General features: G+C 55.9%; 101 protein-coding genes, 5 tRNA genes and 1 riboswitch (1 of these 107 running past the window's edge). Of the genes, 50 read left to right on the plus strand and 56 right to left on the minus strand.

Annotation, left to right across the window (positions count from 1 at the left end):
- Positions 1–391 precede the first annotated feature (391 nt).
- Together purH and purD are read left to right on the plus strand one after the other, a co-directional pair.
- Positions 392–1,981 (plus strand): bifunctional phosphoribosylaminoimidazolecarboxamide formyltransferase/IMP cyclohydrolase, encoded by a 1,590-nt coding sequence (gene purH, locus AC27FC_RS16670; RefSeq protein ID WP_033146979.1) that lies wholly within the window; start codon positions 392–394, stop codon positions 1,979–1,981.
- A gap of 15 nt (positions 1,982–1,996) precedes the next feature.
- Positions 1,997–3,289, plus strand: coding sequence for a phosphoribosylamine--glycine ligase (gene purD / locus AC27FC_RS16675; RefSeq protein WP_196355230.1), 1,293 nt, complete (start codon positions 1,997–1,999; stop codon positions 3,287–3,289).
- A gap of 55 nt (positions 3,290–3,344) precedes the next feature.
- Here the strand turns inward: purD and AC27FC_RS16680 are convergent, their stop codons facing one another.
- The 6 genes from AC27FC_RS16680 to nudC form a co-directional block, all read right to left on the minus strand.
- Positions 3,345–4,037, minus strand: coding sequence for a DUF1481 domain-containing protein (locus AC27FC_RS16680; protein WP_033146981.1), 693 nt, complete (start codon positions 4,035–4,037; stop codon positions 3,345–3,347).
- Positions 4,038–4,048: 11 nt separating this feature from the next.
- Positions 4,049–4,321: a nucleoid-associated protein HU-alpha gene (gene hupA / locus AC27FC_RS16685; RefSeq protein WP_002445246.1), complete on the minus strand. Its 273-nt coding sequence runs from the start codon at positions 4,319–4,321 to the stop codon at positions 4,049–4,051.
- A 186-nt stretch (positions 4,322–4,507) separates the two neighbouring features.
- The gene (locus AC27FC_RS16690) at positions 4,508–5,098 is read right to left on the minus strand and encodes a YjaG family protein (RefSeq protein ID WP_033146983.1); all 591 of its coding nucleotides are present in this window, start codon (positions 5,096–5,098) and stop codon (positions 4,508–4,510) included.
- Between the two features lie 41 nt (positions 5,099–5,139).
- Positions 5,140–5,811, minus strand: a complete 672-nt coding sequence (nfi, locus tag AC27FC_RS16695; protein ID WP_033146984.1) for a deoxyribonuclease V — start codon at positions 5,809–5,811, stop codon at positions 5,140–5,142.
- A gap of 9 nt (positions 5,812–5,820) precedes the next feature.
- Positions 5,821–6,885, minus strand: a complete 1,065-nt coding sequence (hemE, locus tag AC27FC_RS16700; protein WP_029742041.1) for a uroporphyrinogen decarboxylase — start codon at positions 6,883–6,885, stop codon at positions 5,821–5,823.
- 38 nt (positions 6,886–6,923) lie between these two features.
- Positions 6,924–7,697 (minus strand): NAD(+) diphosphatase, encoded by a 774-nt coding sequence (gene nudC / locus AC27FC_RS16705; RefSeq protein WP_094935702.1) that lies wholly within the window; start codon positions 7,695–7,697, stop codon positions 6,924–6,926.
- A 95-nt stretch (positions 7,698–7,792) separates the two neighbouring features.
- Here nudC and AC27FC_RS16710 point away from each other — a divergent pair, with 95 nt between their 5' ends.
- From AC27FC_RS16710 to AC27FC_RS16755, 10 genes are all read left to right on the plus strand, one after another.
- The gene (locus tag AC27FC_RS16710) at positions 7,793–8,290 is read left to right on the plus strand and encodes an Rsd/AlgQ family anti-sigma factor (protein WP_023309976.1); all 498 of its coding nucleotides are present in this window, start codon (positions 7,793–7,795) and stop codon (positions 8,288–8,290) included.
- A gap of 54 nt (positions 8,291–8,344) precedes the next feature.
- Positions 8,345–8,456: riboswitch (TPP riboswitch) on the plus strand.
- 78 nt (positions 8,457–8,534) lie between these two features.
- Positions 8,535–10,430, plus strand: a complete 1,896-nt coding sequence (gene thiC / locus AC27FC_RS16715; protein ID WP_023309975.1) for a phosphomethylpyrimidine synthase ThiC — start codon at positions 8,535–8,537, stop codon at positions 10,428–10,430.
- Positions 10,430–11,071, plus strand: coding sequence for a thiamine phosphate synthase (gene thiE, locus AC27FC_RS16720; RefSeq protein WP_196355231.1), 642 nt, complete (start codon positions 10,430–10,432; stop codon positions 11,069–11,071). Before thiC ends, thiE begins: the two co-directional genes overlap by 1 nt.
- Entirely contained in the window at positions 11,058–11,813 is a 756-nt protein-coding gene (gene thiF, locus AC27FC_RS16725; RefSeq protein WP_196355232.1) for a thiazole biosynthesis adenylyltransferase ThiF, read from the plus strand. Before thiE ends, thiF begins: the two co-directional genes overlap by 14 nt.
- A complete protein-coding gene (thiS, locus tag AC27FC_RS16730; RefSeq protein ID WP_033146989.1) occupies positions 11,797–11,997 on the plus strand; it encodes a sulfur carrier protein ThiS in 201 nt (66 codons plus the stop codon). Before thiF ends, thiS begins: the two co-directional genes overlap by 17 nt.
- 1 nt (position 11,998) lies before the next feature.
- A complete protein-coding gene (thiG, locus tag AC27FC_RS16735) occupies positions 11,999–12,769 on the plus strand; it encodes a thiazole synthase (protein ID WP_196355233.1) in 771 nt (256 codons plus the stop codon).
- Positions 12,766–13,893, plus strand: a complete 1,128-nt coding sequence (thiH, locus tag AC27FC_RS16740; protein ID WP_196355234.1) for a 2-iminoacetate synthase ThiH — start codon at positions 12,766–12,768, stop codon at positions 13,891–13,893. The genes thiG and thiH overlap by 4 nt, the downstream gene beginning before the upstream one ends.
- Before the next feature lie 337 nt (positions 13,894–14,230).
- Positions 14,231–15,772: a sensor domain-containing diguanylate cyclase gene (locus AC27FC_RS16745; protein WP_047059532.1), complete on the plus strand. Its 1,542-nt coding sequence runs from the start codon at positions 14,231–14,233 to the stop codon at positions 15,770–15,772.
- Between the two features lie 180 nt (positions 15,773–15,952).
- Positions 15,953–16,261: a PTS sugar transporter subunit IIB gene (locus tag AC27FC_RS16750; protein WP_023334100.1), complete on the plus strand. Its 309-nt coding sequence runs from the start codon at positions 15,953–15,955 to the stop codon at positions 16,259–16,261.
- Positions 16,261–16,578, plus strand: coding sequence for a PTS lactose/cellobiose transporter subunit IIA (locus AC27FC_RS16755; protein WP_033146992.1), 318 nt, complete (start codon positions 16,261–16,263; stop codon positions 16,576–16,578). Before AC27FC_RS16750 ends, AC27FC_RS16755 begins: the two co-directional genes overlap by 1 nt.
- 115 nt (positions 16,579–16,693) lie before the next feature.
- Here AC27FC_RS16755 and rpoC read toward each other — a convergent pair whose 3' ends face one another.
- The 13 genes from rpoC to AC27FC_RS16820 all read right to left on the minus strand — a co-directional run bounded on the left by rpoC (position 16,694) and on the right by AC27FC_RS16820 (position 30,759).
- Complete coding sequence (gene rpoC, locus AC27FC_RS16760; protein WP_023309968.1) at positions 16,694–20,917, minus strand: DNA-directed RNA polymerase subunit beta'; 4,224 nt, start codon at positions 20,915–20,917, stop codon at positions 16,694–16,696.
- Positions 20,918–20,993: 76 nt separating this feature from the next.
- Positions 20,994–25,022 carry a DNA-directed RNA polymerase subunit beta gene (gene rpoB, locus AC27FC_RS16765; RefSeq protein WP_023334099.1) on the minus strand — a complete coding sequence of 1,343 codons (4,029 nt, stop codon included), beginning with the start codon at positions 25,020–25,022 and terminating at the stop codon, positions 20,994–20,996.
- 319 nt (positions 25,023–25,341) lie between these two features.
- Positions 25,342–25,707 carry a 50S ribosomal protein L7/L12 gene (rplL, locus tag AC27FC_RS16770; RefSeq protein ID WP_006176746.1) on the minus strand — a complete coding sequence of 122 codons (366 nt, stop codon included), beginning with the start codon at positions 25,705–25,707 and terminating at the stop codon, positions 25,342–25,344.
- Positions 25,708–25,773: 66 nt separating this feature from the next.
- The gene (gene rplJ, locus AC27FC_RS16775) at positions 25,774–26,271 is read right to left on the minus strand and encodes a 50S ribosomal protein L10 (protein ID WP_001207203.1); all 498 of its coding nucleotides are present in this window, start codon (positions 26,269–26,271) and stop codon (positions 25,774–25,776) included.
- A gap of 291 nt (positions 26,272–26,562) precedes the next feature.
- The gene (gene rplA, locus AC27FC_RS16780; RefSeq protein WP_006810530.1) at positions 26,563–27,267 is read right to left on the minus strand and encodes a 50S ribosomal protein L1; all 705 of its coding nucleotides are present in this window, start codon (positions 27,265–27,267) and stop codon (positions 26,563–26,565) included.
- Positions 27,268–27,270: 3 nt separating this feature from the next.
- Positions 27,271–27,699, minus strand: a complete 429-nt coding sequence (gene rplK / locus AC27FC_RS16785; protein WP_008503452.1) for a 50S ribosomal protein L11 — start codon at positions 27,697–27,699, stop codon at positions 27,271–27,273.
- Positions 27,700–27,854: 155 nt separating this feature from the next.
- The gene (gene nusG / locus AC27FC_RS16790; protein ID WP_002438628.1) at positions 27,855–28,400 is read right to left on the minus strand and encodes a transcription termination/antitermination protein NusG; all 546 of its coding nucleotides are present in this window, start codon (positions 28,398–28,400) and stop codon (positions 27,855–27,857) included.
- A 1-nt stretch (position 28,401) separates the two neighbouring features.
- Positions 28,402–28,785 (minus strand): preprotein translocase subunit SecE, encoded by a 384-nt coding sequence (gene secE, locus AC27FC_RS16795; RefSeq protein WP_014068449.1) that lies wholly within the window; start codon positions 28,783–28,785, stop codon positions 28,402–28,404.
- 228 nt (positions 28,786–29,013) lie between these two features.
- Positions 29,014–30,198: an elongation factor Tu gene (tuf, locus tag AC27FC_RS16800; RefSeq protein WP_023309456.1), complete on the minus strand. Its 1,185-nt coding sequence runs from the start codon at positions 30,196–30,198 to the stop codon at positions 29,014–29,016.
- A 118-nt stretch (positions 30,199–30,316) separates the two neighbouring features.
- Positions 30,317–30,392: transfer RNA gene (locus AC27FC_RS16805), tRNA-Thr, on the minus strand.
- A 6-nt stretch (positions 30,393–30,398) separates the two neighbouring features.
- Positions 30,399–30,473: transfer RNA gene (locus tag AC27FC_RS16810), tRNA-Gly, on the minus strand.
- A gap of 117 nt (positions 30,474–30,590) precedes the next feature.
- Positions 30,591–30,675, minus strand: a tRNA-Tyr gene (locus AC27FC_RS16815).
- 8 nt (positions 30,676–30,683) lie between these two features.
- Positions 30,684–30,759, minus strand: a tRNA-Thr gene (locus AC27FC_RS16820).
- Positions 30,760–31,076: 317 nt separating this feature from the next.
- Here AC27FC_RS16820 and coaA point away from each other — a divergent pair.
- Complete coding sequence (gene coaA, locus AC27FC_RS16825; protein ID WP_032668002.1) at positions 31,077–32,027, plus strand: type I pantothenate kinase; 951 nt, start codon at positions 31,077–31,079, stop codon at positions 32,025–32,027.
- 43 nt (positions 32,028–32,070) lie between these two features.
- Here coaA and dppF read toward each other — a convergent pair whose 3' ends face one another.
- The 9 genes from dppF to AC27FC_RS16870 all read right to left on the minus strand — a co-directional run bounded on the left by dppF (position 32,071) and on the right by AC27FC_RS16870 (position 42,637).
- Complete coding sequence (dppF, locus tag AC27FC_RS16830) at positions 32,071–33,084, minus strand: dipeptide ABC transporter ATP-binding subunit DppF (protein WP_196355163.1); 1,014 nt, start codon at positions 33,082–33,084, stop codon at positions 32,071–32,073.
- Positions 33,081–34,064, minus strand: a complete 984-nt coding sequence (gene dppD, locus AC27FC_RS16835; protein WP_008502772.1) for a dipeptide ABC transporter ATP-binding protein — start codon at positions 34,062–34,064, stop codon at positions 33,081–33,083. The genes dppF and dppD overlap by 4 nt, the downstream gene beginning before the upstream one ends.
- A gap of 10 nt (positions 34,065–34,074) precedes the next feature.
- Entirely contained in the window at positions 34,075–34,977 is a 903-nt protein-coding gene (dppC, locus tag AC27FC_RS16840; RefSeq protein WP_029742039.1) for a dipeptide ABC transporter permease DppC, read from the minus strand.
- A 9-nt stretch (positions 34,978–34,986) separates the two neighbouring features.
- A complete protein-coding gene (gene dppB, locus AC27FC_RS16845) occupies positions 34,987–36,006 on the minus strand; it encodes a dipeptide ABC transporter permease DppB (RefSeq protein WP_023334097.1) in 1,020 nt (339 codons plus the stop codon).
- A gap of 161 nt (positions 36,007–36,167) precedes the next feature.
- Complete coding sequence (gene dppA, locus AC27FC_RS16850) at positions 36,168–37,775, minus strand: dipeptide ABC transporter periplasmic-binding protein DppA (protein ID WP_039261188.1); 1,608 nt, start codon at positions 37,773–37,775, stop codon at positions 36,168–36,170.
- A gap of 620 nt (positions 37,776–38,395) precedes the next feature.
- Positions 38,396–38,472 (minus strand) — tRNA-Pro (locus tag AC27FC_RS16855).
- A gap of 91 nt (positions 38,473–38,563) precedes the next feature.
- Entirely contained in the window at positions 38,564–40,258 is a 1,695-nt protein-coding gene (gene eptB / locus AC27FC_RS16860) for a kdo(2)-lipid A phosphoethanolamine 7''-transferase (protein ID WP_039261186.1), read from the minus strand.
- Positions 40,259–40,497: 239 nt separating this feature from the next.
- A complete protein-coding gene (locus AC27FC_RS16865) occupies positions 40,498–41,700 on the minus strand; it encodes an L-lactate MFS transporter (RefSeq protein WP_196355162.1) in 1,203 nt (400 codons plus the stop codon).
- Between the two features lie 238 nt (positions 41,701–41,938).
- A complete protein-coding gene (locus tag AC27FC_RS16870; protein ID WP_196355161.1) occupies positions 41,939–42,637 on the minus strand; it encodes an autotransporter domain-containing protein in 699 nt (232 codons plus the stop codon).
- A 154-nt stretch (positions 42,638–42,791) separates the two neighbouring features.
- Between AC27FC_RS16870 and tag the strand changes: the two genes are divergently transcribed.
- A complete protein-coding gene (gene tag / locus AC27FC_RS16875; RefSeq protein WP_143346378.1) occupies positions 42,792–43,373 on the plus strand; it encodes a DNA-3-methyladenine glycosylase I in 582 nt (193 codons plus the stop codon).
- On the plus strand, positions 43,351–43,797 hold the full coding sequence (locus tag AC27FC_RS16880) for an N-acetyltransferase (protein WP_032661790.1): 447 nt from the start codon (positions 43,351–43,353) through the stop codon (positions 43,795–43,797). The genes tag and AC27FC_RS16880 overlap by 23 nt, the downstream gene beginning before the upstream one ends.
- On the opposite strand, the gene AC27FC_RS16885 is transcribed toward AC27FC_RS16880, so the two are convergent.
- The gene (locus tag AC27FC_RS16885) at positions 43,760–46,039 is read right to left on the minus strand and encodes a molybdopterin guanine dinucleotide-containing S/N-oxide reductase (RefSeq protein ID WP_232926330.1); all 2,280 of its coding nucleotides are present in this window, start codon (positions 46,037–46,039) and stop codon (positions 43,760–43,762) included. The genes AC27FC_RS16880 and AC27FC_RS16885 overlap by 38 nt on opposite strands.
- Positions 46,040–46,250: 211 nt before the next feature.
- Here AC27FC_RS16885 and AC27FC_RS16890 point away from each other — a divergent pair, with 211 nt between their 5' ends.
- The 6 genes from AC27FC_RS16890 to ghrB all read left to right on the plus strand — a co-directional run bounded on the left by AC27FC_RS16890 (position 46,251) and on the right by ghrB (position 52,303).
- Positions 46,251–46,913 (plus strand): OmpA family lipoprotein, encoded by a 663-nt coding sequence (locus AC27FC_RS16890; protein ID WP_024909080.1) that lies wholly within the window; start codon positions 46,251–46,253, stop codon positions 46,911–46,913.
- Between the two features lie 179 nt (positions 46,914–47,092).
- Positions 47,093–48,109 carry a LacI family DNA-binding transcriptional regulator gene (locus tag AC27FC_RS16895; protein WP_023309954.1) on the plus strand — a complete coding sequence of 339 codons (1,017 nt, stop codon included), beginning with the start codon at positions 47,093–47,095 and terminating at the stop codon, positions 48,107–48,109.
- A gap of 103 nt (positions 48,110–48,212) precedes the next feature.
- Positions 48,213–48,962, plus strand: a complete 750-nt coding sequence (locus AC27FC_RS16900) for a sugar phosphate isomerase/epimerase family protein (RefSeq protein WP_039261178.1) — start codon at positions 48,213–48,215, stop codon at positions 48,960–48,962.
- Positions 48,963–48,965: 3 nt separating this feature from the next.
- A complete protein-coding gene (locus AC27FC_RS16905; protein ID WP_167819043.1) occupies positions 48,966–49,904 on the plus strand; it encodes a sugar kinase in 939 nt (312 codons plus the stop codon).
- Between the two features lie 117 nt (positions 49,905–50,021).
- Positions 50,022–51,302, plus strand: a complete 1,281-nt coding sequence (locus tag AC27FC_RS16910; RefSeq protein ID WP_047059763.1) for an MFS transporter — start codon at positions 50,022–50,024, stop codon at positions 51,300–51,302.
- A 26-nt stretch (positions 51,303–51,328) separates the two neighbouring features.
- Positions 51,329–52,303: a glyoxylate/hydroxypyruvate reductase GhrB gene (ghrB, locus tag AC27FC_RS16915; protein ID WP_167819042.1), complete on the plus strand. Its 975-nt coding sequence runs from the start codon at positions 51,329–51,331 to the stop codon at positions 52,301–52,303.
- A gap of 58 nt (positions 52,304–52,361) precedes the next feature.
- Here the strand turns inward: ghrB and cspE are convergent, their stop codons facing one another.
- Together cspE and AC27FC_RS16925 are read right to left on the minus strand one after the other, a co-directional pair.
- Positions 52,362–52,574 (minus strand): transcription antiterminator/RNA stability regulator CspE, encoded by a 213-nt coding sequence (cspE, locus tag AC27FC_RS16920; RefSeq protein WP_003860775.1) that lies wholly within the window; start codon positions 52,572–52,574, stop codon positions 52,362–52,364.
- A gap of 247 nt (positions 52,575–52,821) precedes the next feature.
- The gene (locus tag AC27FC_RS16925) at positions 52,822–53,532 is read right to left on the minus strand and encodes a DUF3053 domain-containing protein (protein WP_023309949.1); all 711 of its coding nucleotides are present in this window, start codon (positions 53,530–53,532) and stop codon (positions 52,822–52,824) included.
- Between the two features lie 331 nt (positions 53,533–53,863).
- Here AC27FC_RS16925 and AC27FC_RS16930 point away from each other — a divergent pair, with 331 nt between their 5' ends.
- Positions 53,864–54,151, plus strand: a complete 288-nt coding sequence (locus AC27FC_RS16930) for an HTH-type transcriptional regulator (protein ID WP_029740975.1) — start codon at positions 53,864–53,866, stop codon at positions 54,149–54,151.
- Between the two features lie 39 nt (positions 54,152–54,190).
- Here the strand turns inward: AC27FC_RS16930 and AC27FC_RS16935 are convergent, their stop codons facing one another.
- Positions 54,191–55,810 carry an ABC-F family ATP-binding cassette domain-containing protein gene (locus AC27FC_RS16935; RefSeq protein ID WP_167819041.1) on the minus strand — a complete coding sequence of 540 codons (1,620 nt, stop codon included), beginning with the start codon at positions 55,808–55,810 and terminating at the stop codon, positions 54,191–54,193.
- Between the two features lie 718 nt (positions 55,811–56,528).
- Here AC27FC_RS16935 and AC27FC_RS16940 point away from each other — a divergent pair.
- Entirely contained in the window at positions 56,529–56,966 is a 438-nt protein-coding gene (locus AC27FC_RS16940) for a hypothetical protein (protein WP_087823727.1), read from the plus strand.
- Between the two features lie 92 nt (positions 56,967–57,058).
- Here AC27FC_RS16940 and glyS read toward each other — a convergent pair whose 3' ends face one another.
- From glyS to AC27FC_RS16955, 3 genes are all read right to left on the minus strand, one after another.
- Positions 57,059–59,128 (minus strand): glycine--tRNA ligase subunit beta, encoded by a 2,070-nt coding sequence (gene glyS, locus AC27FC_RS16945; RefSeq protein ID WP_039261172.1) that lies wholly within the window; start codon positions 59,126–59,128, stop codon positions 57,059–57,061.
- Positions 59,129–59,137: 9 nt separating this feature from the next.
- Entirely contained in the window at positions 59,138–60,049 is a 912-nt protein-coding gene (gene glyQ / locus AC27FC_RS16950) for a glycine--tRNA ligase subunit alpha (RefSeq protein WP_003860141.1), read from the minus strand.
- A 161-nt stretch (positions 60,050–60,210) separates the two neighbouring features.
- On the minus strand, positions 60,211–60,516 hold the full coding sequence (locus tag AC27FC_RS16955) for a YsaB family lipoprotein (protein WP_033147005.1): 306 nt from the start codon (positions 60,514–60,516) through the stop codon (positions 60,211–60,213).
- 183 nt (positions 60,517–60,699) lie between these two features.
- On the opposite strand from AC27FC_RS16955, the gene AC27FC_RS16960 reads away from it, so the two are divergent.
- On the plus strand, positions 60,700–61,695 hold the full coding sequence (locus tag AC27FC_RS16960) for an acyltransferase (RefSeq protein WP_196355159.1): 996 nt from the start codon (positions 60,700–60,702) through the stop codon (positions 61,693–61,695).
- Here the strand turns inward: AC27FC_RS16960 and AC27FC_RS16965 are convergent.
- The 4 genes from AC27FC_RS16965 to xylA all read right to left on the minus strand — a co-directional run bounded on the left by AC27FC_RS16965 (position 61,688) and on the right by xylA (position 66,100).
- Complete coding sequence (locus AC27FC_RS16965) at positions 61,688–62,608, minus strand: GlxA family transcriptional regulator (RefSeq protein ID WP_196355158.1); 921 nt, start codon at positions 62,606–62,608, stop codon at positions 61,688–61,690. The genes AC27FC_RS16960 and AC27FC_RS16965 overlap by 8 nt on opposite strands.
- Positions 62,608–63,147 (minus strand): isochorismatase family protein, encoded by a 540-nt coding sequence (locus AC27FC_RS16970; RefSeq protein ID WP_094935101.1) that lies wholly within the window; start codon positions 63,145–63,147, stop codon positions 62,608–62,610. Before AC27FC_RS16970 ends, AC27FC_RS16965 begins: the two co-directional genes overlap by 1 nt.
- 103 nt (positions 63,148–63,250) lie before the next feature.
- The gene (gene xylB, locus AC27FC_RS16975) at positions 63,251–64,705 is read right to left on the minus strand and encodes a xylulokinase (protein ID WP_196355157.1); all 1,455 of its coding nucleotides are present in this window, start codon (positions 64,703–64,705) and stop codon (positions 63,251–63,253) included.
- Positions 64,706–64,777: 72 nt separating this feature from the next.
- Entirely contained in the window at positions 64,778–66,100 is a 1,323-nt protein-coding gene (xylA, locus tag AC27FC_RS16980; protein WP_087823749.1) for a xylose isomerase, read from the minus strand.
- Between the two features lie 371 nt (positions 66,101–66,471).
- Here xylA and xylF point away from each other — a divergent pair, with 371 nt between their 5' ends.
- From xylF to xylR, 4 genes are all read left to right on the plus strand, one after another.
- Positions 66,472–67,464: a D-xylose ABC transporter substrate-binding protein gene (xylF, locus tag AC27FC_RS16985; protein ID WP_232960296.1), complete on the plus strand. Its 993-nt coding sequence runs from the start codon at positions 66,472–66,474 to the stop codon at positions 67,462–67,464.
- 72 nt (positions 67,465–67,536) lie between these two features.
- Positions 67,537–69,078 carry a xylose ABC transporter ATP-binding protein gene (locus tag AC27FC_RS16990; RefSeq protein WP_039261158.1) on the plus strand — a complete coding sequence of 514 codons (1,542 nt, stop codon included), beginning with the start codon at positions 67,537–67,539 and terminating at the stop codon, positions 69,076–69,078.
- Complete coding sequence (xylH, locus tag AC27FC_RS16995) at positions 69,056–70,237, plus strand: xylose ABC transporter permease XylH (RefSeq protein WP_033147011.1); 1,182 nt, start codon at positions 69,056–69,058, stop codon at positions 70,235–70,237. Before AC27FC_RS16990 ends, xylH begins: the two co-directional genes overlap by 23 nt.
- A gap of 33 nt (positions 70,238–70,270) precedes the next feature.
- Entirely contained in the window at positions 70,271–71,449 is a 1,179-nt protein-coding gene (gene xylR, locus AC27FC_RS17000) for a D-xylose utilization transcriptional activator XylR (RefSeq protein ID WP_033147012.1), read from the plus strand.
- Between the two features lie 39 nt (positions 71,450–71,488).
- Here the strand turns inward: xylR and AC27FC_RS17005 are convergent, their stop codons facing one another.
- The gene (locus AC27FC_RS17005; RefSeq protein WP_032661838.1) at positions 71,489–72,313 is read right to left on the minus strand and encodes a protein bax; all 825 of its coding nucleotides are present in this window, start codon (positions 72,311–72,313) and stop codon (positions 71,489–71,491) included.
- A 314-nt stretch (positions 72,314–72,627) separates the two neighbouring features.
- Here AC27FC_RS17005 and AC27FC_RS17010 point away from each other — a divergent pair, with 314 nt between their 5' ends.
- From AC27FC_RS17010 to AC27FC_RS17025, 4 genes are all read left to right on the plus strand, one after another.
- The gene (locus tag AC27FC_RS17010; protein WP_196355155.1) at positions 72,628–74,658 is read left to right on the plus strand and encodes an alpha-amylase; all 2,031 of its coding nucleotides are present in this window, start codon (positions 72,628–72,630) and stop codon (positions 74,656–74,658) included.
- A 190-nt stretch (positions 74,659–74,848) separates the two neighbouring features.
- Positions 74,849–76,105 carry a valine--pyruvate transaminase gene (gene avtA, locus AC27FC_RS17015; protein WP_033147014.1) on the plus strand — a complete coding sequence of 419 codons (1,257 nt, stop codon included), beginning with the start codon at positions 74,849–74,851 and terminating at the stop codon, positions 76,103–76,105.
- A 614-nt stretch (positions 76,106–76,719) separates the two neighbouring features.
- Positions 76,720–77,517 carry a collagen-like triple helix repeat-containing protein gene (locus AC27FC_RS17020; RefSeq protein ID WP_223862643.1) on the plus strand — a complete coding sequence of 266 codons (798 nt, stop codon included), beginning with the start codon at positions 76,720–76,722 and terminating at the stop codon, positions 77,515–77,517.
- A gap of 119 nt (positions 77,518–77,636) precedes the next feature.
- Positions 77,637–79,355 (plus strand): ShlB/FhaC/HecB family hemolysin secretion/activation protein, encoded by a 1,719-nt coding sequence (locus AC27FC_RS17025; protein WP_196355154.1) that lies wholly within the window; start codon positions 77,637–77,639, stop codon positions 79,353–79,355.
- On the opposite strand, the gene AC27FC_RS17030 is transcribed toward AC27FC_RS17025, so the two are convergent.
- Positions 79,339–79,794 carry a 4Fe-4S dicluster domain-containing protein gene (locus tag AC27FC_RS17030; RefSeq protein ID WP_167819034.1) on the minus strand — a complete coding sequence of 152 codons (456 nt, stop codon included), beginning with the start codon at positions 79,792–79,794 and terminating at the stop codon, positions 79,339–79,341. The two genes, AC27FC_RS17025 and AC27FC_RS17030, sit on opposite strands and share 17 nt — an antisense overlap.
- A gap of 383 nt (positions 79,795–80,177) precedes the next feature.
- A complete protein-coding gene (locus AC27FC_RS17035) occupies positions 80,178–80,918 on the minus strand; it encodes a MipA/OmpV family protein (RefSeq protein WP_033147018.1) in 741 nt (246 codons plus the stop codon).
- 117 nt (positions 80,919–81,035) lie between these two features.
- Between AC27FC_RS17035 and AC27FC_RS17040 the strand changes: the two genes are divergently transcribed.
- Positions 81,036–82,001 (plus strand): LysR family transcriptional regulator, encoded by a 966-nt coding sequence (locus AC27FC_RS17040; protein WP_072210862.1) that lies wholly within the window; start codon positions 81,036–81,038, stop codon positions 81,999–82,001.
- Here AC27FC_RS17040 and aldB read toward each other — a convergent pair.
- The 6 genes from aldB to AC27FC_RS17070 form a co-directional block, all read right to left on the minus strand.
- Positions 81,998–83,536 carry an aldehyde dehydrogenase AldB gene (gene aldB, locus AC27FC_RS17045; RefSeq protein WP_029740992.1) on the minus strand — a complete coding sequence of 513 codons (1,539 nt, stop codon included), beginning with the start codon at positions 83,534–83,536 and terminating at the stop codon, positions 81,998–82,000. The genes AC27FC_RS17040 and aldB overlap by 4 nt on opposite strands.
- An 85-nt stretch (positions 83,537–83,621) precedes the next feature.
- Positions 83,622–85,469 (minus strand): selenocysteine-specific translation elongation factor, encoded by a 1,848-nt coding sequence (gene selB / locus AC27FC_RS17050; RefSeq protein WP_196355153.1) that lies wholly within the window; start codon positions 85,467–85,469, stop codon positions 83,622–83,624.
- Positions 85,466–86,851, minus strand: coding sequence for an L-seryl-tRNA(Sec) selenium transferase (gene selA / locus AC27FC_RS17055; protein ID WP_196355152.1), 1,386 nt, complete (start codon positions 86,849–86,851; stop codon positions 85,466–85,468). The genes selB and selA overlap by 4 nt, the downstream gene beginning before the upstream one ends.
- A 103-nt stretch (positions 86,852–86,954) precedes the next feature.
- Complete coding sequence (locus AC27FC_RS17060; RefSeq protein WP_047059729.1) at positions 86,955–87,563, minus strand: glutathione S-transferase; 609 nt, start codon at positions 87,561–87,563, stop codon at positions 86,955–86,957.
- A 90-nt stretch (positions 87,564–87,653) separates the two neighbouring features.
- Positions 87,654–88,790 (minus strand): HlyD family secretion protein, encoded by a 1,137-nt coding sequence (locus AC27FC_RS17065; RefSeq protein ID WP_094935091.1) that lies wholly within the window; start codon positions 88,788–88,790, stop codon positions 87,654–87,656.
- A 2-nt stretch (positions 88,791–88,792) separates the two neighbouring features.
- A complete protein-coding gene (locus AC27FC_RS17070; RefSeq protein WP_023334046.1) occupies positions 88,793–89,149 on the minus strand; it encodes a DUF3302 domain-containing protein in 357 nt (118 codons plus the stop codon).
- Between the two features lie 659 nt (positions 89,150–89,808).
- On the opposite strand from AC27FC_RS17070, the gene AC27FC_RS17075 reads away from it, so the two are divergent.
- From AC27FC_RS17075 to trmL, 9 genes are all read left to right on the plus strand, one after another.
- Positions 89,809–91,716 (plus strand): PTS mannitol transporter subunit IICBA, encoded by a 1,908-nt coding sequence (locus AC27FC_RS17075; RefSeq protein ID WP_487160246.1) that lies wholly within the window; start codon positions 89,809–89,811, stop codon positions 91,714–91,716.
- 98 nt (positions 91,717–91,814) lie between these two features.
- A complete protein-coding gene (gene mtlD, locus AC27FC_RS17080; RefSeq protein ID WP_032665121.1) occupies positions 91,815–92,963 on the plus strand; it encodes a mannitol-1-phosphate 5-dehydrogenase in 1,149 nt (382 codons plus the stop codon).
- Positions 92,960–93,550 (plus strand): mannitol operon repressor MtlR, encoded by a 591-nt coding sequence (gene mtlR, locus AC27FC_RS17085; protein WP_196355151.1) that lies wholly within the window; start codon positions 92,960–92,962, stop codon positions 93,548–93,550. The genes mtlD and mtlR overlap by 4 nt, the downstream gene beginning before the upstream one ends.
- 58 nt (positions 93,551–93,608) lie before the next feature.
- Positions 93,609–93,971 carry a YibL family ribosome-associated protein gene (locus AC27FC_RS17090; RefSeq protein WP_010436679.1) on the plus strand — a complete coding sequence of 121 codons (363 nt, stop codon included), beginning with the start codon at positions 93,609–93,611 and terminating at the stop codon, positions 93,969–93,971.
- A 279-nt stretch (positions 93,972–94,250) separates the two neighbouring features.
- Positions 94,251–95,906, plus strand: coding sequence for an L-lactate permease (gene lldP, locus AC27FC_RS17095; protein WP_023309919.1), 1,656 nt, complete (start codon positions 94,251–94,253; stop codon positions 95,904–95,906).
- Complete coding sequence (lldR, locus tag AC27FC_RS17100; RefSeq protein WP_023294814.1) at positions 95,903–96,676, plus strand: transcriptional regulator LldR; 774 nt, start codon at positions 95,903–95,905, stop codon at positions 96,674–96,676. Before lldP ends, lldR begins: the two co-directional genes overlap by 4 nt.
- Complete coding sequence (lldD, locus tag AC27FC_RS17105; RefSeq protein ID WP_094935089.1) at positions 96,673–97,860, plus strand: quinone-dependent L-lactate dehydrogenase; 1,188 nt, start codon at positions 96,673–96,675, stop codon at positions 97,858–97,860. The genes lldR and lldD overlap by 4 nt, the downstream gene beginning before the upstream one ends.
- A gap of 181 nt (positions 97,861–98,041) precedes the next feature.
- The gene (locus AC27FC_RS17110) at positions 98,042–99,382 is read left to right on the plus strand and encodes an MFS transporter (protein ID WP_196355150.1); all 1,341 of its coding nucleotides are present in this window, start codon (positions 98,042–98,044) and stop codon (positions 99,380–99,382) included.
- 45 nt (positions 99,383–99,427) lie between these two features.
- Complete coding sequence (gene trmL, locus AC27FC_RS17115; RefSeq protein WP_048980280.1) at positions 99,428–99,901, plus strand: tRNA (uridine(34)/cytosine(34)/5-carboxymethylaminomethyluridine(34)-2'-O)-methyltransferase TrmL; 474 nt, start codon at positions 99,428–99,430, stop codon at positions 99,899–99,901.
- On the opposite strand, the gene cysE is transcribed toward trmL, so the two are convergent.
- The 5 genes from cysE to AC27FC_RS17140 all read right to left on the minus strand — a co-directional run bounded on the left by cysE (position 99,898) and on the right by AC27FC_RS17140 (position 103,007).
- Complete coding sequence (cysE, locus tag AC27FC_RS17120; RefSeq protein WP_008502718.1) at positions 99,898–100,719, minus strand: serine O-acetyltransferase; 822 nt, start codon at positions 100,717–100,719, stop codon at positions 99,898–99,900. The two genes, trmL and cysE, sit on opposite strands and share 4 nt — an antisense overlap.
- A 74-nt stretch (positions 100,720–100,793) precedes the next feature.
- Complete coding sequence (gene gpsA / locus AC27FC_RS17125; protein ID WP_023309915.1) at positions 100,794–101,813, minus strand: NAD(P)H-dependent glycerol-3-phosphate dehydrogenase; 1,020 nt, start codon at positions 101,811–101,813, stop codon at positions 100,794–100,796.
- A complete protein-coding gene (secB, locus tag AC27FC_RS17130; RefSeq protein WP_003860835.1) occupies positions 101,813–102,280 on the minus strand; it encodes a protein-export chaperone SecB in 468 nt (155 codons plus the stop codon). Before secB ends, gpsA begins: the two co-directional genes overlap by 1 nt.
- 32 nt (positions 102,281–102,312) lie before the next feature.
- Positions 102,313–102,564, minus strand: a complete 252-nt coding sequence (grxC, locus tag AC27FC_RS17135) for a glutaredoxin 3 (RefSeq protein ID WP_023309914.1) — start codon at positions 102,562–102,564, stop codon at positions 102,313–102,315.
- Positions 102,565–102,575: 11 nt separating this feature from the next.
- Positions 102,576–103,007 carry a rhodanese-like domain-containing protein gene (locus AC27FC_RS17140; protein WP_023309913.1) on the minus strand — a complete coding sequence of 144 codons (432 nt, stop codon included), beginning with the start codon at positions 103,005–103,007 and terminating at the stop codon, positions 102,576–102,578.
- 247 nt (positions 103,008–103,254) lie between these two features.
- On the opposite strand from AC27FC_RS17140, the gene gpmM reads away from it, so the two are divergent.
- The 3 genes from gpmM to AC27FC_RS17155 are packed head-to-tail and all read left to right on the plus strand — an operon-like array spanning position 103,255 to position 107,028.
- On the plus strand, positions 103,255–104,799 hold the full coding sequence (gene gpmM / locus AC27FC_RS17145) for a 2,3-bisphosphoglycerate-independent phosphoglycerate mutase (protein ID WP_094935087.1): 1,545 nt from the start codon (positions 103,255–103,257) through the stop codon (positions 104,797–104,799).
- Between the two features lie 33 nt (positions 104,800–104,832).
- Complete coding sequence (gene envC, locus AC27FC_RS17150; protein WP_229231479.1) at positions 104,833–106,092, plus strand: murein hydrolase activator EnvC; 1,260 nt, start codon at positions 104,833–104,835, stop codon at positions 106,090–106,092.
- A 3-nt stretch (positions 106,093–106,095) separates the two neighbouring features.
- Positions 106,096–107,028, plus strand: coding sequence for a divergent polysaccharide deacetylase family protein (locus tag AC27FC_RS17155; protein WP_094935086.1), 933 nt, complete (start codon positions 106,096–106,098; stop codon positions 107,026–107,028).
- A 3-nt stretch (positions 107,029–107,031) separates the two neighbouring features.
- Here AC27FC_RS17155 and AC27FC_RS17160 read toward each other — a convergent pair whose 3' ends face one another.
- Entirely contained in the window at positions 107,032–107,832 is an 801-nt protein-coding gene (locus AC27FC_RS17160) for a glycosyltransferase family 2 protein (RefSeq protein WP_039261118.1), read from the minus strand.
- Between the two features lie 205 nt (positions 107,833–108,037).
- Between AC27FC_RS17160 and AC27FC_RS17165 the strand changes: the two genes are divergently transcribed.
- Positions 108,038–109,243, plus strand: coding sequence for a glycosyltransferase (locus AC27FC_RS17165; protein WP_094935085.1), 1,206 nt, complete (start codon positions 108,038–108,040; stop codon positions 109,241–109,243).
- A 15-nt stretch (positions 109,244–109,258) separates the two neighbouring features.
- Positions 109,259–110,173: a hypothetical protein gene (locus AC27FC_RS17170; protein ID WP_094935084.1), complete on the plus strand. Its 915-nt coding sequence runs from the start codon at positions 109,259–109,261 to the stop codon at positions 110,171–110,173.
- Between the two features lie 27 nt (positions 110,174–110,200).
- Here AC27FC_RS17170 and tdh read toward each other — a convergent pair whose 3' ends face one another.
- Both tdh and kbl read right to left on the minus strand, forming a co-directional pair.
- Positions 110,201–111,229 (minus strand): L-threonine 3-dehydrogenase, encoded by a 1,029-nt coding sequence (gene tdh, locus AC27FC_RS17175; protein WP_023309906.1) that lies wholly within the window; start codon positions 111,227–111,229, stop codon positions 110,201–110,203.
- A gap of 9 nt (positions 111,230–111,238) precedes the next feature.
- Entirely contained in the window at positions 111,239–112,435 is a 1,197-nt protein-coding gene (kbl, locus tag AC27FC_RS17180) for a glycine C-acetyltransferase (RefSeq protein WP_024906617.1), read from the minus strand.
- Between the two features lie 215 nt (positions 112,436–112,650).
- Here kbl and rfaD point away from each other — a divergent pair, with 215 nt between their 5' ends.
- The 3 genes in view from rfaD to rfaC are tightly spaced (at most 3 nt apart) and all read left to right on the plus strand, a layout consistent with a single transcriptional unit that may run on beyond the window.
- Positions 112,651–113,583 (plus strand): ADP-glyceromanno-heptose 6-epimerase, encoded by a 933-nt coding sequence (rfaD, locus tag AC27FC_RS17185; RefSeq protein ID WP_013094908.1) that lies wholly within the window; start codon positions 112,651–112,653, stop codon positions 113,581–113,583.
- Positions 113,584–113,585: 2 nt separating this feature from the next.
- Entirely contained in the window at positions 113,586–114,632 is a 1,047-nt protein-coding gene (gene rfaF / locus AC27FC_RS17190; protein ID WP_033147034.1) for an ADP-heptose--LPS heptosyltransferase RfaF, read from the plus strand.
- A gap of 3 nt (positions 114,633–114,635) precedes the next feature.
- Positions 114,636–115,343, plus strand: the 5' portion of a protein-coding gene (gene rfaC, locus AC27FC_RS17195) for a lipopolysaccharide heptosyltransferase RfaC (protein ID WP_033147035.1). 276 nt of this gene lie beyond the right edge of the window; only the first 708 of its 984 coding nucleotides appear in the window; it begins with the start codon at positions 114,636–114,638; the stop codon falls past the right edge of the window.

Below are 115,343 nucleotides of genomic sequence, written 5' to 3' on the forward strand. Positions count from 1 at the left end.
TTGCGAGGTGGCGTATATTACGCTTTCCTCTTTCAGAGTCAACCCGTTATTTCAGAATTTTTCTCTTCAACCGACCGGCTTGTTTGTGAAGTGATTCACATCCGCCGTGTCGATGGAGACGCATTATAGGGAGTTCTCAGCAGGCCGCAACCGCTAAATGTCAGAAAAATGACTGACTGCTGCATTCCACAGCAAAACCCCGCCTTATACCTTTTTACACACAGACTTATCCACAATGATACGAAAAAGTGAAAATGTGCGAGCGTTGCGCAAACGTTTTCGTTAAAATGCTCGCGCTTAATAAGGATGCCCCGTCAGGTGTGTTAGATGAGTTTTTCGCAGGAAAATTCATCTAACGCTCTCTGTAATCGTGAAATCCAGGGGATTTACCATGCAACAACGTCGTCCAGTCCGCCGCGCTCTGCTCAGTGTTTCTGATAAAGCCGGTATCGTCGAATTCGCTCAGGCACTTTCCGCACGCGGTGTGGAGCTGCTTTCTACAGGCGGTACCGCTCGCCTGTTAGCAGATAAAGGTCTGCCGGTAACCGAAGTGTCCGATTACACCGGTTTCCCGGAAATGATGGATGGACGCGTCAAAACTCTGCACCCGAAAGTGCACGGCGGTATTCTTGGCCGTCGCGGTCAGGACGACGCCATTATGGAACAGCATGACATCGCCCCAATCGACATGGTTGTCGTTAACCTCTACCCGTTTGCCCAGACCGTTGCTCGCGAAGGCTGTTCTCTGGAAGATGCCGTAGAGAATATTGATATCGGCGGCCCAACCATGGTGCGCTCCGCGGCCAAGAACCATAAAGATGTGGCCATCGTCGTAAAGAGCAGCGATTACAACACCATTATTAATGAGATGGATGCCAACGAAGGGTCACTGACTCTGGAAACGCGTTTCGACCTCGCCATCAAAGCCTTCGAGCACACCGCGGCGTACGACAGCATGATCGCCAACTACTTCGGTAGCCTGGTGCCTGCTTACCACGGTGAAAGCAAAGATCCTTCTGGCCGCTTCCCGCGCACCCTGAATCTGAACTTCATTAAGAAGCAGGATATGCGTTACGGTGAGAACAGCCACCAGCAGGCTGCCTTCTATATAGAAGAAGAGGTAAAAGAAGCCTCTGTTGCGACCGCTCAGCAGGTTCAGGGCAAAGCGCTCTCCTATAACAACATTGCTGACACCGACGCCGCGCTGGAATGCGTGAAAGAGTTCAGCGAGCCGGCCTGCGTTATCGTCAAGCATGCGAACCCATGCGGCGTTGCCGTGAGCACCTCTATTCTGGATGCCTACGACCGCGCGTACAAAACCGACCCGACCTCCGCGTTCGGCGGCATTATCGCCTTCAACCGCGAGCTGGATGCTGAAACCGCGCAGGCCATCATCTCCCGCCAGTTTGTTGAAGTGATCATCGCGCCATCGGCCTCCGAAGAAGCGCTGAAAATCACCGCGGCAAAACAGAACGTGCGCGTGCTGGTTTGCGGCCAGTGGGCAGAACGCGTGCCGGGCCTGGACTTCAAGCGCGTGAACGGCGGCCTGCTGGTTCAGGACCGCGATCTGGGTATGGTGACAGAAGCCGACCTGCGCGTGGTAACGAAACGCCAGCCTACCGAGCAGGAACTGCGTGACGCGCTGTTCTGCTGGAAGGTCGCGAAGTTCGTCAAATCCAACGCCATCGTCTACGCCAAAGAAAACATGACTATCGGGATAGGCGCAGGCCAGATGAGCCGCGTTTACTCCGCGAAAATCGCGGGCATTAAAGCAGGCGATGAAGGTCTGGAAGTAAAAGGCTCCGCCATGGCTTCTGACGCCTTCTTCCCGTTCCGTGACGGTATCGACGCGGCGGCTGCAGTGGGCATCACCTGTGTGATCCAGCCTGGCGGCTCAATTCGCGACGACGAAGTGATTGCCGCTGCCGACGAACATGGCATTGCAATGATCTTCACCGACATGCGCCACTTCCGCCATTAATTCCCGGAGCAGAAAATGAAAGTATTAGTGATTGGTAACGGCGGACGCGAGCACGCTCTGGCGTGGAAAGCGGCGCAGTCTCCGCGGGTGAAAACAGTCTTCGTGGCACCGGGCAACGCCGGTACCGCGCTGGAACCCGCGCTGCAGAACGTGGCTATTGGCGTGACCGATATCCCGGCGCTGCTGAGCTTTGCCCAGAGCGAGAAAATCGATCTGACGATTGTGGGCCCGGAAGCGCCGCTGGTGATTGGCGTCGTCGATACGTTCCGCGCGGCGGGTCTGACAATCTTCGGGCCTACGGAAGGCGCCGCGCAGCTGGAAGGCTCCAAAGCCTTCACCAAAGATTTCCTCGCGCGTCATAACATCCCGACGGCGGAATATCAGAACTTCACCGAAGTGGAGCCAGCCCTGGCCTACCTGCGTGAAAAAGGCGCGCCGATTGTGATCAAGGCCGACGGCCTGGCCGCCGGTAAAGGCGTGATCGTGGCGATGACGCTCGAAGAAGCGGAAGCCGCGGTTCAGGATATGCTGGCGGGTAACGCCTTTGGCGACGCGGGCCACCGCATCGTGATCGAAGAGTTCCTCGACGGTGAAGAGGCCAGCTTTATCGTGATGGTCGACGGCGAGCACGTTCTGCCGATGGCCACCAGCCAGGATCACAAGCGCGTGGGCAATGGCGATACCGGCCCGAATACTGGCGGAATGGGCGCTTACTCCCCCGCTCCGGTAGTGACTGATGAAGTCCACCAGCGCACCATGGATCGCGTCATTTGGCCAACCGTGAAAGGGATGGCGGCGGAAGGCAACACCTACACCGGTTTCCTCTATGCGGGTCTGATGATCGACAAGCAGGGTAACCCTAAGGTCATCGAATTCAACTGCCGCTTTGGCGATCCGGAAACGCAGCCCATCATGCTGCGCATGAAATCCGATCTGGTGGAACTGTGTCTGGCAGCCTGCGAAGGCAAGCTCGACGAGAAAACCTCAGAGTGGGACGAGCGTGCGTCTCTGGGCGTGGTGATTGCTGCAGGCGGTTATCCGGGCAACTACAACACCGGGGATGAAATCCACGGCCTGCCGCTGGAAGAGATTGACGGTGCGAAGGTGTTCCATGCGGGTACGAAGCTGGCTGACGACGATCGCGTCCTCACCAACGGCGGACGCGTGCTGTGTGCAACCGCGCTGGGCCATACCGTGGCAGAAGCGCAGAAACGCGCCTATGCGCTGATGGCGGATATTCACTGGAACGGCAGCTTTAGCCGTCAGGATATCGGTTATCGTGCAATTGCGCGCGAGCAGGGCGAGTAATTTCACACCCTCACCCTCACCCTAACCCTCTCCCTCAAGGGAGAGGGGATTTAAATCAAAAACTTTTTTCCGTCGGCTGCCAGGTGCAGAAGTCTTCGTTCGCCACCAGCAACAGCTGAGAGCCTTCCGGCGCTTCCAGCCACGCCACACTCACCTCCATTGATGAATGACGCTGACGGCGCTGAATGTGTTCTGTTGCCCAGGATTCGAGCTCAGGCTTGACCGTCTGTCCTTCGCAGGTTGTCACCGTCCCATCGGCATGCCAGCGCCCCTGGCGCAGCACAACGCGTCCCAGACGAAGCGCATCGCTGGTCTGGCGGATTTGTTCGGCACGATAACGGTAGAGGGCGATTTGATCGCTGGAAAGCTGCTGTTTTTGGCCGCTGACTTCGCGCTGCATAAAGCTCAGCTCACCATGGTCGTCAAAACGCACTTTCACGTGTTCGGGGGTCTTGCTGTAGACGTTCAGTTCAATCAGCGACAGGTCATCTCCCTGCCAGCGATATTCCGCAGTTGACGTATTGCCGTTATGCCACGGGCTGAAGGCAGAAAGCAGATGCACTTCGCCGCCGGAATCTTTGCGCCAGATCCTGACCGCGCCCTGGTTGTCCGCGTAGCCGCTGGCGGTAAACGGCGGCAGGGAGGTGTCGTGGCTGCAGGCTGACAGCAGCAGCATGCCTGCCAGCGCGAGCGTTCCACGCCAGAAAGACAAAAGGGGCGTTGCCGCCCCTTCGCTAAAACTGTTCACTGCCACGCGTCTTACTTAACAGCGTCTTTCAGTGCTTTACCAGAAACAAATGCCGGCACGTTAGCTGCGGCGATTTTGATTTCTTTACCGGTCTGCGGGTTGCGGCCAGTACGCTCAGCGCGGTGGTTCACTTTGAAGGTACCGAAACCAACCAGTTGCACAGCATCGCCTTCTTTCAGAGACTCAGTAATAGCAGCCAGGGTAGATTCCAGAGCAGCTTTAGCCTGCACTTTAGACAGATCAGCCTTGTCCGCAATTACATCAATCAGTTGAGTCTTGTTCATAAGTTATCCTTTCAATGTGTTTATCGCTTGCTAAGCATCGAGTGCGACGAAAATGCCAAAAAAGCACTCTCCTGCATACACGCACCGATAGCCACTTTTTTTCGCCCCCCAAATGTAGACCAGACAAGGGGCGAAAGGGAAGAGTCGAGGAGCGACAAAACGGGCGTTATCTCAAGATTTATTGTCTCATTGGTTAAAAATTATACCAATATTGCTCTCCGCAGCCTCTCGTAAGTCCGCGCGCAGCCCTTTTATCAGCTCAATATCGCGTTCTTCACACTCTGCCAGCAGGCGGAAAATTTCCCACTGAATGTCCCATTCTTGCTCAACCGCCGGGTTCGCACGCAGCTCTTCGTCGGTCATCTCGCGACCTTCCTGGGTCATTTCCAGCATCGCGACGGTCGTAATAGACGCCTTACTGACTTCAATTGCGTGCTCCAGCGTTTCACCGCTCAGACGGGAGTGGAGCAGTTCGCTTAACGCCACGCAGGCATCAATCGCCGGATAGACACCGTACAGGTCAAAATCATCCGCAGCCGGAATCGCCTCTTCCAGCTTTTCCAGCTGGGAGTCGAAGTTCACCTTCGCGTCTTTCACCGTCAGCGTTTCCCAGATCAGATCCAGAATGCGGCGGTAGATATGGCCATCACCAAAGCCCGTCTCCTTACAGAACGCGGCATAGTTGGGATACATGCGCTCGCACAGGCAAGCCATAAACGTCACGTGCTGCCAGCTTTCAAGTTTCTCAAGGCGCAGGTGAATCGGGTTTTGTAGCATGATGATCTCTCGAATCGAAAATTAGGCGCAGTTTACCTGAATCATCGCTGAATTTCCTGCCAACGAACAAAAGCCGGACGCGAAGATGCCACGGCGTCTGCCCAGCGCGTCGGCTCCGGCAAGCGGTAGCCCTTCATGCAGCGCTGCACCCACGCCAGGGCGCTGTCCATGCTAACCCGGTGCCCCGTGGCGATAAAGAGCGGATTACAGCGTGCCTTGCTGCGCCAGACCCACGCCAGCTGTTCACCTTTATGGATAAGCGGCGCCAGCGCGCCCGGCTCGGCAGAAAGAGGTTCAAATGCGCCGCACAGGCGTTTCTTGGCAACGCCAATGGTCGGCACATCCACCAGCAGACCAAAATGGCTGGCAACGCCTAAACGGCGCGGGTGTGAGATACCGTGTCCATCGACAAACAGCAGGTCAGGTTTTTGCGAGAGTTGCTCCCACGCTGCCAGCAGCGCGGGATATTCGCGGAAGGAGAGAAAGCCCGGAATGTACGGCATGGTGGTCGCGATACGCGCAACCTTGAACTCCACCAGCTCAAGCGAAGGGTATTTCAGTACCACCATCGCCGCTCGCGTCACTTCCCCACCCTGCTCGAATCCGACGTCTGCTCCGCCAATGTACTGCGGAGGATCCTTATCCAGACGATCCTCGCGGATCACCGATGAGGCCAGTTCGATTTGTTGAGCGCGTAGCGACGCGAGATCCATAACCACTCCTTACTTGTGATACTGGGCAGAAAGCCGATGCACCGCCTCCACAAATACGCCTGCGTGTTCTGGCGGCACATCCTGATGAATGCCGTGGCCGAGGTTAAAGACGTGGCCTTCACCCTGGCCGAAACCAGACAGTATAGTCGACACTTCTTCTTCAATGCGCGCTGGCGGCGCATAGAGCATGGACGGGTCCATATTGCCCTGCAGCGCCACTTTGTCGCCCACGCGACGACGCGCATCGGCGATATCGGTCGTCCAGTCGAGGCCCAGCGCGTCGCAGCCGGTTGCCGCCATCGCTTCCAGCCACTGGCCGCCACCTTTGGTGAACAGCGTCACCGGCACGCGGCGGCCTTCGTTTTCACGCAGCAGGCCGTCGACGATTTTGTGCATGTAGTACAGGGAGAACTGCTGATAATCGCGCCCTGTCAGCACGCCGCCCCAGGTATCGAAAATCATCACCGACTGCGCACCCGCCTTAATCTGCGCGTTCAGGTAGAGGGTGACGCTCTTCGCCAGCTTGTCGAGCAGCGCATGCAGGGCCAGCGGCTCGGCGTACATCATCTTTTTAATCATGGTAAAGGCTTTGCTGCTGCCCCCTTCCACCATATAGGTCGCCAGCGTCCACGGGCTGCCGGAGAAGCCAATCAGCGGCACTTCACCTTTCAGCTCGCGGCGAATGGTGCGCACGGCGTTCATCACGTAGCCCAGCTCGCCTTCCGGATCGGGGATCGGCAGCTTATCCACGTCGGCTTTGCTTTTGATTGGGGAGGTGAAACGCGGACCTTCACCGGTTTCGAAGTACAGGCCAAGGCCCATTGCATCCGGAATGGTCAGAATATCCGAGAAGAGGATCGCAGCATCCAGCGGGAAGCGGCGCAGCGGCTGGAGCGTCACTTCGCAGGCCAGCTCGGCATTTTTGCACAGCGACATAAAATCGCCCGCCTGCGCGCGCGTGGCTTTGTACTCCGGGAGATAGCGTCCCGCCTGGCGCATCATCCATACCGGGGTGACATCAACGGGCTGGCGCAGCAGCGCACGCAGATAACGATCGTTCTTCAGTTCGGTCATTTTTGCAGTTCCTTAAGCGTCATGGCCTCAGTGTAACACTACTCATACTCGGCCCGACACATCGCCACGGTATCTTCTATCAGCCGACGTGCCACGGTGCCCGGCGGAGGCAACAGCGGTAGATCGTCGTAGCGATACCAGTTTGCTTCCAGCAGCTCTTTCTGGTCGATAACGATCTCGCCGCTGTCGTATTCGGCCATAAATGCCGTCATCAGAGACTGCGGGAACGGCCACGGTTGGGAGGTAACGTAGCGCAGGTTCTTCACTTTGATCCCGCTCTCCTCCATCACCTCGCGCGCTACCGCCTGCTCCAGCGTTTCGCCCACCTCGACGAAGCCGGCCAGCACGGTGTGAATGCCGTTGCGATGGCGGGTATGCTGCGCCAGCAGGATGGAATCCTCCCGGCGGATAGCGACGATAATGCACGGCGCAATCTGCGGATAGTAGCGTTCGCGGCAGTGGCTGCAGAGCATCGCCCACTCGGTTTTGCTCGGACGCATGGTATGACCGCAGTAGCCGCAGTATTTATGCGAGCGGTAAAACTCAGAAAGCTGCACGCCGCGCCCCGCCAGCTGGAACAGCCCCACGTCCAGATCCAGCACCTGGCGCACCGATCCCATATCCTGGCGGCGGGGCTGTTGGATCAACCACACCGGCTCACCCTGCCACTCGCCGATCTTCAGCGCAGGCTGGCCGACGAGATCGAACGCCTCAGCTGCACCGTAGGGGATTTCCCCGGCAGGAAGCCATAATTTTTGTTCGTGACTGACGATCCACCAACCAAGATCTGATTTTTCAATAATACGATCCATATCTATTGCACTACCTTCGCTTCACTGACATGTTGTTAGCATTGTGGTTACATTCTGGATAAGCAGATTCAATCCTACATTTTGCGGAGTCGACCATGTTAAACCAGCTGCAAAGCCTGACTGAGCGCGTTAGAGGAAATAACAAACTGGTGGATCGCTGGCTACATGTACGCAAGCATCTACTCGTGGCTTATTACAATCTGGTCGGTATTAAGCCTGGCAAAGAATCGTTTATGCGACTGAATGAAAAAGCGCTGGATGATTTTTGTCAGGGCCTGGTCGACTATCTGTCCGACGGCCATTTCAATATTTATGAACGCATTATCCGCGAAATGGAAGGGACAACGCCGTATTTAGCGGCCAGCAAGCTCTATCCCCTTCTGGAAGCCAACACCCAGCAGATCATGGATTACTATGATTCCGCGCTCGAGAACGCTATCGACCACGATAACTATCTTGAGTTTCAGCAGGCGCTATCCGACCTCGGTGAAGCGCTGGAAGAGCGATTCACGCTGGAAGATAAGCTGATCGCCCTCGTGCTGGACAACGATTTGAACATCAGTAACGAAGAGAACGTCGCGCGCCCTGCTTGAGTTCTTCACCGTTAACGAGTAATTTACAACCATTCGCCCCTCTCACGAGGGGGATTTTTCTTGTCGGAGTGCCCAGCGCCTGAAAGCGCGGGCTGAGACCGTTAATTCGGGATCCGCGGAACCTGATCAGGCTAATACCTGCGAAGGGAACAAGAGTCACACTGCTGTTGTATCGCCTGAGGGCGATCCTCTCTTGCTTCATCCGTCGTCTGACAAGCCATGTCCTTCACTTTTGGAATGAGCTATGTCTACTGCAAAACTGACCCGCCGCGAACAGCGCGCACAGGCCCAACACTTCATCGACACGCTGGAAGGCACCGCTTTCCCGAACTCGAAACGCATCTACATTTCCGGCTCGCAGGCCGATATCCGCGTCCCAATGCGCGAAATTCAGCTTAGCCCGACGCTTATCGGCGGCAGCAAAGATAACCCGCAGTATGAAGACAACGAAGCCGTGCCGGTATATGACACCTCCGGTCCTTACGGCGATCCTGATGTTGCCATCAACGTCCAGCAGGGTCTGGCTAAGCTGCGCCAGCCGTGGATTGACGCGCGTAACGACTGCGAAGAGCTGAGCGTCCTGAGTTCTGCGTATACCAAAGAGCGCCTGGCCGACGACGGCCTGGACGAGCTGCGCTTTACCGGCCTGCTGACGCCAAAACGCGCTAAAGCGGGCAAATGCGTGACCCAGCTGCACTACGCGCGCCGGGGCATCGTCACGCCGGAGATGGAGTTCATCGCCATTCGCGAAAACATGGGTCGCGAGCGCATCCGTAGCGAAGTGCTGCGCTATCAGCATCCGGGTGAAGGCTTTGGCGCTCGCCTACCGGAGAACATCACGCCGGAATTTGTGCGTGACGAAGTGGCCGCAGGCCGCGCGATTATCCCTGCTAATATCAACCACCCGGAATCCGAGCCGATGATTATCGGCCGCAACTTCCTGGTGAAGGTCAACGCTAACATCGGTAACTCGGCCGTCACCTCCTCCATCGAAGAAGAGGTGGAGAAGCTGGTCTGGTCCACGCGCTGGGGCGCGGACACGGTAATGGATCTCTCCACTGGCCGCTATATTCACGAAACCCGCGAATGGATCCTGCGTAACAGCCCGGTACCGATTGGCACCGTACCGATTTATCAGGCGCTGGAAAAGGTCAACGGCATCGCCGAAGACCTTACTTGGGAAGCGTTCCGCGACACGCTGCTGGAGCAGGCCGAGCAGGGCGTGGACTACTTCACCATTCACGCGGGCGTGCTGCTGCGCTACGTGCCGATGACCGCGAAGCGTCTGACCGGCATCGTCTCGCGCGGCGGTTCCATCATGGCGAAGTGGTGCCTGTCCCATCATCAGGAAAACTTCCTCTACGAACACTTCCGCGAAATTTGCGAAATCTGCGCCGCGTACGATGTCTCTCTGTCGCTGGGCGACGGCCTGCGTCCGGGCTCTATTCGCGACGCGAACGACGAAGCGCAGTTTGCCGAGCTGCACACGCTGGGCGAACTGACCAAAATCGCCTGGGAGTATGACGTGCAGGTGATGATTGAAGGCCCGGGCCACGTGCCGATGCAGATGATCCGCCGCAACATGACCGAGGAGCTGGAGCACTGCCACGAAGCACCGTTCTATACCCTGGGGCCGTTGACCACTGATATTGCGCCGGGCTATGACCACTTCACGTCGGGCATTGGCGCGGCGATGATCGGCTGGTTCGGCTGCGCCATGCTCTGCTACGTAACGCCGAAAGAGCACCTCGGCCTGCCAAACAAAGAGGACGTGAAGCAGGGGCTGATCACCTACAAAATTGCCGCCCACGCGGCGGATCTGGCCAAAGGCCACCCGGGCGCGCAAATCCGCGATAACGCCATGTCGAAGGCGCGCTTCGAATTCCGCTGGGAAGACCAGTTCAACCTGGCGCTGGACCCGTTCACCGCCCGCGCCTATCACGACGAAACCCTGCCGCAGGAATCAGGCAAAGTCGCACATTTCTGCTCTATGTGCGGGCCGAAGTTCTGCTCGATGAAAATCAGCCAGGAGGTGCGCGACTACGCCGCCGCGCAGACCATTGAAGTGGGTATGGCGGACATGTCTGAAACCTTCCGTGCCAAAGGCGGCGAAATCTACCTCAAAAAAGAGGAGGCGTAATGTATAAGCCCGATTTCCCGCCCGTCCCCTACCGTTTAGGGCTCTATCCGGTGGTGGACAGCGTGGAGTGGATAGAGCGCCTGCTGGAGACAGGCGTTCGAACGATCCAGCTGCGCATCAAGGATAAACGCGATGACGAGGTGGAAGCCGATGTGGCTGCCGCCATCGCGCTTGGCCGTCGGCATAACGCCCGTCTGTTTATCAACGATTACTGGCGGCTGGCCGTTAAGCACCAGGCGTACGGCGTGCATCTGGGTCAGGAGGATCTGGAAACAACGGATCTGAGCGCTATCCGCGAAGCCGGGTTGCGTCTTGGCGTTTCAACGCACGATGACATGGAGATCGACGTGGCGCTGGCGGCCCGTCCCTCTTACATCGCGCTGGGTCACATCTTCCCGACGCAAACCAAGCAGATGCCCTCCGCACCGCAGGGTCTGACGCAGCTGGCGAGTCACGTTAAACGCCTTGCCGATTACCCTACCGTCGCCATTGGCGGAATCAGCCTTGAACGCGCCCCGGCGGTGCTGGAGACCGGCGTCGGCAGTATCGCCGTCGTCAGCGCCATCACCCAGGCCGCAGACTGGCGGTTCGCCACCGAACAGCTGTTACAGCTGGCAGGAGCGGGTGATGAACGATCGTGATTTTATGCGCTACAGCCGTCAGATCCTGCTGGAAGATATCGCCATCGACGGACAGCAAAAGCTGCTCGCCAGCCGGGTGCTGATTGTCGGTCTGGGCGGGCTAGGCGCGCCCGCCGCGCTTTATCTGGCTGGTGCAGGTATCGGTACGCTGGTGCTGGCCGACGACGACGAGGTTCACCTCAGCAACCTGCAGCGACAAATCCTCTTCACCACCGAGGATATCAACCAGCCAAAAGCGCAAATTACCCGGCAGCGCCTGAACCAGCTCAACCCGGATATCGCGCTGATTGCCCTGCAGGATCGGCTCAGCGGTGAAAACCTGCGCCGTGAGGTCGCCCTTGCCGACGTGGTGCTGGACTGCACGGACAACATGGCGACGCGCCAGGCGATTAACGCCGCCTGCGTGGAAAATAATACGCCGCTTATCACCGCCAGCGCGGTGGGTTTCGGCGGGCAGATGATGGTCCTGACCCCGCCGTGGTCGCAGGGCTGCTATCGCTGCCTGTGGCCGGATGATGCAGAGCCGGCGCGCAACTGCCGTACGGCGGGCATTCTTGGTCCGGTGGTCGGCGTAATGGGCACAATGCAGGCGCTGGAGGCCATCAAGCTGCTCAGCGGCATGGAGACGGAACGCAATACGCTGCGGCTGTTTGATGCCCGCTCCAGCGGCTGGCGCCATCTGGCGTTACACCGCGCCAGCCGCTGCCCGGTATGCGGAGGCCGCGATGCGCATTCTGTTTAACGATGAGCCGATGAAATGCGACGACGGGCTCACCGTTGCGGCACTGCTCGACAAGCTGCGCCAGCTCAAGCCGGGAACGGCGCTGGCGCTCAATCAACAGATCCTGCCGCGCGAGCAGTGGGAACATCAGCAGGTCAATGACGGCGACCAGATCCTGCTGTTTCAGGTTATCGCAGGGGGCTGAGATGTTACGTATTGCCGATAAAGTCTTTGATTCACATCTGTTTACCGGAACCGGAAAATTCGCCTCGCCGCAGCTGATGGTGGATGCCATTCGCGAAAGCGGCAGCCAGCTGGTGACGCTGGCGCTCAAGCGCGTGGATCTGCGCCATCACAACGATGCCATTCTGGCGCCTTTACTGGAGGCTGGCGTCACGCTGCTGCCCAACACCTCCGGTGCCAAAACGGCCGAAGAGGCGATTTTTGCCGCGCAGCTGGCCCGCGAGGCGCTCGGCACCCGCTGGCTGAAGCTGGAAATTCATCCTGACGCCCGCTGGCTGCTGCCCGACCCCATCGAAACGCTGAAAGCGGCGGAAAAGCTGGTGCAGCAAGGGTTTACCGTCCTGCCTTACTGCGGCGCCGACCCTGTTCTGTGTAAACGGCTGGAAGAGGTCGGGTGCGCCGCCGTCATGCCGCTGGGTGCCCCCATTGGCTCCAATCAGGGGCTTGAAACCCGCGCAATGCTGGAAATCATTATTGAGCAAGCTACCGTGCCGGTGGTGGTTGATGCGGGCATTGGCGTGCCCAGCCATGCCGCGCAGGCGCTGGAGATGGGCGCCGACGCGGTGCTGGTCAACACGGCCATCGCGGTTGCCGACGATCCGGTCATGATGGCGCGTGCGTTCCGCATGGCCGTAGAGGCTGGCCTGCTGGCAAGGGAATCCGGTCCCGGCTCGCGCAGTTTCCAGGCGCAGGCCACCAGCCCGCTGACCGGTTTTCTGGAGGCGATCTCATGAGCACGTTTACCGATCGCTGGCGGCAGCTTAACTGGGACGACATTGCCCTGCGCATTAACAGCAAAACGGCGGCTGACGTGGAGCGCGCGCTGCATGCCCGCCATCTGACCCGCGAGGATCTGATGGCCCTGCTCTCCCCGGCGGCCAGCGCGTACCTCGAGCCGATGGCCCAGCGAGCGCAGCGGCTCACCCGCCAGCGTTTTGGCAACACGGTGAGCTTCTACGTGCCGCTCTATCTCTCAAACCTGTGCGCCAATGACTGCACCTACTGCGGTTTTTCCATGAGCAACCGCATCAAACGTAAAACGCTCGATGAAGGTGAGATCGCCCGCGAGTGCGCGGCCATTCGTGAAATGGGCTTTGAACATCTTCTGCTGGTCACGGGCGAGCATCAGGGAAAAGTGGGAATGGACTATTTCCGTCAGCACCTTCCCGCCATTCGTCGTCAGTTTGCGTCGCTGCAGATGGAAGTACAGCCCCTGGCGCAGGAGGAGTACGCGGAGCTCAAAACCCTCGGGCTGGACGGGGTCATGGTCTACCAGGAAACCTATCACGAGGCGACGTACGCCCGGCATCACCTGAAGGGCAAGAAACAGGATTTCTTTTTCCGCCTGGAAACGCCGGACAGGCTGGGTCGCGCGGGGATCGACAAAATCGGTCTGGGCGCGCTGATCGGGCTCTCTGACAGCTGGCGGGTAGATTGTTACATGGTGGCGGAACATTTGCTGTGGCTTCAGCAGCACTACTGGCAGAGCCGTTATTCCATCTCCTTCCCGCGCCTGAGGCCTTGCGCGGGCGGGATTGAACCGGCTTCGCTGATGGATGAACGCCAGCTGGTGCAGGCCATCTGTGCGTTTCGCCTGCTCGCCCCGGAAGTGGAGTTATCACTCTCAACGCGTGAATCCCCGGCGTTTCGCGATCGCGTTATCCCGCTTGCGATTAACAACGTCAGCGCGTTTTCCAAAACGCAGCCTGGCGGCTACGCAGACGATCGCCCGGAGCTGGAGCAATTTGTGCCGCATGACGGACGACGTCCGGAAGCGGTCGCCGCAGCCCTGACGGCGCAGGGTCTTCAGCCTGTCTGGAAAGACTGGGACAGCTGGCTGGGAAGAGCCTCGCAATGACGATGAAACGCGCTGCAACACCATAAAAAATTGTCGAGGCGCGACGAAAAGGCAAAACCGGGTGGTTGTCAGCGATCGTCCGGTTTTTTATTGTCACACGGTCAGCAACGGATGCTGACCAGGGCGAAAAGCTTCTTCCTCGTTTCGCCCTGCCTCTGGTTCATTGCGCACACGGCCGCCAGCAGGTTGAATAAGTATTTTCTTAATGGTTCTTAAGATAAATCATCCCGCCAGAAATCGTGTGTCGTATAATTCACCGCTAACCGCAGGACAGCGACTATGCTGAGAGGATATCGGCAGACGAAAAGTATTCACCATCAGGAACGATGTACAGCTCATGGCACTTCACAGCAAAAAGCTCTCTTTTACCCGGCCAATCATGCTCAGCTTCGCGGGGATCCTCTGCAGTTTTGCGGTGATCGCGATCGCGGTGACGCTTTCGCAACGAAAGGATTTTCTTGAGGATTATCATAAGATAAACAGCAATTTCACGCACAACCTGGCGGTGAACTATACCGAATCTATCCTGCGTGAAAACGACTATATCCTGGGCCGTTCCGCGATGTACTTTGCCCGCGACGACAGGCTAAACGAGACGCTCAACGTCAACCCGACGCAGGGGCTGCAGATGATGATGCATTTGCAAAACCTGATGCCGACCGTGTCCTCCATCTCGCTGGCGGACACGCAGGGGCATTATCTCCGCGCGCCGGAAGTGCTCCCCACGGAGAAGAGTAAAACCTTCGATCCCCGGACGCGGCCGTGGTTTATCGCTCAGGCCGAAGCCAGTATCTTCAGCCACTATACTCGCCCGTACATGGACTATTTCACCGGCCATCCGACGGTCACACTTTATAAACCCTTGATTTCACCCGAAGGAAGACTGAAGGGAACGATCGCGTTTCATCTCGATTTGACGTCAATGGGCTTCACCCTGCGTCAGATGGTGGCGCCCGTCCAGGGAGAATTCTTCGTCGTTGAACGCGACGGCGCCGTTGTGCTTCACCCGGATACAGGCGCGCTCTTCAAACAATACGTGAGCGAAGCGCTGATGGACAAAATGACCAGCGGCGAAGGCCACCTTTACGATAAGAAAAGCAACGCCTGGTACTACTACTACTCGTTTACCAATCCGGACTGGTTTGTCATCTACCGGGTCTCTGGCGAGACGCTCACCGATATCACCCGCCACGAAACAACGATTGTTGGCTGGGGGTTTGCGCTGGCGGCCATTATCATCATCCTCTTCGGCTTATACCTCCGTCACGCCTCGCGTACCGTGCTGATGCACATTATCAATGCCATCAAAACCGGCGACGTCAGCGAAGCGCCGCGCCTGGAAGCGATGCTGAGCCACACTATCCAGTCCAATAAAGAGCGTGAGATGGCCTATGTGCGCCAGGCCACTCACGATGCGCTGACGGGCTGTAAAAACCGCCGCGCGTTCGATAGCGATATCGCGGAGCTGCTGAATGCCCAGCAGCCTTTCGCGCTGGCGCTGGTGGACATCGATAACTTCAAGTCGATTAACGACACGCTGGGCCACCTGACCGGTGATATCGTTCTGCGCAACGTGGCCCGCGAAGGGATCCAGATTATGCAGCCACATCACGTCTCGATTTACCGGTACGGTGGAGAAGAGTTCGCGGTAATCTTCCAGGCTGAGCAGATGACGTCTGCGCTCTCATTGCTGGAAGCCTGGCGTACCGCAGTTGAAAAACGCGTCTGGCGAGAAGAAAACCTGCGGGTTACATTCAGCGGCGGTCTTGGGGAGTGGCATTTTGAACCGCTGGAGCAATTTGTCGGAAGCGTTGATAGCGCCCTCTACAGCGCCAAACAGCAGGGCAAAAACCGCATCAATCGAACGTCCATCAGCTAATCCTCCCACTTTCACCCTGCCCGTTTCCACGGGCCGGGTACCCGACAATGTAAAATTGTAACCGGTTTCAGAAAATCGCCGGTTTCTTTGTGATGCCTGACACACAATCGCGGTAAACCGGTTGTTGAAGCGCTCTGCACGGGATAATTATCAATAAACACATGTAGATCGAGGCTGATTATGAAGAACATCGTTTTATGCTGTGCAGCGGGAATGTCAACCAGCATGCTGGTTCAACGTATGAAAGACGCCGCGCAGAAAAAAGGGGTTGAAGTCACCATTAAAGCCGTTCCGGTTGCGGAGTTTAAAGACAACATCGCGACGGCCGACATCGTATTGCTGGGGCCACAGGTTAAATACGAGCAGGCTAAACTCCAGGCGCAGGCCGAGCCGCTGGGTAAAAAGGTCGCGGTGATCGACATGATGGATTACGGCATGATGAAAGGCGATGCCGTCCTGGAAAAAGCGCTCAAACTTCTGGAGTCATAATGGAAGACTTAGAAACTACGATAATGGAACTGCTGGTCAACGCAGGCGCGGCGCGCAGTGCGGCCCTGACGGCGCTACAGATGGCGCGTAAAGGTGAGTTTGACGAAGCAGAAAAAGCGATGGAAGAGTCGCGCGAATATGTGAAGCATGCGCACACGATCCAGACGCAGCTTATCGGTTTTGACGAAGGGACCGGGAAGCTTCCGGTTAACCTGATCACCGTCCACTCTCAGGATCACCTGATGAACGCGATGGTCATTCAGGATCTGGCGGGCGATATGATTGAGCTTTATCGTCGGATCCCGTTGGTGAACTGATAACCTACAGATGTAAAAAAACCCGCCGAGGCGGGTTTTTTATTGTCGGGTGGCACTGAGCTTACCCGACCTACGAGGCACATGCCCGGTAATGCTCATCACCGGGCATCAACGATTACTCGTTGTCGGAACCGCCCAGACCTGCGTTCAGCAGTTCTGCCAGGCTCGCGGATGCATCTTCAGCAGTTACCTGCGGTGCAGCTGGCAGTTCGCCCGCAGCACGACGACGCATACGATCCTGGTGGTACGCATAACCGGTACCCGCCGGGATCAGACGACCCACGATGACGTTCTCTTTCAGACCGCGCAGTTCATCACGTTTACCTGCAACAGCGGCTTCGGTCAGGACACGAGTCGTTTCCTGGAACGATGCTGCAGAGATGAAGGACTCGGTTGCCAGAGACGCTTTGGTGATACCCAGCAGATCGCGCGAGAAGGTCGCACCGATTTTGCCGTTCGCTTCCAGTTCGCGGTTAGCGATCTTGACGCGTGAGTATTCAACCTGCTCGCCTTCCAGGAACTCGGAGCTGCCTGCGTTTTCGATGGTTGCTTTACGCAGCATCTGACGAACGATAACTTCGATGTGCTTATCGTTAATCTTAACGCCCTGCAGACGGTAAACGTCCTGTACTTCGTTGGTGATGTAACGCGTTACCGCGTGGACGCCACGAAGACGCAGAATGTCGTGCGGAGCTTCTGGACCATCGGAAACCACGTCACCACGTTCTACACGTTCACCTTCGAACACGTTGAGCTGACGCCACTTAGGAATCATCTCTTCGTACGGTTCGCTGCCATCTACTGGAGTGATAACCAGACGGCGTTTCCCTTTGGTCTCTTTACCGAAGGAGATGATACCGCTGATTTCAGCCAGGATTGCAGGCTCTTTCGGACGACGTGCTTCGAACAGGTCCGCAACGCGTGGCAGACCACCGGTGATATCCTTGGTACCGCTGGATTCCTGTGGAATACGCGCCAGAGCATCACCCGCACCGATCTGAATGCCATCTTCCAGCTGAACGATCGCTTTACCTGGCAGGAAGTACTGCGCAGGCATGTCGGTACCCGGGATCAGAACGTCGTTACCCTGAGCATCAACGATTTTCAGTGCAGGACGCAGATCTTTACCACCGGTAGTACGTTCAGCAGAATCCAGAACCACCAGAGAAGACAGACCGGTCAGCTCGTCGGTCTGACGAGTAATGGTCTGGCCGTCGATCATGTCAGTGAAGCGGATGAAACCACTTACTTCGGTGATAACCGGCATGGTGTGTGGATCCCAGTTTGCAACGGTTTCACCGCCGGCAACCTGCTCGCCATCACCTTTCGCCATAACCGCACCGTAAGGCACTTTATAGCTCTCTTTGGTACGACCGAATTCGTCGATCAGCTTCAGCTCGGTGTTACGAGAGGTCACAACCAGCTTGCCAGCGGAGTTAACAACAGACTTCGCGTTGCTGAGCTTGATGCTACCTTTGTTTTTCACCTGGATGCTGGATTCAGCAGCCGCACGAGATGCCGCACCACCGATGTGGAACGTACGCATCGTCAGCTGTGTACCCGGCTCACCGATGGACTGTGCCGCGATAACGCCGATTGCTTCACCTTTGTTGATGATGTGGCCACGCGCCAGGTCACGACCATAGCAGTGCGCACATACACCAAAGTCGGTGTCACAGGATACAACGGAACGTACTTTCACGGAGTCAACAGAGTTCGCTTCCAGCAGGTCACACCAGTGCTCGTGCAGCAGCGTGTTGCGTGGAACCAGAATGTCTGCAGTACCCGGCTTCAGAATGTCTTCCGCGGTTACACGACCCAGAACGCGATCGCGCAGTGGCTCTTTAACATCACCACCCTCGATAACCGGGGTCATGGTGATACCTTCGAGGGTGCCACAATCGTCTTCGGTCACAACCAGATCCTGCGCAACGTCAACCAGACGACGCGTCAGATAACCGGAGTTCGCAGTTTTCAGTGCGGTATCCGCCAGACCCTTACGAGCACCGTGGGTGGAGATGAAGTACTGGAGTACGTTCAGACCTTCACGGAAGTTCGCGGTGATTGGCGTTTCGATGATGGAGCCATCTGGCTTCGCCATCAGACCACGCATACCTGCCAGCTGACGAATCTGTGCTGCGGAACCACGCGCACCGGAGTCGGCCATCATGTAGATGCTGTTGAAGGAAACCTGCTGCTCTTCTACGCCGTCACGGTTAATCACGGTTTCGGTCTGCAGGTTATCCATCATCGCTTTGGATACACGATCGTTCGCCGCTGCCCAGATATCGATAACTTTGTTATAGCGTTCGCCCGCGGTAACCAGACCAGACTGGAACTGCTCCTGGATCTCAGCAACTTCGGCTTCCGCTTCAGAGATGATCTCGTGTTTCTTCTCTGGGATGACCATGTCATCGATACCAACAGATGCACCTGAACGCGCTGCATAAGCAAAGCCGGTATACATTGTCTGGTCAGCGAAGATAACGGTCGGCTTCAGACCCAGAATGCGGTAACAGGTGTTCAGCATTTTGGAGATCGCTTTCTTGCCCAGCGCCTGGTTGACGATGGAGAAAGGCAGACCTTTCGGTACGATCATCCACAGAATAGCACGGCCAACGGTCGTGTCTTTCAGGCTGGTTTTCGCAACGAATTCGCCGTTTTCATCTTTTTCGTATTCGGTGATACGCACTTTAACGCGCGCATGCAGAGAGGCCAGGCCAGCGCGATAAATACGCTCAGCTTCTTTCGGGCCAGTCAGCACCATGCCTTCGCCTTTGGCGTTAACACAGTCACGGGTCATGTAGTACAGACCCAATACAACGTCCTGAGAAGGAACGATGATAGGTTCACCGTTCGCTGGGGACAGGATGTTGTTGGTAGACATCATCAGCGCACGCGCTTCGAGCTGGGCTTCCAGCGTCAGCGGTACGTGAACAGCCATCTGGTCACCATCGAAGTCGGCGTTATATGCCGCACAAACCAGCGGGTGCAGCTGGATAGCTTTACCTTCGATCAGGACTGGCTCAAATGCCTGGATACCCAAACGGTGCAGAGTTGGTGCACGGTTCAGCAGTACCGGGTGTTCGCGGATAACTTCGTCCAGGATATCCCAAACGACAGCTTCTTCACGCTCAACCATTTTCTTAGCGGCTTTGATGGTGGTGGCCAGGCCACGCAGTTCCAGCTTGCCGTAGATGAACGGTTTGAACAGCTCCAGTGCCATTTTCTTCGGCAGACCGCACTGATGCAGACGCAGGTATGGACCTACGGTGATTACAGAACGACCGGAGTAGTCAACACGCTTACCGAGCAGGTTCTGACGGAAACGACCCTGTTTACCTTTGATCATGTCGGCCAAAGATTTCAGAGGACGTTTGTTAGAACCGGTGATCGCACGACCGCGACGACCGTTATCCAGCAGGGCGTCAACCGCTTCCTGCAGCATACGTTTTTCGTTGCGTACGATGATGTCCGGCGCAGCCAGATCCAGCAGACGTTTCAGACGGTTGTTACGGTTGATAACGCGACGATACAGATCGTTCAGATCGGACGTTGCGAAACGACCACCATCCAGCGGAACCAGTGGACGCAGATCTGGCGGCAGAACCGGCAGAACGGTCAGGATCATCCACTCTGGTTTGTTACCAGACTGAACGAACGCTTCCAGCAGTTTGATACGCTTGGTCAGCTTTTTACGTTTGGTTTCGGAGTTGGTTTCGTTCAGCTCTTCACGCAGCTGCTCGCACTCTTGCTCCAGATCCATGCTCTTCAGCAGGGCCTGAATAGCTTCCGCACCCATCTTCGCATCGAATTCGTCACCGAACTCTTCCAGCGCGTCCAGATACTGCTCTTCAGTCAGGATCTGATGACGTTCCAGGTTCGTCATCCCGCCTTCGATAACCACATAAGATTCGAAGTACAGAACACGTTCGATATCGCGCAGCGGCATATCCAGCAGCAGACCGATACGGGACGGCAGAGATTTCAGGAACCAGATGTGAGCGGTCGGAGACGCCAGCTCGATGTGGCCCATGCGCTCACGACGCACTTTGGTCTGGGTCACTTCAACGCCGCACTTCTCACAGATCACACCACGGTGTTTCAGGCGCTTGTACTTACCGCACAGGCACTCGTAATCTTTTACTGGCCCGAAAATACGCGCACAGAAAAGGCCGTCACGCTCAGGTTTGAACGTACGGTAGTTGATGGTTTCCGGCTTTTTAACTTCACCGAAAGACCATGAACGGATCATGTCTGGCGAAGCCAGAGCAATTTTGATCGCATCAAACTCTTCGGTTTTAGTCTGCGCTTTCAGAAACTTTAATAAATCTTTCACGGATTTGCTCCCGTCGGAGTTAGCACAATCTGGTGCCGGGGGTTAACCCGGCACCAGTGACCTGTTTGAGCGAGAATTACTCGTCTTCCAGTTCGATGTTGATACCCAGCGAACGAATCTCTTTCAACAGTACGTTGAAGGATTCTGGCATGCCCGGCTCCATCTGATGGTTGCCGTCCACGATGTTTTTATACATCTTGGTACGACCGTTCACGTCATCAGACTTAACGGTGAGCATTTCCTGCAGGGTGTATGCCGCGCCGTATGCTTCCAGCGCCCACACTTCCATCTCCCCGAAGCGCTGACCACCGAACTGTGCCTTACCACCCAGCGGCTGCTGAGTAACCAGGCTATAAGAACCGGTAGAACGAGCGTGCATCTTGTCGTCGACCAGGTGGTTCAGTTTCAGCATGTACATGTAACCTACGGTTACCGGACGCTCGAACTGTTCACCGGTACGGCCGTCAAACAGCGTAATCTGACCAGACGTTGGCAGACCACCCAGTTGCAGCAGCTCTTTAATTTCAGCTTCTTTCGCACCATCGAAGACCGGCGTTGCGATTGGCATACCTTTTTTCAGGTTCTCAGCCAGACGCAGTACTTCTTCATCGCTGAAGGTATTCAGGTCGACTTTCTGACGCACGTCAGTACCCAGATCGTAGGCACGCTGGATGAATTCGCGCAGTTTCGCGACTTCTTCCTGCTGCTTCAGCATGGCGTTAATCTTGTCGCCAATACCTTTCGCAGCCATACCCAGGTGAGTTTCCAGGATCTGACCGATGTTCATACGAGACGGTACGCCCAGCGGGTTCAGTACGATATCTACCGGCGTACCGTTAGCATCGTGCGGCATATCTTCGATCGGGTTGATCTTAGAGATAACACCCTTGTTACCGTGACGACCTGCCATCTTATCACCAGGCTGGATCTGACGCTTAACGGCCAGATACACCTTAACAATCTTCAGCACGCCTGGTGCCAGATCGTCGCCCTGAGTGATTTTGCGGCGTTTCGCCTCGAGTTTTTTCTCGAACTCGTGTTTCAGTTCGTCATACTGCTCAGCCAGCTGTTCCAGCTGATTTTGTTTCTCTTCGTCGGTCAGGCCCAGTTCCAGCCAGCGATCGCGTGGCAGTTTGTCGAGCTTCTCAGCTTCAACGCCACCGGCAACCAGCACCGCATAGATACGGCTGAACAGACCCGCTTCGAGGATCTGCAGTTCTTCAGACAGGTCTTTCTTAGCCTGTTTGAGCTGCATCTCTTCGATTTCCAGCGCACGCTTATCTTTCTCAACGCCATCACGGGTGAAGACCTGAACGTCGATAACCGTACCGGAAACACCGTTTGGTACGCGCAGAGAAGAGTCTTTAACGTCAGACGCTTTCTCACCGAAGATTGCACGCAGCAGTTTCTCTTCTGGCGTCAGCTGGGTTTCACCTTTAGGCGTAACCTTACCAACCAGAATGTCGCCGCCGGTCACTTCCGCACCGATGTAAACGATACCGGATTCATCCAGTTTGGAGAGCGCAGCTTCACCCACGTTAGGGATGTCAGCGGTGATCTCTTCTGGCCCCAGCTTGGTGTCACGGGACACACATGCCAGTTCCTGAATGTGGATGGTGGTGAAACGATCTTCCTGAACCACACGCTCGGAGACGAGGATGGAGTCTTCGAAGTTGTAACCATTCCACGGCATGAACGCTACGCGCATGTTCTGACCGAGCGCCAGTTCACCGAGGTCGGTGGACGGACCGTCTGCCAGCACGTCGCCGCGCTCAACTGGCTCACCCAGAGATACGCAAGGCATCTGGTTGATACAGGTGTTCTGGTTAGAACGGGTGTATTTGGTCAGGTTATAAATGTCGATACCTGCTTCGCCCGGATACATCTCGTCTTCGTTAACTTTGATAACGATACGGGATGCATCGACGTACTGAACAGTACCACCACGTTTAGCAACCGCAGTAACACCGGAGTCAACGGCAACAGCACGTTCCATACCGGTACCAACCAGCGGCTTATCAGCGCGCAGAGTTGGAACGGCCTGACGTTGCATGTTCGCACCCATCAATGCACGGTTGGCGTCATCGTGTTCCAGGAACGGGATCAGGGACGCACCGACGGATACCACCTGCTGGGTGGATACGTCCATGTAGTCAACCTGGTCGCGGCTGAACAGACTTGATTCGCCTTTGCTACGGCAGGTAACCAGATCTTCTACAAAGTGGCCTTCGTCATCCAGGTTGGAGTTCGCCTGAGCGATAACGTAGTTGCCTTCTTCGATAGCAGACAGGTAGTGAATTTCGTCGGTTACAACACCGTCAGTCACTTTACGGTACGGGGTCTCGAGGAAACCGTATTCGTTAGTCTGTGCGTACACGGACAGGGAGTTGATCAGACCGATGTTTGGACCTTCAGGCGTTTCGATTGGACATACGCGACCGTAGTGCGTCGGGTGTACGTCTCGAACTTCAAAGCCTGCGCGTTCACGGGTCAGACCGCCTGGGCCGAGTGCAGAGATACGACGTTTGTGCGTAATCTCAGACAGCGGGTTGTTCTGGTCCATGAACTGAGACAGCTGGCTTGAACCGAAGAACTCTTTCACTGCTGCAGAAATCGGCTTGGCGTTGATCATATCCTGAGGCATCAGGGTATCCAGATCGCCCAGAGACAGACGCTCTTTCACCGCACGCTCTACACGTACCAGGCCAACGCGGAATTGGTTTTCCGCCATTTCGCCTACGGAACGGATACGACGGTTGCCGAGGTGGTCGATATCGTCCACTTCGCCTTTACCGTTACGGATATCGATGAGCTTCTTCATCACTTCGATGATGTCGTCTTTGCTCAGGATACCGGAACCTTCGATTTCGTCGCGCAGCAGAGAACGGTTGAACTTCATACGACCAACCGCGGACAGATCGTAGCGGTCTTCGGAGAAGAACAGGTTCTCGAACAGGCTTTCCGCCGCTTCGCGAGTTGGTGGCTCACCAGGACGCATCATGCGGTAGATTTCTACCAGCGCGCTCAGACGATCGGTGGTTGGGTCGACGCGAATAGTCTCAGAGATATACGCGCCGTGGTCCAGATCGTTGGTGAACAGCGTTTCGATACGTTTGTGGCCAGACTGGCTCAGCTTAGCCAGCAGATCCAGGCTCAGCTCCATGTTCGCTGGGCAGATCAGCTCACCCGTTGACTCATCAACGTAATCTTTCGCGGCTACTTTTCCTGCAATGTACTCAACCGGAACTTCGATGAGTTTGATATCATCTTTTTCCAGCTGGCGGATGTGGCGCGCGGTGATACGGCGACCTTTTTCCACATACACTTTGCCGTCGGCTTCGATGTCGAACGACGCGGTCTCGCCACGCAGACGTTCCGGCACCAGCTCCATCTGCAGCTTGTTGTCGCGGATTTCAAAGATCACTTTCTCAAAGAACAGGTCCAGGATCTGTTCAGTGGTGTATTGCAGCGCACGCAGAATGATGGTTGCAGGCAGCTTACGACGACGGTCGATACGGACAAACAGGTTGTCTTTCGGATCGAACTCGAAGTCCAGCCATGAACCACGGTAAGGAATGATGCGTGCGTTATACAGTACTTTACCGGAAGAGTGTGTTTTACCTTTATCGCTGTCGAAGAAGACGCCCGGGCTACGATGCAGCTGGGAAACGATAACACGCTCAGTACCGTTGATAACGAAAGTACCGTTGTCTGTCATGAGTGGAATTTCACCCATGTAGACTTCTTGTTCTTTAATGTCTTTTACGGTGCCTTCCGGCGCTTCGCGCTCGTAGATCACCAGACGCAGTTTTACGCGCAGCGGTGCGGAATAGGTCACGCCACGGATCTGACATTCCTGAACGTCAAACACCGGTTCGCCAAGGCGGTAGCTGACGTACTGCAGCTCGGAGTTACCGCTGTAGCTCTGAATCGGGAACACGGAGCGGAAGGCTGCTTCCAGACCGTACTGCCCTTCAGGATCTTGCTCGATAAACTTCTGGAACGAGTCAAGCTGGATAGAAAGGAGATATGGAATGTCCAGAACTTGTGGACGTTTACCAAAATCCTTACGAATACGTTTTTTCTCGGTATAGGAGTAAACCATAGGGTTCCTCAGCTCGCTGACAAGTCGACCCATCTGTCCGACGAAGGGACAGTTTGTGCAACACCATTTTGTGGACCGGAAAATTGAATACTTTCCGCAATACCTGTTGCTATCACGCTTAAATCATTTCGTCGCGATTTACACAGAGCGAGCACCCTGTCGCAATATATTAAGTCGTCGATAGAAACATGCATTGTCAGGACAATCAGCAGTCAAACAGTGTGAAATGCTACTGATGCCTTACAGCGCAAAAAGGCTGGTGACTAAAAAGTCACCAGCCATCAGCCTAATTACTCAGGCTGCAACCAGAAAAGTTGGCTTATTTAACTTCAACTTCAGCGCCAGCTTCTTCCAGAGATTTTTTCAGTGCTTCTGCGTCGTCTTTGCTCACGCCTTCTTTCAGCGCAGCTGGAGCAGATTCTACCAGGTCTTTAGCTTCTTTCAGACCCAGGCCAGTTGCGCCACGTACTGCTTTGATAACAGCAACTTTGTTAGCGCCAGCAGCTTTCAGAATTACGTCGAATTCAGTTTTTTCTTCAGCAGCTTCAGCCGGGCCCGCAGCTACAGCTACAGCAGCAGCAGCAGAAACACCGAATTTTTCTTCCATTGCAGAAATCAGTTCTACAACGTCCATTACGGACATAGCTGCAACTGCTTCAATGATTTGATCTTTAGTGATAGACATTTAAATTGTTCCTGAAAATCAGAATAAGTTTATACGTAAGCAAATGCTTTATAAAGATAACTGCGATTAAGCAGCTTCTTTCGCATCGCGAACAGCAGCCAGAGTGCGAACCAGTTTGCCAGCCGAAGCTTCTTTCATGGTTGCCATCAGGCGTGCAATTGCTTCTTCGTAGGTCGGCAGGGTTGCCAGGCGATCGATTTGCGATGCCGGGATCAACTCACCTTCAAAGGCTGCAGCTTTGACCTCAAATTTTGCATTCGCTTTCGCGAACTCTTTGAACAGACGAGCAGCAGCGCCCGGGTGTTCCATAGAGTATGCAATCAGGGTCGGACCAACAAACGTGTCTTTCAGGCACTCGAACTGAGTACCTTCAACTACGCGACGCAGCAGGGTGTTACGAACAACACGCATGTATACGCCAGCTTCACGACCTGCTTTACGCAGTTCAGTCATTTTGTCTACAGTAACGCCACGGGAATCCGCAACTACTGCAGACAGCGCGCCTTTGGCTACTTCGCTGACTTCAGCAACAATCGCTTGTTTGTCTTGAAGATTTAAAGCCATTAGCTTTGCTCCTGGATGTTTGCCGGAACTCATGTTCCGGAACTCACTTCACTCTCCCAAACGGAAAGAGCGTCTTAATACGGTGAGCAGAAACAAGCCAGAGTATCCAAAAATAATCTTAGCGTTCTGTCACCGTCTACGCAGGGGATTAAGTCTCTTGCGAAACACCTGCGGTCTTCGACGGAGGCCTGGATTAGGCCAGGCTCCAACGAACAAATCTTTTAGCCGCTAACTTTCGTTAGCAAACGTGGGGGTAAGATTGTAGACAAAATCACCGCCCACGTAAAGGCATTAGTTTGCAGCAGCGCTCAGGCCAGCCTGGTCAACTGCAACACCTGCACCCATGGTGGTGGAGATGCTAACTTTCTTGATGTACACGCCTTTCGCCTGAGTTGGTTTTGCTTTTTTCAGCGCAACCAGCAGAGCTTCCAGGTTTTCTTTCAGTTTGTCAGCGTCAAAGTCCACTTTACCGATGGTGGTGTGGATGATGCCGTTTTTGTCGTTACGATAACGAACCTGACCTGCTTTAGCGTTCTTAACCGCTTCAGCAACGTTAGGAGTTACAGTACCGACTTTCGGGTTAGGCATCAGGCCGCGTGGACCCAGAACCTGGCCCAGCTGGCCAACAACGCGCATTGCATCTGGAGAAGCAATAACAACGTCAAAGTTCATTTCGCCTTTCTTGATCTGATCAGCCAGATCTTCCATACCTACCAGTTCAGCGCCGGCAGCTTTAGCAGCTTCAGCGTTTGCACCCTGAGCAAATACAGCTACGCGAACGGAACGGCCAGTACCGTGTGGCAGTACAGTTGCGCCACGAACGTTCTGATCGGATTTACGCGCGTCGATGCCGAGGTTAACGGCAACGTCAACGCTTTCAACGAACTTAGCAGTTGCCAGTTCTTTCAGCAGAGCGATAGCTTCGTTGATGTCGTACTGTTTGGTCGCATCAACTTTGTCACGGATCACGGACATGCGCTTGGTCAGTTTAGCCATTTCTTAGTCCTCCACTACCAGGCCCATGGAACGTGCAGTACCTTCGATTGAGCGAGTCATCGCTTCAATGTCGGCACCAGTCATGTCGGCAGCTTTGGTCTGCGCGATTTCCTGCAGCTGAGCGCGGGAAATTTTACCCACTTTGTCTTTGTTCGGTTTACCGGAACCAGACTTGATACCAGCCGCTTTCTTCAGCAGAACTGCTGCTGGAGGGGTTTTGGTAACGAAAGTGAAAGAACGGTCAGCGTAAACAGTGATTACGACTGGGATTGGCAGACCTTTTTCCAGGGATTCGGTTTTGGCGTTGAACGCTTTACAGAATTCCATGATGTTCACACCCTGCTGACCCAGAGCTGGACCAACTGGTGGACTTGGGTTCGCCATACCAGCTGCAACCTGCAGCTTGACGTAGGCTTGTACTTTCTTAGCCATTCTAAAATCCTCTGATTGGGTGATAGCGCCTCAGGGAGGCTCCCCGTGAATAAAATTCGTTTTACGGGCCGGGCCCATAAAAACAAAAGGCGCGAAATTGTATTCCAATCTCGCGCCCTGTGCAACGATTAAATCGCCGCTTTTTTGATCGCTGCTTAGGCTTTTTCGACCTGCGCAAAGTCCAGTTCTACCGGGGTCGCACGACCGAAGATAGAAACAGAAACTTTCAGGCGGGACTTCTCGTAGTCCACTTCTTCAACCACACCGTTAAAGTCAGCAAACGGACCGTCGCTAACACGAACCATTTCACCCGGTTCAAACAGCGTTTTCGGACGCGGCTTATCACCCACCTGCTGCAGGCGGTTCATAATCGCATCAACTTCTTTGTCGCTGATTGGCGCCGGACGGTCAGACGTGCCGCCGATAAAGCCCATCACGCGCGGTACGCTGCGCACCAGGTGCCAGCTCGCGTCGTTCATCACCATCTGAACCAGCACGTAACCCGGGAAGAATTTACGCTCGCTTTTGCGACGTTGGCCGCCACGGATCTCAACCACTTCTTCGGTCGGAACCATAACTTCGCCAAATAACTCTTCCATGTTGTGTAATTTGATATGCTCACGCAGCGACGTTGCTACGCGGCCTTCAAAACCGGAAAACGCCTGAACGACGTACCAACGCTTTTTAGGGGCTTCAGACATCTTAGAACCTCAGGCCAGTAATAAAGGAAACCAGGCGAACCAGAATACCATCCAGTCCCCACAGGATCAGTGACATTACCGCAGTCACTGCAGCCACGATCAGCGTGGTGTGCAATGTTTCCTGGCGAGTCGGCCAAATGACCTTGCGGACTTCGGTACGTGCTTCGCGAGCGAAAGCAACGGTTGCTTTACCCTTAGTCGTCAACAGCGCGACACCGCCCGCTGCAGCAATCAGAATCACCACTGCCAGCGCGCGGAGCGGCAGCATCATGTCACGATAAAGATAGTTGCCAACGATTGCCACAATCAGCAGCACGGCAACAGCGACCCACTTCATCGCTTCCAGGCCGCGCCCGCTCCCTTGAGCTTCGGTATTCGCACTCATAAACCAACCTGTCAGAAGAATTCTACAAATAATTTCACCCCGCGATTGCGAGGCGAGCCAAATCGAAACGCTAATCCCTTTATGGATTATACGCTCTCTGCAGAGCCTGTCTCAGCAATGATTATGACAAAAATAATCACTGATGAGCCAGGTTCTGATGTGAAAGCGTGCAAAAAGGGCATCAAATGATGCCCTTTTCATGCGCATTGCGTCAAATGTTATCAGCGATTAGCCGAGAACTTTAGCAACCACGCCCGCGCCAACGGTACGGCCACCTTCACGGATTGCGAAACGCAGACCGTCGTCCATCGCGATTGGGTGGATCAGAGTCACAACCATCTTGATGTTGTCGCCTGGCATTACCATCTCAACGCCTTCTGGCAGTTCGATGGTACCGGTCACGTCAGTTGTACGGAAGTAGAACTGTGGACGGTAGCCTTTGAAGAACGGAGTATGACGGCCGCCTTCGTCTTTGGACAGGATGTACACTTCAGATTCGAACTTGGTGTGTGGCTTGATTGAGCCTGGCTTCGCCAGAACCTGACCACGTTCGATTTCTTCACGTTTGATACCACGCAGCAGAACACCAACGTTCTCACCAGCACGGCCTTCGTCCAGCAGTTTGCGGAACATTTCAACGCCAGTACAGGTAGACTTCGCAGTCTCTTTGATACCAACGATTTCAACTTCTTCACCAACTTTGATGATACCGCGCTCTACACGACCGGTAACAACGGTACCACGACCGGAGATGGAGAATACGTCTTCGATTGGCAGCAGGAATGGCTTGTCAATCGCACGCTCTGGTTCTGGGATGTAAGAATCCAGGAAGCCAGCCAGTTCGATGATTTTCGCTTCCCACTCTGCGTCGCCTTCCAGCGCTTTCAGAGCAGAACCACGAACGATTGGGGTATCGTCGCCCGGGAAATCGTACTGAGACAGCAGTTCACGAACTTCCATCTCTACCAGTTCCAGCAGCTCTTCGTCATCAACCATGTCGCATTTGTTCAGGAACACGATGATGAAAGGAACGCCTACCTGACGACCCAGCAGGATGTGCTCACGAGTCTGAGGCATTGGGCCATCAGTCGCAGCAACAACCAGGATCGCGCCGTCCATCTGCGCAGCACCGGTGATCATGTTTTTAACATAGTCGGCGTGGCCTGGGCAGTCTACGTGTGCGTAGTGGCGAGTCGGGGTGTCGTACTCAACGTGAGAGGTGTTGATGGTGATACCACGAGCTTTTTCTTCTGGTGCGTTATCGATCTGGTCGAATGCACGAGCAGAACCACCGTAGGTTTTTGCCAGAACGGTAGTGATTGCAGCGGTCAGCGTTGTTTTACCATGGTCAACGTGGCCGATAGTACCGACGTTAACGTGCGGTTTTGTACGTTCAAACTTTTCTTTAGACATCGATTGTCCCTCTAAGACACGGATAAATCGGTGATATCACCACATCAACCAGGCGAAATGCCTGAATTGTTGAATACAGTAAAATTGAAACAGAGAGAAACGGGAAGGAGAAGTGAAGTGGTGCTGATACCCAGAGTCGAACTGGGGACCTCACCCTTACCAAGGGTGCGCTCTACCAACTGAGCCATATCAGCACGTATTGGAGCGGGCAGCGGGAATCGAACCCGCATCATCAGCTTGGAAGGCTGAGGTAATAGCCATTATACGATGCCCGCATCCTGAAACTCGGCTACCCAGTTCTTTCTGTAACAAAAAAAGAGATTTCTCTCTTTTTCAGTTTGAGCTGGCTAATTTTTCCAACCAGCTCCGGCGGCATTTACGCTGCCAGAAAGTGGTGGTGGGGGAAGGATTCGAACCTTCGAAGTCTGTGACGGCAGATTTACAGTCTGCTCCCTTTGGCCGCTCGGGAACCCCACCGGACTTGATGGTGCCGACTACCGGAATCGAACTGGTGACCTACTGATTACAAGTCAGTTGCTCTACCTACTGAGCTAAGTCGGCATCAAGTAGCGCGCATTCTATGGATACCTGCGCGGTCATGCAACTAAAAATTTGCATAAAACGTTCTTTCGCTCACATTTTATGCGAACAGCGTATCGGACGCTGTAAAAGTAGTCATTTGAGGTCAAATATTCAACATATCATCGTGATTTGCACCGTATTCACCGTAGCGTGACGGCTTCCGCGTAACGCAGCGCTTTCCATCTTTTTTCTTATTATTCCCGTCATCTGGTGTTAACCTCCTGCCCATTGTCCAAAATTAACTGTGTGATGAGCCACGATCCGGCAGTGTGATGCTGGCTCACTGAAGCATGCTTATGAGCAAAAAAGAGCAAACGTTAATGACGCCTTATCTTCACTTTAACCGCAGCCAGTGGGCTGCCCTGCGTGATTCCGTCCCTATGACGCTGACGGAAGGTGAAATCGCACGGTTAAAAGGGATAAACGAAGATCTGTCCCTGGAAGAGGTGGCAGAAATTTATCTCCCCCTCTCTCGCTTGCTTAACTTCTATATCAGCTCGAACCTGCGCCGTCAGGCCGTGCTGGAGCAGTTTCTCGGGACGAACGGTCAACGCATTCCTTATATCATTAGTATCGCAGGCAGCGTGGCCGTGGGTAAAAGTACCACCGCGCGCGTCCTGCAGGCGCTGTTAAGCCGCTGGCCGGAACACCGCAGCGTGGAGCTGATCACCACCGACGGCTTCCTGCACCCGAACGAGGTGTTAAAAGAACGTGGGCTGATGAAGAAGAAGGGCTTCCCGCTCTCTTATGATATGCACCGTCTGGTGAAATTTGTCTCTGACCTGAAATCCGGCGTGCCGCACGTGACTGCGCCAGTCTATTCGCACCTGATCTACGATCGCATCCCGGGTGGGGATAAAACCGTGGTCCAGCCGGACATCCTGATTCTGGAAGGTCTGAACGTGCTGCAAAGCGGGATGGACTATCCTCACGACCCGCATCACGTATTCGTCTCGGATTTCGTCGATTTCTCTATTTATGTCGATGCGCCGGAAGACCTGCTGCAAAACTGGTACATCAACCGCTTCCTGAAGTTCCGCGAGGGGGCGTTCACTGACCCGGATTCCTATTTCCACCACTATGCTCAGCTTTCTGAAGAGGAAGCGATCGGCGTGGCGACGGGGCTGTGGAATGAGATCAACTACGTGAACCTCAAAGAGAACATCCTGCCGACGCGCGAGCGCGCGAGCCTGATCCTCACCAAGAGCGAAAAGCACGCCGTCGACCAGATTCGCCTGCGGAAATAATCAAGCAGACATAAAAAAACCGGCTTATCGCCGGTTTTTTTCGTTATGCCTGTGGCTTCTCGCCATTTTCATCCTGATCGACCGCGAAGCAGGCAACCAGCTGGCCGCCATAATCCTTCAGCTGCGGCTGGAGCTGGGTACATGGGCCAAAGCGGCGACTGCAGCGGGCGTTGAATGCACATCCCGGAGGCGGATTCAGCGGGCTTGGCAGTTCCCCCGTCAGCTTAATACGCTCACGACGATCGTCCGGGTTCAGACGCGGCGTCGCAGACAGCAGCGCCTGGGTATACGGGTGACGAGGGTTATTAAAGATCTGGTCTTTAGTCCCCTTCTCCACGCAGCGCCCCAGGTACATCACCATCACTTCATCGGCAATATGCTCCACCACCGACAGGTCGTGGGAGATGAACACGTAAGAGAGCCCCAGCTCCTGCTGGAGATCCATCATCAGGTTCAGCACCTGCGCACGCACGGATACGTCGAGCGCGGAGACCGGCTCATCGGCAATCACCACGTCCGGATCGAGCATTAGCCCGCGGGCGATCGCAATACGCTGACGCTGGCCGCCGGAGAACATGTGCGGATAGCGATCGTAATGCTCGGTTTTGAGGCCGACCTTCGCCATCATCGCCAGCGCTTTTTCACGGCGCTGCTCTTTGCTCAGATTACTGTTGATCAGCAGCGGCTCTTCCAGAATCTGCCCCACTTTTTTACGCGGGTTCAAAGAACCATACGGGTTCTGGAACACAATCTGGATTTTCTGGCGACGCAGCTTCTGCGCTTGCGGATCGTGCTTGAGCAGATCCTGCCCCTGATAATAGAGCTCCCCGCCGGTCGGCACTTCAATCATCGTCAGCAGACGGCCCAGCGTGGATTTGCCGCAGCCTGACTCCCCCACCACCGCCAGCGTTTTACCGCGTTCGAGGTTAAAAGAGACGCCGTCCAGCGCTTTCACCAGGCGTTCAGGGGCAAACAGCCCCTTCTTCACCGGGTAGTATTTTTTCAGATCGATGGCCTGCAACAGCGGTTGTTGCTTGGTGGCCTGTTCCGTACTCATAGTGTTGGCCTCCCGGCATCATCGAGTGGGTAGTGGCATTTCGACTGACGGCCGTCAGCAAGCTGGTTAAGCTCTGGCTCTTCTGCCCGGCATTTGTCCGTTGCATACGGGCAGCGCGGATTGAGCAGACAGCCCTGCGGACGGTCATATTTACCCGGTACCACACCCGGCAGCGACGCCAGACGCGCTTTGTCCTGAGCAAACTCCGGCAGCGCGCGTAAAAGCGCCTGGGTATACGGATGACGCGGCGCGCGGAAAATATCGTGTGAATTTCCGGTCTCGACCACCTGGCCGGCATACATCACGATGATTTTGTGCGCGGCTTCGGCCACCAGCGCCAGATCGTGCGTAATCAGCACCAGCGCCATATTCTCTTTCTGCTGCAGCTCCAGCAGCAGTTCGATGATTTGCGCCTGAATGGTCACATCCAGCGCCGTCGTCGGTTCATCCGCAATCAGCAGTTTTGGTCGACAGGCAATCGCCATCGCGATCATCACGCGCTGGCTCATCCCACCGGAGAGCTGGTGCGGGTAAACGTCCAGACGTGATGCCGGGTCAGGAATACCCACCTGGTTCAGCAGGTCGATCGCGCGCTGACGACGGGTTTTCTTATTCCCGCCCTGATGCACCTTAATCGCTTCCATAATCTGGAAACCAACGGTGTAGCAAGGATTCAGGCTGGTCATGGGATCCTGGAAAATCATCGCCACTTCGGCGCCCACCAGCTGGCGGCGCTGTTTTTCAGAAATGCGCTTCAGATCCTGACCGTTGAACTGCAGGTTTTCCGCCATCACGCGGCCCGGGTAATCAATCAGCCCCATGATCGCCAGTGAACTCACTGACTTACCGGAACCGGACTCCCCGACAATGCCAACCACTTCGCCCTGATTTACGCTGTAGCTGATGCGGTCCACGGCGCGAAACGGGGTGCCTTCGTCGCCGAAGTGCACCGATAATTTATCTACATTTAATAACGCCATCTCGTGCCTCTTACTGCTTCAGTTTGGGATCAAGCGCATCACGCAGGCCATCACCCATCAGGTTAAATGCCAGCACCGTCAGCAGGATTGCCAGACCCGGGAAGGTGACAACCCACCAGGCGCTTTGTGCGAACTGCAACACGTCGGAGAGCATGGTGCCCCACTCCGGTGTTGGCGGCTGCGCACCCATGCCCAGGAAGCCAAGAGCGGCCATATCAAGAATGGCGTTAGAGAAACCGAGCGACGCCTGAACAATCAGCGGCGCCAGGCAGTTAGGGAAGATATTCACGAACATCTGGCGCATCGCACCGGCACCCGCCACGCGAGAGGCGGTGACGTAATCGCGGTTCACTTCCACCAGCACCGCCGCACGGGTTAAACGCACGTAGTGAGGGAGCGCCACGAAGGTCAACGCCAGCGCGGCATTGCCTATCGACGGGCCGAAGATCGCCACCAGAACCAGCGCCAGCAGCAGGCTTGGCAACGCCAGCATGATATCGACGATACGCATGATGATGTTATCAACGATGCCGCCGAAGTAACCGGCAACCAGGCCGAGTACAACGCCCATGATCAGCGACAGCACAACAACGAGACAGCCGACCAGCAGCGACAGGCGCGCGCCGTACATCAGACGCGACAGCACGTCGCGACCCACGTCATCGGTACCCAGCAGGTGCGTCAGGCTACCGCCATCCTGCCACGCAGGCGGCGCGAGCAGCGCATCGCGGAACTGGTCCGCCGGGTTATACGGTGCGAGGAAGTTCGCAAACACCGCAATCAGGATCATGATTACGACATACACCAGCCCTACCACCGCGCCTTTATTGCGCTTGAAGTAGTGCCAGAATTCCTGCAGCGGCGTCATAGGAACCGGTGCAGCGACCACTTTATTTTGAGTGACTTGTGACATGATGGTCCCTTACTTCTTATGACGAATACGCGGGTTCACCACGCCGTACAGCAAATCGACCAGCAGGTTGACGAGGATAATCATCGTCGCGACCAGCAGTACACCGCCCTGCACAACCGGATAGTCACGGCGTTGCAGCGCGTCAATCAGCCAGCGTCCAAGGCCCGGCCAGGAGAAGATGGTTTCGGTCAGGATCGCCCCCGCCAGCAACGTACCCACCTGGAGGCCGATAACGGTCACCACCGGCAGCATGGCATTACGCAGCGCATGGACGATGATGACGCGCATACGCGTCAGGCCCTTTGCGCGCGCGGTGCGGATATAATCCTCACCCAGGACTTCCAGCATCGATGAACGGGTCATTCGCACGATCACCGCCAGAGGAATAGTGCCCAGCACCATGGCAGGCAGGATCATGTGCGCCACGGCATCAATGAAGTTGCCCTCTTCGCCCCAGATAGCCGTATCGATCAGCATAAATCCGGTGAGCGGGTTGGAGTCATCAAGGAAGACCATATCGCTGACGCGCCCGGAGACCGGTGTCAGGTTAAGCTGCACCGATACCAGCATGATCAGCATCATGCCCCACCAGAAGATAGGCATGGAGTAGCCGGTCAGCGCCAGGCCCACGGCGGTGTGGTCAAAAATAGAGCCACGCTTGACGGCAGCCAGTACCCCAACAGGAATACCCACCGCAGTGGCGAAAATCATGGCGCAGACGCCAAGCTCCAGCGTCGCTTTAAAACGCGGCACGAACTCGTCCCACACCGGAAGACGGCTTTTCAGCGAAATCCCTAAATCACCGTGCAATACGCCCCAGATATAGTGGAGGTACTGCTGCCACATCGGCTTATCGAGACCGAGTTCCGCCAGCAGCTGTGCATGGCGCTCAGGGGAAATACCACGCTCGCCCGCCATAATCATTACCGGGTCGCCGGGGATCATATGGACGAAGGCAAAAGTGAGAAGGGTGATACCGATAAACGTGGGGATGACAAGTCCCAGACGTCGGAGGATGAACTGCAACATAACCCGGATTCTCTCTGATGACGCACGACCAGTGGCGTGACGTCTGTATTGCTCACAAATGTAAATTCCCTCTCCCAGCGGGAGAGGGTTAGGGTGAAGGGCGTGCATGCATCCCCTCACCCCTGCCCTCTCCCAGAGGGAGAGGGAGAACACCCTACTTATTATTCAACAGATACGTTTTCGAAGTGGTGTTTGCCCAGTGGATCAACCACGTAGCCCTTCACTTCTTTACGCACTGGCTCGTACACGGTGGAGTGAGCAACAATCAGCGCCGGAGCCTGATCGTGCATAACAACCTGAGCCTGCTTGTACAGTTCAATACGTTTGTTGTGATCGTCGGTCGCACGCGCCGGCTGGATCAGGTCTTCAAACGGCTTGTAGCACCAGCGAGAGTAGTTAGAACCGTCTTTCGCTGCCGCGCAGCTGAACAGGGTGGCGAAGAAGTTGTCCGGATCCCCGTTATCACCGGTCCAGCCCATCATTACCGCCTGGTGCTCACCCGCTTTGGCGCGCTTCAGGTACTCGCCCCACTCGTAGGTCACAATCTTGGCCTGAACGCCAACCTTAGCCCAGTCAGCCTGAACCATTTCCGCCATACGGCGTGCGTTCGGGTTGTATGGACGCTGAACAGGCATCGCCCACAGCTCAACGGTAAAGCCTTTATCCTGGCCCGCTTCTTTCAGCAGCGCTTTCGCTTTCTCAGGATCGTAGGTGTAGTCTTTAACGTCGTCGTTATAGCCCCACATGGTTGGTGGGATCAGGTTTTTGGCAGCAACGCCAGCGCCCTGGTAAACCGCCTTGATGATCGCTTCTTTGTTCACCGCGTAGGTCAGCGCCTGACGTACTTTCACGTCATCAAACGGTTTCTTCTCGGTGTTAAAGGAGAGATAGCCCACGTTCAGGCCAGCCTGCTCCAGCAGGTTGATGTTCTTGTCCTGCTTCATGCGGGCGATATCAGCCGGGTTCGGGTACGGCATCACCTGGCATTCGTTTTTCTGCAGTTTTGCATAACGCACTGACGCATCAGGCGTGATGGAGAAGACCAGACGGTCGATCTGCGGCTTGGTGCCCCAGAAGCCTTCGAACGCTTTGTACAGAATGCGGGAGTCTTTCTGGTACTGCAGCAGCTGGAATGGACCGGTACCGATTGGGTTCAGGTCGACTTTTTCCGGCGTACCGGCTTTCAGCATGTTGTCCGCGTACTCTTTGGACAGAATTGAAGCGAAGTCCATGGCCAGGTCAGCCAGGAATGGCGCTTCCGGACGCGTCAACACGAACTGAACCGTTTTATCATCCACTTTTTTCACTTCAGCGATCAGGTCTGGCAGACCCATCCCTTCGAAGTATTCATAGCTGCCGCCAGACACTTTGTGGTACGGGTTCTGAGCGTTTTTCTGACGGTCGAAGGAGAACACAACGTCGTCGGCGTTAAAGTCGCGCGTTGGTTTGAATTCTTTGCTGTCCTGCCACTTCACGCCCTGGCGCAGGTGGAAGGTATAGGTTTTACCGTCTTCGCTGACGTCCCACTTCTCGGCCAGACCCGGAATCACTTCCGTGGTACCGGTTTTGAATTCAACCAGACGGTTATAGATCGGTACAGAGCTTGCGTCGTAAGTCGTACCAGAGGTAAAGAGCTGTGGGTTAAAGCCTTCCGGCGAGCCTTCAGAACAGTAAACCAGGGTTTTTGCCTGTACGCTTGCTGCCACGGTCATAGCCACCAGGCTCAGACCAAGCTTCAGCATCCCTGACTTCTTCAAGGAAATACTCATTATTCTGCTCCAATGTGATGTTTTGCTTTGTTGTGTTACGCCGCCAGACCTTTATTTATTTTTTACCCGGTCCGGTCGGTGATGCCCGAAGGCTTTAAAGGGATGGAGAATCCTTTCAGAAGAGCGTTTGAGTTGCAGCGCAGATCGTCCCTGAAATGCCCCTCATGCCCTACAATCTGTCAACAGAATGTGAAAACGTCAATACAGGTGACGGGGATTTACGCTGAGTGTGAGAAACCGCAAACAAAGATTAAAAAAACTATGCATGCCAGTTTTCAGCAGGGAAATTTATGCTACTCGCTATCTTGCAGCACAAGTCTCTTCATATTTCGCAACAATCAGTGATTAACTTTTATTCAGAATGGGTAAATTTTCTTGCAGAATGGTGATTATCTGAGCACTAAATACCGCGAACGTTAAAACGCACAGCGAAAAATGCTGAGGTTATCCATAAGCAACGCGAAAAAAGATCAATCTATATATAAAAAAATACAATGGATTATGTCACAAAATCGTTAACAGGCAGGGAGAAGCAGGCCTAAGGGGCGTTTTGGATACTCTGACGGGATAAGATCATAATGCAAAAAGGGCTAACCTTGCGGTTAGCCCTTTTCAGAATGTGGTCGGCGAGAGAGGATTCGAACCTCCGACCCACTGGTCCCAAACCAGTTGCGCTACCAAGCTGCGCTACTCGCCGAATGCGGAGCGCATCTTACTGCTGAGGTGCGCCCCCGTCAATCCCTTATTTTCAAAAAGCCATTCAACTGGCGATATTCTCGCCAGGGCAGCTACTGCGCGGCTTTTACGCTGTTATCAGGGAGTTTACACCAGTTGTTGTTTTCGTTAATCCCACCATTCGGTGAGGTATAACCGAGACAACCCATAATGGTGTCGTACAGCTCAACGTGACGACGCGGCACCTTCATCTCCGCCTCTTTTTTCAGCTGAGCAAACATCTTCGCCTTCTCCGGATTTTCAAGATACTTATCCGACATCCACATGATCATCGGCACGCGGAACTGCTCCGGCGGTGCCAGCTTGCGCGGCGTACCGTGCAGGTGCTCTTTCTCGTTGATGGATTCACCGTGGTCTGCCGCGTAAATCACAATCGCTTTTTTATCGCGCAGCTGGTCGATCACCCGACTCAGGAAGGTATCCACGTACAGCACCGAGTTGTCGTAGGCGTTGATCAGCTCCTGCTTGCTGCAGTCTTTATTAATGCCCACGCACTCGGGCTGCCACTTCGCAAAATCACGCGTGTAGCGCTGGTAATAGCTGTAATGCGACCCTTTGGTATGCAGAATAACCAGATGCTTACCCTGCGGATGGTTCTTGAGGGACTGCGACATCTCTTCCAGCAGCAGCATGTCGTCGACGTTTTTACCGCGGTTACGCGGCTCTGCGCCAATCTGCTCACGGTACGCGATGTTATCTGCCAGCGTGTTGGTGTAGAACCACATCTCACTTTGCATAGCGAACAGGTCTGAGCTAAACCCAAGCTGCTTCAGCACGGCAAACACGTTCTGCTCTTTCAGCGTGCGTTGCGGGTTATCGCTTGCACCGCCTTCACGCACAAACATACAGCGCAGCGAGAGCTTGGTTGCGGTATCGCAGGAGTAGCCACGGTAAGCCACCAGGTTTTTCTCCTGCGCCAGCTTTGGCGTGGTGTCCCGGTTATAGCCGAGAATACCCATATGATCCCAGCGCGTCGTTTCGCCGATGACGAAGACGACGTACGTATCATCAATCCCGTCGGCTGGCGGCTGGTAGGTGAATTTTTTCGTTGGATTGATCAGCGATTTCACATCACTGGATTCGTCCGCCTGCGCCCAGGCATACAGACCTAACGCTGACAGCCAGTTAGACGGCAAATACGAGTTTGCCACCACGCCGCCATAGCTTGGCATATCCACGCCCGTCGCTTTTTCGACGCGTTTTTGCTGCGTTTCCATCAGGCGGATTGGCGCCCATACCAGCAGTCCGGCCAGCAGGACAACGACGATATTGCGGATCCGCTGTCCACGGGTGCGCAGCTGGCGTAACAGCGTATAGCGGCACGTATTGTTCCAGATAAAGAACAGCGGTATCAGACAGGTTAAAACTGTCCAGACGATAAAGCCTTTCCCTACCACCTCTTTCGAGAGATCGATATCCGTGGTCATCACCGAGGCCACGATACCGTACCCAATGACCACGTTCATAAAGGTCATGTAATAGCTTGCGGCGGCGGAAATAATCACCACCAGCGAGGCCAAAATTTGCCAGGTACGTCGGCCAAAAAGGGACAGCAGGCGTAAGAGGAAGAAGGTAGCGAGGACGGAGCCGAACACTTCAATGGCGGCAAAAATACCATTACTCACGGTAAGGTGTTCAAAATAACCTTCCACTCTTCTGAACAGTACCGCGCCATTCAGAAATAATCCGATATAGACAGCCAGCATCAGACACAATCTTTGCTGGGTAAGAGACCTAATGTATTTCATGCAAACAACCCTGGGGGAAGGGGTATAAAAACCCGACGAATCTCAAAGAGAAAGCGGACAGAGTACGTAAATGCGTAAGGAAGCGTTATTAGAAACGTCTACAAGCGCGATAAGTAGACCACAGCGGGAGAGAAAAGTGGCAGCAGAGAGTGTGATCGGTATAAATTTTTACAAAATATCGAGACGGGAAGCGTCTCGCACAAAGAAAAAAGAGGCCACAGAGGCCTCTTTCATACTGCTTACGCGTGCGCTTCTTTGAATACTTCACGCTGCGGCTGGCGAATCGTGGTCGAGAGCGCCAGCGAGATAATCAGCAGGGCAAATATGACGCAGAAGGTCACGTAGAACCCGCCGAACAGGGAGGCAATCAGCGAGCCGCAGATGCTGCCGATCCCGAAGCCAAGATAGATAACGCCGTAGTTTTTCGCCAGATTGTTCAGCCCAAAGAACTCGCTTACCAGTGACGGGAAGACGGTAATCGTGCCGCCGAAGTTAAAGGCCACGCAGGCAATCGCCGCAAAGAAGGTGGCTTCATTCAGCGGAGCGAACAGCAGCGCCGCCATGCCGACCAGCGAAACCACCTGCCCAATCGTAATCACACGGATGCGGGCAATTTTGTCAGACAGAATACCGAGCACCAGACGACCGGAGAGGTTGGCAATGGAGATGGCCGTCACCGCATTCGCCGCCGTGGCCGCATCCAGCTTCACCATCCCCTGTGCGATATCCTTCGCCACACCGATGACATACAGTCCGCTCATGCAGGCCGTCAGGAACATCACCGCCAGCATCCAGTACTGCGGTTTACGCATGGACTGCGCGAGGGTGAAGTCGTTCTCCACCACGCCGTTAACGGATTTGACCTCCTGCTGCGGCGCATCGGTCATCAGCGTGGCGCCGAACAGAATCATCACCAGCACGATTGCGCCCCAGATCATAAAGGTGTTTTCGAGGCCAACGGACGCCAGCAGATGGGAGTCGATAAATTTGAACCCGAGGCTGCCCAGGCCATAAGAGCCGATGGCGAACGCGGAGATTAAGCCTTTACGCTCCGGGAACCACTTCACGCAGTTCGACAGGGTCAGCAGGTAACCTGCGCCATCGGCCAGACCCACCAGCACGCCGGCGCTCAGCCACAGCATCATCAGGTTGCTGGAATGCGCCGTCAGGAAAAAGCCCAAACCCAGCAGAATGCCGGACGCCATGGTCACACGCTTCACGCCAAAACGCTCCTGCAGCTTGCCCGCGACGGAAGACGAAATCGCCAGACCCAGGCTCAGCAGACCAAAGGAGAACGCAACCTGGCTGACCGGCGCGCCGAGTTTGTCGGAAAGCGCGCTGTTAAACAGGCTCCAGGTATAGACCGACCCCAGCGCAAACTGGGTGACGATGGTGCCAAAGAGCGTGAGCCAGCGCGTGCGGTTATAAGTTGATGTGTTCATGGCAGTTGTCCTGCAAGAGAAATTAAGGAAGTTCGCTGAGGACAACGATAAACAAAACCTTAATACGCCTGGGGTAAAACGGCATGAAATGCAGGCGGAACGGAATGAAATGCCTGGAATCGGGAATGAATGGCCTGGCCCGGGAATAAAGCGACAGCGTGTTAGTATCCGCTATCGCTGTAACGCCCGTGGTTGTTGTATTTGAGATGTTATCGTAACGTTTAAAAAAGTAACAACTCTAGAAATTTGCGCTAACGCCGAGGGTGTATAAAAACTCCTCACCGGTGGTGGCGTGCTCCCCCTGAGCCAGCGACGCATAGGCCGCCACGTGCGTATTAAAAGGAATATCCGTTCCCACGGTGACGTCCATCCAGCTACCGTTTTGGGCAGGAGCTGGCGTTTGCGGCATGCCAAACTGCGATTTCCACTGGTTTTCACCAAACTGCTGGTTATAGCTAATCTGCGCCCAGGGACGAAGATCGCCGTACTGGGTATTCACGCGCCACCCCAGCGTGCTGACGCTGGCATGCCAGAGCGGGTCGGTGATTGCCTGCGTCGACGCGCTATCACCAAACTCGTTGATCATCATGGGAGCCGTGCCGTCGTACCGCCACGCCACTACCGGACCGGTGGTGATACGCGCTGAAACCGGAAAATTCCAGCCCACGCTCATCGTCCCCTCCGGCGTGCTGCCAGACGGTATATTCAGGGCAAGACCCGGCGCGTTTTGCGAAGACTGAATACGCTCAGCCAGAATATCCTCATAACGCGGTTGGTGATCCGCGTCCCATGTATAGCGTTCCGCCGTATTATTTTGGGCGTCTGAAACGATATATTCCTGTTGCCAGGCAGACGCTGTATTACAAAAAAACAGGCAGGCTGAAATCCCCACCAGGCCAGAAGCAGCATGGCGACCACTGATTTTTTTTATCATCATCAACGCGACCCCAGAGAGAGCCGAATTCGGCGATATTTGTCGTTATTCAGGAAGAGCTTATAACCCTTGTATTAACTATTGTCTTTATAGTAAACACGTCAAGCCAGTCAGAATGAAAATTTTGCGAAATCAGTATCAATAAGGGAGATGACGGATGGAACGTTGCGGTTGGGTGAACCAGGATCAGCTTTATATCGACTATCACGATCGGGAATGGGGCGTGCCGGAAACGGATGGCAAAAAACTCTTTGAGATGATCTGTCTGGAGGGCCAGCAGGCGGGGTTGTCATGGATTACGGTACTGAAGAAACGTGAAAACTACCGCAACGCCTTCCACCAGTTCGATCCTGTCGCCGTCGCCGCGATGACCGATGAAGACGTGGAACGCCTGGTGCAGGACGCCGGTATCATCCGTCATCGCGGTAAGATCCAGGCCATCATCGGTAACGCACGCGCTTACCTGGCAATGGAGCAAAACGGCGAATCATTTTCAGATTTTGTCTGGACGTTTGTGAACAACGATCCGCAGGTCACCCAAGCCGCCACGCTCGCGGAAATCCCGGCCTCTACCCCGGCCTCGGATGCGCTCTCGAAGGCCCTGAAAAAACGCGGCTTTAAGTTTGTCGGTTCCACCATCTGCTACGCCTTTATGCAGGCCTGTGGCCTGGTCAACGACCACGTTACCGGCTGCTTCTGTCATCCGGGAGGCCATCATGATCCGCAAATGGCAAAGTGAGAATACCGCGCCGCTTTTGAGCCTGTGGCTTGAAAGCACCACGGAAGCGCATCCGTTTATCGAGCCGGGTTACTGGAAAGAGAACGAGGCCATGGTGCGGGACGTTTACCTGCCGTCGGCGGAAACCTGGGTCTGGGAACAGGATGGCGAGCCATACGGATTTATCAGCGTGATGCAGTCTCAGTTTGTCGGCGCGCTGTTTGTCGCACCGTCATGCATCGGGAAAGGCATCGGGCGCGCGCTGCTGAACCATGTTCAACAGCGCTTCCCGCATTTAACCCTGGAGGTATATCAGAAAAATGTGCGGGCGGTGAATTTCTACCATGCTCAGGGCTTTCGCATTGAGGACAGCGCCTGGCAGGATGATACCCAGCACCCGACGTGGATCATGAGCTGGCAGGCGGATCAAACGCCGTTAAGGTAAGCTCGGGTCCCTGATATTTTTCTACCCAGGCCAGCGCCGTGTTCCCTGCGCAGCCATTCCCCAGCTTCGAGCTGGGGAGATCTTTGGTCAGCACGTTAACCGCCCCGTTTTTACAGATCCCTCCCTCGGCGGGCTCAAGGTCGGGCCATGCGCCCTGATGAATGCAGATCACGCCCGGTTTAATTCCGTCGCTCACCACCGCCCCTGCCAGCACCTGCCCGCGCGAGTTCCAGACGCGCACCACGTCGCCGTCCGCAATCCCCCGGGCTTTCGCATCGAGGGTATTCAGCGTGATCGGCTCTCGCCCGGCGACCGCATACTGCTCGCGCAGAGACGTATAGTTAAGCTGGCTGTGCAGACGGTGCGCGGGATGCGCAGATAACACCTGCAGCTGTTCCGGCTGGGCGTTGCCGTGCCACTCGTCCGGCTCGAGCCACATAGGGTGTGGCGGGCAGTCGGCATAGCCAAAGCTGGCGATGCGCTCGCTGTGGATCACGATCTTTCCGCTCTCGGTTTTCAGCGGGTGGTTCTCGGGGTCGCGGCGGAAATCGGCAAAACGGACAAACTTCGCGTTCTGTTCGCTCTCCGGCATCTCGACGATCTGGTTCGCTTCCCAGAATTCGGCAAATGGCGGAAGCGTCACGCCCTGCGCTGCGCCGCGCTGGCCGGCAATCTGGTAGAAGGTTTCCAGCCATTGCAGATCGCTTTTCCCCTCGGTAAAACGCTCGCGACCGCCCGCTTCCCACAGCTCGCTCAGTTCAGCAAACACGTCAAAATCATCACGCGCTTCGTCTCGCGGGGCCACTACGCGCTTCATCGGGACCATATGCTGGTTGCTGTAGTCGCCGGTCATGGTGAGATCGTTACGCTCAAACGAGGTGGTCGCTGGCAGCACAATATCTGCATGCTTAGCCGAGCCGGTCCAGAAGCACTCGGAAATCACCACCAGCTCCGGCTTCTGCCAGGCGCGGATCAAGCGGTTGGTATCCTGATGGTGCGTGAAGTTCGACCCGCCCGCCCACCATACAAATTTAATGTCCGGGAAGTGGCGGTCCAGACCGTTGTGCTGATAGAAACCGCCCGGGTTTTCCAGGGCTTCAACAATACGCGCCACCGGGATTTTATCCACGGCATCGACGCCGCCCTGCACCGAGCCTTGCAGAGACGCCAGCACCGCCGCTTTACGCGTCGGGTTACCGCCGTTTGCAAAGTGATAGGAGAGACCAAAACCCCCGCCCGACGTGCCGATCTGCCCAAGCATTGCGGCAAGCGTTACCAGCATCCAGTGTTTTTGCTCGCCAAACTGCTGACGCTGCATTCCCCAGCCGGACATTAACATCGTGGTATTTTTATGGAACAACGCCGCCAGTTCGCGGATTTTCTCCGCAGGTACGCCGCAAATATCTGCCGCCCACGCTGCCGTTTTCGCCACCCCATCGGATTGGCCCGTCAGGTAGTCGGCGAATTTATCGAAGCCGGTGGTACAGCGCGTCAGGAATTCAACATCGTGCCAGCCGTTTTCTACCAGCGTATGGGCGATCCCCAGCATCATCGCCACGTCGGTGCCCATATGGGGGGCAATCCACTCGGCGCTATCGCCGAAGAAATCCATGGTTTCAGAGCGCATCGGGTCAATGCAGATGATGCGCTTGCCGCTTTTGCGCAGCGCGTCGAAATACCCAATCCCCTGCTCGTCGCTGGCATTCCAAGCAATTTTCAGCGTATTGAGCGGGTTGGCGCTCCAGAGCACCACCACGTCGGTATGCGCCAGCACCAGCGGCCAGCTGGTCTGCTGCTGGTACACTTCGTTCCCCCCTACGACGTACGGCATGATCGCCTGCGCCGCGCCGGTGGAGTAATCCCCGAGATGGCCGGTATAGCCTCCCGCCAGGCTCATGTAGCGCTGCAGCAGCGTCGAGGCCTTGTGCAGCACGCCGTTCGAACGCCAGCCGTAAGATCCGGCAAAAATGGACGACGGACCGTAAGTGTCGCGAATTCGCTTATGCTGGGCGTGGATCAGCGCCAGCGCGTCATCCCAGCTCACGCGAACAAACTCATCCTGACCGCGGATCCCCTGCGGTTTATCCGGCGAGGCCAGAAAACCTTTACGCACCATCGGCCAGCGCACGCGCGTTTTGCTGTGCACCTGATCGCGAACGACGGTCTGTAACGAGTTAGGATGTTGGGTTGGCAGTGCCCCGCGGGACGACAGAACATTTTCGCCATCGGTTTCGACCAGCATCGGCCCCCAGTGGGCGGCGGTCAGAATGGTTTTCGTTGAGGTGCTCAAGCGTGCGCTCCTGGTTGCATGCAGGTTTACGGCCTTCTTTCTGAGGCAGTTTATGGTTTGTCACAAATTTCAGAGTTATACCCGGAATTTTCTCCGTATCTGGACGTCATAATCAACTGCCACGCTCGCCGTGGCAAAGAATAAAAAGGATTAAGGAAAGAAGATGAAAAAACGCGTACTCGTTATTGCCGCTCTGGTGAGCGGTGCACTGGCTGTTTCTGGCTGCACAACTAACCCTTACACCGGTGAGCGTGAAGCGGGTAAATCCGGCATTGGCGCGGGTATCGGCTCGCTGGTCGGCGCAGGCGTGGGGGCGCTCTCCTCCTCCAAGAAAGACCGCGGCAAAGGCGCGCTGATTGGCGCCGCGGCGGGCGCGGCGCTGGGCGGCGGCGTTGGCTATTACATGGACGTGCAGGAAGCGAAGCTGCGCGACAAAATGAAGGGAACCGGCGTGAGCGTGACGCGCAGCGGCGATAACATCATCCTGAATATGCCGAACAACGTGACCTTCGACAGCAGCAGCGCGACGCTGAAACCCGCGGGCGCGAACACGCTCACCGGCGTGGCGATGGTGCTGAAAGAGTACAACAAGACCGCCGTGAACGTGATGGGCTACACCGACAGCACCGGCAGCCAGGATCTGAACATGCGTCTGTCCCAGCAGCGCGCCGATGCCGTAGCCAGCTCGCTGATTACCCAGGGCGTTGAAGCCAACCGCATCCGCACCAGCGGCATGGGCCCTGCCAACCCTATCGCCAGCAACAGCACGGCGGAAGGCAAAGCGCAGAACCGCCGCGTTGAGATTACGTTGAGCCCAATTCAGTAGGCAAAAGCAAAACGGCAACGCTCGTTGCCGTTTTAGTGGTTGCACCCTCTCCCGTGGGAGAGGGTTGGGGTGAGGGCACCAGACCGCACCCTCCGGTAAGCGCAGCGCCACCGGGCAAATTACTTGATTCGTCTGATTTTCCCGTTAAGGTATTCTCACTAAATTCAGGGAAATCAGCGATGAGCAAACCAGCCCGGGCCACCATTAGCGACGTGGCGAAAGCCGCCAAAACCGGTAAAACCAGTATTTCACGCTACCTTAACGGCGAGAAACACCTGCTGTCCGACGCATTGCTGGCGCGTATTGAACAGGCCATTGCCGATCTCGACTACCGTCCCAGCCTCATGGCGCGCGGGCTCAAACGCGGCCGCACCCGCCTTATCGGTCTTATCATCGCCGATATCACCAACCCCTATTCCGTTAACGTGCTCAGCGGTATTGAAGCCGCCTGTCGCGAGAAGGGCTTCACGCCGCTGGTCTGTAATACCAACAACGAAGTCGACCAGGAGCTGCATTACCTCGATCTGCTGCGCAGCTATCAGGTCGAAGGGATTGTGGTTAACGCGGTGGGCATGCGGGAAGAGGGTTTAAATCGCCTGCAGCAATCCTCCCTGCCCATGGTCCTCATCGACCGTAAAATCCCGGAATTTGCCTGCGATGTGGTCGGGCTGGATAACACCCAGGCCGCCACGACCGCCACCGAACATCTGATCGAACAGGGCTTCGAGGCCATTCTGTTTCTGAGTGAACCGTTAGGGATGGTCAATACCCGTCGCGAGCGCCTGAGCGCATTTCGCACCACGCTGGAGCGATATCCCGGCGTGATCGCCGAAAATGCCGAAACGCCGCTTCACGAAGCCGACCAGCTCGACAACACCCTGCGCCAGTTCCACACGCGCCATCGCGGGATGCGCAAAGCCGTTATCTCCGCAAACGGGGCGCTGACGCTTCAGGTCGCCCGCTCGCTCAAGCGCATTGGCCTGCACTGGGGCAGCGATATCGGTCTGCTGGGGTTTGATGAACTGGAGTGGGCGGAACTGGCGGGCGTCGGCATTACGACACTCAAACAGCCCACCTGGCAGATTGGCTATGCTGCTGTTGAACAAGTGGTTCGCCGCATTGAAGGCACCAGCGATGCCGTTCGCGAGCAGGTCTTCTCCGGCGAGCTGATCGTTCGCGGCTCCACGGCGCGTTAATTTTCCCTTGTGATACCGATCATAAATTCGACATCCTGACCTTTTCTTTGGAACCGGTTCCATCTAGCGTAATAGTATTGTTATGTTGCGATGGAGTCCGAAGATGGGCAGGAAAATTATGGTGGTCACCGCCGCGTACGGTGCGGAACAGGTGCGACAGGCAGGCGGTCAGCGGGCGATGCTTCCCGTTATTGCAGGCGCAGGGGCAGACGGCGTGGAGATCCGCCGGGAACTGTTCAGCAGCGAAGAGCTGCTGACGCTGCCTGCGCTGGGAGAATCCATTGAGCTGCTCGGCCTGCTGGCGTGCTACTCCGCCCCCGCCGCCCTGTTTATGCCCGACGGCACCCTCAACCCGGATCTGACCCGCTATCTCTCTGAGGCCAGCACCCTGAACGCCCTGTGGCTGAAGGTTTCCCTGGGCCATTTCCGCGACGCGCAGCCTCTCGACGCCCTGCGTAGCCTGCTGAACGCAAGCGGCATGGCGCTGGTCGTGGAGAACGATCAGACCGACTGTGGACAGCTCGCGCCGATGCAGCGCTTCCAGGCCGCCTGTCGGGAAATGGCATTACCCGTCACGCTGACCTTCGACATGGGCAACTGGCTGTGGGTTGGCGATTCGCCTGAAGAGGCCGCGCGTCACCTTGCCCCTGCGGTGAGCTATATCCACGTGAAAGCCGCCGTGCCGCATAAAGATAACTTCCGCGCTGTGGCGCCGGACCACGCTGATGCGCGCTGGCTGGATCTGCTCGGCCAGCTGCCTGCCGATGCCCCGCGCGGTATCGAGTTCCCGCTGGAAGGGACGGATTTAACCGCCGTTACCCGCCATTACGTCAACCTGCTGCGCGAGGAGTAAACCATGCACAAGACGCTGGATGTCATCACCATCGGCGAGGCCATGGCGATGTTTGTCGCCACCGAAACGGGCGAACTGAGCGCGGTGGAGCACTTTATCAAGCGCGTGGCGGGCGCAGAGCTGAACGTCGCGACCGGCCTGGCGCGTCTCGGCCTGAATGTGGGCTGGGTCAGCCGCGTGGGGGACGACAGCTTTGGCCATTTCGTCCTCGACTCGCTGAAAAAAGAGGGTATTGATGCCGCAGGCGTCACCCTTGATGGACGCTTCCCTACCGGCTTTCAGCTTAAATCCAAGGTCGAAAATGGAACCGATCCCATCGTGGAGTATTTCCGTAAGGGATCGGCCGCAAGCCACCTCTCAGTGGCGGATTACCACGCCGACTATTTCGCCTCCGCGCGCCATCTGCACCTGAGCGGTGTGGCGGCAGCGCTGTCTGCCAGCTCGTATGAACTGCTGGATCACGCGGCAGCCACTCTGAAAGCCCAGGGAAAAACGATCTCTTTCGATCCGAACCTGCGCCCGGTGCTGTGGAAAAGCGAAGCGGAAATGGTCGAGAAGCTCAACCGTCTGGCGTTCAGAGCGGACTGGGTTCTGCCGGGCCTGAAAGAAGGGATGATCCTGACCGGCGAAAGCACGCCGGAGGGCATTGCCGATTTCTACCTGAATAAAGGAGTAAAAGCGGTGGTGCTGAAGACCGGCGCCGATGGCGCATGGTTTAAGACGGCCGACGGCGAACAGGGCGCGGTCGCGGCGGTCAAGGTTGAGAACGTGGTCGACACCGTCGGCGCGGGCGACGGTTTTGCCGTGGGCGTGATTAGCGCCCTGCTGGAAGGCAAAACGCTGCTGCAGGCCGTGGCGCGAGGCAACAAGATTGGCTCGCTGGCCATTCAGGTGCAGGGCGACAGCGAAGGATTACCCACGCGAGCAGAGCTCGGCGTTTAAATTCCCTCTCCCTGCGAGAGAGGGCCAGGGTGAGGGCAGCAAGCCACACCAAATAATTAAGCCACCGTGTACCCTACAGACAACGGCGGTAACAACCTCAACAACAGAGGCAAGCCTATGAACAGTTCGACCAATGCAGTAAAACGCTGGTGGTACATCATGCCAATCGTGTTTATCACGTACAGCCTGGCGTACCTTGACCGTGCCAACTTCAGCTTCGCGTCCGCGGCGGGGATCACAGAGGACCTTGGCATCACCAAAGGTATCTCCTCCCTACTGGGTGCCCTTTTCTTCCTGGGCTATTTCTTCTTCCAGATCCCCGGCGCGATTTATGCGGAACGCCGCAGCGTGCGTAAGCTGATCTTCGTCTGTCTGATCCTGTGGGGCGCCTGCGCGTCACTGACCGGCGTGGTGAACAATATTCCTGCCCTGGCCGCCATTCGCTTTATCCTCGGCGTCGTTGAGGCGGCGGTGATGCCGGCGATGCTGATCTACATCAGCAACTGGTTTACCAAATCTGAACGCTCGCGCGCGAATACCTTCCTGATCCTCGGTAACCCAGTGACGGTGCTGTGGATGTCGGTGGTGTCTGGCTACCTGATCCAGTCCTTCGGCTGGCGCGAGATGTTTATCATCGAAGGGGTCCCGGCAGTGATCTGGGCATTCTGCTGGTGGGTGCTGGTAAAAGATAAACCTGCCCAGGCGAAATGGCTTTCCGAAGACGAAAAAGCGGCGCTGCAGGCGCAGCTGGATAAAGAACAGCAAGGCCTGAAGGCGGTACGCAACTACGGTGAAGCCTTCCGCTCGCGCAACGTGATCCTGCTCTGCGCGCAGTACTTTACCTGGAGCATTGGCGTGTACGGCTTTGTGCTGTGGCTGCCGTCGATTATCCGCAGCGGCGGCGAAAACCTCGGCATGGTAGAAGTGGGCTGGCTCTCTTCCGTACCGTATCTGGCCGCGACCATCGCCATGATCGTCGTCTCATGGGCGTCGGACAAGCTGCAGAACCGAAAAATGTTTGTCTGGCCGCTGCTGCTGATCGCTGCTTTTGCCTTCATCGGCTCGTGGGCCGTGGGTGCAAATCACTTCTGGGCCTCTTATACCCTGCTGGTGGTCGCCGGTGCCGCCATGTATGCCCCGTACGGTCCGTTCTTTGCCATCATCCCGGAAATGCTGCCGCGTAACGTCGCGGGTGGCGCGATGGCGCTGATTAACAGTATGGGTGCGCTGGGGTCGTTCTGCGGCTCCTGGTTCGTCGGCTACCTGAACGGTGCCACCGGCAGCCCGTCCGCATCGTACATCTTTATGGGGGTGGCGCTTTTCGCCTCCGTGTGGCTTACTCTGATTGTTAAGCCTGCTAATAATCAACAGCATCCTGTCGGCGCACGCCACGCCTGAATCCTTAAAAATCAACGGAGATTAGCATGAAGCCGTCCGTCATTTTGTACAAAGCACTGCCGGAAGATCTGCAGAAACGCCTTGAAGAACACTTCACCGTCACGCTGGTGAAGAACCTGAGCCCGGAAACCGTGGCGCAGCACGCCGAAGCGTTCGCCAGCGCCGAAGGCCTGCTGGGTTCAAGCGAGAAAGTGGATGTCGCCCTGCTGGAGAAAATGCCGAAGCTTCGTGCTACCTCTACCGTTTCCGTGGGTTACGACAATTTCGATGTGGATGCCCTGAACGCCCGCAAGATCCTGCTGATGCACACCCCCCATGCCCTGACGGAAACCGTGGCCGATACGCTGATGGCGCTGGTACTCACCACGGCCCGTCGCGTGGTGGAAGTGGCCGAGCGCGTGAAAGCGGGCGAATGGACAAAAAGCATTGGACCGGACTGGTTCGGCGTGGACGTTAACGGCAAAACGCTGGGCATTGTTGGCATGGGGCGCATTGGGCTGGCACTGGCGCAGCGCGCGCATTTTGGTTTTAACATGCCGATTCTGTATAACGCGCGTCGCCATCACGGTGAAGCCGAAGAACGCTTCAACGCCCGTTACTGCGAGCTGGATACTCTGCTGCAGGAAGCCGATTTTGTTTGTCTGGTTCTGCCGCTGACGGACGAAACGCGTCATCTGATTGGCAAATCCGCATTTGAAAAAATGAAGAAATCCGCCATTTTCATCAACGCGGGTCGTGGCCCGGTGGTAGATGAGAAGGCGCTGATTGAAGCCCTGCAGAACGGTGAGATCCATGCCGCAGGTCTGGACGTGTTTGAACAGGAGCCGCTGCCGGTGGACTCCCCGCTGCTGACAATGCCAAACGTCGTCGCCCTGCCCCACATCGGCTCAGCCACCCATGAGACGCGCTACAACATGGCGGCCACTGCGGTCGATAACCTTATCGCCGCCCTAAGCGGAAAGGTGGAGATAAACTGCGTGAACCCGCAGGTGCAACAATAGAAATGAAAAAACCCGCCAGAAGGCGGGTTTTTGAATTTTGTGCTACTGGGTTGGAAGCTTACAGGCTTACAACGTTACCAGCTGCTGGGCCTTTAGCGCCGCTTTCGATGGTGAAGGAAACTTTCTGACCTTCATCCAGAGATTTGTAGCCATCGTTCTGGATAGCAGAGAAGTGTACGAACACGTCTTTAGAGCCATCGTCAGGAGTGATGAAGCCGAAACCTTTATCAGCGTTGAACCATTTTACCAGACCAGTCATTTTAGCAGACATAGAAATTACCTTATTAACAAATATATTGAGCCTTCCGGCTTGATGGATTGCGTTACAGATTTTTAAGCGATGAAGGAAGGGTCACAACGAAGGGTATCTATGGATAACAATCTGGACTGCTTTACTAAACTGCTTTAGGTCTGTGTAACAAACCGACGGGGATAGTTATACCGATGTGGTAGAAGAATGACAAGCGTTATTTTCGATAAGCATAAAAAAACCCCGCCAGGCGCGGGGTTTTTTCGGTTTATTCTGTGGCCGTGACTGCGGCACTCCAGGCCTGGCTAAAGGCCTGATGCTGTGAGGCCAGCGGCCCAATCAGCGTATTGTACTGGCTTGCCTGCTGCGAGGTCGGGAACTGAATGCCGTTGGCAACAAAGCTCACCTGAGTATCCTGCTGGGCAATAAAGTCGCCCACCTGAACCAGCTGCTGCGTGAAGATTTGCGCGGCCGGAATCAGCGGTTGCAGCGCTTCAGACGGTTTCGTCACCACTTTCTCATACACTTTGTCGAAGACAGGTTTGAGATCGTCACCCTGCTTCAGCGCAGAACGTGACGCGTCAGCCTGCATTTTCGCATTCTGCAACTGCTGGCTCAGTACGCCAAGCGCACCGTTGGACTGGCGAAGCGGTTCACGCTGCGTCATATAATCCTGCGGAACGCGAATGGCGTTCACGCTATCCACTACCGGACGGATACCGGAATCCATCGCCTGGCTCACCTGCTGTGAATAACCATAAAGAATGGCGTAATCGGACACGAAGGGGCCAAACTGTTTTTTCTGATCCGCAGTCAGCGTCGGCAACCGCTCGCCGCTGCGCATCACTGTATTCTGCAGAAAATCGATAAACGCTTTGCGCTGATCGCCTTCTTTATCAAAACACCCACTCAGGCTAACAACCATCAACAACGCCGCAATAGGCGCAAACCAGCGAGAGCAGGACTTTCCTGTCGCCATTTTATTACTCCTTTCACCCAAAAAAGCGCACACCGGCACACGCGTGCCCGACGCTGACAAGGATAGTCCAGGTCAGCCTTGCAAGATACTCTTTTCATGCAAAACGGCTATTGCCGATTTATTTCTTACCATTTACAAAAAAATACCTGCCGAAGCCGACATATGACTAATCAGGTAATTAGCATAACTATCCATATCGCTGAATCGGGTAAAGCGATAGTTACCGCACGATTAATCACACCCGTGACGATCCTGAGTTCGTATTAGGGACTATTCTTAACTGGCTCTCTGATGTTCTTGATCACGATGTGAGATTTAAGAGGAGTCCTCAATGGAATATAAAGATCCTGAGTTTGAACTGCTGAGCAGTCTGGAACAGATCATTTTTAAAGACGTGCCGCAGGCGATTACCCTGCAACAAAAATCCAATCCCTTTACAGAATATGAGCAATTGCGCAAAGGGACAGGACTGAAAACAGAAGAATTCGCCAGAGCGATGGGTGTCAGCGTGGCTATGGTGCAGGAGTGGGAGTCAAAACGTGAGAAACCCACCCCAACCGAGTTAAGGCTGATGCGCCTGATTCAGGCCAACCCTGCACTCAGCAAACAGATAGCGTAGTGAAGATTGAATGCCCCCGCCTTTGCGGGGGCTTGTGTTTTAAAGGCTCTCGCAACGCCAGCCCGCCTCTTCCCACACCCATTCATGCGTTAACGTTAAGCCTCTTAGAAAAGCCTCATCGTGTGATACCACCAGCAAAGCCCCAGGGAAACCGGCCAGCGCCGCTTCAATGGCCTGGACCGAGGCCAAATCCAGATGGTTGGTCGGTTCATCCAGCAGCAGAAGCTGCGTAGCCTCCGCGCGCCACAGCACGCAGGCCAGAGCGGCCTTAAGACGCTCGCCGCCGCTCAGCTCCGCAAGCGGGAGCGTCACTTTGTCGGCACCCAGTTGAAGCTGCGCCAGACGGGTTCGCAATACCCCCTCTTCCAGAGGCGTATGACTCAGGTTGAGATGCGTCATGACCGACTGCGAAAGATCGAGCCGGGAAAGATGCTGGTCGAGATAAGCGCAGCTGACGGAAACCTTACAGGTACCCGAACGGGGGGCTATCTCGCCGAGGAGGGTTTTTAACAGCGTCGATTTTCCGCAGCCGTTCGGTCCCTTTAACGCCACGCGCATCGGTCCGTCCATCCGCAAGTTGAGCGGAGGAACAGGCACATGCGGCAGCACCAGATCCTCCAGCACCAGTACCTGCTTCCCGTCCGGGATCTGACTCCCCGGCAGGGTGAACATTACCGGGTTATCTTCTTCAACGCGTTCACGCGCCTTTTTTACCGCGGCGTTGAGGGCTTCATTTTGCTCGCTGTGCTGTTTTTTCCAGGAGCCGATCCGCTCCTTTGCCGCGCCTTTATATTTGACCCGCTCGAACGACGCGATATTCAGGGTATCAACGGTGCGCAATGTCTTTGCCGAACGCCGCTGGCTGTCATCATGCTCTTTTTGCATGCGTGCCCGAGTGCGTTTGCGCTCGGTTGCAGCATGTTCCAGCGACGCGCGGGCCGCCTGCTGTTCGGCATCGCGCTGGGTTTGATAATCCGCATAATTCCCGCCGTAGCTGCGCAGGTCCGAGGCGCTCAGTTCAAGGATACGCGGCACCTGGGCCAGCAACTCACGGTCATGGGAAGCCACCAGCACGCCGCCCTGAAAACGGCTGAGCTGGTCGTAGAACCACGCCCGGCCCTGTCGGTCCAGATGGTTAGTGGGCTCGTCCAGCAGCATGAAATCGGCTTCAGCCGTAAACGCCCCGCACAGCAGGGCGCAAATGCGCTCGCCGCCGCTGAGCTCACCGGCGGGTTTATCCGGGTCAAACGGCGGGAGATTCGCATTGATAAACGCTTCGCTCAGACGCTCGGCGACATCCCAGCGGCCGTCGAGCGTGTCCAGATCGTCAGGCTGGTAATTGCCGCTGTCGATGCGCTTACGCGCCGCAAAAATAGCGTCATACCCGAGCAGTTCAGCAAGCGTCGTCTGCGGCGAAATGACGTGCTGCTGCGCCACCCAGGCATGCGAGCCAAAGCGTTCAATATGACCGGAAGCCGGTTCGTCCAGCCCCGCCAGCAGACGCAGCAGACGCGTTTTCCCGCTGCCGTTGCGGCCAACCAGCGCGCACAGGGCGGGTTCCAGCGTGAGATTCAGCGGACCAAAAAGGGTATCGCCAGTCGGAAACTGACAGGTGACCTGATGCAAAATAAAAGAAGGGGACTGCGCAAAATGAGCCATAAGCACTCCTGAATGAAATCAAAACATCCCCTGCCGACGCGGTGGCGTTTAGCAAGGATCGAAATTCATCAGTCGTGTTTGTTCATTTTTGGGGGGCGCTCCAGCGCGAGAAAGTTAACGCGTTAAGGATAGCGGTAATGTGTTGACGGTTTCAAGGTTAAATTTTGATCGACTTATACTCCCTCCCCCTTTGGGCTGAGGGATCCCCACCAAATATTGCCTGCACAGACGGCCCCCTCTCCCTTGAGGGAGAGGGCTGGGGTGAAGGGGAACATACGGCTGTGGGGGTTGTTCCTTGCTACTCTGTAACGACATGGCCTGTGAACGTGCCAGGGCGGCTCAATCGCCACCGCCATGGCGTCGCTGTAAAACCTCTACCCGCAGTATGCTTCTCATTACGGTAATTTTGCGAGCCTCTTTCCAGAAATGGTAATATCCTCAGCGACATAGCTCAAAACTGTTGCCGCCTGTTTTGATGAGCAGTAAGTTCTCTTCGCACCTGCAAAATCAGGTGCCGGGATTGGAACCCTGAATCACTTCACTGGCGACACAGGCTCTGTGTCGTACGGCCTGTTGCATCTCAATGGCGGGCCGGACAGGGGCGCTGCAAAGCGCGCTGGTGTCAGTGAGGCCAGTCGTTCCAACCTTGTTCGGTTCCGCCACCAGCGAGCCTGGAACCTCCCGTGGCGGAAGATATACCACTCACTGAGGTTATTTTATGTCATTGATTAACTCTTTAATCACCCTGCCCTTCAACCACGCCACCGACTTCACCGAACTGGCGGATAACTGCGAACGTTTTACCGACGCACTGGTCGATTGCGAAGAACCCGCCCCAAAAATGGCCCTTTACGGCAGACTTTATGCCTGTCTGAATCTTCTGCAACCCACGCTTCTGGATCCTGTTCCGGACGCTTTAAAAGCCAGCCTGACCGTGAAGGAACTCCCGTCATGCGTTCCGGCTTTCGAACCCGAATGCGATCAGCTGGGGCGCTACTGTCAGGAGATAACGCAGATGCTGATGAACGGCTCACTGCCGCGACAATCTGAAATCGTGATGGAAGATTTGCTGTGCGAACTGGTCAGCTACTTTGCCGATAAGCTGAAGGCACCGCGCTGGCTGCAGACGGACGAAGGCACAATCGCGATCGGCTAAACCTGCCGGATGACGCTCCGCTTATCCTGCTCAGAAAAGCCCCATAAAAAAACCCGCCGAAGCGGGTTTTTAGCATGTGTAACAACGGCACATCACTGCAGCAGCGAAATATCCGCTACGCGCAGGAACAGCTCGCGAAGTTTCTCGAGCATGGAGAGACGGTTAATACGCAGTTCTTTATCTTCTACGTTCACCATCACTTTCTCGAAGAAGGCGTCGATCACGTCACGCAGCTCGGCCAGCTCCACCAGCGCTTCCTGGTAGCGACCTTCCGCGAAGTACGGCTCGAGCTTGTCGCGCAGCACCACAACCTGCATCGCCAGAGCGATCTCTTCCGGCTCTTTCAGGGTTGCGGCGTTCACGCGCTCGTTCAGCGTCTCGTCGGATTTCGCCAGAATGTTGGATACGCGCTTGTTGGCCGCGGCCAGGGCAGATGCCGCTTCCAGGGTACGGAAGTGGGAAACCGCCTTCATACGCGCATCGAAATCAGCCGGACGGGTCGGACGACGCGCCAGCACCGCCTGAATAGTGTCAACGGTGTAGCCTTCGTCCTGATACCACGCGCGGAAACGACCGAGCATAAAGTCGATCACATCATCCACAACGTTCGCGTTAGTCAGCTTGTCGCCGTACAGACGCACCGCTTCTTCGGTCAGGGTCTGCAGATCGAGGTTCAGGTTCTTCTCAACGATGATACGCAGCACGCCCAGCGCGGCACGACGCAGCGCAAACGGATCTTTGTCGCCTTTCGGATGCTGACCGATACCAAAGATACCCGCCAGGGTGTCCATCTTATCGGCAATTGCGACGGCACATGCAACCGGGTTGGACGGCAGTTCGTCACCCGCAAAGCGCGGCTGATACTGCTCGTTCAGGGCGACGGCCACGTCTTCCGCTTCGCCATCGTGACGCGCGTAGTGCATGCCCATCACGCCCTGGGTGTCGGTAAATTCGAACACCATGTTAGTCATCAGGTCGCACTTGGACAGCAGGCCTGCACGCGTCGCGTGGTTGACGTCTGCACCGATTTCACGGGCAATCCAGCCGGACAGCTCCGCAATGCGGTCGGTCTTGTCGCGCAGCGTACCCAGCTGCTGCTGGAACAGCACGGTCTGCAGGCGCGGGAGATGATCTTCCAGACGCTTTTTACGGTCGGTATTGAAGAAGAACTCCGCATCTGCCAGACGTGGACGCACCACTTTCTCGTTACCGGAGATAATCTGGATCGGATCTTTCGATTCGATGTTCGCCACGAAGATGAAGTTTGGCAGCAGCTTGCCGTCGTTGGCATAGACCGGGAAGTACTTCTGGTCACCCTTCATGGTGTATACCAGCGCTTCAGCCGGAACGGCCAGGAATTTCTCTTCGAACTTCGCCGTCAGCACAACTGGCCATTCAACCAGAGAGGTGACTTCTTCCAGCAGGCTGTCGCTCAGGTCTGCGTTACCGCCAATCTTGCGCGCCGCGTCTTCCGCGTCCGCTTTGATTTTGGCTTTACGCTGCTCGTAGTCGGCAATGACCTTACCGCGCTCCAGCAGGATCTGCGGATACTGGTCGGCATTGTCGATGGTGAACTCTGGCTCGCCCATAAAGCGGTGGCCGCGGATCACGCGATCGGACGCCACGCCCAAAATGGTCGCCGGGATAACGGTATCGCCCAGCAGCAGGGTCACGGTGTGAACCGGACGCACGAAGTGCACGTCAGACGCGCCCCAGCGCATCAGCTTAGGAATCGGCAGCTTCGCCAGAGAAGTCGCAATCATGTCCGGCAGCAGCGCTTCCGCGCTTTCACCTTTCACATGCGCACGATACAGCAGCCACTCGCCTTTATCCGTGGTCAGACGCTCGGCCTGATCAACGGTGATGCCGCAACCGCGCGCCCAGCCTTCAGCCGCTTTGCTCGGCTTGCCTTCCGCGTCAAACGCCTGGGCAATCGCCGGGCCACGTTTTTCGACTTCGCGATCCGGCTGAGACGCCGCCAGATTTGCCACTTTCAGCGCCAGACGGCGCGGTGCAGCAAACCACTCAATTTTACCGTGTGCCAGGCCAGCGTTATCCAGCTCGGCGGTCACGTTCGCAGCGAAAGATTCAGCCAGGCTGCGCAGGGCTTTTGGTGGCAGCTCTTCGGTGCCGATTTCCACCAGGAAAGTTTTCTCAGACATGGCCGCCTCTTATTTGTTTCGGTTGCACATCGGGAAGCCAAGGGCTTCACGGGACGCGTAGTAAGCTTCTGCAACGGCTTTGGTCAGGGTACGAATACGCAGAATGTAGCGCTGACGTTCAGTCACGGAGATGGCTTTGCGGGCGTCCAGCAGGTTGAAGCTGTGGGCGGCCTTCAGAATACGCTCGTAGGCAGGCAGCGGCAGCGGAGTTTCCAGCGCCAGCAGCTGCTGCGCTTCTTTCTCATACTGCTCGAAGCAGGTGAACAGGAAGTCCACGTCCGCGTATTCGAAGTTATAGGTGGATTGCTCCACTTCGTTCTGATGGAACACGTCGCCGTAGGTGGTTTTACCCAGCGGGCCGTCGCTCCAGACCAGGTCGTAAACGCTGTCTACACCCTGAATGTACATCGCCAGACGTTCCAGACCGTAGGTGATTTCACCGGTGATCGGCTTACATTCCAGACCCCCCACCTGCTGGAAGTAAGTGAACTGGGTCACTTCCATGCCGTTCAGCCACACTTCCCAACCCAGACCCCAGGCACCCAGCGTTGGGTTTTCCCAGTTATCTTCCACGAAACGAATGTCGTGAATGGTTGGATCCATACCCAGCTCTTTCAGCGACCCGAGGTACAGTTCCTGAATGTTGTCTGGTGATGGCTTAATCACCACCTGGAACTGATAGTAATGCTGCAGACGGTTCGGGTTCTCACCGTAACGACCATCGGTCGGACGACGGGAAGGCTGCACATACGCGGTCGCCATTGGCTCTGGCCCCAACGCGCGCAGGCTGGTCATCGGGTGTGAAGTGCCGGCGCCGACTTCCATGTCCAAAGGTTGAACAATGGTACAGCCCTGACGAGCCCAGTAATCCTGTAAGGTCAGGATCAGGCCCTGGAAGGTCTTGGTATCAAACTTTTGCATAGTATTTCGTGCTGGATACGTGTGGTTTTAAAGGGAAGGGACCAGTATACCCGCTGGCTGCAAGATATACAGTACGAAACGGGGTTGTTTAGGGAAAATTGGGGAAATAAGCCTTCCGGCCAGAACGCTGACGGCGTCTGGCTGTTGATTATACGAGCAGGCTAGCGCATGGAGAGATGTAAAAACTGACCGTCCGCATCAAACGAGCAGACAAAGCCCTCTTTGCGCGACGTATGTCCCCGCAGCTCATAGCTTCCCTGAAAACGCTCAAACCCGGTGACATCAATTTTCTGTACATCCGAGTTATAGCGGCGAGCGGCCCGATCTTTACAGAGCGCTTCCATATTCAGTGAACGTTCCGGGCTCATTTTACCCTGCTGCGCTTTCTGCACAGGTGCTTCTTGCGGCGCGCTGCATCCCGCCAGGCTCAACAGCAGAAAGAGTGATGCCACACGCTTCATCATCATTTTTATTACCGCCCTGGTCAGTGGCTGTTATTTTTAGTATCAAAGCTTTTATAGATTACGGTCCGGCATTCTGCGAATCTCGCGGCCTCCCTACAAGCCTGCTGAATAAAACTCAGAATTTTCCAAGCGAAGACTTTTGGACAATGGCAGTCACACTCAATTTACAGGGAATACGAGGAACTGATGCAGTCAAAAATTAACTGGATTGATAACCTGCGAGGAATAGCGTGTCTGATGGTGGTCATGATCCACACGACGACCTGGTACGTCACGAATGCCCACAGCATCAGCCCCGTTAACTGGGATATCGCCAATATTCTCAACTCTGCGTCACGCGTCAGCGTGCCGCTGTTCTTTATGATTTCCGGCTTTCTCTTTTTTGGCGAGCGTAGCGCGCAGCCGCGGCACTTCATCCGCATCGCGGCCTGCCTGGGGTTCTACAGCGCCGTTGCCCTGCTCTATATCACGCTGTTCACCTCCATTAACGCCGGGCTATCGCTGAAATACGTGCTGCAAAAACCGGTGTTCTATCACCTGTGGTTCTTCTTCGCCATTATCGTTATCTATCTGGTCTCCCCGCTCATCCAGGTAAAAAACGTCAGCGGTAAAATGCTGCTGGCCCTGATGGTGGTTATCGGCATTGTCGCCAACCCGAATACGCTCTCACAGAAAATCGACGGATTTGAGTGGCTGCCGGTCAATCTCTATATCAACGGCGATACTTTTTACTACGTGCTTTACGGCATGCTGGGGCGCGCCATCGGGATGATGGACACGCAAAAACGCGGGCTGAACTGGCTCTGCGGGGCGCTGTTTATCGCTGGCGTGGCAGTGATTTCACGCGGGACGCTGCACGAATTGCAGTGGCGCGGCAATTTTGCCGATACCTGGTATCTCTATTGCGGGCCGATGGTCTTTATCTGTGCCGTTTCGCTGCTCACGCTTGCCAAAAATACCCTGAACGCGCGCGCCCTTCCCGTGCTGAGTATTATCTCGCGGCACTCTCTCGGGATTTACGGTTTTCACGCGCTGGTGATCCACGCGCTGCGCACGAGAGGCGTTGAGCTAAAAAGCTGGCCGGTGCTGGATATCGTCTGGATTTTTGCCGCCACGCTGGCGATCAGCCTGCTGCTGTCGATGCTGCTGCAAAAAATAGACGTTCGCCGCTTCGTCAGCTAATGCTTCGCTGCCGGGCGCGATGGTACTGGCGCGGGGAGGAAAACCCTGCCGCCAGTGAAGCCTGCTCAACGCCGCGCCCCTGTATCAGCCACTGCTCCGCCACCGCCAGACGCAGCTGTTCCAGATAATCGCGAACGCTAATCCCTAAATGTGACTGAAAAAGCCGGGTGAGATGACGCGGGCTGACGTGCGCCAGTGCGGCAATGTCAGGCAAGCTCCACGTTTTTTGCGGGTCGGCGGTGAGCGCATCCTGCGCCCGATGAATCGCCGGGTGAAGATGATTGCGATAGCGTAGCCACGGAGAGAGCTGGGGATCGTCACCGGAACGGCGGAACCAGACCACCATCTCACGCGCCACGGTCAGCGCCTTTTCGGGGCCGCACAGGCGGTTAATCATGTGCAGCGCCAGGTCGATGCCTGACGTGATCCCCGCGCTGGTCCAGATATTCTCATCCTGCACAAATATGCGGTTTTCTTTAATCGTCGCCGTGGGGGCCGCGGTGCGTAAACGGCTAATAACGTCATGATGGGTCGTGCACTGTCGGTTGTTCAGCAGGTCCGATTTCGCCGCCAGTAAGGCCCCTGAACAGACGCACAACACGGTGATTTCCTGGCGCTGGATCTGCGGCTGCAGGCGCATCAGCCAGTGCTGGATCTGCTGCGCCTGTGGCGTTGAGAACTGACTGCGGGAGTCGCTCACACCCGGCAGCACCAGCAGACTACCTTCCGGCAGACGCTCCGGCAGCGGCTGAATGCCGCTCATCGTCAGGCCAATCGACGTCTGAACGTCAGGCTGCGGGCCAATGTAATGCAGGCGAAACGCGTCTCCTGCCAGCACAAAGGTTTCTGCCGGGCCGGTCATGTCTAATGACAGCACCCCGGGCAACATCACGAACCAGACGTCGATGCGCATTACAGTGACTCCAGCGTCTCCGCTACCGTTTTAATCTCGGCAAAACGCCCGGAAAGTACCGTCTCGGTACGATGGCGAATTTCCGCTGCGCTAAGGGTTATCCCCTTGTACGTCATGGGAAACGTCAGCGTTGCCTCACTAACAAAGGTCACAGCATAACCCAGATCGGATGCCACCCGGGCGGTGGTTTCACAACATTGTTCAGTGCGAATGCCGCAGATAATCAGCTGGTTGATATCACGCTCGCGCAGCCAGCGGTCAAGCCCGGTATCCGTGAAGGCATTATGGACGTGTTTCTGGAAAACCACATCCGGCTGATGACGTAAAAAGGCCATCGGTTTGACATAGCCGCTTTCGAGGGTGAAAGGACCGTCTTCATCCACGTGAAAAATATCAACGACCGGAATATTGTGCGCCTGACAGCCTTCAATCAGCCCCAGCATCGCCTGCTGAAAGGCAGGAATTTCGTCCTCCTGCCAGTAATTGCGGTGATGGAATGACTGCTGAGTATCGATGTTGATTAATGCAATGCGTGACATGATGGTTCTCCTCGCCAGTGGGTGTGACACCATACTGGCAAGGAAATGAAGGCACGCACAGACCAAAAAAGGACATCCTCGTGCCTCTCCCGGACAAGCGTATTTACGACATCAGCGGCAGCAGCTGTTGGTAGATTTTGCGGAACACGTCGCGCCTCTCCGCGTACCGCGCATGGCGCGCCGCGTCAGGCAAATGCGCCTGTTCAAGCGTAAGCTGCGGCAACAGTTGCGAAAGCGGTTGTTCCGGATGAATGGCTATCTGCGCCAGACGCGCGGCACCGAGCGCGGGCCCGACGTCCCCCCCGGTGCGGAAATCCAGCTGCAACCCGCTGATATCAGACAGCATCTGTCGCCAGTAAGGGCTTCGCGCACCGCCGCCAATCAGGGTGACGCTCGTCGGTTTCAGGCCGCAGTCGTGCACCACGTCCATCCCGTCGGCCAGCGCATAGCCCACGCCTTCCAGAACCGCACGCGCCAGTTCTGCCGGGCCATGTTGATGGGTTAAGCCAAAGAACACCCCTTTCGCTTCCGGGTTGTTGTGCGGCGTACGCTCGCCGGAAAGATACGGTAAAAACCAGACGGTACCCGCAGCGTCATCCGCCTGCTGGGCTGCGGAAATGAGCGCCGGAACGTCGGCCATGCCGGTGAGTTTTGCCGCCCAGGCCAGGCAGGATGCCGCGCTGAGCATCACCGACATCAAATGCCATTTCCCGGGAAGGGCATGACAGAAACTGTGCACAGCGCTTTCAGGATTACTGCGATACCCGTCGCTGACGGCAAAATAGACGCCGGACGTTCCCAGCGACAGCATCGCCTGCCCCGCCTCAACCATGCCGACACCGACAGCGCCCGCCGCGTTATCGCCGCCCCCGGCCACCACCGGTACGGCAGGCATATTCCAGCGTTCAGCAACGGCTGGCAGCAGCGCGCCTGTCACCTCACAGCCTTCGTACAGCGCTGGCATATGTTCCCGGGTCAGATAGCATGCATCCAGCATCGCCTCGCTCCAGTCGCGCTTCGCCACGTCGAGCCACATGGTGCCCGCGGCATCGGACATGTCGCTGGCGAAATCGCCCGTTATGCGAAAACGCAGATAGTCTTTCGGCAGCAGGACTTTCGCCACCTGACGGAAAATCTCCGGTTCGTGGCGCTGCACCCACAGCAATTTGGGCGCAGTAAAGCCGGGCATCATCAGGTTGCCGGTAATCTCCCGGGAATTGGGCACGCGTTCCTCAAGAAGCGCGCACTCTTCCGCACAGCGGCCATCGTTCCAGAGGATCGCTGGACGCAGCACGCGATGCTGGCTGTCGAGCAGCGTAGCGCCGTGCATTTGTCCGGCAATTCCCAGCGCTTTCACGTCACGAAGGCTGTGCTGCTCACCTAAGGCTTTCATTGCGCGATCCGTCGCCTGCCACCACTGCTCCGGATCCTGTTCTGACCACAGCGGATGCGGACGTGAAACCTGCAGCGTTTCCGTCTGCGTTGCTAACACGTCGCCCTGCTCGCTCAACAGGATGGCTTTCACACCCGATGTGCCAAGATCGATCCCGATATACATTACGGTGACTCCTTTAACAGAAATGCCCGGTGGCGCTAACGCTTACCGGGCCTACGTGCATCTTCAGCTCAATCACTTATCAAACAGATAGTGGTTTACGAGATTTTCCAGCAGTTCCTGGTGCCCGCTCTGGTGCTGCGGCGCCAGCTGCTGTTGTTCAGCGTACTTCGCAATTTCCGCCAGCGATAACTGACCTTTCAAGATTTGCTGGCCCAGCTCACTGTTCCAGCCGCTGTAACGCTTCGCTACGCGTTTATCCAGCTCGCCGTCTTCAATCATACGAGCCGCCACTTTCAGCGCCAGCGCCATGGTGTCCATCGCGCCAATGTGGCCGTAGAACAGATCGTATTTGTCGGTGCTCTGACGACGCACCTTGGCGTCAAAGTTCAGGCCGCCGGTGGTGAAACCGCCCGCTTTGACGATTTCGTACATCACCAGCGCATTCTCTTCCACGCTGTTCGGGAACTGATCGGTGTCCCAGCCCAGCTGTGCATCGCCACGGTTCGCATCGACAGAGCCAAAAATGCCCAGCGCAATGGCAGACGCGATCTCGTGATGGAAAGAGTGGCCCGCCAGCGTGGCGTGGTTGGCTTCAATGTTCACTTTGATCTCTTTTTCCAGACCGAACTGCTTCAGGAAGCCATAAACCGTCGCCACGTCGTAGTCATACTGATGCTTGGTCGGTTCCTGCGGTTTCGGCTCAATCAGCAGCGTGCCGCGGAAGCCGATTTTGTGCTTATGGTCGACAACCATCTGCATAAAGCGGCCAATCTGCTCGCGCTCCTGACGCAGGTCGGTGTTCAGCAGCGTTTCATAACCTTCACGGCCACCCCACAGGACATAGTTCTCGCCACCCAACTGATGCGTAGCGTTCATTGCCGTCACCACCTGCGTGGCTGCCCAGCTAAACACTTCCGGATCCGGATTGGTTGCCGCGCCCGCACCGTAGCGCGGGTTGGTGAAGCAGTTTGCCGTGCCCCAGAGCAGCTTCACGCCGCTTTGCTGCTGTTTCGCCGCCAGTACATCCACCATCTGCGCAAAATTGTTCAGATACTCTTTCAGCGACGCGCCTTCCGGCGACACGTCCACGTCATGGAAGCAGTAGTACGGTACGTTCAGCTTGTGGAAGAACTCAAATGCGACATCGGCTTTGCGCTTTGCCAGCTCAATGGCCTCACCCGGCTGCTGCCACGGGCGGTCAAAGGAACCCACGCCGAACATATCGGCGCCGTTCCAGCAGAAGGTATGCCAGTAACAGGCGGCAAAGCGCAGATGATCTTCCATGCGCTTACCCAGCACCAGCTCATCCGGGTTGTAGTGACGAAATGCTAAAGGATTGGTCGTTTTTGGGCCTTCGTAACGAACACGATCGAGTTGGTCGAAATAAGCTTGCATATTGAGCTCCATAATCAGGGTATGCGGCGAGTCGTTGATACAGGAGTAATAGTGAATAGACATTTTGGGTTGCTCAATTACGTTATTTCACACTGCTATTGAGAGAATGCACAACTGTGCGCTGGCTCGCAAAATAATGCGCAGACAAACTATTTTTCGGCGCGTATTCCAGAATCAAATGTAATTAAGACGTTACGTATTTTAAAATCCGATCGCGGTCATAAATTTAGAAATAAACCAAATATCATAATGAGAAGATAAAAATCTGTAATTGCCAGCCCGCCTTTCCGCGTTAAAAATTTGCTGCGTCTCAGTAGTGAATGTTTCTTTTATCTCAGCAACACATACCCCTACAAAAAGGCCTAATAATTATGAAGATAAAGAACCTGACTCTAACGCTCTGCACTACGCTTATCCTTGCAAGCTTTGCAGGACATGCCAAAGAGGTCAAAATTGGCATGGCGATTGACGACCTGCGCCTGGAACGCTGGCAAAAAGATCGCGATATTTTTGTGAAGAAAGCAGAATCTCTCGGCGCCAGCGTGTTTGTTCAGTCGGCTAACGGCAACGAAGAAACACAAATGTCGCAGATCGAGAATATGATCAACCGTGGCGTCGATGTTCTGGTCATTATCCCCTATAACGGCCAGGTATTAAGTAACGTGGTGAAAGAAGCCAAACACGAAGGCATAAAAGTCCTGGCCTATGACCGCATGATTAATAATGCGGATATTGATTATTATATTTCGTTCGACAATGAAAAAGTCGGGGAATTACAGGCGCAAAGCCTGATCGACAAAGTGCCTCAGGGCAATTATTTCCTGATGGGCGGCTCTCCGGTAGATAACAACGCCAAACTGTTCCGCGAAGGGCAAATGAAAGTCCTTAAACCGTACATCGACAACGGGAAAATTAAAGTGGTTGGCGATCAGTGGGCCGACGGCTGGCTGCCAGAAAACGCGCTGAAAATTATGGAAAACGCGCTGACGGCCAACAACAACAAAATTGATGCGGTTGTGGCCTCCAACGATGCCACTGCAGGCGGTGCTATCCAGGCCCTGAGCGCACAGGGGCTGGCCGGAAAAGTCGCCATTTCAGGACAGGATGCCGATCTCGCTGGCGTAAAACGCATTATCGCAGGCACCCAAACCATGACGGTCTACAAACCGATTACCCAGCTGGCCAATACGGCGGCGGAAATCGCCGTGGAGCTGGGCAATGGCAAACAACCTAAAGCAGACGCAACGCTGAATAACGGCCTGAAAGACGTTCCGGCTCGCCTGCTCACGCCGATTGAAGTCAATAAAGAGAACATTGACGCCACCGTGGTTAAAGACGGTTTCCACAAGAAGAGCGAACTGTAATCCGGCGCGGCCCCTGCTCTGCGGGGGCGCATCACGTTGTACTGTTCTTCCCTCGGGTTATGTGGAGCGGTTATGCCCTATTTACTTGAAATGAAAAGCATCACCAAGCGCTTCGGCACGGTGAAAGCCGTCGACAACGTCAGCCTCCGGTTGAACCCCGGCGAAGTGGTTTCACTGTGCGGCGAGAACGGCTCGGGCAAGTCGACGCTGATGAAAGTGCTGTGCGGGATCTACCCACACGGCAGCTACGAAGGCGAAATCGTCTTTGCCGGTGAAGTGATTCAGGCGACACACATCCGCGATACCGAACGCAAAGGCATCGCCATCATCCACCAGGAGCTGGCGCTGGTGAAGCATCTCACCGTGCTGGAGAACATCTTTCTCGGTGCCGAAATTTCCCACCGCGGCGTGCTGGATTACGACACCATGACGCTCCGCTGCGAAAAGCTGCTGGCGCAGGTGAGCCTCAACATTTCACCGGATACCCGCGTGGGGGATCTGGGCCTGGGTCAACAGCAGCTGGTCGAAATAGCGAAGGCGCTAAATAAACAGGTCAGGCTGCTGATCCTTGATGAGCCAACGGCCTCGCTCACCGAACAGGAAACCGCGGTTCTTCTCAACATCATCCGCGATCTGCAAAACCACGGCATCGCCTGTATCTACATTTCGCACAAGCTGAACGAGGTCAAAGCCATTTCGGACACCATCTGCGTGATCCGCGACGGGCAGCACATCGGCACGCGTGAAGCCGCGGGGATGAGTGAAGATGACATCATCACCATGATGGTGGGCCGCGAGCTGACGGCGCTCTACCCGAATGAGCCTCACGCTAAGGGTGATGAAGTGCTGCGCGTGGAAAACTTGACCGCGTGGCACCCCGTTAACCGCCACATCAAGCGCGTCAATAACGTCTCGTTTTCTCTTCACAGCGGTGAAATTCTTGGGATTGCCGGCCTCGTCGGTGCCGGGCGCACCGAAGCCGTACAGTGCCTGTTTGGCGTGTGGCCGGGGCGCTGGGAGGGCACGGTTTATATCGACGGCCAGCCGGTGAAAATCGACAACTGCCAGCAGGCGATTGCCCACGGCATTGCCATGGTGCCGGAAGATCGTAAGAAAGACGGCATCGTACCGGTGATGGCGGTGGGTAAAAACATTACGCTTGCGGCACTCGATCGGTTCTCCGGCGCGCTGAGCAGCCTGGACGACGCCGCCGAGCAGCAGTGCATCCTCCAGTCGCTTGCCCGGCTGAAGGTCAAAACCTCCTCGCCGGAACTGGCTATTGGCCGTCTGAGCGGGGGAAACCAGCAGAAGGCGATTCTGGCGCGCTGCCTGCTTCTCAATCCACGCATATTAATTCTTGATGAGCCAACGCGCGGGATTGATATCGGTGCCAAATATGAAATCTACAAACTGATTAATCAGCTTGTACAGCAAGGGATTGCCGTCATTGTCATTTCGTCTGAATTACCCGAAGTGCTCGGACTGAGCGACCGTGTGCTGGTCATGCACGAGGGAAAACTGAAAGCCAACCTGATTAACCAGAACCTGACGCAGGAGCAGGTGATGGAAGCCGCTTTAAGGAGCGAACGTCATGTCGAAAAGCAATCCGTCTGATATCAAAGTCGCTGTTCCGACGCCCGGTGCGTTCGCGGGCTTAAAAGCGCTTAACCTGCAGGTTTTCGTGATGATCGCGGCCATTATCGTCATCATGCTCTTCTTTACCTGGATGACCGATGGCTCGTACTTAAGCGCACGTAACGTCTCCAACCTGCTCCGCCAGACCGCCATCACCGGCATTCTGGCGGTGGGCATGGTGTTCGTGATTATCTCCGCGGAGATCGACCTGTCGGTCGGGTCGATGATGGGTCTCCTCGGCGGCGTGGCGGCGATTTTTGACGTCTGGCTCGGCTGGCCGCTGCCGCTGACCGTGGCGGTCACGCTGGTGCTGGGTCTGGTACTGGGAGCCTGGAACGGCTGGTGGGTTGCCTACCGTAAGGTGCCATCGTTCATTGTCACCCTGGCGGGGATGCTGGCCTTTCGCGGGATCTTAATCGGCATCACTAACGGCACCACCGTCTCCCCGACCAGTGCAGCCATGTCGCAGATTGGCCAGAGTTACCTCTCGGATACCGTGGGCTTTACCCTCGGTGTGGTGGGGTTGCTGGGGTTTGTCGCGTGGCAGTGGCGTGGACGCATGCGCCGTCAGGCGCTGGGGCTGGCTTCTCCAGCGTCAACGTCGGTAGTGGGGCGTCAGGCGCTCACGGCGGTTATTGTGCTGGGCGCCATCTGGCTTTTAAACGACTATCGCGGCGTTCCGACCCCCGTCCTGCTGCTGGCGCTTTTACTTCTGGCCGGTATGTTTATGGCGACGCGCACCGCGTTTGGCCGCCGTATTTATGCCATAGGCGGCAACCTTGAAGCTGCCCGCCTCTCAGGTATCAATGTCGAACGTACAAAGCTGGCAGTTTTCGCCATTAACGGCCTGATGGTCGCTATCGCCGGGTTGATCCTCAGCTCGCGTCTGGGCGCCGGCTCGCCCTCCGCCGGTAACATCGCCGAGCTGGATGCTATCGCCGCCTGCGTCATTGGCGGTACCAGCCTCGCAGGGGGTATCGGGAGCGTGGCGGGCGCGGTCATGGGGGCATTTATCATGGCGTCGTTGGATAACGGGATGAGTATGATGGACGTCCCGACGTTTTGGCAGTATATCGTCAAGGGGGCCATTCTTTTACTGGCAGTCTGGATGGACTCGGCCACCAAGCGACGGGCCTGATAACCGTATTGTGACTTAATTGGGAAGTGAGCCATGTTTGAAAAGCGTCACCGCATTACGTTGTTATTCAATGCCAATAAAGCCTACGACCGTCAGGTGGTGGAAGGTGTTGGTGAATATTTGCAGGCGTCGCAATCTGAATGGGATATTTTTATTGAAGAAGATTTTCGCACCCGTCTGGAGAACATTAAAGACTGGCTGGGCGATGGCGTCATCGCCGACTATGACGATCCCATCATTGAGCAGCTGCTGACCGACGTCGACGTCCCGATTGTGGGCGTCGGCGGCTCCTACCATTCGCCCGAACACTATCCGCCGGTCCACTATATTGCCACCGATAACCATGCACTGGTCGAGGCCGCCTTTCTTCATTTAAAAGAGAAAGGCGTCCATCGCTTCGCGTTTTATGGGTTACCGGCCACCAGCGGCAAGCGCTGGGCCGTTGAGCGAGAACACGCGTTTTGCCAGCTGGTCGCGCAGGAGAAGTATCGCGGCGTGGTGTACCAGGGGCTGGAGACCGCGCCGGAAAACTGGCAGCACGCGCAAAACCGCCTGGCGGACTGGCTGCAAACGCTGCCGCCGCAAACCGGTATTATCGCCGTGACGGACGCTCGCGCGCGGCACGTGCTGCAGGTCTGCGAACATTTACACATTCCGGTGCCCGAAAAGCTGTGCGTGATTGGCATTGATAACGAAGAACTGACCCGCTATCTGTCTCGCGTGGCGCTCTCCTCCGTTGCACAGGGCACGCGTCAGATGGGCTATCAGGCGGCGAAGCTGCTGCATCGTCTGCTCGATAAAGAACCTCTGCCGCTTCAGCGTTTGCTTGTGCCTCCTGTCCGTGTCGTGGAACGTCGCTCAACCGATTATCGCTCCTTAAGCGACCCGGCCGTCATTCAGGCCATGCACTACATTCGCAACCACGCCTGCAAAGGGATAAAGGTCGATCAGGTGCTGGATTCGGTGGGCATTTCGCGTTCGAATCTGGAGAAGCGTTTTAAAGAAGAGGTGGGCGAAACCATTCATGCCGTCATCCATGCTGAAAAGCTGGAGAAAGCACGCAGCCTGCTCATTTCCACGTCGCTGTCGATCAACGAAATATCGCAGATGTGCGGTTACCCGTCTCTGCAATATTTCTATTCCGTGTTTCGCAAGGAGTATGACACCACGCCGAAGGAGTATCGGGATCGCCACAGCGAGGTGTTGATATAGAAAAGAAAACGCCTTCCAGTGGAAGGCGTTTTTTCGAGATTACATATGGGCGGCAATTAAGCGCTGGTTATCCTGGTACATGGCGAACAGATAGTTGTTATAGCTCTGTCCCTTTGTCGAATAACCTTTCAGCTTGTGGATCATCGTACTGGCCGTCACTTCCTGGTCCGCTTTACGCAGCTGAGCGCGTGATTTACGGAACGATGAGTAGGCCGGGTGCGTGTTCAGATTCACCACGTAGGCGCTGACGGAATCTTTCACAGATTCAAATTGCGAATAGCCTTTCACCTTGCCAGGTGCATTATTACAACGACCTTTCACACATTTCATGCCGAAAAGGTTGTTGTTGCTACGCGCAAGCTTAGAAGTACCCCAGCCGCTTTCGGCAGCAGCCATGGTCGCAACCATGCTGCCCGGGATGATATCCACACGCTCAAGGAGAGCATTCCACGGCACACGACGCGTGTTACCGTTCCAGCTCAGCTTGTAGCGCTTCGTGATATCTTTCAGACGCGCGCGCTCTGACGGCGACCAGCGGCTATCGTACTGCTTGGAAATCAGCCAGTTACGATCCGCAGTAATCGCGGCATTTTGACTCGTGATGTAAGGCATTACCGTCCGGAGAAACGCTTTTTTCCTTGGTGTTCCGGAAGGGTATTTTCGCAAATCAGGAAGTGAACTACTCTTTGCACTATTGCGAGAATACTCTTGTTTACTGCTAACCTTACTACTTGTCGTCTTTATTACGTGGGCTTTCTTACTCGTTGTATCCGTGTGCGTCTTCGCAAGCACCTCACCCGAAAATGCCGTGGTGAGTAACATGAGTATCGCAGCCCCATATCGTCGAATGGGAGTCGATATCATTAGGTCTCCTGGTCGGATGTAATCATCCCAACACCTTATTTTTTTCACAAATTTGAGAGCGGAATCTCAAATCATATCAAAAATAGACTTCAAGAGCACGTATAGAAATAGTCCAATTCTGAAACTATGTCACCTGAAACTTGCTCATAAAAACATCATTCCACAAAAACTGTGTGCGCTATCGCAGATAACTGCCTAATTTTGCGCAAGATCACTCATCCTCACGCTTCCTCCCGGCAGAAAGCGACAGGGGATGAGTTTTTGCCCCTCGCCTGATGGCACACTGGTCAAAAATGCCGCGACAGGAAAAAGGAATGAAACGTACCGCATTAGCCTTTCTGATGTTACCCGCACTGGCTCATGCCGACTGGTCATCGCCGGGGTTTAGCGCATTTAGTGCCGAAGGCACCGGGATCTTCACCAGCCAGGCAAAGCTTGCGAAGGGTACGCGTCCTCTGACGCTGAGTTTTGACAAGACGTGCTGGCAGCCTGCGGACGCGATAAAACTCAATGAGATGCTGTCGCTTAAGCCCTGTGACGGCACACCGCCGCAGTGGCGTCTTTTCCGCGACGGTGACTACCAGATACGGATTGATACCCGCTCCGGCACGCCCACCCTGCTGCTGACGATTCAGAGTGCCGCAGAACAGCCGGTTGCAAACGTCATCCGCCAGTGTCCGAAGTGGGACGGTAAACCGCTGACGCTGGACGTCAGCAGTACCTTCCCGGAAGGCTCCGTCGTGCGCGACTACTACAGTAAACAGACGGCGACGGTGCAGAATGGAAAAATCACCCTGCAGCCAGCCGCCCACAGTAACGGCCTGCTGCTGCTTGAGCGCGCCGAAACCGACAAGCCTGCGCCGTTTAGCTGGCAAAACGCCACCGTCTATTTTGTGCTGACCGACCGTTATGTGAATGGTGACCCGGGCAACGACAACAGCTACGGTCGTCATAAAGACGGTATGCAGGAGATTGGCACCTTCCACGGCGGGGATCTCAGAGGACTTGCCGGCAAGCTCGATTATTTACAGCGGCTGGGAGTGAATGCGCTCTGGATAAGCTCCCCGCTTGAGCAGATCCACGGCTGGGTAGGCGGTGGCACAAAAGGGGATTTCCCGCATTACGCCTATCACGGCTACTACACCCAGGACTGGACGAAGCTCGACGCCAACATGGGAACCGAAGATGATTTACGCCATCTTGTCGACGAAGCGCACAAGCGCGGGATCCGCGTTCTGTTTGATATCGTCATGAACCACGTTGGCTATGCCACGCTGGCAGACATGCAGGAATTTCAGTTTGGTGCCCTGTACCTTCAGGGTGATGAGCTGAAAAAGACGCTGGGAGAACGCTGGACGGACTGGAAGCCGGGCGCGGGCCAAAGCTGGCACAGCTTTAACGACTACATCAACTTCAGCGACAAAGCCGCATGGGAAAAATGGTGGGGTAAAAAGTGGATCCGCACGGACATCGGCGATTACGACAACCCCGGCTTCGACGATTTGACCATGTCGCTGGCATTTCTGCCGGATTTGAAAACGGAATCCATGACGCCTTCCGGATTGCCAAACTTTTACCAACACAAGCCCGACACCCACGCGAAGGCCATCCCGGGATATACCCCGCGAGATTATCTGACCCACTGGCTCAGCCAGTGGGTACGTGACTACGGCATCGACGGTTTCCGGGTGGATACGGCGAAACACGTTGAGCTTGCGGCCTGGCAACAGCTGAAAGACCAGGCAAGTCAGGCGCTGGCCGCCTGGAAAGGGGCGAACCCGGACAAAAAGCTCGACAACGCACCGTTCTGGATGACCGGGGAATCCTGGGGCCACGGGGTGATGCAAAGCGATTATTACCGCCACGGTTTTGATGCGATGATCAACTTTGACTATCAGGAGCAGGCGGCAAAAGCGGTGGATTGTCTGGCCGATATGGATCTCACCTGGCAGCAGATGGCGGAAAAGCTGCAAAGCTTCAACGTGCTGAGCTATCTCTCATCACACGATACGCGTCTGTTCCGCGAAGGGGGCCAGCGCGCGGCGGAGCTGCTTCTGCTGGCACCCGGCAGCGTACAAATCTATTACGGTGATGAATCCGAGCGTCCGTTCGGTCCGACGGGTTCTGATCCATTACAGGGCACCCGGTCAGATATGAACTGGCAGGACGTCACGGGCAAGCAGGCCCTAACCGTCGCCCACTGGCAAACGCTGGGTCAGTTCCGCGCCCGCCATCCGGCGATTGGTGAAGGCAAACAAACCACGCTGTCGCTGAACGAGGGGTATGGCTTCGTGCGCGAGCACAAGGGCGATAAGGTGATGGTGGTATGGGCAGGTAATCAATAACGGCACACTCCAGTTCCCTCTCCCTGTGGGAGAGGGTTAGGGTGAGGGGAAACCCACCAGAACTATTCACTACACAAATACACTTCCGCCCTATAAAACAACAAATCCGACCACATCACCCGATTTGCACCAGCACGGTGCTAGCGTTATGGTTACCCACTTTCAAAATAAGCTCGACAGATCACCTGCTATGACGTTTTCACTTTTCGGCGACAAATTTACCCGCCATTCAGGCATTACTCGCCTGATGGAGGATCTCAACGACGGGCTGCGCACACCGGGCGCAATCATGCTCGGCGGCGGAAACCCGGCTCAAATCCCGGAGATGAATACCTATTTCCAGACGCTGCTCGCTCAGATGCTGGAAAGCGGCAAAGCAACCGATGCGCTTTGCAATTACGACGGCCCGCAGGGTAAAACCGAACTGCTGGCACTCCTCGCCGAAATGCTGCGTGACGAGCTGGGTTGGGATATCGAACCACAGAATATTGCACTGACAAACGGCAGTCAGAGCGCGTTTTTCTACTTGTTTAACCTGTTCGCAGGGCGTCGCGCCGACGGCACCACCAAAAAAGTGCTGTTCCCGCTGGCACCGGAGTATATCGGCTACGCCGATTCCGGCCTGGAAGAGGATCTGTTCGTCTCCGCGCGCCCGAACATCGAGCTGCTGCCGGAAGGCCAGTTCAAATATCACGTCGATTTTGAACACCTGCATATTGGTGAAGAGACGGGAATGATCTGCGTATCGCGCCCGACTAACCCAACGGGCAACGTGATCACCGACGACGAACTGATGAAACTGGATGCGCTGGCGAATCAGCACGGTATTCCGCTGGTGATCGATAACGCCTACGGCGTGCCGTTCCCGGGCATTATCTTCAGCGAAGCACGTCCGCTGTGGAACCCGAACATTGTCCTGTGCATGAGCCTCTCTAAGCTGGGTCTGCCGGGCAGCCGCTGCGGCATCATCATCGCCAACGAGAAAATCATCACCGCCATTACCAATATGAACGGCATTATCAGCCTTTCACCGGGCGGCATTGGCCCGGCGATGATGTGTGAAATGATTAAGCGCAACGACCTGCTGCGTCTGTCGAATGACGTGATCAAGCCATTCTATTACCAGCGCGTTCAGGAGACGATTGCGATACTTCGCCGCTATTTGCCGGAAGAACGCTGCCTGATCCACAAACCTGAAGGAGCAATTTTCCTGTGGTTGTGGTTTAAGGATTTGCCTGTCACCACCGAACTGCTCTACCAGCGCCTGAAAAAGCGCGGCGTTCTGATGGTACCGGGCGATTATTTCTTCCCGGGACTGGATAAGCCGTGGCCGCATACGCACCAGTGCATGCGCATGAACTACGTACCCGATCCGGAAAAAATCGAAGCGGGTGTAAAAATTCTCGCCGAAGAAATTGAAAAAGCCTGGCGCGAAGGCAATTGTTAAATATTAAGGCTCTTCGGATGAAGAGCCTTATTTTTACCGTGATCTATATATTTTATAAAGGATATATCCTTCAGCTTTATTCCCCTATTATTTAAAGGGATTATTTAGGATAATTCCTGTTGTTTTAATGGCACTATAGTAATTCAAAATAATTAAGTAGATGTTAAATAAAAGCTTAATTAACTCATTGTTATATAAGACTTAAAATAAAAAACGCTGGTAAGAAAATATCCTCGAAGCGCGTCCGTGTGCATTTTTAAAATAGTGCATATACTCACTAATACGCCGCTCGGCGTTCTATTGCGTGGAGTATTTTTATGCTACCTAATAATGCTAGTCGCATCAGCGTAATTGCTGCTGCGGTACTGCTCGCGTTCTCTCTTTCTGCCTGCAGTGGAAGCGGTGGCGGATCTCACTCAACAGCCAAAAATAACCCTGCAACCGGAAGTAATACCGGCTCGGGTGATGGAAGTGGCACAACGGCTAATAATGGTGGTTCAGGCAGTAACGGATCTGGCTCAGGTTCAGGGACAGGCTCGGGCTCAGGAACGGGAACCGGAGGTAACGGCAGCGGAGGGACCGGAACGGGCAGTGGCGGCACAACCACTGCAGGCGTGAATACTGTGCTGGGTGATGCCGGTAAAACGGTGACCAGCGTCGGCTCTACGGTGGACAGCCTGGGAAGCCAGATCCCGACAAATAATCCTGTTACATCAACCGTTTCAACCACCGTCAGCGGTGTTGGCAGCGCCGTTTCTACCGTGGGGACGGGCGTCACCTCCGGCATTGGCGATCCGGGCAACGCGAACGGTGTTGGTACGACGGTTCAGGGCGTGACCACGTCGGTCACCTCCTTGGGCAATACCGTCTCTACGGTAGGCACGGGCCTGGCAAGTTCGACATCGGGAACACCGGTTAGCGGCGTAACAGGCCTGACGGGCAGCGTGGTAAACAGTACCGGGCAGTTAGTCAGTAACACCGGCACAGGTTTAACCAACACGGTCAGTAGCCCTGCGGTAGCTCAGGTAACAACCGATACGACGACTGTGGTGAACAAGACGCTGGGCGGAGTACAAGGCGTGACGCAAAGCGTGGGCACCACAACAGGTCTGGGTACTCCGGTCAACGGCCTGCTGACGCAAGTAGGAAACACCGTGAGCGGCGTAGGCACCAACGTTAGCAGCAGTAATAGCGGGCTTAGCGGCGTAGGTCAGGTCGTTCAAAACGTCGGCCAGACGGTGACGGATACCGGTACGCTAGTGAAACCCGCCACCTCGACGACCGGAGGAGGATCAGGCTCTCTCACAGCTAATGCAAATGTGGCGGCCACGAACAACAGCCTGGGTGCGACGGTCAATACAACCCTCAATACCCTGACGTCGGGCGTTACCGCCAGCACAACAACACGTTAACCACCGGTCTACTGACGCCAAAACAGTAAAACGGTTATTGCCTTTCTGCGCCCCTGCTTCAGGGGCGCTTCGTACAGCGACACTCCCCCTAACCGGGATTGATGAACAGGGATAGCGCGATGAAAAACCATTTCCTTTTTTCGCTGACGGGGCTGGTTGTGTTGAGCATGGCCCGCGCCGATACACTGCCCTCTATTATTAACCCTGATAATCCGGCGCAAGTTTCTCGTAACGTTGCCCCAGAACAGACTGAGACCGTCGCACAGCCGAAAGTCAAAATAGAAAAACCGCAGTCAACGCTGACGCCTGAAACGCCCATTACCATTCATCACATTCAGTTTATTGGCGGCACGCGTTATCCCTTGCAGGAATTACTTAAACCCTTCAGGCCTTACGCCGGAAAAACCGTGCCGCTAAAAACGCTTACGGGGCTGGTAAATGATATTACAGCGCGCTACAAGGCCGACGGTTTTCCGCTCTCCTATGCCTGGCTGCCCGATAATAATTTCCAGCAGGGAAATATTGAAATTGTCCTGGTCGAAGGGTACGTGGCGCACAGCGACATAACCAGTAACAACCCCAATATCGCCGCGCGCCTTAAACGCTTGTCAGAAAAAATCATGGCGGAAAAACCGCTGTCTCAGGATACGTTCGATCGCTATAGCCAGCTGATGACCCGCACCCCGAACGTTCCGGTCACGGCCAACGCGCAGCTGCCAACCAATATCTATGGCGCGGCGGCGATGCAGATAACCGGTAATGAGGAGCGGAGCTGGAATATCGCCTCCACGATCGACACCCGTAAAGGGCAAGATTTAATGATGCTGAACGGAACGCTCAGCAACCTGACAAGCTATGGCGATCAGCTTGGCGTGGCTACGCTTATACCGTTAGATAGCAACACGCGAAAAAACTATGTGGGTCTGAACTGGCAGCAGTTTTTAAACGATGAAGGGCTGACGATGCAGATCAAAGGCAGCTATTACCGTGAAAATCCGCGGGATTTCTCCCCCCTGCTCACTTTGCCCAATAATATTCAGGTCGATTCGAAGCAAAAAACCACGCAATACAACGGCGGCGTGACGTTTGGCTATCCATTGCTGCTGACGCAAAAATCACAAATTAATCTGACCAGCGGTTTTGATTATACCGACCGCCAGGATGACTATGCCCTGCAGGCCAGACTGCAGGGCAAAACCTACAGTCTGGACTCCGTCAACCAACACGCGCGTTATCCGGCGCTGGAAGTGGGTATCAATGGTGCACATCAATTCACAACCGCCAGCATCAGCGGCAGACTCAACGTACGACAGGGTATTGATGCGATGGGTGCCGATATCGTCTCAGTCCCTAAACCCGATATTAATTTTACGCTCACAAAAAGCTATCTGGACGCTGCCTGGCTGTTTGCCGACAAATGGCGGCTATCAACATCCTGGGAGGGAGACTGGTCAAATAACACATTGCCAGAGCCCGAACGCGTTAGCTTCGGTGCCCAGCGCTTTGGCCGTGGATATCAGGACAGTGAAGCAAGCGGTGATTACGGCTATGGCGGGCAGGTAGAACTGCGCTATATCAAGATGCGAAAAGAGAGCACCTGGCTTGCCACCATCCAACCCTATATCCTGGCCGATACCGCGCAAACCTGGTTTAACACGTCCGGTTTGCCTCATCAACGGCTCGGGTCAGTGGCTGCCGGGGTGATGATAGGCGATACGCGCCACTATAGCGTCACGGTGGAGGCGGCACGACCCGTCGGGGATGTTCCGACAGACAGTCGCAACAGGGACTGGCGCTACAGTCTGACGTTCACGTGGAATTTCAATAAAATGCAGTAAGCTTTTCAGCCCGAATCCTGACAGGATCAACGCAGCGCAACGCGTGGGTTGGACAGGCCTCCACGCAGGCCGGTCCGCCTTCGCGATGCAGGCATAAATCACATTTCAGCGCCTGCGCCTTATTTCCCTCCAGGCGCACCTGCATCGCCCCAAACGGACATGCCACCACACAGCTTTTGCACCCAATGCAGCGCGTCTGCTCAACGAGCCAGGCTCCCGCCGTACGGCTGATGGCATGGGTTGGACAGACGTTAGCACACGGCGCGTCCTCGCACTGATGGCAACCCACTGCCGTAGTGTATGAACTTCCCTTAACCACCCGAAGGCGGGGCGAAAAGGCATTAGCGGAGACGGCGTCCTGATGCGACACCGCGCAGGCCACTTCGCAGGTGCGGCACCCAATGCATTTTTCCGCATCCGCCATGATAAATCGGTTCATGTGTTACGCCTCGCGCACGTTAAAAGCCGGTTCTTTTGAGATAGCCGCTGGCGCTACCGTCGAAGTCAGAACGAATGTAAGCCGGATAAAACATAACGACTCCTGATATCCGTGCTTAATTCACGCCTGTCGCCAAATACGGGCGAGAGTGCCCGGTTTGATTTTCTTTAAGCATGATACACATGATGCACACCTTTATTGATGGCGCAGATCGCATTAGCGTATCAGGAATATTAATGAGGAAGCCATGACGGGAAGGGAAAACGGGAGATCGGTACTCTCAAATATGCCCGGCGGCGCTTCGCTTGCACGGGCCTACGTAAAACTGCGATGGCAGTCCATGTAGGCCGGGTAAGGCGAAGCCGCCACCCGGCTTTAGCGCATCAGAAACGCCAGGTCAGACCGGTCATCAGCGCGAAGCTGTCGTCGCGGTCGATCATCGGGCTGTTCTTCACGTCGTCAGGCAATACGGTGTAGACCGCGCTGGCGTTAAGGTACAGCTTCTGGGTTAACTGATATTTGGCCGCCAGGCCAACGTATGGCGTCCAGCTGTCACCGGCGGTGTATTCATCCAGACCTGAGCGGCGAGACTCGCTGCCGGATACGCCATAGTAGTAGTCGTTATAGCTTTCGTCGCTATAGAAAATACCGACAGAGGGCGTCAGGGTCAGGCGTTCCATCCTGATTGGACGGAAGTATGAAACCTCGCCGATCATACCGCCGCTTTCATCCGTGGCATCGCCCGAGACCGCCACTTTCAGCGAACCCCAGCTTTCGTGGCGGTAGTACGCGCCGCCGAGGAAGGCAGAGGCTTTACGCTCATCAAGCTTTTTCATCTGATGGTCGTCGTTGTCATCAGGATCGAAATGCAGCGGCATCCACGATGCGGTCAGGCTGAGTTCATTTTTTGCGTCTTTCCACAGGATCCATCCGCCCGTGGTCTGGCGAACATAAAAGCTATCGCCTTCGTAGCTAATTAACGGTACTGCGGTAGTATTTTCGTTATAGCCTTTGTAAGGAGACTCATTAAATACAGCCCCCGCTCCTAGTGAAAAGTCACCGGCCATTGCTGAGGATGTTGCAAATAACGTGGCAGCGATGAGTAAATTGTATTTAATAGTCATTACATGTAATCCATTAAAATGCCAAACAAGCGAGGCGCATAATAATGGTTACAAATTTGCCAATGCAACGCTGCGGTTTATATAATATTATATACAAAATCATATAGATGGGTGTGCATGATGAATAAATTACAGCTAAAGCCGCGCGAGTTAAAAATTATATCCGTCATCGCAGCCACCCACAGCATTGGTGATGCCGCCGCCCTGCTGGGCATGGCGCAGGCCAACGTCAGTAAATATCTGTCTGATTTTGAAACGCGGGTTGGGCTCAAGGTTTTTGAGCGCACCACGCGCCAGCTGGCCCTGACCCAGTTTGGGGAAGCGTTACTCCCGTACATTGATGCCACGCTGGATAAGAACCGTCAACTCGTTAATTTTATTGCTGATTATAAGCATGAAAAGCGCGGAAAGGTCACGATCTATGCCCCTACAGGTATCGTAACCTATCTCGCGCGCCACGTGATCCATCAGATAGAAGATATCGGTGACATCCGCATCTCCCTGAAAACCTATAACCTGGATCGGAATGAATTTTCAGAAGGCGTTTCTTTTCCGGATGACTGCGACATTTTAATTACCTATGCGCCGCCGAAAGACGAAAGTCTGGTTGCCAGCGTGTTAACAAAATATTCTGTTACGGCATTCGCTACCCTGGAATATTTAAATAAACACCCCTTAACGGGACCTGAAGGTTTAATTAATCATTCCTGTATTCTCATTGATTCCATGCTGATCGATGATGCAAACATCTGGCGTTTCCGCGTGCACGGCAGTGATAGCGTGCATGACTACCGGGTGACCGGTAATTATATTTGCGACAATACGCAGACGGCCCTGGAGCTGGCAAGAAATAATCTTGGGATTGTTTTTGCGCCAAAAGAGAGTCTGAAAAAAGAATTAACGAAAGGGATGCTGGTCCCCTGCTTCCCGCATCAGGAAGAGTGGTGGCTCGATCTGACGGCCATTTTCCGCAAACGCGAATACCAGCCCTGGCGCGTGCAATACGTTCTGGATGGCGTTCTGAACTGCCTGCGCCAGCAAATTGCTCAGGCCGCCCATGGACGGCCTGAGCTGGGCGATTAGAACAGCCCCAGCGGTTTATCGGAGTAGCTGACCAGCAAACATTTCGTCTGCTGATAATGTTCCAGCATCATCTTGTGGGTTTCACGCCCGATGCCCGATTGCTTATAACCGCCAAATGCCGCGTGCGCAGGATAGGCGTGGTAGCAGTTGGTCCAGACGCGCCCGGCCTGAATGCCTCTGCCCATTTTATAGGCCAGATTACCGTTGCGGCTCCAGACGCCGGCTCCCAGGCCATACGGCGTGTCGTTGGCAATCTCCAGCGCCTCCTCCATCGTTTTGAAGGTGGTCACGGCCAGCACCGGTCCGAAAATTTCCTCCTGGAAGACGCGCATGTTGTTCTGACCGAACAGGATCGTTGGCTCAAGGTAATACCCTTCCTGCAGATCCCCGCCGAGCACCTTACGGCGACCGCCGGTCAGAATATCCGCCCCCTCTTTCTTGCCGATATCGATGTAGTTGAGGATGGTTTCCAGCTGTCCGTGCGAGACCTGCGCCCCCATCTGCGTGACGTTATCGAGCGGATTACCGCTGCGGATAGACTCGACGCGGCGAATGGCCCGCTCCATAAAGCGCTCATAGATGGACTCCTGCACCAGCGCGCGGCTTGGGCAGGTGCAGACTTCGCCCTGGTTAAACGCAAACAGCGCAAACCCTTCCAGGGCTTTATCGAAGAAGGCATCCTCTTCCTCCATCACGTCCGCGAAGAAGATGTTCGGGGATTTCCCGCCCAGCTCCAGGGTCACCGGAATGATGTTCTGCGTGGCGTACTGCATAATCTGCTGGCCCACTTCCGTCGACCCGGTAAACGCCACTTTAGCGATCCGTTTCGAGGTAGCCAGATATTCCCCTATCTCACCGCCCGCGCCGTTGACCACGTTAATCACGCCCGGCGGCAGAAGATCGCCAACGATTTCCATCAGCAGCAGCACCGAGAGCGGGGTCAGACGCGCCGGTTTAAGCACAATGCAGTTGCCGGCCGCCAGCGCGGGCGCCATTTTCCAGCTCGCCATCAGCAGCGGGAAGTTCCACGGAATGATTTGCCCGACGACGCCCAGCGGTTCGTGGAAGTGATACGCCACGGTGTCGCTGTCTACCTCGCTTATTCCGCCCTCCTGAGCGCGAATGCAGGAGGCAAAATAGCGGAAGTGGTCGATGGCCAGCGGCACGTCTGCAGCCATCGTTTCCCGGATCGGCTTGCCGTTATCCCAGGTTTCCGCCGTCGCCAGCAGCTCCAGATTCTGCTCCATCCGGTCGGCGATTTTGAACAAAATAGCCGCGCGGTCCTGAACGGAGGTGTGGCCCCATTTATCTTTCGCTTTGTGCGCCGCATCCAGCGCCAGATCGATATCGCGCCTGCCGGAGCTGGCTATTTCGCACAGCGGCTGGCCGGTTACGGGGGTCAGGTTGGAATAGTATTCGCCGTCGACGGGAGCTACCCAGTCGCCGCCAATAAAGTTGTCATAACGAGGCTTCAGCTTGAGGGGAAAACCATACTCGCCGGGCTGGATACGCGATGAGGGAGGATTGTTTGTCATGACCGTCTCCTTGCTGTTGGTGTACATCAAGGGTAGTTCCGGCTGGCGATTTTCTCGCCAACCGGTAACGGCTTTACGACGGGGGTCACGGAGTTTCAGGAAATAATAACGAATCGCGCAATAAATGATCGTTACCGCGACGGCGGGTGAAGCCGATGCGGTTGAAATACTCCAGGATCTGAATCGCCAGCTTGCGGCCCACGTTCAGCCGGTCGCGGAAATCGGCTGCGCAGGTAGAGCCCCGCTCCAGATCCAGCTCGCGGATCAGGTTCGCAAAGGCCACAATACGATCGTTACGGTAATAACGATCTTTCACGATCGCGACTATCAGCCCCTGCTGCGCCGCATGGCGCAATACCTGACGCATCACCTGCTCGTCGGTATTCGTTTCGCGGGCCAGATCGCGAACCCACCACGGCTCATCGCCAAACAGCGAGGCCACTTTTTGCCATACCGCTTCTTGCTCTGCGGTGAACCCGGCCTTGTGATCCGGCAGATGGAGCCAGCCGTGGTGGCTTTTGATCGCCCCGCTTTCGCGCATGTTTTCAATCAGCAGCAGCACCAGCGCATCGTCTTCCATCGGCAGCGCCATGCGCCGCAGACGCTCACGGCCCGGGCCAGGCTCATCCTGATGCTGTTCATGGTATGTTGCGAGCGTGTTCAGTATCTTACGCTGCCAGTTCGCAGCAACCGGGGCGTTTAGCAGACTGTTTCCAGCCTGAATAAAGCCCGGCTGTTGGGCCAGCAGGCGTAACCCTTCCTCGCTCAGCTGGCGTGCCCATGCAAAATCACGCAGGCTCACCGCACCGCGCTCAAGATGTACCCGCAGCGCGGCGTTATCATCGCTGGCCTGCGCCAGCGCTGCCAGCCACTGCAGATATTCAGGCTTACGCTTGCCGCGTCGCGGCGGATTCAGCGCGACCACCCGTGCCCCGGCCAGCGTTTCCCGCGCGGAAATATCACGCAGAACCAGACGATCGTTGTCTGCAAGCCAGAGCGGTGAATCGAATACCACTTCGGCAAGATCGTTTTCCAGCAGCGACACGCGCCCGGTGATATGGCTGGCCGCGTGGTGAATATGCAGCGGCTGCCATTGGGTCAGGGGCACGTTTGTCTGCAGGGAGACAATGACGCGTTCAGACGGCTCAGGCGGGGCATCGGCCAGCAGCCAGTCCCCGCGGTTAAGCTGCTCTTTTTCCGCATCCCCGGCAATGTTCAGCGCGATCCGCTGCCCGGCATGAGCACGCTCCGCGGGCTGGTTTTGCGCATGTAAGCCGCGCACGCGCATCGGTTTGTTAACGCCCGTCAGCCAGAGCGTATCACCTACGTTCACTTCACCGCTCAGCGCCGTACCGGTCACCACCAGCCCCGCGCCTTTGACGGTAAACGCCCGGTCAATTGCCAGACGGAAGCGGTGATGGCTGGCGTGGTCACGCGACGAAAGCTGCTGTAAGTGGTGGCGAAGTTCATCGATACCGCGCCCTTCTGTCGCCACGGTGACAAAAAGCGGTGCATCGGCAAAACCATACTCCTGCAAGGTCGCCTGTACCGTTTCGCGCACCTCGCTGACGCGTGCGTCATCCACGCGATCGGCTTTGGTCAGCACCACGGTCAGCTGCGGGTTGCCGGTCAGCTGCAGGATCGCCAGGTGCTCACGGGTTTGCGCCATGACGCCATCATCGCAGGCCACCACCAGCAGGGCATGATCGATACCCCCCACGCCCGCCAGCATGTTGGACAGAAACTTTTCATGCCCCGGAACATCAATAAAACCCAGCACGCGACCATCAGGCTGGGGCCAGTAGGCATAACCCAGATCGATGGTCATGCCGCGCTTTTTCTCTTCCGGCAGGCGGTCGGCGTTTATGCCGGTAATCGCCTGCAGCAACGTGGTTTTTCCGTGGTCGACATGACCGGCGGTGGCAATAATCATTTCAACAACATCTCCAGAAATCGCTCTTCATCTTCAAGGCAGCGCAGATCCAGCCACATTCGGCCATCGTAAATCCGCCCGATAACCGGCGCAGGCAGGCCACGCCAGCGCGACGACAGGGCTTCAAGGTGGCTGCCGCGCCCGTCACGCGGGGTGAACGTGAGCGCTTCACTCGGCAGCCTGTCCACCGGCAGCGAACCGCTGCCAATCTGCGACTGGCAGGGTTCAATGCGAACGTCAAAATCGGGGTAGTGCGGGGCAATGCGCGGCAGCAGTAATTCGGCCTGGGCGCGAATCAAGGCGGCATCACGGGTTAACAGACGCAGCGTGGGCAGGCGGTCGGCCAGTTTCTCCGGATGGAGATAGAGCCGCAGCGTCGCCTCCAGCGCGGCAAGCGTCATTTTATCGGCTCGCAGGGCGCGCTTGAGCGGATGCTGCTGCAGCTTCGCAATCAGCTCGCGCTTGCCGACGATAATCCCGGCCTGCGGCCCGCCCAGCAGCTTGTCGCCGGAAAAGCTGACCAGGCTAACGCCTGCGGCAATCATCTCTTGCGGCATCGGCTCTCTCGGCAGCCCGTAAAGGCTCAGATCCACCAGCGAGCCGCTGCCGAGATCGGCAATCACCGGAATATTCAGTTCGCGGCCAATCGCCGCCAGCTCTGCCTCTTCAACCGTTTTGGTGAAGCCTTCAATATGATAATTGCTGGTGTGGACCTTCATCAGCAGGGCGGTATTTTCATTCACCGCCGCGCGATAATCTTTCGCATGGGTACGGTTAGTAGTGCCCACTTCATGCAGCGTGCAGCCCGCCTGGCGCATCACGTCCGGAATACGAAACGCCCCGCCAATCTCCACCAGCTCGCCGCGGGAAACCACCACCTCTTTGCCGCTGGCGGTGGCCGCCAGCATCAGCAGCACCGCTGCGGCGTTGTTATTCACAATGCAGGCATCTTCCGCGCCGGTCAGCTGGCACAGCAGGTCCGCCAGCGCCCGGTCACGATGCCCGCGACCGGCGCCGTCCAGATCGTACTCCAGCGTCACGGGCGCCCGCATGGCCTGTACAACCGCAGCCACCGCTTCTTCCGCCTGCTGCGCGCGTCCCAGGTTGGTATGCAGCACGGTACCGGTCAGGTTAATCACCGGGCGTAACGCGCTTTGCGCTTTCTCATCCAGCCGGTGCTCAACTTCCTGCTCCCACGCCGCGCACCAGTCGGGCAAGGCGTTTTCTGACTGAATAGCGCATCGGGCTTCGTCCTGAAGCAGGCGTAACATCTCCACCGTCGCGGTATGGCCAAAACGCTCAACGGCAGCATGAATGCGGGGCTCGCGAAGGAGACGGTCGGTAGCGGGGATCTGGCTGTACAGCGAATGATGAGTAGTCATGAAGGCGCCTGGCGAGTAAATATCTTCCCCCCTCCCGACGGGAGAGGGAGTTAACATGTGGAGGGATTGTACCGCCTCCGACGCCGAAGTGTTATAACCCGCGTCAAGCCTTTGGCGGTTCGGTACGGGCAAAGCTCTCGCGGCTAAAAAGCGTGTCTGCCAGTTTCACCAGCAGCGGACGGTCGACGCACCAGCCAGGGGAAACCCGGCGGAAGTTGAGATAGCCGATGGCGCAGGCGATAGCGATAGTTGCCAGGTTCAGGCTGTCGGTTTGAATTTTGCCCTCCCGGATAAGCTGTTCGCACCTGTCCAGGCTGCGGCTGATTTTTTCCCGCTGGCGTAACAGTTCCGTTTCCGACTGCTGGGCGGCGGGCCTTGCCTGTTCACGCACGGAGGTTAACGCCGCATCCATAATGCCATCGGCCAGGGCTTCAATTTGCTTCAGCGCCAGCGCCGCTTTTGGGTCAGCCGGCAGCATTGCCGGGGCAACGCCCAGCAGCTCGATATACTCCGCAATAATCGGGGAATCAAACCAGTATTCGCCCTCGTCCGTCACCAGCGCCGGGACTTTCCCCAGCGGGTTGTACTGCGCGACGCCGTTTTCAGCGTTATAGGGCTGTTCATTGATGAATTCAAATTCAATCCCTTTCTCCAGCAGGAGAATCGAGATTTTTCGCACGAAGGGACTGGTGTAGCTACCGATGAGTTTCATTGCCTGATCCTTGATGCCGGAAAAAAGTCAGTATGGATCAAGCGATGAAAAAAGGGCAGGTACGCGTGTCGCATTCCTGCCCTGGAAGGATTAGTGATCGAGGTAGAGGTAGTGCATCCAGCTGGTCATACGCAGCAATACTTTACGCATCACCGAGACGTGGGCGAAATGGTCCGAGTAGACCGCCACCTGGGCATAGATACCGTCTGGCAGCGCATCGACTTCCGTATTCGGATCCAGCTCAATCGTACCCAACACGCCGTCCGTTCCCGGCACCACCGTCAGCGACTGCAGCGCACCCTGCGCCTGATAGGAGCCTCCCGGCACCACCGGCAGAATACTGGTGAGTTTACCGGTAAACACCTGGCCCGGCAGCGCGTTAAACACCACTTCCGCTTCATCGCCCGGCTTCAGACGCAGCAGCGAGTTCTGACGGAACTGGGCCACGATCTGACGCTTCTGTTCAGGAATAAAGACCATCACCGGACGCAGCGGCAGCGCGGCGGCGTACGTCCCCGGACGGATCAGCACCTGGGTGATGTAGCCATCGCTTGGCGCACGGACCACGGTCTGATCCAGGTTGTATTTGGCTTCAGCAAGCTGCGCGCGTAAGGAGGCAATCTGCGACTGCTCGCCGTTCACCATGCTGTCCAGCTGGCTTTGAATCTGCGTCTGTTCGGCAACGGAGCCTTTCACCATCGCATCCTGTGCGAGATAATTTTGCCGCGCGTTGTCGATATCGCTTTCAGAAAACGGATTCACTTTTGCCTGGCTGCCTTTCAGGTAGCGCTGATAATCTTTAAACAGACGATCGCGTTCAGCCGACACGCGGGTGGTATTGGCGACCGCTTCCGAAAGCTGCGCTTTCAGATTGTCGATATTGTGCGTTGCGGTCACCAGGTCGGCCTGGAGTCTGTCGACGCGCGCCTGGTAGCGGCCAGGATCCAGTTTAAATAACACTTCGCCTTTTTTAATTAGCTGGTTATTTTTATCGGTCACTTCACTGACCACCCCGGTAACCTGCGGCGTAATTGGAATAGAAATAACCGCCTTTTGCGCCGTAAAGGTGTACGGATGGTTATAGTTCATTAACAGAATAAGCCCGGCAACAATAAACACCCCGCCTAATGTCGCGGTGGCAAGCGTCCACTGATTTACCGGAATACGGAATATTTTAAAAATCACCCAGGCAAATGCCACATAGGTCAAAATAATTAACAGATCCATGATTAGCGCTCCAGCGTGTTTTTATCAGCGGCGGGCTGTACCGCGGCCAGCTTTTGTTCTAATTCGGCCACGCGTTTGGCCAGCGCATCCATGCCCGGAACCTCATCAGGCTTGGTGATGTGGTTTTGCATCCCCCAGCCGCGATCTTCACGGTACAGCGTGGCCCATATCCACAGGAACGGCCAGATGGCATGGAGCGTAAACAGGCTAATCCAGCCTGCCGTGTGAATCGCATCGGCATGCGGATGGTTTCGCTTTTTGGCCATATTATAAGGAATGTCATGGATGGCGATGATTCCATAAAAAAGAACCAGAAATACAAAAATCAATACGCCCAGCGCAAAATAGTTGAGAAACATATTCTCCTCACTTAAACAACGTCAACTCATTTAATTAATAAAACAGTACGCAACCTAATTAATTTATTTTGAAATACAGAAGGTATACTGGTTATTTCAGAGCCGGGGAGTATCGTTTTTTATAATATCTCCATGCAAGTTTATAAGCGTGTCAAAATATATCCTGAATAATAATATACTTAACCTTACAATATGAGCGTAATCCACGTTTTAACTTTTCGCCATACCACACTTCAAAAGTGGTTTTTTAGCTTAACGTGTCGCGCTATGCCATCCTGACGCCGAATCGCTAAGCAGAGTTTGCCGCCGATCACAGCCGGAGAAATCTGCATAAAAATATTTTGTGAAATCAGTCACAATCCAGAAACAAACCCACAAAACCAAATCGTGACAACCATCACATAAAAGGGTGGTTTTTGCCGCATTTCTCGCCGTCGTATTTTTTTTGCCCACCTTTTTTGTGACTAAGATCACCTCATTGACATCCACACCCCCTACCTTTACGTGATATGCGTCACACAAATTTTCACTGTCTGGACAGTTGAACGATTCAGTGCCAGATTTCACAGCATCAGAACAGGGCCCGGCTACCTCTGCCGCCTCATTAACAATAAACCTCGGGCCGCAAGCCTAAGCGTAAACAGAAGAAGGGGTGTTTTATGTCATCCGATTTCAAGATCAAAGTTCAAAGCTTTGGTCGTTTCCTCAGCAACATGGTGATGCCAAATATCGGCGCGTTTATCGCGTGGGGTATCATCACTGCATTGTTCATTCCGACAGGGTGGTTGCCTAACGAAACGCTGGCGAAACTTGTTGGCCCAATGATTACCTATCTCCTGCCGCTGCTCATCGGTTTCACCGGTGGTCGTCTGGTGGGCGGTGACCGTGGTGGCGTAGTGGGTGCCATCACGACCATGGGTGTTATCGTCGGTGCGGATATGCCGATGTTCCTCGGTGCAATGATTGCCGGTCCTCTGGGCGGCTGGGCGATTAAGAAATTCGACGTCTGGGTTGATGGTAAGATCAAATCCGGCTTCGAAATGCTGGTGAACAACTTCTCTGCGGGCATCATCGGGATGATCCTCGCGATTCTGGCGTTCCTCGGCATTGGCCCTGCGGTTGAAGTGCTGTCCAAAATTCTGGCGGCAGGCGTTAACTTTATGGTGGCGCACGACATGCTGCCGCTGGCGTCTATCTTCGTTGAACCGGCGAAAATCCTGTTCCTGAACAACGCCATCAACCACGGTATCTTCTCGCCGCTGGGTATTCAGCAGTCTCACGATCTCGGCAAGTCTATCTTCTTCCTGATTGAAGCCAACCCGGGTCCGGGTATGGGCGTACTGCTGGCGTACATGTTCTTTGGTCGCGGCAGCGCTAAGCAGTCTGCTGGCGGTGCGGCAATCATTCACTTCCTGGGCGGTATCCACGAAATTTACTTCCCGTACGTGCTGATGAACCCACGCCTGATCCTGGCCGTTATCCTTGGCGGTATGACCGGCGTGTTCACCCTGAGCGTGCTGGGCGGCGGTCTGGTGTCTCCAGCTTCTCCGGGGTCTATCCTGGCGGTGCTGGCGATGACGCCAAAAGGAGCGTATTTCGCTAACATCGCGGCCATCTGTGCGGCCATGGCCGTCTCCTTCGTGGTCTCTTCTATCCTGCTGAAAACCAGCAAAGTGAAAGAAGACGACGATATTGAAGCGGCGACCCGTCGTATGCACGACATGAAAGCCGAATCCAAAGGCGCAACCCCGCTGGCGGCTGGCGATGTGTCTAACGACCTGAGCCACGTGCGTAAAATCATCGTTGCCTGTGATGCCGGTATGGGTTCCAGCGCAATGGGTGCAGGCGTGCTGCGTAAGAAAGTGCTGGATGCGGGTCTGACCAACATCTCCGTCACCAACAGCGCCATTAACAGCCTGCCGCCGGACGTTGACCTGGTCATCACGCACCGCGACCTGACCGAACGCGCCATGCGCCAGGTGCCGCAGGCACAGCACATCTCGCTGACCAACTTCCTCGACAGCGGCCTGTACACCAGCCTGACCGAACGTCTGGTTGCGGCGCAGCGTCACGAAGACAACGAAGTGAAAGTGCGCTCAAGCCTGCAGGACAGCTTTGACGAAAGCAACGCCCACCTGTTCAAACTGGGTGCGGAAAACATCTTCCTCGGTCGCACAGCGGCAACCAAAGAAGAAGCGATTCGCTTTGCCGGCGAGCAGCTGGTGAAAGGCGGCTACGTTCAGCCTGAATATGTCGACGCAATGCTGGAACGCGAAAAACTGACGCCAACCTACCTGGGCGAATCCATCGCGGTGCCGCACGGTACGGTTGAAGCGAAAGATCGCGTCCTGAAAACCGGCGTCGTATTCTGTCAGTATCCGCAGGGCGTGCGCTTCGGTGAAGAAGAAGACGACATCGCCCGTCTGGTGATTGGTATCGCCGCTCGCAACAACGAGCACATTCAGGTGATTACCAGCCTGACCAACGCGCTGGACGATGAGTCTGTCATTGCGCGTCTGGCCAGCACCACCAGCGTGGAAGAAGTCCTGGCACTTCTTAACAAATAAGTCCTCTTCCCTCTCCCCTCTGGGGAGAGGGCTAGGGTGAGGGGAAAAGTTCCTCACCCCAGCCCTCTCGGGTAAAAACATTGATGAAGGTTAACACTATGAAAGCATTACATTTTGGCGCAGGTAATATCGGTCGTGGTTTTATCGGTAAACTGCTGGCAGACGCGGGCATTACGCTGACATTCGCCGATGTGAATCAGGTGGTCCTGGATGCCCTGAATGCGCGTCATAGCTATCAGGTCCATGTAGTCGGTGAAAACGAGCAGGTTGAGACGGTATCCGGCGTCAACGCGGTCAGCAGCATCGGGGAAGACGTTATCGACCTGATCGCCAGCGTCGATCTGGTCACCACGGCCGTGGGTCCGGTCGTCCTTGAGCGCATCGCCCCTGCGGTTGCGAAAGGCCTGGCAAAACGTAAAGCGCAGGGCATCGACGCTCCGCTGAACATCATCGCCTGCGAAAACATGGTGCGCGGCACCACGCAGCTGAAAGGCCACGTGCTCAACGCTGTAGCAGACGAAGACAAAGCCTGGGTTGAAGCGCACGTCGGGTTTGTGGATTCCGCCGTGGATCGCATCGTTCCGCCGTCTGAATCCGCCACCAACGACCCGCTGGAAGTGACCGTGGAAACCTTCAGCGAGTGGATCGTTGATAAAACCCAGTTTAAAGGCGCCCTGCCGACCATTCCGGGAATGGAATTAACCGATAACCTGATGGCATTTGTCGAACGCAAACTCTTCACGCTGAACACCGGGCATGCTATAACCGCGTACCTCGGAAAATTGGCCGGTCATCAGACCATTCGTGACGCGATCCTCGATGAGAAGATCCGCGCGGTGGTAAAAGGGGCAATGGAAGAGAGCGGCGCGGTGCTGATCAAACGCTACGGTTTTGATGCTGATAAACACGCAGCATACATCCAGAAAATCCTCGGTCGCTTTGAAAATCCGTATCTGAAAGATGACGTTGAGCGCGTGGGCCGTCAGCCTCTGCGCAAACTGAGCGCGGGCGACCGTCTGATTAAGCCGCTGCTGGGCACGCTGGAATACGGCCTGCCGCACGCCAACCTGGTGAAAGGGATTGCCGCCGCGATGCACTACCGCAGCGAGCAGGACCCACAGGCGCAGGAACTGGCTCAGCTGATTGATGACAAAGGCGCGCAGGCTGCGCTGGCGCAGATTTCCGGTCTGGACGCCAACAGCGACGTGGTTGTGGAGGCGGTTAACGCATACAACGCAACCAAATGATGCACAGTGCGGCGCAGGTTAACCTGCGCCCAGATAATAGATTGTCAGATATGCAGGCAATAATGGAACAAACCCAGGCCTTTGAAAATCGTGTGCTTGAGCGTCTGAATGCTGGCAAAACCGTACGAAGCTTCCTGATTGCCGCCGTCGAATTACTGACCGAGGCGGTGAATATCCTGGTGCTTCAGGTGTTTCGCAAAGACGACTACGCGGTAAAGTATGCTGTAGAACCGTTACTGGACGGAGACGGACCGCTGGGCGATTTATCCGTGCGTCTGAAGCTGATTTATGGTCTTGGCGTGCTCAACCGACAAGAGTATGAAGATGCGGAGCTGTTAATGGCGCTGCGCGAAGAGCTCAATCATGACGGTAACGAGTACACCTTTACCGATGATGAGATCCTGGGACCCTTCGGCGAGCTGCACTGCGTCACCGCGCTGCCCCCTGCTCCCCATTTTGATAACAGCGACCCTGAGCTCTATGCGATGCAAAAGCTTCGTTATCAACAGGTTGTCCGTTCCACGATGGTTCTCTCCCTGACTGAGCTGATTTCCCGAATCAGCTTAAAAAAAGCGTTTCATAAGTAAGCCTGCTCACATTGGTGTATCCTTCCCTGTAAATTCCCCGTTTTCAGAGTTATTTGTCATGAAAGAAGTCGAAAAGAACGAAATTAAACGCCTGAGCGACCGCCTGGATCTGATCCGCCACCAGATGGCTGGCCTGTCACTGGTCGATTCCGCCGAGAAGTACGCCGAGCTGGAAAAAGAAGCCGCCACGCTGGAAACAGAAATCGAGCGCCTGCGCGAAGTGAAAGGCCAGAAGCTGAGCAAAGAAGCGCAGAAGCTGATGAACATGCCGCACCGCCGCGCGATCACCAAAAAAGAACAGGCCGACATGGGAAAGCTGAAGAAAAGCGTCCGTGGTCTGGTGGTGGTACACCCGATGACCGAGCTTGGTCGCGAAATGGGCCTGAAAGAGATGACGGGTTTTTGTAAGACCGCGTTCTGATACTTCCCCCTCTTCCTGTGGGAGAGGGCCGGGGTGAGGGCATCAGGCCCCACCCTGCTTCAAATTGGCCCAACCAATCCCCCTTTTCTTTCTTCCCCGGTTCACAATTCCATTATTTTCGCTCACAAACTCATTGCCTGACCATAACATTTGGTTAACCATTCATTGTCATTAACCCTACAACACAACATTGGCAGGACCACTTTTACACAACCTGTGACGCAGAGTTGAGCGGAGACTCACCCGCAGCGCAGGCTGTCTGGTCCCCAGGAGACCTGCATGAGCCTCTGGCAACAAAACTACGACCCGGCCGGAAATATCTGGCTGTCGAGCCTGATCGCATCGCTTCCGATCCTGTTCTTCTTCTTTGCGCTGATTAAGCTCAAGCTGAAGGGCTACCTCGCCGCGACGTATACCGTTGCCATCGCTCTGATGGTGGCGCTGTTCTTCTACAAAATGCCGGTCGATCGCGCGCTGGCCTCCGTCGTCTACGGTTTCTTCTACGGCCTGTGGCCGATTGCGTGGATCATCATCGCGGCGGTCTTTGTCTATAAAATCTCGGTGAAAACCGGGCAGTTCGACATAATCCGCTCGTCGATTCTTTCCATCACGCCGGACCAGCGCCTGCAGATGCTGATTGTCGGCTTCTCCTTCGGGGCATTTCTGGAAGGTGCGGCAGGCTTTGGCGCACCGGTGGCGATCACCGCCGCGCTGCTGGTCGGGCTGGGCTTTAACCCGCTCTATGCCGCGGGCCTGTGCCTGATTGTGAACACCGCGCCGGTTGCGTTTGGCGCGATGGGTATTCCGATTCTGGTGGCCGGACAGGTCACCGGGCTGGACAGCTTCGAGATCGGCCAGATGGTTGGCCGCCAGCTGCCCTTCCTGACCATTATCGTCCTGTTCTGGATCATGGCGATTATGGACGGCTGGCGCGGCGTGAAGGAGACCTGGCCTGCGGTGATGGTGGCGGGCGGTTCGTTCGCTATCGCTCAATACCTCAGCTCGAACTTCCTCGGCCCGGAGCTGCCGGACATCATCTCTTCGCTGGTGTCGCTGGTCTGTCTGACGCTGTTCCTGAAGCGCTGGCAGCCGGTGCGTATTTTCCGCTTCGCCGACATGGGCGCCTCGCAGGTTGATCAAACCCTGGCCCGTACGGGCTATACGGCAGGACAGGTGATCCGCGCCTGGTCGCCGTTCCTGTTCCTGACCGCAACGGTGACCCTGTGGAGCATCCCGCCTTTTAAAGCCCTGTTCGCCCCGGGCGGCGCGCTGTACGACATGGTGATTAACATCTCCGTACCGTTCCTCGACAAGATGGTCGCCCGTATGCCGCCGGTGGTGCACGCCGCTACGCCGTATGCCGCGGTCTATAAATTCGACTGGTTCTCCGCCACCGGTACCGCCATCCTGTTTGCCGCGATCCTTTCCGTAGTGTGGCTGCGCATGAAGCCTGCGGCCGCGGTGCAGACCTTTGCCGCGACCGTTAAAGAGCTGATGCTGCCGATTTACTCCATCGGCATGGTGCTGGCGTTCGCGTTTATCTCGAACTACTCCGGCCTGTCATCGACGCTGGCGCTGGCGCTGGCCCATACCAGCCACGCCTTCACCTTCTTCTCGCCGTTCCTCGGCTGGCTGGGGGTGTTCCTGACCGGTTCCGATACCTCGTCTAACGCCCTGTTTGCCGCCCTGCAGGCAACGGCAGCCCAGCAGATTGGCGTGTCGGACGTCCTGCTGGTGGCCGCGAACACCACCGGCGGCGTGACCGGGAAAATGATCTCTCCACAATCCATCGCCATTGCCTGTGCGGCGGTGGGACTGGTCGGTAAAGAGTCCGATCTGTTCCGCTTTACCGTGAAACACAGCCTGATATTCACCTGCATGGTCGGGGTGATCACCACCCTGCAGGCCTATGTCTTAACCTGGATGATCCCATGATAGTGATGCCCAGACGCCTGTCCGACGAGATTGCCTCTCGCGTGCGGGCGCTGATTGAAGAACAACAGCTGGAAGCGGGCATGAAGTTGCCCGCCGAACGCCAGCTCGCCGCCCAGCTTGGCGTGTCGCGCAATTCACTGCGCGAGGCGCTGGCGACGCTGGTCAGCGAAGGCGTGCTGGTGAGCCGTCGCGGCGGCGGCACTTTTGTGCGCTGGCAGCATGACGACTGGTCCGAGCAAAACATCGTGCAGCCCCTGAAGACGCTGATGGAGAACGACCCGGACTACAGCTTCGACATCCTTGAAGCGCGTCACGCCATCGAAACCAGTACCGCCTGGCACGCGGCCATGCGGGCAACCGACGCAGACAAAGAGAAACTCATCGCTTGCTTTGAGGCCACGCAAAGCAGCGACCCGGACATCGCCTCCCAGGCGGACGTCCGTTTTCACCTGGCGATTGCCGAGGCGTCGCACAACGTGGTGCTGCTTCAGACCATGCGCGGGTTCTTCGACCTGCTGCAATCCTCCGTGAAGCAGAGCCGCCAGCGCATGTATCTGGTTCCACCGGTTTTTGCCCAGCTCACAGAACAGCACGAGGCGGTGCTCAACGCCATTCTGGCCGGTGATGCCGAGGCCGCACGCAAAGCGATGATGGCGCATCTCGGTTTCGTGCACACCACCATTAAACGATTCGATGAAGACCAGGCCCGACAGGCGCGTATTACCCGTCTGCCTGGCGACAGTGATATTTCCAGGGAGAACAAAGCATGATTATTTCAGCAGCCAGTGACTATCGCGCCGCGGCGCAGCGCATTTTGCCCCCGTTCCTGTTCCACTATATCGACGGCGGGGCGTATGCCGAATACACCCTGCGCCGCAACGTGGAAGATCTGTCGGAGGTGGCTCTGCGCCAGCGCGTGCTGAAGAATATGTCTGACCTGAGCCTTGAGACAAAGCTGTTCAACGAAACGCTCTCCATGCCCGTGGCGCTCGCGCCTGTAGGCTTATGCGGCATGTATGCCCGCCGCGGTGAAGTGCAGGCCGCCGCTGCGGCGGATGCCAAAGGCATTCCGTTTACGCTTTCCACCGTGTCCGTCTGCCCGATTGAAGAGGTAGCACCGACCATCAAGCGCCCAATGTGGTTCCAGCTGTACGTCCTGCGCGATCGCGGGTTTATGCGCAACGCGCTAGAGCGAGCCAAAGCGGCGGGCTGCTCCACGCTGGTCTTTACCGTCGATATGCCAACGCCCGGGGCGCGCTACCGCGATGCGCACTCCGGCATGAGCGGCCCTAACGCTGCGCTCCGTCGTTACTGGCAGGCGGTTACTCACCCACAGTGGGCGTGGGATGTCGGCCTGAACGGTCGTCCGCACGATCTCGGGAATATCTCGGCTTACCTCGGTAAACCGACCGGGCTGGAGGATTACATTGGCTGGCTGGCGAACAACTTCGATCCGTCGATCTCGTGGAAAGACCTGGAGTGGATCCGCGAGTTCTGGGACGGCCCGATGGTGATCAAAGGGATCCTCGATCCGGAAGATGCCCGCGACGCGGTACGCTTTGGCGCAGACGGGATTGTGGTCTCTAACCACGGCGGACGCCAGCTTGACGGTGTGCTCTCTTCCGCACGCGCCCTGCCGGCCATCGCCGATGCGGTGAAAGGCGATATTGCGATCCTGGCCGACAGCGGCATCCGCAACGGGCTGGACGTGGTGCGAATGATTGCGCTGGGCGCCGACAGCGTGCTGCTGGGGCGCGCGTATCTGTATGCGCTGGCGACGGCGGGCCAGGCAGGGGTGGCGAATCTGCTCAACCTGATCGAAAAAGAGATGAAGGTAGCGATGACGCTGACAGGTGCAAGAACGATTAGCGAAATCAGTAAAGATTCCCTGGTACAGGAGTTAAATAAATTACCGGCAGCGCTGGCGCCACTTGCTCAGGGAAACGCGGCCTGACCTTCTCCGGTTAATCCCCCTTTCTCACGCGCCCGATTTCCCCTTCGGGCGCTTTTTTACGCCAAAAATAACATCCAGATAACATATTAGATAAGAAAATTTGACATCCCCCTGCCGTCCGCAATTGTATAGACAAGCAAATACAAGAACACAAAAACAACATCAGATCGGAGGGGAGCGTATGGCGTATTCAGGTAAGGTGAATATTCAGCAGGTGATCGATGAGAGTCCCTTTTCAGGGTTTCACTGGCTGCTCATTGTGCTGGGCTTTCTGGTTCTGGCGATCGATGGTTTTGATACGGCGGCGATGGGTTACATCGCGCCTACGCTGTCGGCAGAATGGGGGATACATAAACAGGATCTGGGGCCGGTGCTGAGCGCGGCGCTGCTGGGGCTGTCGCTGGGCGCGCTGATTGCCGGTCCGGTATCGGACCGGATGGGGCGCAAGCGCGTGCTGGTCTTTTCGTGCCTGTTCTTCGGCCTTGCGAGCCTGGGGACGGCCTGGGCGCAAAGTCTGAATACGCTCACGCTGTGGCGCTTTCTGACGGGCCTCGGCCTCGGCGCCGCAATGCCGAACGCCATCACGCTAATCTCCGAGTTTGCCCCCCAGCGCTGTCGCGCCATGGCGATTAATACCATGTACTGCGGCTTCCCTCTCGGTGCGGCGGGCGGCGGCGCGATCTCTTCCTGGCTTATCCCCCATCACGGCTGGCGAAGCGTGCTGCTGACCGGGGCGATTGCGCCGCTGATTTTAACGCTGCTGCTGGCGCTGTTTTTACCGGAGTCCGTGAAGTTTCTGGTGCAGCGCGGGAAAGACGTCATGCAGGTCCGCCGCATCGCCAGCCGGTTCGCCCGCAGCACGCTGGATAGCGTCACGGGCTTCTTCCTGGCGGAGGAGAAAGTCGCCTCTAAAAAAGGGAGCGTGTCGCAGCTCTTTTCCATGCCCTGGCTGCCCGGCACCCTGATGCTGTGGGTGACCTATTTTATGGGGCTGGTGATTTACTACGTCCTGCTTAGCTGGATGCCAACGCTGATGCAGGGGATGGGCTATGCTCTGGCGGAATCCGCCTGGCTCACCTCGCTGTTCACCTTCGGCGGCACCGCAGGCATTCTGCTCGCGGGCTGGATGATGGACCGCTGGGAAGCGCATAAAGTGGTCGCGTGTGGTTTCGTGCTGACAATGGGCCTTATTCTTTTACTGGGTATTGAGCATAACCATATCGCTCTGTTTGGCGGGCTGATTTTCCTGATGGGGATCGCGATGAACGGCGCGCAATCGGGCATGCAAACCCTGGCCGCCACCTTTTACCCTACCGAGTGCCGCGCGACGGGCATCGCCTGGATGCAGGGGATCGGCCGCTTTGGCGGCGTGGCGGGAACCATGACCAGCGCCCAGCTTCTCGCTATGCAGTGGCAGGCAGACAGTATTTTAATGATCCTCAGCGTGCCCGCTCTGGTGGCCGCTGCGGCAACCCTCTACAAAATGCTGTACAGCCGCTCGCAGGAACCCGGCGTCGCGTAGTTCCTCTCTTTTCTGCTATTCTGCCCCCGCAATTAAGGGGGCAGCATGATTAACATCGTTTTATTCGAACCAGAAATTCCGCCAAATACCGGCAATATTATCCGCCTGTGTGCGAACACCGGTTTTCGTCTGCATATCATTGAGCCGATGGGCTTTACGTGGGACGACAAACGCCTGCGTCGCGCAGGGCTGGATTATCATGAATTTACCGCCGTCGTTCGCCATCACGATTACGCCGCGTTTCTGGAAGCCGAGAAGCCGCAGCGCATGTTCGCCCTGACCACCAAAGGCACGCCAGCGCATAGCGCCGTGAGCTATCAGGCAGGTGACTATCTGATGTTTGGCCCGGAAACCCGCGGCCTGCCGGCCACGATCCTGGATGCCCTGCCCGCCGAGCAGAAAATCCGTATTCCGATGATGCCGGACAGCCGCAGCATGAACCTGTCGAACGCGGTGTCGGTGGTGGTGTATGAAGCCTGGCGCCAGCTGGGGTATCCGGGCGCCATTCTCAGAAGTTAAATGCCGTCACCATACTCGAACGTATGGTGAATGCCGTTGAAGTGCTGATCCATGTCCATGGACGGCTTATCGCTGTCTGGTTTACCGACGATGCGCGCCGGTACGCCAGCGGCGGTGGTATGCGGCGGCACGGGCTGGAGCACCACGGAGCCTGCGCCGATCTTCGCGCCGCGCCCGACTTCGATATTGCCGAGGATTTTGGCACCCGCGCCAATCATCACCCCTTCACGGATTTTCGGATGGCGATCGCCGCTGGTTTTACCGGTACCGCCCAGGGTAACCGACTGCAGGATCGAGACGTCATCTTCAATGACCGCCGTTTCCCCGACGACAATCCCGGTGGCGTGGTCGAGCATGATCCCGCGGCCAATCTTTGCCGCCGGGTGAATATCGACCTGGAACGTCACGGAAACCTGGTTTTGCAGGAAGATCGCCAGCGCGCGGCGGCCTTCATTCCACAGCCAGTGGCCGATGCGGTAAGCCTGCAGGGCGTGGAAGCCTTTCAGGTACAGCAGCGGCGTAGAATATTTATCGACCGCCGGGTCACGCGTGCGCACGGCCTGGATATCGCAGGCGGCAGAGGCGATCATTTCCGGGTCTGCGGCGTAAGCCTCTTCCACCACTTCACGAATGGCGATAGCAGGCATGATCGAGGAAGCCAGTTTGTTGGCGAGCATATAGCTCAGCGCGCTGCCGAGATTTTCGTGCTTGAGTAGCGTCGCGTGGTAGAAACTGGCCAGCATAGGCTCGCAGTCGGCCAGCGCCCGGGCTTCGGCTTTAATATTGTTCCAGACGATATCCAGTTCTTCACACGGCATTGCTTACTCCAGACGATAGTTAATGACCAGCCAGTTCTGCGCTGGCTGGGTCATTCAGGTGACAACGGTTCCGACTAGTTACTGCTGCGCTCGTCCTTGCGCGCGCGACCTAATAAGGTCAATGCTGCCTCGCGCGCATTTTTTCCGCAATACAATACCTGATAAATTTCCTCGGTTATTGGCATTTCGACACCGAAACGGTGCGCCAACTCGCGGACTTCTTTGGTATTGCGGTAGCCTTCAACCACCTGACCAATCTTCTCCTGCGCGCCTTTAACATCGCTGCCCTGTCCGAGCATCATGCCAAAGCGGCGGTTACGAGACTGGTTGTCGGTACAGGTCAGCACCAGGTCGCCCAGGCCAGCCATCCCCATAAAGGTGGCAGGATCGGCACCCAGCGCTTCGCCCAGGCGGGACATTTCGGTCAGCCCTCGGGTGATCAGCGCCGTACGCGCATTGGCACCAAAACCAATGCCGTCTGACATTCCGGCACCAATCGCAATCACGTTCTTCACCGCACCGCCCAGCTGCACGCCGATAAAATCGGGGTTGCTGTAGACGCGGAAGCTCTTGCCGCAGTGCAGCAGCTGTTGAAGATCGTCGGAGAAGGCCTGATCGGTGGAGGCCAGCGAAATCGCCGTCGGCAGGCCAGCGGCCAGCTCTTTGGCAAAGGTCGGGCCGGAGATGACCGCCAGCGGGATCTCATCACCCAGCGCTTCACGGGCAACGTCCTGCAGCAGGCGTCCGGTTTCGGCTTCCAGTCCTTTTGTCGCCCAGACAATGCGCGCATCCGGGCGCATCAGCGGCTTAATCTGACGGAGCACGTCGCCAAATACATGGCTCGGAACCACAATCAGAATGTTGCGGCTGGCCGCCAGCGCGGTCGCAAGGTCGCTTTCAAGGTGCAGGGAGTCGGGGAACGGAACGTCCGGAAGAAACGCCACGTTACAACGGTCGCGTTGCAGCGTTGCGATATGTTTTGGGTCGTGGCCCCAGAGAACCACTTCGTGACCATTTCTTGCCAGCGTGATGGCAAGAGCGGTGCCGTATGAGCCGGCACCGATCACAGTCATTGACGCATTAACAGTGCTCATCAGGCATCCTGATGTTGTTCAGCACCTTCGCCAGCTTGCTGCTGCAGATAGTTCATGAACAGCGCATCAAAGTTAACTGGCGCAAGGTTCAGTTGCGGGAATGTACCGCGAGAAACCAGGCTGGTGATGCATTCACGCGCATACGGGAACAGAATGTTCGGGCAGTACGCACCCAGGCAATGCGCCATCTGGTTGCCTTCGATACCGCCGATAGAGAAGATGCCGCCCTGCTGTACTTCACACAGGAATGCAGTTTCTTCACCCAGAGATGCGGTAACGGTCACACGCAGCACGACTTCATACACGTCATCTGCCAGTTGGGTAGATGCGGTATCCAGATCAAGTTTAACCTCTGGCTGCCAATCTTTCTGGAAAACATGTGGCGCATTTGGCGCTTCGAAAGAGACGTCCTTGGTGTAGATACGCTGGATCTGGAAAGTCATCTCGGTGTTGTTTTGTTCTGACATGGAAATACCCTTTTTAATTGTCCTAAAGTCTCTTAGCTCAGCAGCGGATCGAGTCCACCACGGGCGTCGAGCGCATACAAGTCATCACAGCCGCCAATGTGCTGCGCATCAATAAAAATCTGCGGAACCGTCGTGCGACCACTACGTTTGATCATCTCTTCGCGTTTAATCGCGTCACCGTCGATCGGCAGTTCCTGGAACGTGACGCCTTTGCTGTTCAGCAGCGCTTTCGCACGATGACAGAACGGGCACGTCGCTTTGGTATAGATCTCAATATTGGCCATGACTGAACTCCTTATTTACCGCGTACCAAAGGAAGATTTTCCCCGCTCCAGCCGGAAATACCTTCTTTCAGCACCGTTACGTTTTCGAAGCCTGCTTTATGAAGCGCGCTGGCAGATTCCTGTGCCTGCATGCCGGTCGCATCGACAACGATAATCGGCTGGGCTTTGTGTTTCTCAAGCTCACCAACGTTGTTCGCTTTGATTTCAGCTGGCAGCAGGTTGATTGCGCCCGCAATGTGACCTTTGCGGAAATCGTCACGCTGACGCAGATCGACCACGACGGCATCTTCTTTGTTGATCAGACGCGTCGCTTCACCACGGGTGATAACCTTAATTTTAGACGTCAGGCTCTTAAATGTGGTGAACAGCACAGCAGCCAGCAGGCCAATCCACGCGATGCTCAGAACCGGATGGCGGCTAACGAATTGCATAATTTCTTGCATGGAGGGTAACTACTCCCGACTAAGTGATAAAAAAAACCAGGACAGGAGTATACCTGTGCGTTCTGGCAAATACAGCCAGCGACCATAACCTAATCCATTTTCTGCGGCATGCCACCTAAAAAAATGCCTCAAAATGGTCTGGTGAACATCTTGCCCCTGCGCTTTCTTTGATCTTCTGCGGCTATTTGATCGATTCAGCTGTAGTAAAATTACGCAAATTTTGACTCTTGAGCATGAGGTTGTCGCAATGTCGGTTTCTAAAAAACCTATGGTACTGGTGATTCTGGATGGCTATGGCTACCGTGAAGATAGCCAGGATAACGCTATTTTCAACGCCAAAACTCCGGTCATGGATGCCCTGTGGGCGAAACGTCCGCATACGCTGATTGACGCGTCTGGCCTGGAAGTGGGCCTGCCGGACCGCCAGATGGGCAACTCCGAAGTCGGTCACGTAAACCTGGGCGCCGGGCGTATTGTGTATCAGGATCTGACGCGTCTGGACGTTGAAATTAAAGAACGCACCTTCTTCTCCAACCCAACGCTGTCTGGCGCGGTCGATAAAGCCGTTGCCGCTGGCAAGGCCGTACACATCATGGGCCTGCTCTCTGCTGGCGGCGTTCACAGCCACGAAGATCACATCATGGCGATGGTTGAACTGGCCGCCGAGCGCGGTGCAGAAAAAATCTATCTGCACGCCTTCCTGGACGGTCGCGATACGCCACCACGTAGCGCAAAAGGCTCTCTGCAAGCCTTCGAAGAGAAATTCGCCGCGCTGGGTAAAGGCCGCGTAGCGTCCATCATTGGCCGTTACTACGCTATGGACCGCGACAACCGCTGGGATCGCGTTGAACAGGCCTATGACCTGATGACCCTGGCAAAAGGTGAGTTCCAGTTCGCGACCGCCGTTGAGGCGCTGGAAGCGGCCTATGCACGTGATGAAAACGACGAATTCGTGAAAGCGTCCGTGATTCGTGCTGAAGGCCAGGCCGACGCCGCCATGGAAGATGGCGACGCGCTGATCTTCATGAACTTCCGCGCTGACCGCGCGCGTGAAATCACCCGTGCGTTCGTCAACAGCGACTTCGACGGTTTCGCCCGTAAGAAAGTGGTAAACCTCAATTTCATCCAGCTGACTGAATACGCCGCAGACATCAAAGCGCCTTGCGCGTATCCGCCAGCATCTCTGGCAAACACCTTTGGCGAGTGGATGGCGAAGAACGACAAAACGCAGCTGCGTATTTCCGAAACTGAAAAATACGCGCACGTGACCTTCTTCTTTAACGGCGGCGTTGAGGAGCCGTTCAAAGGCGAAGACCGCATTCTGATCAACTCTCCGAAAGTCGCTACCTACGATCTGCAGCCAGAAATGAGCTCTGCAGAATTGACGGAAAAACTGGTTGCGGCCATCAAGAGCGGTAAGTACGACACCATCATCTGTAACTACCCGAACGGCGACATGGTTGGGCATACCGGGGTGATGGAAGCAGCAGTAAAAGCGGTTGAAGCGCTGGACCACTGCGTTGAGCAGGTAGCGAAAGCGGTTGAATCCGTTGGCGGCCAGCTGCTGATCACCGCTGACCACGGTAACGCTGAACAGATGCGCGACCCGGCGACCGGCCAGGCGCACACGGCCCATACCAACCTGCCTGTTCCGCTGATTTATGTGGGTGATAAATCACTGAAAGCAGTGGAAGGCGGCAAGCTTTCTGACATCGCGCCAACCATGCTGTCGCTGATGGGTATGCCGATCCCTGAAGAGATGACTGGTAAGCCGCTGTTCATCGTGGAATAATCGCTCCCCATGAGGGGAAAGGCGATTTTTTCAATCACATGGGTCGTGAAGCCGCTTAGGTTATCAGTCAGACCTCTGTTTTACGCCAGCGCACTCAGCGCTGGCGTATTGCTGTGCGCCGCATCCGCCCACGCGGATGACCGCGACCAGCTAAAATCCATTCAGGCCGATATCGCCGCCAAAGAGCGTGCGGTACGCCAGCAGCAGCAGCAGCGCTCCGCCCTGCTCGCCCAGCTCAAGCAGCAGGAAGAGGCGATCTCCGCCGCCACGCGTAAACTCCGTGAAACACAAAACACCCTCGCCCAGTTGAATAAACAGATCGACGAGATGAACGCGTCGATTGCCAAACTCGAGCGCCAGCGTGACGCGCAGGAGCGTAATCTTGCCGCACAGCTTGATGCCGCATTCCGCCAGGGTGAACATACCGGACTCCAGCTGATCCTCAGCGGCGAAGAGAGCCAGCGCGGCCAGCGCCTGCAGGCCTACTTTGGCTATCTCAACCAGGCGCGTCAGGAGACGATCGCGCAGCTGAAGCAGACGCGCGAAGAGGTCTCCACGCAAAAAGCCGAGCTGGAAGAGAAGCAGAGCCAGCAGCAGACGCTGCTTTACGATCAGCAGGCCCAGCAGGCGAAGCTTGAGCAGGCGCGCAACGAGCGTAAGAAAACCCTTTCCGGCCTTGAATCCTCCATTCAGGAAGGTCAGAGCCAGCTCAGCGAAATGCGCGCCAACGAATCAAAACTGCGTAACAGCATCGCCCGTGCGGAAGCGGCGGCGAAAGCGCGCGCCGAAAAAGAGGCTCGCGAGGCGCAGGCCGTTCGCGATAAGCAGCAGGAAGCGTCCCGCAAAGGAACTACCTACAAACCAAGCGAGAGCGAACGTTCCCTGATGTCGCGTACCGGCGGTTTGGGCTCTCCTCGCGGTCAGGCTTTCTGGCCCGTTCGCGGTTCAATTCTGCATCGCTATGGCGAACAGCTGCAGGGTGAGCTACGTTGGAAAGGGATAGTTATCGGTGCGTCTGAAGGTAGCGAAGTAAAAGCCATTGCCGATGGCCGCGTGATTCTGGCCGACTGGCTGCAGGGTTACGGACTGGTGGTGGTGGTCGAACACGGTAAAGGTGACATGAGCCTTTACGGCTACAACCAGAGCGCGCTGGTCAGCGTCGGCACGCAGGTGCGCGCAGGCCAACCCATCGCCCTTGTGGGCAGCAGTGGCGGTCAGGGCCGCCCGTCACTCTATTTCGAAATTCGTCGCCAGGGTCAGGCGGTCAATCCACAGCCGTGGTTGGGAAGATAAGTTTTGCTTCAATTTCGTCGAATGGTTTTCTCCGTCGTCAGCGTGCTGGCGCTGGCTGCACCAGTATACGCAGGTAAACTCGCTATCGTGATTGATGACTTCGGTTATCGTCCACACTATGAAAATCAGGTGCTGGCGATGCCGTCGGCCATCTCTGTCGCCGTCCTTCCAAATGCGCCCCACGCGCGTGAGATGGCGACCAAAGCCCATAACAGCGGTCATCAGGTGCTGATCCACCTGCCGATGGCCCCGCTCAGCAAGCAGCCGCTGGAAAAAGACACCCTGCGCCCGGACATGAGCAGCGAGGAGATCGAGCGCATCATCCGCGACGCCTACAACAAAGTGCCGTATGCCGTAGGGCTGAACAACCATATGGGCAGCGCGATGACATCAAGCCTGTACGGGATGCTCAAAGTGATGCAGGCGCTGGAGCGTTACAATCTCTACTTCCTCGACAGCATGACCATCGGCAACAGCCAGGCGATGCGTGCCGCTCAGGGAACGGGCGTAAAGGTGATTAAGCGCAAGGTGTTCCTGGATGATACCCAGAACGAAGCCGATATCCGCATGCAGTTTAATCGCGCGGTACAACTGGCCCGCCGCAATGGCTCAGCCATCGCCATCGGTCACCCGCACCCGTCTACCGTTCGCGTCCTGCAGCAGATGCTGCCGACCTTGCCTGCCGATATCACGCTGGTGCGTCCGAGCGATCTGCTGAACGAGCCGCAGGTAGATACCTCTACACCAAATTCTGCGCAGCCCGTCCCAACAGCGCCGCGTAATCCGTTCCGCGGCGTGAAGCGCTGTGTACCGAAGCAACCGCTTGAACCGGTCTATGCGACCCGCTTCTTCTCCGTCATCGGAGACAGCATCAGTAACAGTACCCTGGTGAAATACGTCCAGCAGCAGTGGCAGGGATGGGGTAAGAAAGCCTGACGCTTATTTCGCAATCTGAGAGTCCGTCTGCTCGTTAGCAACGGACTCTTTTTTTTCCTGATGCTGATACCAGGATTTGAAATACTTCAAAAAGCTATAGGCTGTGGCATACAGTCCCGTCGCCACCCCCACTTTGCCCTTACGCCAGGCGCCGCTAAACAGATACCATTTGAAAAAAGCCCCGATGGCGCTGATTACGCCGCGCCCTATAGAGGGCCGTATTTTTTGATGTTGAACCAGACGGGTTGTATAACAATTTAATTTGTTAAAAAGCTCATGCAGCGTGGGAAACGTATCATGTTTTACATAACCCGGAATACGTTCACAACGGAGAAAACCTTCGACCTGATCGTCTACCGGCCTGTTATTAAACCGGGACTGTTTACGATTAAAAAGACGCACAGGATAATCAGGGGATGAAACTGGATAAATCGTCCGGACTTCTTCACCCAGAACAAACCAGTGGCGGCATATTCGCCATGCCATTCCGGGGTCTGGCTCATCGCCTGCTTTTAACGTTAAAACGGCATTAACCGTTTCCTGGTCAAGAATTTCGTCGCTGTCGATGCACAGGACCCAGTCATTGCTGGCTAAGGATATAGCATGGTTCATCTGCTCGCCATGCCAGCTAAATTTTTTATAGACAGGTAGCAGTCCAAAACTTTCACAAATATATCGTGTTTTGTCCGTACTGCCAGAATCGACCACGACAATTTCATCCGCTATTTTCAAAAGAGGCGGGATAACATCGTGCAATAATCTTTCAGAATTAAACGTTAATAAGCAGACCGTTATTTTAAACATTTTCCCACTCTCAATAGCAGCCTAAATTAATATTATTAATACTATATAAATGAGTAGAGACGATTAAAGTCCTGAATCACACTTTTCAAATAAGCACGCTTGAAATTTTGTCTAATTCTCAAGAGCAATAAAATAGAAAAATCTATTTTATTTCAACAGATTCTTTATAATGCAGTCAGATGAAGGGTAGCACACGGATTCAGACATGCCGCACAAAAGTAAAATTCTCCTCCTGGATACGGGTAAAGAATGGGGGGGAGGCACCAACAGTATGCTTGAGCTCCTGAAGCGAATCAATCGCGATAAATTCGATATTACCTGTTGTTTTTACAGTGATTATAGTCGTGCTGAAGGTGAGACGATTGGCCAGGTGCTCAACGGCATCGGCATCCCGCTCATCGTGATCCCTCAACGTCCGCAGCCGGTCTGGGCCAAATTGTTGAAGGAAGCGGGACGTAGCCTGCTGTTTTTCTCACGCAGCGCCCGCAAGGCATTGACGCGTCACGTGGATATCATGTGGCGCATCAGGCCTAACGTCAGCAAAATCGAGACCCTTTTCACGCAGGGCGGTTTCGATACGCTCTATATGAATAACCAGCCGGGCTCAAACGAGGAAGGCTATCTGGCGGCGGCGAACCTGCAGGCGCGGTTGATCCAGCACTGCCGCATTGAGCCCGTTTTGACCCCGCCGCTGGTAAAGCTGGTTAATGCCCATGCCACAAAAATCATCGCCGTCTCGCACGGCGTTGAACGCGTGTTGCTTCAGCATGGCGTCCGGCCCGAACTGTGTACGACGGTCAATAATGCCATCGACATCCACCAGCCTTTACCTGACCGACGCGCAATGCGCCAGCGCCTGAATATTGATGACGACACGTTTGTGTTCGGCAGTATCGGGTCGTTAATCCCTCGCAAAGCCAACCACCACACGCTGGAGGCGCTGGCACAGTTCAGCCAGAAGCATCCCGAGGCGAAATGGAAAATGGTGCTGGTCGGCGAAGGTGCCGAACGCCGCGCTTTAGCGGAACAGGCCCGAACGCTGGGAATTGAAAACCACGTCATCTTCACCGGTTTTCAGAATACCCCATTTAATTACCTCGCTACGTTTGACGCCTTTATTCTGGCCTCAAAAAGCGAAGGGCTGCCGCGCGTGGTGCTGGAAGCGATGCTTCTCAATATCCCCGTTATTGGCTCTCAGGTGACCGGCACGGCGGAATTGATTGATCATGATTCGACAGGGCTGCTCTTCCCCTGGAGCGATGTTTCACAGCTTGCACAGCATCTGGACAATATCTGGGCAGATGCTGACCTGCGGGCTCGGCTGGCTGCGGCTGCATACCAGAACGTCTGTCATACCTATGCCATCGAAAACTATGTCAGCGGTGTCGAAGCCGTGCTTGGCGCGCACTAACCAAACGAGATAACTATGTTTAAATTTCTTAATGCTCGCTATCGTCATATCACCGGGCGACACAACATTCCTTACAGCTCTCTGCCCGTGACGGGCGCGCTTGCTGCGGTGGATTCTATTGTGATTCCGTGTACCGGTGCAGATTTCGTCGAAGAAGCATTACTCTCTGCCACCTTCGCGGAACGTTATGCCACCGGGGTGAGCGAAATCGTCATCGTCAGCGATCAGCCTGAATCTGCCTTTGGGGTACTGCCGCCGAAAACCCGCGTAGTGACGCTAAATCTTCCCGTACGTGAGGAAAGCTACCGCTATAAGCAGATCTACCTCAGCCGTCTGGTGAAGCTTAACGCCCCGCTGCAGGCTCGCGGTGAAGGGGTATTGATGATCGATTCCGATCTCAACCTGCTCAAGATGCCCGAGATCAACATGGCCGATATGCATATCTACTCCAGCTTCCGTCAGGGCAAAATGATTGCCAAGCTGGACGGTGCGCCAGAGGAAAAAGTGCCGGCGTATTACAAGGAGACGGTGCGCCCGTATCTGGTCGATCACGTTAACGGCGCGTTTCTTGCGGCAACCAAAAAAACCTGGCGCCGTATCTGCCCGCTGTGGCTGACGCTGTTCCAGGATACCTGGGAGCTGATGGACGACACGCAGCCGCCGACCGATCAGCTGCCGCTCGCCGCGCTGCTGGACATGCTGGATCTAAAAACAGTTAACCTGGGTGACTGGATGAACTGGCCGGTCTCGAAAAAAATTGGCGGTCAGGAAGCCGTTGTACCGAAAGAGGTGATTGGCGCGCACGGCGGTTTCCCTCTCTCCGAATGGCAGAAGTACCTTGAATCGCCGGATAACAAACTGCTGTTCAAAGGTCAGGACTACACCCGCAAGGTGCGTTACCTGACGGACGAAGAGAAAAAGAATCAGTGAAAAAAGGGGCCTCAGGCCCCTTTTTGATTACTTATCCCAGCTCAGGATCACTTTTCCTGACTGGCCGGAACGCATCGCGTCGAAGCCCTGCTGGAACTCATCGATGGAGAAACGGTGAGTAATAATTGGGGACAGATCCAGACCGGACTGGATCAGCGCCGCCATCTTGTACCAGGTCTCGAACATCTCGCGGCCATAGATGCCCTTGATGAACAGCCCCTTGAAGATGACTTTGTTCCAGTCGATAGACATGTCTGACGGCGGAATACCCAGCATCGCGATACGGCCACCGTGGTTCATGGTGTCGAGCATGGTGCGGAACGCCGGTGGCGCACCGGACATCTCCAGACCCACGTCAAAGCCTTCGGTCATGCCCAGCTCTTCCATCACGTCGGTCAGGCTCTCTTTCGAGACATCCACCGCACGGGTGACGCCCATTTTGCGTGCCAGCGACAGACGGTATTCGTTCACGTCGGTGATCACAACGTTGCGCGCGCCCACGTGCTTCGCCACCGCAGCGGCCATAATGCCGATTGGGCCCGCGCCGGAGACCAGCACGTCTTCACCGACCAGGTCGAAGGAGAGCGCCGTGTGCACCGCGTTGCCGAACGGGTCGAAGATGGAGGCCAGGTCGTCAGAGATATTGTCCGGAATTTTGAACGCGTTAAACGCCGGGATCACCAGGTATTCCGCGAAGCAGCCCGGGCGGTTTACGCCCACGCCAATGGTATTACGGCACAGGTGCGTACGCCCGCCGCGACAGTTACGGCAGTGGCCGCAGGTAATATGGCCTTCACCGGAGACGCGGTCGCCAATTTGGAAGCCTTTCACTTCCTGGCCGATACCCACCACTTCACCGACATATTCGTGACCGACAACCATCGGTACCGGAATGGTTTTCTGCGACCACTGGTCCCAGTTGTAGATGTGAACGTCAGTACCGCAGATGGCGGTTTTACGAATTTTGATCAGCAGATCGTTATGACCGACTTCCGGCTCCGGCACGTCGGTCATCCAAATCCCTTCTTCCGCTTTCAGTTTGGATAACGCTTTCATCACACGTCCTCAGGCAATTACGCCCAGCTGTTTGCCGATGCGGGTAAAGGCTTCCACCGCACGTTCAATTTGTTCAGGCGTATGCGCCGCAGACATCTGGGTGCGGATACGCGCCTGACCTTTTGGCACCACCGGGAAGAAGAACCCGGTGACGTAAATCCCTTCTTTCTGCAGTTCGCGGGCAAATTGCTGCGCGACGACCGCATCGCCCAGCATCACCGGAATGATCGCGTGGTCAGCACCGGCCAGGGTAAACCCTGCGGCGCTCATTTTTTCACGGAACAGACGGGCGTTGGACCACAGGCGGTCGCGCAGCTCAGCGCCGGACTCCACCATCTCCAGCACCTTGATGGAGGCGGCAACAATGGCCGGCGCCAGGGAGTTGGAGAACAGGTACGGGCGAGAGCGCTGGCGCAGCCACTCGACCACCTCTTTACGCGCGGCGGTATAGCCGCCGGACGCGCCGCCGAGCGCTTTGCCCAGCGTACCGGTGATGATATCCACGCGGCCCATCACGTCACAGTATTCGTGGGAACCGCGGCCGTTTTCGCCGACAAAACCGACCGCGTGAGAGTCATCAACCATCACCAGCGCGTCGTATTTATCCGCCAGGTCGCACACGCCCTTCAGGTTGGCGATCACGCCGTCCATGGAGAACACGCCGTCGGTGGCGATCAGCACGTGGCGAGCCCCCGCTTCACGAGCCTCTTTCAGGCGCGCTTCCAGCTCGACCATGTCGTTGTTGGCGTAGCGGAAACGCTTCGCTTTGCACAGGCGTACGCCGTCAATGATGGAGGCGTGGTTCAGGGCGTCGGAGATAATCGCATCTTCTGCGCCAAGCAGGGTCTCAAACAGACCGCCGTTGGCGTCGAAGCAGGAGGAGTACAGAATCGCGTCTTCCATTCCGAGGAAGCTCGCCAGCTTTTGCTCAAGCTGCTTGTGGCTGTCCTGCGTACCGCAGATAAAGCGTACGGAGGCCATGCCGAAACCGTGGGTGTCCATGCCGTTTTTTGCAGCGGCAATCAGCTCAGGGTGATTCGCAAGACCTAAGTAGTTGTTCGCACAAAAGTTGATCACATGGCTGCCGTCGGCAACGGTGATGTCCGCCTGCTGGGCAGACGTGATAATACGCTCTTCCTTGAACAACCCTTCCGCACGTGCGGTGTCGAGGTCGCTGTTTAACTGTTTGTAAAAATCACCACGCATTGCAATTCTCCAGACTCGGCAAATTTCGGGACATATTACCCAAACCTATAGTTCATGACGAGATGACACGTCATCTCTTGTCGTTTTTGCAGCATAAATCACGCGTACCCCTGCGCTGTGAAGGTGAATGGCTGAAGGGCAGCCATACTAATGATATGATAGAGACATTAGCGTCCGGGATTGTCCCCGGGCTCCACACTTCAAAGGTTACAGTTATGATCATCGTTACCGGCGGCGCGGGCTTTATCGGCAGCAATATTGTTAAGGCTCTCAATGACAAAGGCATCACCGACATCCTGGTGGTTGACAACCTGAAAGACGGCACCAAGTTCGTCAACCTGGTGGATCTGAACATCGCTGACTACATGGATAAAGAAGACTTCCTTATCCAGATTATGGCAGGCGAAGAGTTCGGCGAGATCGAAGCCATCTTCCACGAAGGTGCGTGTTCTTCCACCACCGAGTGGGACGGCAAGTACATGATGGACAATAACTATCAGTACTCCAAAGAGCTCCTGCACTACTGCCTGGAGCGTGAAATTCCGTTCCTGTATGCCTCCTCCGCGGCAACCTACGGCGGCCGCACCTCGGACTTTATCGAATCCCGCGAGTATGAACAGCCGCTGAACGTCTACGGTTACTCCAAATTCCTGTTCGACGAGTACGTGCGTCAGGTGCTGCCTGAAGCGAACTCGCAGATCGTCGGCTTCCGTTACTTCAACGTGTACGGACCGCGCGAAGGCCACAAAGGCAGCATGGCGAGCGTGGCGTTCCACCTGAACACCCAGCTGAATAACGGCGAAAGCCCGAAACTGTTCGAAGGCAGCGACGGCTTTAAGCGCGACTTCGTTTACGTGGGCGACGTTGCCGCAGTGAACCTGTGGTTCTGGGAAAACGGCGTATCCGGCATCTTCAACCTGGGTACCGGCCGCGCGGAGTCCTTCCAGGCGGTGGCTGACGCAACGCTGGCGTATCACAAAAAAGGCAGCATCGAGTACATTCCGTTCCCTGACAAGCTGAAAGGCCGTTATCAGGCGTTCACCCAGGCTGACCTGACCAACCTGCGCGCCGCAGGCTACGACAAGCCGTTCAAGACCGTTGCCGAAGGCGTAACGGAATATATGGCCTGGCTGAACCGCGACGCATAAGTATGAAGATTCTGGTGATCGGCCCGTCATGGGTGGGCGACATGATGATGTCGCAAAGTCTCTATCGCACGCTCAAGGCGCGTTATCCCCAGGCGATAATCGACGTGATGGCACCCGCGTGGTGCCGTCCGCTGTTGTCGCGTATGCCGGAAGTGAACGAGGCGATCCCGATGCCGCTTGGCCACGGGGCGCTGGAAATTGGCGAACGCCGCAAGCTCGGCCATAGCCTGCGCGATAAGCGCTACGATCGGGCGTATGTCCTGCCAAACTCCTTTAAATCCGCCCTTGTGCCTTTCTTTGCAGGTATCCCACATCGCACCGGCTGGCGCGGTGAAATGCGCTACGGCCTGCTGAACGATGCGCGGGTGCTGGATAAAGAGGCCTGGCCGCTGATGGTGGAGCGCTATGTGGCGCTGGCCTACGACAAAGGCGTGATGCGCAGTGCGAAAGATCTGCCGCAGCCGCTGCTGTGGCCACAGCTTCAGGTTAACGACGGTGAAAAATCCCAGACCTGCAGCGCGTTTGGCCTTTCGTCTGAACGCCCGATGATTGGCTTCTGCCCCGGCGCCGAGTTCGGCCCGGCAAAACGCTGGCCGCACTATCACTATGCGGAGCTGGCGAAACAGCTGATTGACGAAGGCTACCAGATTGTTCTGTTCGGTTCGGCAAAGGACCACGAGGCAGGCAACGAAATTCTCGCGACGCTCAGTAATGAACAGCAGGCCTGGTGCCGCAACCTGGCGGGAGAAACGCAGCTTGAACAGGCTGTTATTCTGATTGCCGCCTGTGAGGCCGTGGTCAGCAACGATTCGGGCCTGATGCACGTCGCCGCCGCGCTAAACCGCCCGCTGGTGGCGCTGTATGGCCCAAGTAGCCCGGACTTCACGCCCCCGCTTTCTCATAAAGCGCGCGTCATCCGCCTGATCACCGGCTATCACAAAGTACGCAAGGGCGATGCCGCAGAAGGCTACCATCAGAGCCTGATCGACATTACGCCAGAGCGCGTTCTCGAAGAGCTTAACGAACTGCTGTTGAGCGAAGAAGGATAACGAATGCGGGTACTGATCGTTAAAACTTCTTCGATGGGCGATGTTCTGCATACGCTCCCGTCACTGACGGACGCCATGCGGGCCATTCCCGACATTCGTTTTGACTGGGTGGTGGAAGAAGGCTTCGCGCAGATCCCCACCTGGCATGAAGCGGTTGACCGCGTGATCCCGGTGGCGATCCGCCGCTGGCGCAAAGCGTGGTTCTCCGCGCCGATTAAAGCCGAACGCAAAGCCTTCCGTGAGGCGGTGCGGGCACAGCATTACGACGCCATCATCGACGCCCAGGGGCTGGTGAAAAGCGCCGCGCTGGTGACGCGTCTGGCACACGGCGTAAAGCACGGCATGGACTGGCATACCGCCCGCGAACCGCTGGCGAGCCTGTTCTATAACCGTCGGCACCACATCGTAAAGCAACAGCATGCCGTAGAACGTACCCGCGAGCTGTTTGCAAAAAGTCTGGGCTATGCGAAACCGGAAACCCAGGGCGACTACGCCATTGCGCAGCACTTTTTGCGCAATACAGATCCCTGTGCGCAGCCTTATCTTGTCTTCCTGCATGCCACAACGCGCGACGATAAACACTGGCCGGAAACGCACTGGCGAAGCCTGATTGAACTAATGCAACCTACCGGCATCCATATTAAACTGCCCTGGGGCGCTGAACATGAGCGGCAGCGTGCAGAGCGTCTGGCAGCAGGTTTTTCACACGTC

It is taken from the genome of Enterobacter sp. C3_dUdeg (genome assembly GCF_057536195.1).

What these genes read in the sequence shown, in the direction of transcription:
- AC27FC_RS16935 (WP_167819041.1), bottom strand. Translation starts at nt 55,810, where the DNA reads ATGGCTCATTTTGCGCAGTCCCCTTCTTTTATTTTGCATCAGGTCACC.
- lldR (WP_023294814.1), top strand. Translation starts at nt 95,903, where the DNA reads ATGATAGTGATGCCCAGACGCCTGTCCGACGAGATTGCCTCTCGCGTG.
- rfaD (WP_013094908.1), top strand. Translation starts at nt 112,651, where the DNA reads ATGATCATCGTTACCGGCGGCGCGGGCTTTATCGGCAGCAATATTGTT.
- thiH (WP_196355234.1), top strand. Translation starts at nt 12,766, where the DNA reads ATGAGCACGTTTACCGATCGCTGGCGGCAGCTTAACTGGGACGACATT.
- AC27FC_RS17075 (WP_487160246.1), top strand. Translation starts at nt 89,809, where the DNA reads ATGTCATCCGATTTCAAGATCAAAGTTCAAAGCTTTGGTCGTTTCCTC.
- thiS (WP_033146989.1), top strand. Translation starts at nt 11,797, where the DNA reads ATGCGCATTCTGTTTAACGATGAGCCGATGAAATGCGACGACGGGCTC.
- AC27FC_RS16970 (WP_094935101.1), bottom strand. Translation starts at nt 63,147, where the DNA reads ATGTCACGCATTGCATTAATCAACATCGATACTCAGCAGTCATTCCAT.
- nusG (WP_002438628.1), bottom strand. Translation starts at nt 28,400, where the DNA reads ATGTCTGAAGCCCCTAAAAAGCGTTGGTACGTCGTTCAGGCGTTTTCC.
- rpoB (WP_023334099.1), bottom strand. Translation starts at nt 25,022, where the DNA reads ATGGTTTACTCCTATACCGAGAAAAAACGTATTCGTAAGGATTTTGGT.
- AC27FC_RS17060 (WP_047059729.1), bottom strand. Translation starts at nt 87,563, where the DNA reads ATGAAACTCATCGGTAGCTACACCAGTCCCTTCGTGCGAAAAATCTCG.
- AC27FC_RS16990 (WP_039261158.1), top strand. Translation starts at nt 67,537, where the DNA reads ATGCCCTATTTACTTGAAATGAAAAGCATCACCAAGCGCTTCGGCACG.
- tuf (WP_023309456.1), bottom strand. Translation starts at nt 30,198, where the DNA reads ATGTCTAAAGAAAAGTTTGAACGTACAAAACCGCACGTTAACGTCGGT.
- thiC (WP_023309975.1), top strand. Translation starts at nt 8,535, where the DNA reads ATGTCTACTGCAAAACTGACCCGCCGCGAACAGCGCGCACAGGCCCAA.
- nfi (WP_033146984.1), bottom strand. Translation starts at nt 5,811, where the DNA reads ATGGATCTCGCGTCGCTACGCGCTCAACAAATCGAACTGGCCTCATCG.
- thiE (WP_196355231.1), top strand. Translation starts at nt 10,430, where the DNA reads ATGTATAAGCCCGATTTCCCGCCCGTCCCCTACCGTTTAGGGCTCTAT.
- lldD (WP_094935089.1), top strand. Translation starts at nt 96,673, where the DNA reads ATGATTATTTCAGCAGCCAGTGACTATCGCGCCGCGGCGCAGCGCATT.
- mtlD (WP_032665121.1), top strand. Translation starts at nt 91,815, where the DNA reads ATGAAAGCATTACATTTTGGCGCAGGTAATATCGGTCGTGGTTTTATC.
- secE (WP_014068449.1), bottom strand. Translation starts at nt 28,785, where the DNA reads ATGAGTGCGAATACCGAAGCTCAAGGGAGCGGGCGCGGCCTGGAAGCG.
- AC27FC_RS16885 (WP_232926330.1), bottom strand. Translation starts at nt 46,039, where the DNA reads ATGCTGGTCGAAACCGATGGCGAAAATGTTCTGTCGTCCCGCGGGGCA.
- hupA (WP_002445246.1), bottom strand. Translation starts at nt 4,321, where the DNA reads ATGAACAAGACTCAACTGATTGATGTAATTGCGGACAAGGCTGATCTG.
- AC27FC_RS16925 (WP_023309949.1), bottom strand. Translation starts at nt 53,532, where the DNA reads ATGGCGACAGGAAAGTCCTGCTCTCGCTGGTTTGCGCCTATTGCGGCG.
- dppC (WP_029742039.1), bottom strand. Translation starts at nt 34,977, where the DNA reads ATGTCACAAGTCACTCAAAATAAAGTGGTCGCTGCACCGGTTCCTATG.
- lldP (WP_023309919.1), top strand. Translation starts at nt 94,251, where the DNA reads ATGAGCCTCTGGCAACAAAACTACGACCCGGCCGGAAATATCTGGCTG.
- AC27FC_RS16900 (WP_039261178.1), top strand. Translation starts at nt 48,213, where the DNA reads ATGGGCAGGAAAATTATGGTGGTCACCGCCGCGTACGGTGCGGAACAG.
- xylF (WP_232960296.1), top strand. Translation starts at nt 66,472, where the DNA reads ATGAAGATAAAGAACCTGACTCTAACGCTCTGCACTACGCTTATCCTT.
- AC27FC_RS17005 (WP_032661838.1), bottom strand. Translation starts at nt 72,313, where the DNA reads ATGATATCGACTCCCATTCGACGATATGGGGCTGCGATACTCATGTTA.
- selA (WP_196355152.1), bottom strand. Translation starts at nt 86,851, where the DNA reads ATGACTACTCATCATTCGCTGTACAGCCAGATCCCCGCTACCGACCGT.
- dppA (WP_039261188.1), bottom strand. Translation starts at nt 37,775, where the DNA reads ATGAGTATTTCCTTGAAGAAGTCAGGGATGCTGAAGCTTGGTCTGAGC.
- trmL (WP_048980280.1), top strand. Translation starts at nt 99,428, where the DNA reads ATGATTAACATCGTTTTATTCGAACCAGAAATTCCGCCAAATACCGGC.
- AC27FC_RS17110 (WP_196355150.1), top strand. Translation starts at nt 98,042, where the DNA reads ATGGCGTATTCAGGTAAGGTGAATATTCAGCAGGTGATCGATGAGAGT.
- AC27FC_RS17165 (WP_094935085.1), top strand. Translation starts at nt 108,038, where the DNA reads ATGCCGCACAAAAGTAAAATTCTCCTCCTGGATACGGGTAAAGAATGG.
- xylB (WP_196355157.1), bottom strand. Translation starts at nt 64,705, where the DNA reads ATGTATATCGGGATCGATCTTGGCACATCGGGTGTGAAAGCCATCCTG.
- rplA (WP_006810530.1), bottom strand. Translation starts at nt 27,267, where the DNA reads ATGGCTAAACTGACCAAGCGCATGTCCGTGATCCGTGACAAAGTTGAT.
- AC27FC_RS17070 (WP_023334046.1), bottom strand. Translation starts at nt 89,149, where the DNA reads ATGTTTCTCAACTATTTTGCGCTGGGCGTATTGATTTTTGTATTTCTG.
- AC27FC_RS16890 (WP_024909080.1), top strand. Translation starts at nt 46,251, where the DNA reads ATGAAAAAACGCGTACTCGTTATTGCCGCTCTGGTGAGCGGTGCACTG.
- thiG (WP_196355233.1), top strand. Translation starts at nt 11,999, where the DNA reads ATGTTACGTATTGCCGATAAAGTCTTTGATTCACATCTGTTTACCGGA.
- grxC (WP_023309914.1), bottom strand. Translation starts at nt 102,564, where the DNA reads ATGGCCAATATTGAGATCTATACCAAAGCGACGTGCCCGTTCTGTCAT.
- AC27FC_RS16955 (WP_033147005.1), bottom strand. Translation starts at nt 60,516, where the DNA reads ATGATGATGAAGCGTGTGGCATCACTCTTTCTGCTGTTGAGCCTGGCG.
- rplL (WP_006176746.1), bottom strand. Translation starts at nt 25,707, where the DNA reads ATGTCTATCACTAAAGATCAAATCATTGAAGCAGTTGCAGCTATGTCC.
- AC27FC_RS17090 (WP_010436679.1), top strand. Translation starts at nt 93,609, where the DNA reads ATGAAAGAAGTCGAAAAGAACGAAATTAAACGCCTGAGCGACCGCCTG.
- AC27FC_RS17170 (WP_094935084.1), top strand. Translation starts at nt 109,259, where the DNA reads ATGTTTAAATTTCTTAATGCTCGCTATCGTCATATCACCGGGCGACAC.
- xylA (WP_087823749.1), bottom strand. Translation starts at nt 66,100, where the DNA reads ATGCAAGCTTATTTCGACCAACTCGATCGTGTTCGTTACGAAGGCCCA.
- thiF (WP_196355232.1), top strand. Translation starts at nt 11,058, where the DNA reads ATGAACGATCGTGATTTTATGCGCTACAGCCGTCAGATCCTGCTGGAA.
- purH (WP_033146979.1), top strand. Translation starts at nt 392, where the DNA reads ATGCAACAACGTCGTCCAGTCCGCCGCGCTCTGCTCAGTGTTTCTGAT.
- AC27FC_RS17160 (WP_039261118.1), bottom strand. Translation starts at nt 107,832, where the DNA reads ATGTTTAAAATAACGGTCTGCTTATTAACGTTTAATTCTGAAAGATTA.
- AC27FC_RS17025 (WP_196355154.1), top strand. Translation starts at nt 77,637, where the DNA reads ATGAAAAACCATTTCCTTTTTTCGCTGACGGGGCTGGTTGTGTTGAGC.
- purD (WP_196355230.1), top strand. Translation starts at nt 1,997, where the DNA reads ATGAAAGTATTAGTGATTGGTAACGGCGGACGCGAGCACGCTCTGGCG.
- AC27FC_RS16745 (WP_047059532.1), top strand. Translation starts at nt 14,231, where the DNA reads ATGGCACTTCACAGCAAAAAGCTCTCTTTTACCCGGCCAATCATGCTC.
- rplK (WP_008503452.1), bottom strand. Translation starts at nt 27,699, where the DNA reads ATGGCTAAGAAAGTACAAGCCTACGTCAAGCTGCAGGTTGCAGCTGGT.
- gpsA (WP_023309915.1), bottom strand. Translation starts at nt 101,813, where the DNA reads ATGAGCACTGTTAATGCGTCAATGACTGTGATCGGTGCCGGCTCATAC.
- AC27FC_RS16895 (WP_023309954.1), top strand. Translation starts at nt 47,093, where the DNA reads ATGAGCAAACCAGCCCGGGCCACCATTAGCGACGTGGCGAAAGCCGCC.
- xylR (WP_033147012.1), top strand. Translation starts at nt 70,271, where the DNA reads ATGTTTGAAAAGCGTCACCGCATTACGTTGTTATTCAATGCCAATAAA.
- nudC (WP_094935702.1), bottom strand. Translation starts at nt 7,697, where the DNA reads ATGGATCGTATTATTGAAAAATCAGATCTTGGTTGGTGGATCGTCAGT.
- kbl (WP_024906617.1), bottom strand. Translation starts at nt 112,435, where the DNA reads ATGCGTGGTGATTTTTACAAACAGTTAAACAGCGACCTCGACACCGCA.
- tdh (WP_023309906.1), bottom strand. Translation starts at nt 111,229, where the DNA reads ATGAAAGCGTTATCCAAACTGAAAGCGGAAGAAGGGATTTGGATGACC.
- AC27FC_RS17065 (WP_094935091.1), bottom strand. Translation starts at nt 88,790, where the DNA reads ATGGATCTGTTAATTATTTTGACCTATGTGGCATTTGCCTGGGTGATT.
- AC27FC_RS17010 (WP_196355155.1), top strand. Translation starts at nt 72,628, where the DNA reads ATGAAACGTACCGCATTAGCCTTTCTGATGTTACCCGCACTGGCTCAT.
- AC27FC_RS16910 (WP_047059763.1), top strand. Translation starts at nt 50,022, where the DNA reads ATGAACAGTTCGACCAATGCAGTAAAACGCTGGTGGTACATCATGCCA.
- secB (WP_003860835.1), bottom strand. Translation starts at nt 102,280, where the DNA reads ATGTCAGAACAAAACAACACCGAGATGACTTTCCAGATCCAGCGTATC.
- AC27FC_RS16750 (WP_023334100.1), top strand. Translation starts at nt 15,953, where the DNA reads ATGAAGAACATCGTTTTATGCTGTGCAGCGGGAATGTCAACCAGCATG.
- AC27FC_RS17040 (WP_072210862.1), top strand. Translation starts at nt 81,036, where the DNA reads ATGATGAATAAATTACAGCTAAAGCCGCGCGAGTTAAAAATTATATCC.
- AC27FC_RS16755 (WP_033146992.1), top strand. Translation starts at nt 16,261, where the DNA reads ATGGAAGACTTAGAAACTACGATAATGGAACTGCTGGTCAACGCAGGC.
- selB (WP_196355153.1), bottom strand. Translation starts at nt 85,469, where the DNA reads ATGATTATTGCCACCGCCGGTCATGTCGACCACGGAAAAACCACGTTG.
- AC27FC_RS16870 (WP_196355161.1), bottom strand. Translation starts at nt 42,637, where the DNA reads ATGATGATAAAAAAAATCAGTGGTCGCCATGCTGCTTCTGGCCTGGTG.
- dppB (WP_023334097.1), bottom strand. Translation starts at nt 36,006, where the DNA reads ATGTTGCAGTTCATCCTCCGACGTCTGGGACTTGTCATCCCCACGTTT.
- coaA (WP_032668002.1), top strand. Translation starts at nt 31,077, where the DNA reads ATGAGCAAAAAAGAGCAAACGTTAATGACGCCTTATCTTCACTTTAAC.
- mtlR (WP_196355151.1), top strand. Translation starts at nt 92,960, where the DNA reads ATGATGCACAGTGCGGCGCAGGTTAACCTGCGCCCAGATAATAGATTG.
- cysE (WP_008502718.1), bottom strand. Translation starts at nt 100,719, where the DNA reads ATGCCGTGTGAAGAACTGGATATCGTCTGGAACAATATTAAAGCCGAA.
- aldB (WP_029740992.1), bottom strand. Translation starts at nt 83,536, where the DNA reads ATGACAAACAATCCTCCCTCATCGCGTATCCAGCCCGGCGAGTATGGT.
- xylH (WP_033147011.1), top strand. Translation starts at nt 69,056, where the DNA reads ATGTCGAAAAGCAATCCGTCTGATATCAAAGTCGCTGTTCCGACGCCC.
- AC27FC_RS16930 (WP_029740975.1), top strand. Translation starts at nt 53,864, where the DNA reads ATGGAATATAAAGATCCTGAGTTTGAACTGCTGAGCAGTCTGGAACAG.
- AC27FC_RS16690 (WP_033146983.1), bottom strand. Translation starts at nt 5,098, where the DNA reads ATGCTACAAAACCCGATTCACCTGCGCCTTGAGAAACTTGAAAGCTGG.
- AC27FC_RS17030 (WP_167819034.1), bottom strand. Translation starts at nt 79,794, where the DNA reads ATGAACCGATTTATCATGGCGGATGCGGAAAAATGCATTGGGTGCCGC.
- glyS (WP_039261172.1), bottom strand. Translation starts at nt 59,128, where the DNA reads ATGTCTGAGAAAACTTTCCTGGTGGAAATCGGCACCGAAGAGCTGCCA.
- dppD (WP_008502772.1), bottom strand. Translation starts at nt 34,064, where the DNA reads ATGGCGTTATTAAATGTAGATAAATTATCGGTGCACTTCGGCGACGAA.
- AC27FC_RS16865 (WP_196355162.1), bottom strand. Translation starts at nt 41,700, where the DNA reads ATGAACACATCAACTTATAACCGCACGCGCTGGCTCACGCTCTTTGGC.
- eptB (WP_039261186.1), bottom strand. Translation starts at nt 40,258, where the DNA reads ATGAAATACATTAGGTCTCTTACCCAGCAAAGATTGTGTCTGATGCTG.
- ghrB (WP_167819042.1), top strand. Translation starts at nt 51,329, where the DNA reads ATGAAGCCGTCCGTCATTTTGTACAAAGCACTGCCGGAAGATCTGCAG.
- AC27FC_RS16965 (WP_196355158.1), bottom strand. Translation starts at nt 62,608, where the DNA reads ATGCGCATCGACGTCTGGTTCGTGATGTTGCCCGGGGTGCTGTCATTA.
- rplJ (WP_001207203.1), bottom strand. Translation starts at nt 26,271, where the DNA reads ATGGCTTTAAATCTTCAAGACAAACAAGCGATTGTTGCTGAAGTCAGC.
- hemE (WP_029742041.1), bottom strand. Translation starts at nt 6,885, where the DNA reads ATGACCGAACTGAAGAACGATCGTTATCTGCGTGCGCTGCTGCGCCAG.
- cspE (WP_003860775.1), bottom strand. Translation starts at nt 52,574, where the DNA reads ATGTCTGCTAAAATGACTGGTCTGGTAAAATGGTTCAACGCTGATAAA.
- AC27FC_RS16905 (WP_167819043.1), top strand. Translation starts at nt 48,966, where the DNA reads ATGCACAAGACGCTGGATGTCATCACCATCGGCGAGGCCATGGCGATG.
- dppF (WP_196355163.1), bottom strand. Translation starts at nt 33,084, where the DNA reads ATGAGTACGGAACAGGCCACCAAGCAACAACCGCTGTTGCAGGCCATC.
- avtA (WP_033147014.1), top strand. Translation starts at nt 74,849, where the DNA reads ATGACGTTTTCACTTTTCGGCGACAAATTTACCCGCCATTCAGGCATT.
- tag (WP_143346378.1), top strand. Translation starts at nt 42,792, where the DNA reads ATGGAACGTTGCGGTTGGGTGAACCAGGATCAGCTTTATATCGACTAT.
- AC27FC_RS16960 (WP_196355159.1), top strand. Translation starts at nt 60,700, where the DNA reads ATGCAGTCAAAAATTAACTGGATTGATAACCTGCGAGGAATAGCGTGT.
- AC27FC_RS16710 (WP_023309976.1), top strand. Translation starts at nt 7,793, where the DNA reads ATGTTAAACCAGCTGCAAAGCCTGACTGAGCGCGTTAGAGGAAATAAC.
- AC27FC_RS16940 (WP_087823727.1), top strand. Translation starts at nt 56,529, where the DNA reads ATGTCATTGATTAACTCTTTAATCACCCTGCCCTTCAACCACGCCACC.
- AC27FC_RS17140 (WP_023309913.1), bottom strand. Translation starts at nt 103,007, where the DNA reads ATGCAAGAAATTATGCAATTCGTTAGCCGCCATCCGGTTCTGAGCATC.
- glyQ (WP_003860141.1), bottom strand. Translation starts at nt 60,049, where the DNA reads ATGCAAAAGTTTGATACCAAGACCTTCCAGGGCCTGATCCTGACCTTA.
- AC27FC_RS17035 (WP_033147018.1), bottom strand. Translation starts at nt 80,918, where the DNA reads ATGACTATTAAATACAATTTACTCATCGCTGCCACGTTATTTGCAACA.
- AC27FC_RS16880 (WP_032661790.1), top strand. Translation starts at nt 43,351, where the DNA reads ATGATCCGCAAATGGCAAAGTGAGAATACCGCGCCGCTTTTGAGCCTG.
- gpmM (WP_094935087.1), top strand. Translation starts at nt 103,255, where the DNA reads ATGTCGGTTTCTAAAAAACCTATGGTACTGGTGATTCTGGATGGCTAT.
- rfaF (WP_033147034.1), top strand. Translation starts at nt 113,586, where the DNA reads ATGAAGATTCTGGTGATCGGCCCGTCATGGGTGGGCGACATGATGATG.